Source organism: Neisseria sp. HMSC15G01, assembly GCF_001808255.1.
In the GTDB taxonomy this organism is placed as follows: Bacteria; Pseudomonadota; Gammaproteobacteria; order Burkholderiales; family Neisseriaceae; genus Neisseria; species Neisseria subflava_A.
Map to the genome: position 1 here is coordinate 149,128 of NZ_KV792697.1, position 85,619 is coordinate 234,746.

At 49.0% G+C, this 85,619-nt stretch carries 74 protein-coding genes and 2 pseudogenes (1 of these 76 running past the window's edge); 35 read left to right on the plus strand and 41 right to left on the minus strand.

The features are described from left to right. Positions 1–164: the 5' end (the start) of a peptidoglycan DD-metalloendopeptidase family protein gene (locus HMPREF3139_RS09755; RefSeq protein ID WP_070461814.1), read on the minus strand. It extends 748 nt beyond the left edge of the window; 164 of the gene's 912 nt are visible here — the first part of the coding sequence; its start codon is at positions 162–164; the stop codon falls past the left edge of the window. Positions 165–257: 93 nt separating this feature from the next. Next, positions 258–1,013 carry a 5'/3'-nucleotidase SurE gene (gene surE / locus HMPREF3139_RS09760; protein WP_070461816.1) on the minus strand — a complete coding sequence of 252 codons (756 nt, stop codon included), beginning with the start codon at positions 1,011–1,013 and terminating at the stop codon, positions 258–260. 98 nt (positions 1,014–1,111) lie between these two features. On the opposite strand from surE, the gene HMPREF3139_RS09765 reads away from it, so the two are divergent. Next, positions 1,112–1,450, plus strand: a complete 339-nt coding sequence (locus tag HMPREF3139_RS09765) for a cupin domain-containing protein (protein ID WP_004520298.1) — start codon at positions 1,112–1,114, stop codon at positions 1,448–1,450. Positions 1,451–1,505: 55 nt separating this feature from the next. Here HMPREF3139_RS09765 and HMPREF3139_RS09770 read toward each other — a convergent pair whose 3' ends face one another. Then, entirely contained in the window at positions 1,506–1,874 is a 369-nt protein-coding gene (locus tag HMPREF3139_RS09770; RefSeq protein ID WP_070461818.1) for a rhodanese-like domain-containing protein, read from the minus strand. A gap of 112 nt (positions 1,875–1,986) precedes the next feature. Further along, the gene (locus HMPREF3139_RS09775; RefSeq protein WP_003686488.1) at positions 1,987–2,322 is read right to left on the minus strand and encodes a carboxymuconolactone decarboxylase family protein; all 336 of its coding nucleotides are present in this window, start codon (positions 2,320–2,322) and stop codon (positions 1,987–1,989) included. Between the two features lie 128 nt (positions 2,323–2,450). Between HMPREF3139_RS09775 and HMPREF3139_RS09780 the strand changes: the two genes are divergently transcribed. Beyond that, positions 2,451–3,407, plus strand: coding sequence for an AraC family transcriptional regulator (locus tag HMPREF3139_RS09780; protein WP_070461820.1), 957 nt, complete (start codon positions 2,451–2,453; stop codon positions 3,405–3,407). Between the two features lie 101 nt (positions 3,408–3,508). Here the strand turns inward: HMPREF3139_RS09780 and typA are convergent, their stop codons facing one another. Further along, the gene (typA, locus tag HMPREF3139_RS09785) at positions 3,509–5,320 is read right to left on the minus strand and encodes a translational GTPase TypA (protein WP_070461822.1); all 1,812 of its coding nucleotides are present in this window, start codon (positions 5,318–5,320) and stop codon (positions 3,509–3,511) included. Between the two features lie 418 nt (positions 5,321–5,738). On the opposite strand from typA, the gene bfr (HMPREF3139_RS09790) reads away from it, so the two are divergent. Both bfr (HMPREF3139_RS09790) and bfr (HMPREF3139_RS09795) read left to right on the plus strand, forming a co-directional pair. Then, positions 5,739–6,203: a bacterioferritin gene (bfr, locus tag HMPREF3139_RS09790; RefSeq protein ID WP_070461824.1), complete on the plus strand. Its 465-nt coding sequence runs from the start codon at positions 5,739–5,741 to the stop codon at positions 6,201–6,203. A 29-nt stretch (positions 6,204–6,232) separates the two neighbouring features. Beyond that, positions 6,233–6,706 (plus strand): bacterioferritin, encoded by a 474-nt coding sequence (gene bfr, locus HMPREF3139_RS09795; protein ID WP_003680736.1) that lies wholly within the window; start codon positions 6,233–6,235, stop codon positions 6,704–6,706. A gap of 120 nt (positions 6,707–6,826) precedes the next feature. Here the strand turns inward: bfr (HMPREF3139_RS09795) and HMPREF3139_RS09800 are convergent, their stop codons facing one another. Next, the gene (locus tag HMPREF3139_RS09800) at positions 6,827–7,942 is read right to left on the minus strand and encodes a methyltransferase (protein WP_070461826.1); all 1,116 of its coding nucleotides are present in this window, start codon (positions 7,940–7,942) and stop codon (positions 6,827–6,829) included. 226 nt (positions 7,943–8,168) lie between these two features. Here HMPREF3139_RS09800 and HMPREF3139_RS09805 point away from each other — a divergent pair, with 226 nt between their 5' ends. Continuing rightward, positions 8,169–9,962: a 2-isopropylmalate synthase gene (locus HMPREF3139_RS09805; RefSeq protein WP_070461828.1), complete on the plus strand. Its 1,794-nt coding sequence runs from the start codon at positions 8,169–8,171 to the stop codon at positions 9,960–9,962. 83 nt (positions 9,963–10,045) lie between these two features. Here the strand turns inward: HMPREF3139_RS09805 and HMPREF3139_RS09810 are convergent, their stop codons facing one another. From HMPREF3139_RS09810 to HMPREF3139_RS09830, 5 genes are all read right to left on the minus strand, one after another. Beyond that, positions 10,046–10,378, minus strand: a complete 333-nt coding sequence (locus tag HMPREF3139_RS09810; RefSeq protein WP_070461830.1) for a hypothetical protein — start codon at positions 10,376–10,378, stop codon at positions 10,046–10,048. Between the two features lie 97 nt (positions 10,379–10,475). Beyond that, positions 10,476–10,961 (minus strand): 5-(carboxyamino)imidazole ribonucleotide mutase, encoded by a 486-nt coding sequence (purE, locus tag HMPREF3139_RS09815; protein ID WP_003686478.1) that lies wholly within the window; start codon positions 10,959–10,961, stop codon positions 10,476–10,478. 80 nt (positions 10,962–11,041) lie between these two features. After that, positions 11,042–11,797 (minus strand): tetratricopeptide repeat protein, encoded by a 756-nt coding sequence (locus HMPREF3139_RS09820; RefSeq protein ID WP_070461832.1) that lies wholly within the window; start codon positions 11,795–11,797, stop codon positions 11,042–11,044. Positions 11,798–11,811: 14 nt separating this feature from the next. Beyond that, the gene (locus HMPREF3139_RS09825; protein WP_070461834.1) at positions 11,812–12,480 is read right to left on the minus strand and encodes a class I SAM-dependent methyltransferase; all 669 of its coding nucleotides are present in this window, start codon (positions 12,478–12,480) and stop codon (positions 11,812–11,814) included. A gap of 11 nt (positions 12,481–12,491) precedes the next feature. Next, on the minus strand, positions 12,492–12,677 hold the full coding sequence (locus tag HMPREF3139_RS09830) for a DUF3460 family protein (protein WP_070461836.1): 186 nt from the start codon (positions 12,675–12,677) through the stop codon (positions 12,492–12,494). Between the two features lie 216 nt (positions 12,678–12,893). Here HMPREF3139_RS09830 and HMPREF3139_RS09835 point away from each other — a divergent pair, with 216 nt between their 5' ends. Then, positions 12,894–14,246 carry a polynucleotide adenylyltransferase PcnB gene (locus tag HMPREF3139_RS09835; RefSeq protein ID WP_070461838.1) on the plus strand — a complete coding sequence of 451 codons (1,353 nt, stop codon included), beginning with the start codon at positions 12,894–12,896 and terminating at the stop codon, positions 14,244–14,246. Between the two features lie 117 nt (positions 14,247–14,363). On the opposite strand, the gene rpoD is transcribed toward HMPREF3139_RS09835, so the two are convergent. Continuing rightward, positions 14,364–16,316: an RNA polymerase sigma factor RpoD gene (rpoD, locus tag HMPREF3139_RS09840; protein WP_070461840.1), complete on the minus strand. Its 1,953-nt coding sequence runs from the start codon at positions 16,314–16,316 to the stop codon at positions 14,364–14,366. Positions 16,317–16,510: 194 nt separating this feature from the next. Then, positions 16,511–18,284 (minus strand): annotated as a pseudogene (dnaG, locus tag HMPREF3139_RS09845) (DNA primase). 330 nt (positions 18,285–18,614) lie between these two features. Here dnaG and HMPREF3139_RS09850 point away from each other — a divergent pair. Continuing rightward, positions 18,615–20,051 (plus strand): NAD-dependent succinate-semialdehyde dehydrogenase, encoded by a 1,437-nt coding sequence (locus tag HMPREF3139_RS09850; protein ID WP_070461842.1) that lies wholly within the window; start codon positions 18,615–18,617, stop codon positions 20,049–20,051. Between the two features lie 671 nt (positions 20,052–20,722). On the opposite strand, the gene HMPREF3139_RS09855 is transcribed toward HMPREF3139_RS09850, so the two are convergent. Both HMPREF3139_RS09855 and HMPREF3139_RS09860 read right to left on the minus strand, forming a co-directional pair. Next, entirely contained in the window at positions 20,723–21,709 is a 987-nt protein-coding gene (locus HMPREF3139_RS09855) for a malate dehydrogenase (RefSeq protein ID WP_070461844.1), read from the minus strand. 121 nt (positions 21,710–21,830) lie between these two features. Next, entirely contained in the window at positions 21,831–22,805 is a 975-nt protein-coding gene (locus HMPREF3139_RS09860; RefSeq protein WP_004520317.1) for a PhoH family protein, read from the minus strand. A gap of 102 nt (positions 22,806–22,907) precedes the next feature. On the opposite strand from HMPREF3139_RS09860, the gene HMPREF3139_RS09865 reads away from it, so the two are divergent. The 3 genes from HMPREF3139_RS09865 to rlmB all read left to right on the plus strand — a co-directional run bounded on the left by HMPREF3139_RS09865 (position 22,908) and on the right by rlmB (position 24,735). Further along, entirely contained in the window at positions 22,908–23,618 is a 711-nt protein-coding gene (locus tag HMPREF3139_RS09865; protein ID WP_070461846.1) for an AzlC family ABC transporter permease, read from the plus strand. Next, a complete protein-coding gene (locus tag HMPREF3139_RS09870) occupies positions 23,615–23,923 on the plus strand; it encodes an AzlD family protein (RefSeq protein ID WP_003680717.1) in 309 nt (102 codons plus the stop codon). The genes HMPREF3139_RS09865 and HMPREF3139_RS09870 overlap by 4 nt, the downstream gene beginning before the upstream one ends. Before the next feature lie 62 nt (positions 23,924–23,985). After that, positions 23,986–24,735 (plus strand): 23S rRNA (guanosine(2251)-2'-O)-methyltransferase RlmB, encoded by a 750-nt coding sequence (gene rlmB, locus HMPREF3139_RS09875; protein ID WP_004520319.1) that lies wholly within the window; start codon positions 23,986–23,988, stop codon positions 24,733–24,735. Positions 24,736–24,787: 52 nt separating this feature from the next. Here rlmB and HMPREF3139_RS09880 read toward each other — a convergent pair whose 3' ends face one another. From HMPREF3139_RS09880 to pdxH, 3 genes are all read right to left on the minus strand, one after another. After that, positions 24,788–25,201 carry a hypothetical protein gene (locus HMPREF3139_RS09880; RefSeq protein WP_070461848.1) on the minus strand — a complete coding sequence of 138 codons (414 nt, stop codon included), beginning with the start codon at positions 25,199–25,201 and terminating at the stop codon, positions 24,788–24,790. A gap of 361 nt (positions 25,202–25,562) precedes the next feature. Beyond that, positions 25,563–26,621: a pseudouridine synthase gene (locus HMPREF3139_RS09885; RefSeq protein WP_070461850.1), complete on the minus strand. Its 1,059-nt coding sequence runs from the start codon at positions 26,619–26,621 to the stop codon at positions 25,563–25,565. A 159-nt stretch (positions 26,622–26,780) separates the two neighbouring features. Next, positions 26,781–27,413: a pyridoxamine 5'-phosphate oxidase gene (gene pdxH, locus HMPREF3139_RS09890; protein WP_070461852.1), complete on the minus strand. Its 633-nt coding sequence runs from the start codon at positions 27,411–27,413 to the stop codon at positions 26,781–26,783. Positions 27,414–27,523: 110 nt separating this feature from the next. Between pdxH and dut the strand changes: the two genes are divergently transcribed. The 3 genes from dut (at position 27,524) to guaA (ending at position 30,203) form a co-directional block, all read left to right on the plus strand. After that, positions 27,524–27,976 carry a dUTP diphosphatase gene (gene dut / locus HMPREF3139_RS09895; RefSeq protein ID WP_070461854.1) on the plus strand — a complete coding sequence of 151 codons (453 nt, stop codon included), beginning with the start codon at positions 27,524–27,526 and terminating at the stop codon, positions 27,974–27,976. 186 nt (positions 27,977–28,162) lie between these two features. Next, on the plus strand, positions 28,163–28,489 hold the full coding sequence (locus tag HMPREF3139_RS09900) for a hypothetical protein (protein WP_063067841.1): 327 nt from the start codon (positions 28,163–28,165) through the stop codon (positions 28,487–28,489). Positions 28,490–28,637: 148 nt separating this feature from the next. Beyond that, on the plus strand, positions 28,638–30,203 hold the full coding sequence (gene guaA / locus HMPREF3139_RS09905; protein ID WP_070461856.1) for a glutamine-hydrolyzing GMP synthase: 1,566 nt from the start codon (positions 28,638–28,640) through the stop codon (positions 30,201–30,203). A 69-nt stretch (positions 30,204–30,272) separates the two neighbouring features. On the opposite strand, the gene gloB is transcribed toward guaA, so the two are convergent. The 7 genes from gloB to HMPREF3139_RS09945 all read right to left on the minus strand — a co-directional run bounded on the left by gloB (position 30,273) and on the right by HMPREF3139_RS09945 (position 42,750). Next, positions 30,273–31,022 (minus strand): hydroxyacylglutathione hydrolase, encoded by a 750-nt coding sequence (gene gloB / locus HMPREF3139_RS09910; protein ID WP_070461858.1) that lies wholly within the window; start codon positions 31,020–31,022, stop codon positions 30,273–30,275. 23 nt (positions 31,023–31,045) lie between these two features. Continuing rightward, complete coding sequence (locus HMPREF3139_RS09915; RefSeq protein WP_070461860.1) at positions 31,046–32,131, minus strand: hypothetical protein; 1,086 nt, start codon at positions 32,129–32,131, stop codon at positions 31,046–31,048. An 811-nt stretch (positions 32,132–32,942) separates the two neighbouring features. Then, a complete protein-coding gene (gene purL, locus HMPREF3139_RS09925; RefSeq protein ID WP_070461865.1) occupies positions 32,943–36,953 on the minus strand; it encodes a phosphoribosylformylglycinamidine synthase in 4,011 nt (1,336 codons plus the stop codon). A 306-nt stretch (positions 36,954–37,259) separates the two neighbouring features. Further along, positions 37,260–39,260: a DNA helicase Rep gene (gene rep, locus HMPREF3139_RS09930; protein WP_070461867.1), complete on the minus strand. Its 2,001-nt coding sequence runs from the start codon at positions 39,258–39,260 to the stop codon at positions 37,260–37,262. Positions 39,261–39,350: 90 nt separating this feature from the next. Then, the gene (locus tag HMPREF3139_RS09935; RefSeq protein ID WP_004520335.1) at positions 39,351–40,286 is read right to left on the minus strand and encodes a dihydroorotate oxidase; all 936 of its coding nucleotides are present in this window, start codon (positions 40,284–40,286) and stop codon (positions 39,351–39,353) included. A 225-nt stretch (positions 40,287–40,511) separates the two neighbouring features. Then, positions 40,512–41,693, minus strand: coding sequence for an aspartate aminotransferase family protein (locus HMPREF3139_RS09940; RefSeq protein ID WP_070461869.1), 1,182 nt, complete (start codon positions 41,691–41,693; stop codon positions 40,512–40,514). Positions 41,694–41,805: 112 nt separating this feature from the next. Then, positions 41,806–42,750 (minus strand): class I SAM-dependent methyltransferase, encoded by a 945-nt coding sequence (locus HMPREF3139_RS09945; RefSeq protein ID WP_070461871.1) that lies wholly within the window; start codon positions 42,748–42,750, stop codon positions 41,806–41,808. 336 nt (positions 42,751–43,086) lie between these two features. Here HMPREF3139_RS09945 and HMPREF3139_RS09950 point away from each other — a divergent pair, with 336 nt between their 5' ends. Beyond that, positions 43,087–44,496: a DEAD/DEAH box helicase gene (locus HMPREF3139_RS09950; protein ID WP_070461873.1), complete on the plus strand. Its 1,410-nt coding sequence runs from the start codon at positions 43,087–43,089 to the stop codon at positions 44,494–44,496. Between the two features lie 124 nt (positions 44,497–44,620). Here the strand turns inward: HMPREF3139_RS09950 and leuB are convergent, their stop codons facing one another. From leuB to leuC, 7 genes are all read right to left on the minus strand, one after another. Next, entirely contained in the window at positions 44,621–45,691 is a 1,071-nt protein-coding gene (gene leuB / locus HMPREF3139_RS09955; protein ID WP_004520344.1) for a 3-isopropylmalate dehydrogenase, read from the minus strand. Positions 45,692–45,757: 66 nt separating this feature from the next. Beyond that, positions 45,758–46,621 (minus strand): DUF1444 family protein, encoded by an 864-nt coding sequence (locus HMPREF3139_RS09960; RefSeq protein ID WP_070461875.1) that lies wholly within the window; start codon positions 46,619–46,621, stop codon positions 45,758–45,760. Positions 46,622–46,674: 53 nt separating this feature from the next. Next, entirely contained in the window at positions 46,675–47,121 is a 447-nt protein-coding gene (locus tag HMPREF3139_RS09965; RefSeq protein WP_070461877.1) for a NanQ anomerase/TabA/YiaL family protein, read from the minus strand. Positions 47,122–47,185: 64 nt separating this feature from the next. Then, positions 47,186–47,827 (minus strand): 3-isopropylmalate dehydratase small subunit, encoded by a 642-nt coding sequence (gene leuD / locus HMPREF3139_RS09970; RefSeq protein ID WP_003677355.1) that lies wholly within the window; start codon positions 47,825–47,827, stop codon positions 47,186–47,188. Positions 47,828–47,875: 48 nt separating this feature from the next. Further along, a complete protein-coding gene (locus HMPREF3139_RS09975; RefSeq protein WP_070461879.1) occupies positions 47,876–48,241 on the minus strand; it encodes a VOC family protein in 366 nt (121 codons plus the stop codon). A gap of 103 nt (positions 48,242–48,344) precedes the next feature. Beyond that, positions 48,345–48,599: a hypothetical protein gene (locus tag HMPREF3139_RS09980; protein ID WP_070461881.1), complete on the minus strand. Its 255-nt coding sequence runs from the start codon at positions 48,597–48,599 to the stop codon at positions 48,345–48,347. Positions 48,600–48,723: 124 nt separating this feature from the next. After that, positions 48,724–50,133, minus strand: a complete 1,410-nt coding sequence (gene leuC, locus HMPREF3139_RS09985) for a 3-isopropylmalate dehydratase large subunit (RefSeq protein ID WP_070461883.1) — start codon at positions 50,131–50,133, stop codon at positions 48,724–48,726. 264 nt (positions 50,134–50,397) lie between these two features. Between leuC and gshA the strand changes: the two genes are divergently transcribed. The 7 genes and pseudogenes from gshA to HMPREF3139_RS10020 all read left to right on the plus strand — a co-directional run bounded on the left by gshA (position 50,398) and on the right by HMPREF3139_RS10020 (position 59,817). Further along, positions 50,398–51,756: a glutamate--cysteine ligase gene (gshA, locus tag HMPREF3139_RS09990; RefSeq protein ID WP_070461887.1), complete on the plus strand. Its 1,359-nt coding sequence runs from the start codon at positions 50,398–50,400 to the stop codon at positions 51,754–51,756. Positions 51,757–51,857: 101 nt separating this feature from the next. Further along, entirely contained in the window at positions 51,858–52,928 is a 1,071-nt protein-coding gene (gene corA / locus HMPREF3139_RS09995; protein WP_070461889.1) for a magnesium/cobalt transporter CorA, read from the plus strand. Between the two features lie 117 nt (positions 52,929–53,045). Next, entirely contained in the window at positions 53,046–53,528 is a 483-nt protein-coding gene (locus HMPREF3139_RS10000) for an acyl-CoA thioesterase (RefSeq protein WP_070461892.1), read from the plus strand. Between the two features lie 127 nt (positions 53,529–53,655). Beyond that, positions 53,656–56,428: pseudogene (gyrA, locus tag HMPREF3139_RS10005) on the plus strand (DNA gyrase subunit A). 65 nt (positions 56,429–56,493) lie between these two features. Further along, a complete protein-coding gene (uvrC, locus tag HMPREF3139_RS10010) occupies positions 56,494–58,335 on the plus strand; it encodes an excinuclease ABC subunit UvrC (protein ID WP_070461894.1) in 1,842 nt (613 codons plus the stop codon). 27 nt (positions 58,336–58,362) lie between these two features. Further along, positions 58,363–59,112: a type I 3-dehydroquinate dehydratase gene (gene aroD, locus HMPREF3139_RS10015; protein ID WP_070461895.1), complete on the plus strand. Its 750-nt coding sequence runs from the start codon at positions 58,363–58,365 to the stop codon at positions 59,110–59,112. A 135-nt stretch (positions 59,113–59,247) separates the two neighbouring features. Then, positions 59,248–59,817 (plus strand): acetate uptake transporter, encoded by a 570-nt coding sequence (locus HMPREF3139_RS10020; protein ID WP_070461898.1) that lies wholly within the window; start codon positions 59,248–59,250, stop codon positions 59,815–59,817. A 77-nt stretch (positions 59,818–59,894) separates the two neighbouring features. Here the strand turns inward: HMPREF3139_RS10020 and yfaE are convergent, their stop codons facing one another. From yfaE to nrdA, 3 genes are all read right to left on the minus strand, one after another. Next, positions 59,895–60,194 carry a class I ribonucleotide reductase maintenance protein YfaE gene (gene yfaE / locus HMPREF3139_RS10025; protein WP_003686421.1) on the minus strand — a complete coding sequence of 100 codons (300 nt, stop codon included), beginning with the start codon at positions 60,192–60,194 and terminating at the stop codon, positions 59,895–59,897. 105 nt (positions 60,195–60,299) lie between these two features. Beyond that, positions 60,300–61,433: a class Ia ribonucleoside-diphosphate reductase subunit beta gene (nrdB, locus tag HMPREF3139_RS10030; RefSeq protein ID WP_039863698.1), complete on the minus strand. Its 1,134-nt coding sequence runs from the start codon at positions 61,431–61,433 to the stop codon at positions 60,300–60,302. Between the two features lie 312 nt (positions 61,434–61,745). Then, the gene (gene nrdA, locus HMPREF3139_RS10035) at positions 61,746–64,025 is read right to left on the minus strand and encodes a class 1a ribonucleoside-diphosphate reductase subunit alpha (RefSeq protein WP_070461901.1); all 2,280 of its coding nucleotides are present in this window, start codon (positions 64,023–64,025) and stop codon (positions 61,746–61,748) included. Positions 64,026–64,429: 404 nt separating this feature from the next. Between nrdA and HMPREF3139_RS10040 the strand changes: the two genes are divergently transcribed. Continuing rightward, entirely contained in the window at positions 64,430–64,762 is a 333-nt protein-coding gene (locus HMPREF3139_RS10040) for a stress response protein (RefSeq protein ID WP_070461903.1), read from the plus strand. A 51-nt stretch (positions 64,763–64,813) separates the two neighbouring features. Here the strand turns inward: HMPREF3139_RS10040 and HMPREF3139_RS10045 are convergent, their stop codons facing one another. Together HMPREF3139_RS10045 and HMPREF3139_RS10050 are read right to left on the minus strand one after the other, a co-directional pair. After that, positions 64,814–65,548: an epoxyqueuosine reductase QueH gene (locus tag HMPREF3139_RS10045; protein ID WP_070461905.1), complete on the minus strand. Its 735-nt coding sequence runs from the start codon at positions 65,546–65,548 to the stop codon at positions 64,814–64,816. 113 nt (positions 65,549–65,661) lie between these two features. Beyond that, entirely contained in the window at positions 65,662–67,098 is a 1,437-nt protein-coding gene (locus HMPREF3139_RS10050; protein ID WP_070461906.1) for a patatin-like phospholipase family protein, read from the minus strand. Positions 67,099–67,238: 140 nt separating this feature from the next. Here HMPREF3139_RS10050 and recO point away from each other — a divergent pair, with 140 nt between their 5' ends. The 10 genes from recO (at position 67,239) to HMPREF3139_RS10100 (ending at position 79,233) form a co-directional block, all read left to right on the plus strand. Then, on the plus strand, positions 67,239–67,982 hold the full coding sequence (gene recO / locus HMPREF3139_RS10055) for a DNA repair protein RecO (RefSeq protein ID WP_070461909.1): 744 nt from the start codon (positions 67,239–67,241) through the stop codon (positions 67,980–67,982). Between the two features lie 69 nt (positions 67,983–68,051). After that, positions 68,052–68,780: a pyridoxine 5'-phosphate synthase gene (gene pdxJ / locus HMPREF3139_RS10060; protein WP_070461911.1), complete on the plus strand. Its 729-nt coding sequence runs from the start codon at positions 68,052–68,054 to the stop codon at positions 68,778–68,780. 94 nt (positions 68,781–68,874) lie between these two features. Next, positions 68,875–69,252, plus strand: a complete 378-nt coding sequence (gene acpS / locus HMPREF3139_RS10065) for a holo-ACP synthase (RefSeq protein ID WP_003686416.1) — start codon at positions 68,875–68,877, stop codon at positions 69,250–69,252. Between the two features lie 153 nt (positions 69,253–69,405). Continuing rightward, a complete protein-coding gene (locus HMPREF3139_RS10070; protein ID WP_234396203.1) occupies positions 69,406–70,209 on the plus strand; it encodes an NUDIX domain-containing protein in 804 nt (267 codons plus the stop codon). Between the two features lies 1 nt (position 70,210). Beyond that, positions 70,211–70,633 carry a hypothetical protein gene (locus tag HMPREF3139_RS10075; RefSeq protein WP_070461914.1) on the plus strand — a complete coding sequence of 141 codons (423 nt, stop codon included), beginning with the start codon at positions 70,211–70,213 and terminating at the stop codon, positions 70,631–70,633. Between the two features lie 765 nt (positions 70,634–71,398). Continuing rightward, positions 71,399–72,274 (plus strand): methylisocitrate lyase, encoded by an 876-nt coding sequence (gene prpB / locus HMPREF3139_RS10080; RefSeq protein WP_002233567.1) that lies wholly within the window; start codon positions 71,399–71,401, stop codon positions 72,272–72,274. Positions 72,275–72,358: 84 nt separating this feature from the next. Then, positions 72,359–73,513 carry a bifunctional 2-methylcitrate synthase/citrate synthase gene (prpC, locus tag HMPREF3139_RS10085; RefSeq protein ID WP_070461916.1) on the plus strand — a complete coding sequence of 385 codons (1,155 nt, stop codon included), beginning with the start codon at positions 72,359–72,361 and terminating at the stop codon, positions 73,511–73,513. Between the two features lie 400 nt (positions 73,514–73,913). After that, positions 73,914–76,520, plus strand: a complete 2,607-nt coding sequence (gene acnD, locus HMPREF3139_RS10090) for a Fe/S-dependent 2-methylisocitrate dehydratase AcnD (RefSeq protein ID WP_063067867.1) — start codon at positions 73,914–73,916, stop codon at positions 76,518–76,520. 117 nt (positions 76,521–76,637) lie between these two features. Continuing rightward, positions 76,638–77,807 (plus strand): 2-methylaconitate cis-trans isomerase PrpF, encoded by a 1,170-nt coding sequence (gene prpF / locus HMPREF3139_RS10095; RefSeq protein ID WP_070461918.1) that lies wholly within the window; start codon positions 76,638–76,640, stop codon positions 77,805–77,807. 214 nt (positions 77,808–78,021) lie between these two features. Beyond that, positions 78,022–79,233, plus strand: coding sequence for an acetate kinase (locus HMPREF3139_RS10100; protein WP_070461921.1), 1,212 nt, complete (start codon positions 78,022–78,024; stop codon positions 79,231–79,233). A 74-nt stretch (positions 79,234–79,307) separates the two neighbouring features. On the opposite strand, the gene purM is transcribed toward HMPREF3139_RS10100, so the two are convergent. Continuing rightward, complete coding sequence (gene purM / locus HMPREF3139_RS10105) at positions 79,308–80,342, minus strand: phosphoribosylformylglycinamidine cyclo-ligase (protein ID WP_070461924.1); 1,035 nt, start codon at positions 80,340–80,342, stop codon at positions 79,308–79,310. 204 nt (positions 80,343–80,546) lie between these two features. On the opposite strand from purM, the gene HMPREF3139_RS10110 reads away from it, so the two are divergent. After that, positions 80,547–81,617, plus strand: a complete 1,071-nt coding sequence (locus HMPREF3139_RS10110; RefSeq protein ID WP_070461926.1) for an AI-2E family transporter — start codon at positions 80,547–80,549, stop codon at positions 81,615–81,617. A 66-nt stretch (positions 81,618–81,683) separates the two neighbouring features. Continuing rightward, entirely contained in the window at positions 81,684–82,400 is a 717-nt protein-coding gene (locus HMPREF3139_RS10115) for an S-methyl-5'-thioinosine phosphorylase (RefSeq protein WP_070461927.1), read from the plus strand. Positions 82,401–82,446: 46 nt separating this feature from the next. Here HMPREF3139_RS10115 and HMPREF3139_RS10120 read toward each other — a convergent pair whose 3' ends face one another. The 3 genes from HMPREF3139_RS10120 to HMPREF3139_RS10130 all read right to left on the minus strand — a co-directional run bounded on the left by HMPREF3139_RS10120 (position 82,447) and on the right by HMPREF3139_RS10130 (position 84,821). Continuing rightward, positions 82,447–82,941 (minus strand): hypothetical protein, encoded by a 495-nt coding sequence (locus HMPREF3139_RS10120; protein WP_070461949.1) that lies wholly within the window; start codon positions 82,939–82,941, stop codon positions 82,447–82,449. A gap of 145 nt (positions 82,942–83,086) precedes the next feature. Beyond that, positions 83,087–83,521, minus strand: coding sequence for a hypothetical protein (locus tag HMPREF3139_RS10125; protein ID WP_070461930.1), 435 nt, complete (start codon positions 83,519–83,521; stop codon positions 83,087–83,089). Then, a complete protein-coding gene (locus HMPREF3139_RS10130; protein WP_070461931.1) occupies positions 83,514–84,821 on the minus strand; it encodes a homoserine dehydrogenase in 1,308 nt (435 codons plus the stop codon). Before HMPREF3139_RS10130 ends, HMPREF3139_RS10125 begins: the two co-directional genes overlap by 8 nt. A gap of 206 nt (positions 84,822–85,027) precedes the next feature. Between HMPREF3139_RS10130 and HMPREF3139_RS10135 the strand changes: the two genes are divergently transcribed. After that, positions 85,028–85,402 carry an Mth938-like domain-containing protein gene (locus HMPREF3139_RS10135; RefSeq protein ID WP_070461951.1) on the plus strand — a complete coding sequence of 125 codons (375 nt, stop codon included), beginning with the start codon at positions 85,028–85,030 and terminating at the stop codon, positions 85,400–85,402. Positions 85,403–85,619 lie beyond the last annotated feature (217 nt).

Below are 85,619 nucleotides of genomic sequence, written 5' to 3' on the forward strand. Positions count from 1 at the left end.
GTATTGTAAGGCGCTGCGCCGTAAGGATTGTCAACGGTAGAGCCTGTTGTTGAACCACCGCTTTGTGTGCCGACGACTACAGGAGCCGGTTGTTGGCTGGCACAGGCTGCAAGTAATAAAACCAAAGCTGCCGATCCGGCATAAGATACACTTTTTTTCAACATGTTAATGACTTTCGTATTCGGGTAATTGTTCTCGTCGAGGCATATCATAATAAAAATATGCTTGATTCTCAAGTGTTCGGCTGTTAGGGACTGTTAAGGCGCAGGGATTTCTGACCAAAAGGAAGCAGTTTGCTCCATTTGTCCGTAGGCAGTCAAATCGACTTGCAGGGGGGTTATCGTGATGAAGCCGGACGCGCATTCGCCAAAGTCGGTACCTTCTTCGCTATCGGAAACATCGCCGACCGGCCCAATCCAATAAATTTGTTCGCCACGTGGATTATACATGGGAACAATGCTTTGTTCATGATGACGGCGGCCGAGCCGTGTAATTTTTATGCCTTGGATATCCTCAGGTGCGACGGCAGGGATATTGATGTTCCATAAGATGGGTTCGGAAATAGGGCGTTTGAGAAAGTAGGAAAGCAGTATCCAAGCGGCTTTTTCTGCGGTTTCCCAATAACGGCCGCTGGAGTCGGCAAGTGAGAAAGCAATGGCGGGAATGCCCATCAGGTAGGCTTCCGTCGCGGCGGCAACCGTACCGGAATAAAGCGTATCGTCGCCCATGTTTGCGCCGTTGTTAATGCCGGACAAAACTAAGTCGGGTTTGAAATCGGCGAGGGCGTGTTGGCCGACATGAATGCAGTCGGTGGGCGTACCATTCACATAGTAAAACCCGTTTTCCGCCTGTTTCAGTTGTAAAGGACGGTCTAAAGTCAGGGAATTGCTGACGCCGCTGCGATCGCGTTCGGGCGCAACCACCCTAACATTGGCAAATTCCGAGCACACTCTTGCCAAAATAGCCAAACCGGGCGCAAGATAACCATCGTCGTTTGAGATTAATATGTTCATGTGACAATATTGTGTCTATCGGTAAGATAGGCCGTATTGTACTGGTTTGCTTGAGCGATTGTCCATGAATCGGCAACGTTTGGGCGGAAAGGATAATAATGAAACATTATGAGTTAGACCCCAAAGCTTTATTGGGCGGCGTGATTGCTTCAGACGGCAATCAGGAGATTGTTCAGCTTTCACTGCAGAAGAATAATGAAATTCCGGCATATGAGGCGGATGCGATTATTTTGCTTTTGGTTTTAAACGGCAAAGCCGAAATCAAAACGGTGGACGAAGTTTTGCAAACCGAAGGCTTGCAAGTTATCCGTCTTGAGCCAATGGAAGCGCATAGCATTCGCGCGTTGGCCGATAACACCAATATTTTGGTTATCAAACAATTGATTCATGAAACAGGTCTCAGCAAACGTTTGAGATTTGGAAGTTGCTGTCTGTGATGTCAATAAAGGCCGTCTGAAAAGTATCAGACGGCCTTTTTAAAATCAACCAGATTTATTTCAAACCTTTTTTCACCAAGTCTTCATAACCGCCATGGTTGGTTACGTTGGTGTAGCCCGCTTTTTTCAGCTCAGTCAGCGCGGCTTCTGCACGGCGGCCACTGCGGCAGTAGAGGTTGACCGGTGCGTTTTTATCCGGGCTGACGGATTTGATGCGGTCAACGATTTGGTCATGCGGAATATTGAGCGCACCTTGCAAATGGCCTTCTTTAAATTCTTCGGCAGAGCGGACATCAATCCAAACGCCTTTTGCTTTTGCAGGTTGTGCCGCAATTTTTTCAATTTTAGGCATAGAGGCAGCGGAAGCGGCCAAAGGAGTGGCAACAGCGGCGGCAAAAAGTACGGCGGTCAGCAGTTTCTTCATGGTTCAATCTCCTATTAGACAGAAAACAATATGATAACTTTATCAGTTTAGCATTTCATCAGGCCGTCTGAAAGGGGAGTTGGCTTTCAGACGGCCTGATTTTACAAACCGATTAGCGTTGGGTTTCTACTGCTTCCAAAGCGCGCAAAGCGTAGGTATAAGCGGCACCTGCATTCAGAGCGATAGCGGTGGCCAATGCGCCGGCGATTTCGCTTTCGGTTGCACCTGCTTTAGCTGCAGCGGCAGCATGCACGCTGATACAGCTTTCGCAACGTGTGGTAATGGCAACGGCGATGGCGATCAGTTCGCGTGTTTTGGCATCCAGTGCTTCGGCAGCGGCTGCTTGATCCAGTGCGCCGTAGGCTTGCAGCATTTTAGGATGGTTTTTACCCAGTTCACCGAATGCTTTTTTTACCAAGGCGGTATGTTCAGGCCAGTCTTTAAACATGATATGTCCTTTCTTAATGTGAGTGGATAAGATAAAAAATCCTATCCGTTTGTGTTTAGTGTGTGTATTATTGCAATAATTGGAAGAATAAAATCGTCAAAACATCTCATTTATTGGTAAAAAACACTATGGATATTTTGGATAGGCTGGTCGAATTGGCGCAGGTAAAAGGCAGCGTGGATGTTCAATGTCTTTTTCGGGGGAAGTGGTATGTGCGGCATGAGCCCAAGCGTGCGCATGGTTTGGTGCATATCGTAACTGCCGGTTCGGGTTATATCCGAATTGATGGGGAGCAAGAGGCAAGGCTGCTGAGTGCGGGGGATGTCATTTTTTTCCCGCGTAGTGTAGGGCATACTTTGAGCAGCGATAGCAGTTGTGAAAATCTTGGTGTTAATGTGCTGACGAGTGAAAAAGGCGCATTTAAAGTCAAGCAAAGTCATGCAGGAGGCGATGCGGCTTTGCATCTTTTCTGTGCACGGTTTGAATATGAAGCGCAGGCGGATATTATGGCGGGGCTGCCTGATACGGTTTTACTGAATATCAACCATCCTTCTTTGCAGTATTTGGTGGCGTTATTGCAATATGAGAGCGGTCAAGCTTTGTCAGGTTCGGTAGCGGTTGTGAACGCATTGGCTTCGGTGTTGTTGGTATTTCTACTTCGAGCCAGCCTAGAGAAAAATGGGGAAGCGCAATTAAGCGGTTTGCTGAATGGTTGGCAGGATAAACGCCTGCGGAATCTGCTTCAGGCAGTAGTGGATAAGCCGGAAGAGGAATGGAATATCGAGAAAATGACCGCGATGGCCAACTTATCTCGCGCCCAGTTGATGCGGGTATTTAAGCAGCAGACGGGAACAAGCCCGCATGCCTTTGTAAACAGTATCCGCTTACAGCAGGGGGCATTATTGTTGAAACAGACGGCGGATTCGGTTTTATCGGTTGCGCTCTCGGTGGGTTTTCAATCGGAAACGCATTTTGGCAAGGCATTTAAAAAGCAATATGGGATATCGCCGGGGCAATATCGAAAAAATGATCGCGCTGATGAAGCGGCAGTACAAGCGGAAGAAATACCGATTTACTTTATTTGAACAGATGATAAAAGGCCGTCTGAAAGTGTGAAAATGAAATCTAGGATTTCTAAAACACTTTTCAGACGGCCTTAATTTTAAAACGTATCAATCAAACAGAATTAGTCCAGTTTTTTGAAATGACGGCGACGTTCCAATTCGCTCAGGTAGCGTTTACGCAGGCGGATGGATTGTGGCGTAATTTCAACCAGTTCGTCATCGTCGATGAACTCAACTGCGCCTTCCAAAGTCAATTTGATCGGCGTAGTCAGGCGCACGGCTTCATCTGTACCGCTGGCGCGGACGTTGGTCAGTTTTTTACCTTTCAGAGGGTTTACCACCAAGTCGTTGTCGCGACTGTGAATACCGATAATCATACCTTCGTAGACTTTGTCGTTTGGAGAAACGAACATACGGCCGCGGTCTTCCAAGTTCCACAGGGCGTAAGCAACGGCTTCACCTTGCTCTTGAGAAACCAGTACGCCGTTGTGACGGCCGGGCATATCAGGTTTAACCGGAGCATAGTCGTCAAAAACGTGGCTCATCAAGCCGGTGCCGCGGGTCAAAGTCAGGAATTCGCCTTGGAAACCGATCAGACCGCGTGCAGGAATGTGGTATTCCAGACGGGTACGGCCATTACCGTCGCTTTCCATATTGGTCAATTCGCCACGGCGACGGCCAAGCTCTTCCATAACGGCACCTTGGTTGTCATCAGGTACGTCCACGGTCAGGTTTTCGTAAGGCTCGCATTTTTGACCGTTGATTTCACGGAATACCACGCGCGGTTTACCGACTGCCAATTCAAAGCCTTCACGGCGCATGTTTTCCAACAAAATGGTCAGGTGCAATTCGCCACGGCCGGAAACGCGGAATACATCAGCGTCGGCAGTATCTTCAACACGCAGGGCAACGTTGGTCAGCAATTCTTTTTGCAGGCGGTCGCGGATTTGGCGGGAAGTCACGAATTTGCCTTCAGTACCGGCCAAAGGAGAAGTATTGACCATAAAGTCCATGGTCAAGGTAGGCTCGTCCACGCTCAACATAGGCAAGCCTTTAGGATTGTCTTTGTCGGTAATGGTTACGCCGATACCGATGTCTTCGATACCGGAAATAATCACGATATCGCCGGCTTCAGCTTCTTCCAAAGGTACGCGTTCCAAGCCTTGGAAGCCCAACAGCTGGTTGATGCGGCCTTGGGCAACTTGTTCTTCATGATTCATCACGGCAACAACTTGGCCGGGTTTGATGCGGCCGTTCAGGATGCGGCCGATACCGAGGCGGCCGGTATAGTTGTCGTAGTCCAGTTGGGAAATTTGGAGTTGCAGCGTTTCGTCCGCGCTGCCGCTTGGTGCAGGCGTGTGTTTCAAAATGGTCTCGAACAGAGGACGCATATCGCTGCTCTCGTCGTTCTCATCCAGTTTGGCAAAGCCGGACAGGCCGGAAGCATAGACGATAGGGAAGTCCAATTGTTCGTCGGTTGCGCCCAGGTTGTCGAACAATTCGAATGTTTGGTCGATAACCCAGCTTGGACGGGCAGACGGTTTGTCGATTTTGTTGATAACAACGATAGGTTTCAGACCCAAAGCCAAGGCTTTTTTGGTCACGAAACGGGTTTGCGGCATAGGGCCTTCTTGTGCGTCAACCAACAGTACGACGCAGTCAACCATGCCCAATACACGTTCCACTTCGCCACCAAAATCGGCGTGTCCCGGGGTATCTACGATGTTGATGTGGTAGCCTTCGTATTCGATGGCGGTATTTTTAGCGAGAATGGTAATGCCGCGTTCTTTTTCAAGATCGTTGCTGTCCATGACGCGTTCTTCGACTTGCTGGTTGGAACGGAATGTACCGGACTGGCGCAGCAATTGGTCAACTAATGTGGTTTTGCCATGGTCGACGTGGGCGATGATGGCAATATTGCGGATTTGTTTCATGATAATTTATAAGGTTTAGCTGGTTGCTTAAAAAAAAGATAACTGGCGATTATAGCACGATTCGCAAGTGATGACGGAATGGGAGATTCAAAAAAATCAGGTAAAAGCAGTTGAGAATAATTCATAATTAAATTTGATTGATTTTGTTGGATTATTTGCTTTTATTTATGGTTAACGAATGTAAATGTTTTTGAATAATGCAATGGATTCTTAATATTAATGTCAAAAAATTGTTATTAAAAACAGGGGATTAATTTTTCAGACGGCCTTTTAGGCAGGTTAAATTTTTTGATAATTGTTTGTATTTTAAATAGAAAATTTGTCAAAAGTGCTACTTGTGCATACAATTACCTCATTCCATAACAACATACGAATCTTCATTCGTGATTATCAACTTTTAAAAGAAAGAGAAAGAATTATGCAAGGCAACCAAGCAGTTATTGATTACATGAACGAATTATTGTCTGGTGAGTTGGCTGCTCGCGACCAATATTTTATCCACTCTCGCCTGTACTCTGAATGGGGTTACACCAAACTGTTCGAACGTTTGAACCACGAGATGGAAGAAGAAACCACTCACGCCGAAGACTTCATCCGTCGTATCCTGATGTTGGGCGGTACGCCTAAAATGACCCGTGCCGAACTGAACATCGGTACTGACGTAGTCTCTTGTCTGAAAGCAGACTTGAATACTGAATACGAAGTACGCGATGCGTTGAAAAAAGGCATCAAATTGTGCGAAGAAGCTCAAGACTACGTTACCCGCGATTTGATGGTTGCCCAACTGAAAGACACTGAAGAAGATCACGCTCACTGGTTGGAACAACAACTGCGTCTGATCGAATTGGTCGGCGAAGGCAACTACTACCAAAGCCAACTGTAATCTAGCCTATAACATATAAGGAGCTGAATATGAAAGGCGATCGCTTAGTTATTCGCGAGCTGAACAAAAACTTAGGTTTGTTGCTGATTACCATTAACCAATACTTCCTGCATGCCCGCATTTTGAAAAACTGGGGTTTTGAAGAATTGGGCGAACACTTCTTCAAACAATCCATCCGCGAAATGAAATCCGCAGACGATTTGATCGAGCGTATTTTGTTCTTGGAAGGCCTGCCTAATCTGCAAGAATTGGGTAAACTGTTGATCGGTGAATCTACCGAAGAAATCATTGCCTGCGATCTGAAAAAAGAGTATGAAAAACATGATGCTCTGGTTGCAGCCATCGCTCTTGCAGAAGAGCAACAAGACTACGTCAGCCGTGATTTGTTGGAAAAACAAAAAGACATCAACGAAGAACACATCGACTGGCTTGAAACTCAGCAGGAATTAATTGGTAAAGTTGGTTTGCCAAACTACCTGCAAACAGCGGCGCAAGAGGACTAAAACACAAACCACTGCCAAATATAGCAGTCCCTGCTCCCATCAACGGCATATCTTTACGATATGCCGTTTTCTTTTGTGGAAATGCTTAAAGGCCGTCTGAATGTTCAGACGGCCTTGATTTTATATCGCTTTCAGACAGTATAGATAAGTAGTTTCCTTGTTTCTGGCAAACGCCAAAGGATCGGATTCATCTATTGCTTTTTTGTGTTGCGGTTTGGTTTTCAAAATATCGACTACATTGAGTGAGGCCGTCTGAAAGCATTGGTTTAGAAAGTCTTTATCACGCAAATGCAAGTGTTCTGCCAAATCTGAAATAATCAGCCAAGCTTCGCCGTTTGGATTTAAGTGATGACGTACGCCGTTAATGAAGGCTGTCAACATGGCATTATTTGGGTCGTAAAGTGCAGTCTCAATAGCGGAGGTCGGTTTTGCCGGCAGCCAAGGCGGATTGCAGACGATAAGGTCGGCGCAACTTTTGGGAAATAAATCAATCAATTGGATATTGACGGCTTTATCCAAGCCTAGGCGTTCGAGGTTTGCTATGGCGCAGGCAATTGCTTTGGGGTTGGTGTCTGTGGCAATGATGTCGGGTATGCCTCGTTTGGCCAAAATTGCGGCAATAACGCCTGAACCGGTGCCGATGTCAAAGGCCGTCTGAATATTGGGAGCGAGTGGGGCTTGTGTGATTAAATCCAAATACTCGCCGCGCAGTGGAGAGAATACGCCGAAAGGAACATGGATTTTTCCGTCTAGTTGAGGGATATCTATGCCTTTTTTGTGCCATTCGTGTGCACCGATAAAGCCCAGTAATTGATTCAGCGGCAAAAGAAACGGCTTGTCGTTTGGTGTGTCGTAAACATCGCACAGGGCAGAGTAGATGTTGGGTGCGCGTGCATTGCCCAGTTGAAAATTCGGTTGAATTTCAACGGCAAGCATATTGAGCAAACGACTTTGCTGAGCTTGTTTCATACGGTGGGCGTGGAAGGCCGTCTGAATATCGGCAGGTGCGCCTTTCTTTTTTTCAGACGGCCTGCGGATACGCTTTTTCATTGCGGCTAAGACTTGCTTGGCATTATGAAAATCGCCAGTCCAAACAGTTGCAGTTTGCGCGTGGGCATTTTTTAAAATTTCTGCTGTGGCTGCTTCTTGGATGTAAACCGCCTGCTTAGGCGGCTTTTGTGTGCTTTCGTTGCGCCATTCGATGTCGGAACGGTCGGTAGGGATGGTGTGGGGCATAATGTGTTTCAAATCGGAGAAATAGGGGATTAGTTTACTATATTTAGGATGTGTTCGGTTTGAGAGGAGCTTTTAATAGTCTGAATTAGACAAAATGTATAAAATTTTCTCAGATTTTAAAATTTATACTAATATTTTGATAAAAATAGATTGTCGTTTTGTCTAAAATGAGTATAATGCAAAACTAGAACACAATAATCTTAATCAGATTTGGACAAGGAACATCATGCAATTAGACATTGACCGTTTGGTTGCCTATTTTGGTGGCGTAAACGCGCTGGCCGAAGCCCTGAAACAGCACGACCCGGAAAATGCTGCAACGACGGCGGCTATCTATAAATGGCGTACACGCGGTTCCCTGCCTTTGGCTCAGTTGCAAAAACTGACCGCTTTGGCGGAAGTGCAAGGCAGACCGCTTGATTTGAATGCTTTTTTACAAAAAAACGAATCTCTGGAGAGAACAGAAATGACACAAACCAACCGCGTTATCATTTTCGATACCACCATGCGCGACGGCGAGCAGTCGCCCGGTGCATCCATGACCAAAGAGGAGAAAATCCGTATTGCCCGCCAGTTGGAAAAGATGGGTGTTGATGTGATTGAGGCAGGTTTTGCAGCAGCCAGTCCGGGCGATTTTGAATCGGTTAATGCGATTGCCAAAATCATTACTAAATCTACAGTTTGCTCATTGGCGCGTGCCGTTGAAAACGATGTGCGCAAAGCAGGCGAAGCTGTTTCCCCTGCTCCGAATAAACGTATTCACACTTTTATCGCCACCAGCCCGATCCACATGGAGCACAAACTGAAAATGAAGCCGCAGCAGGTCATCGATGCGGCGGTCAAAGCGGTAAAAATTGCTAAAGAATACACTGACGATGTGGAATTTTCTGCTGAAGACGCAGTACGTTCGGATTTGGACTTCCTTGCCAAAATCTTTACGGCGGTTATTGAAGCGGGGGCGACTACTATCAATATTCCTGATACTGTCGGCTACTCCATCCCTTCCGTATGGTACGAGCGTATCAGCAACATCATCAAAAGCGTTCCCAATGGCGACAAAGTAGTTTGGTCGACCCACTGCCATAATGACTTGGGTATGGCGGTTGCTAACTCATTGGCTGCTGTTCAGGCAGGTGTGCGTCAGGTGGAATGTACCATCAACGGCTTGGGCGAACGCGCGGGCAATGCCAGCCTTGAAGAAATCGTGATGGCGTTGAAAGTGCGTCATGATTTGTTCGGCTTGGAAACCGGCATCGATACCACGCAAATCGTGCCGGTATCCAAACTGGTATCTACTATCACCGGCTATCCGATTCAGCCAAACAAAGCAGTAGTCGGCGCAAACGCCTTTGCGCACGAATCAGGCATCCACCAAGACGGCGTGTTGAAACACCCTGAAACCTATGAAATCATGACTGCCGAATCAGTCGGCTGGTCAACCAACCGCTTGACTTTGGGCAAACTCTCTGGCCGCAGCGCATTCCGCAGCAAGCTGGCAGATTTGGGTATTGAGTTGGAAAGCGAAGAGGCGTTGAATGCGGCATTTGCACGCTTCAAAGAGCTGGCGGATAAGAAACGCGAAATCTTTGATGAAGACCTGCACGCTTTGGTGTCTGACGAAATGGGCAATATGAATACCGAAAGCTATAAATTCATTTCCCAAAAAATCAGCACCGAAACCGGCGAAGAACCTCGTGCCAATATCGTGTTCAGTATTCGCGGAGAAGAAAAACACGCTACCGCTAGCGGCTCAGGCCCTGTTGATGCCATCTTCAAAGCCATTGAAAGCGTGGCTCAAAGTGGCGCAACCTTGCAGATTTACTCTGTCAATGCGGTGACGCAAGGTACAGAAAGCCAAGGCGAAACTTCAGTCCGCCTGCAGCGTGGCGATCGTGTGGTTAACGGTCAAGGCGCAGATACCGATGTGTTGGTGGCGACTGCCAAGGCTTATCTGTCTGCACTGAGCAAATTGGAATTCGGTCAAGCCAAGCCTAAAGCACAAGGCAGCGGCATGATTTGATTTATTGAAAAAAGTAAAGGCCGTCTGAAATCGTAGTGATGCGTTTCAGACGGCCTTTTTTATTTGGTCAAAAAATAGTTTGTTTATTGAAGTTTAAGCAGTCGGTCTTGTTCAACAGACAATACGCCGTTTACTTTTTTGAAATAGGCAATGGCATCTTCAATATTGGTCTTGGAAGCCGGACGAATAGCAATGCCGTTCAGGTTTTTGTATTCGTAAACCAAAGTTGCACCAGAGGTTTTCACTGCTTTTAGCAATGGCGCAGAACCAGTTTGGGCATCATAGAAGATAATCAGGTTGCCGGTTGTATCTTGGGTTTGTTGCTGAGATGGAATAGCAGTTAATTGAGTAGGAGTGCTTGGGCTTTGACAGGAACAAAGCAGGGTGGAGAGTAGGACGAATGCTAGGATTTTCATGGCATTAATTCAATTTGATAAAAGAAAAAAGGCCGTCTGAACAATCGTAAAACAAAATCAAAGTTTCTCTTTACAACTTTCAGACGGCCTTTGTTCCTTATGCTTCAGGCAATTCCATGGCTAGAACGGTTTGTTCTTGTTTGGCACGGAAAGCCGCCAATTTTTCAGCCAATTCAGGATTTTCATTGGCCAAAAGTGAAATAGCAAACAGCGCTGCATTGGCCGCGCCTGCTTCGCCAATGGCAAATGTGGCAACAGGAACGCCTTTGGGCATTTGTACAATCGAAAGCAGGGAGTCTTCGCCGCGCAGATATTTGCTGGGCACGGGAACACCCAAGACGGGCACCGTGGTTTTGGCTGCAACCATGCCTGGCAAATGCGCTGCGCCGCCTGCGCCGGCAATGATGGCTTTGATGCCGCGTTCGCGTGCGGTTTCGGCGTATTCAAACATCAAATCAGGCGTACGGTGTGCAGAGACGACACGCGCTTCGTATTCAACGCCGAATTCTTTGAGAAATTGTGCTGCCTGCTGCATCACCGGCCAATCGCTGTTGCTGCCCATAATAATGCCGACTTGGATCATGAGGAGTTCCTTTTGCTTGAATGGATTAAGGGTAAAAAAATATTCAGACGGCCTTGGGGATGACAAGGCCGTCTGAACGTTTATCTTTGTTTGAGACTGATGGAAGCGCGTTTTGCCGCTTCGCTGTTGGGGAAGCTTTGTATCAGTTTGCGCCATGTGCTGCGGGCGATGTCTTTTTGTTGCAGTTTGTATTGGCATTGGCCGATGCTGTACATGGCATCGGGAGCTTGCGGGCTGTTGCGGAATCGGTTGGCGTAGCGGTTGCCGATTTCGATAACGGATTCGCAGTTGCCCAGACGTTGTTGGCTTTGCAGAAGCAGGTACATATTGCGGCGGGCAATTTCGCTGCCGTTGCCGCCGTCTGCCTCTTTCAAAATGGCTACTGCGGCAGAGAAGTTGTTGCGCTGGTAGTATTTTTGTGCCTGATTATAAAGGCGCAGTTCGTTTTGTGCGGCTGAGTCTGTTTCAGACGGCACGCCGCCGCCATTGGCCAAATAGTTCATTTTCAGCTTGCGGTCGTCTAATCGCTGGGCTTTGGGGTTGGAAGCCGAAGTAGTCGGACGCTTGATGGTTCGTTGTTGTTCCAATGTGTGCAAGCGTTGATTTAATTCTTCAACCGTGCGTTCCAGTCGGGCAATTTGTATACCTAAGTGGTCAATCTGGGTTTGTGCATCTAAGCGTGGATAGGGGATACTTTTTTCATGCAAAGGCTCGCGCGGAATATCCGGCAGGACAAAGTTGGGATTGTCGGCAGGTTGGGGAGGATGGGAAACGGCGCATGATGCGGCCAATAGAGTAAGCGGCAAAAGAAACAGGGAATGTGATAATGTTTTCATCGGATTGTGTCGTTTTATTTTTTTAGCAGCAGTGTCAAACCGTCGCCGATAGGCAGGGTAATGGGAATAATGCGTGTATCGTGCGGCAGATTTTGGTTGAAATGGCGCAGGATATCCAAGCTGGGTGGATCATTTTCGCCAGCTTCATTCATGACGCGCCCGCCCAATAAGATATTGTCGATGGCAATTACGCCGCCACTCCGTACCAGTTGTAAACAGCGTTCAAAATATTTCGGCGTAGGCGGTTTGTCGGCATCGATAAGCGCCAAGTCATAGCTTTCCGATTCGCCTTGCACAATCAAATCGTCCAAAGTCAGCAAAGCCGGTTGCAGATGAAGCGAGATTTTATGCGCTATGCCTGCTGCCTGCCATGTTTCGCGGGCAATATCGGTAAAGGTTACATTGATGTCGCAAGCCGTGATTTTGCCGTCCTCGGGGAGGGTAAGTGCCATGGCGGTGCTGCTGTAACCGGTAAAGACACCAACTTCCAAATATTTTTTGGCATTCAATAATTTGGCCAACCACACCAACATGGCTGCCTGCTCTTGTGCGATGGCCATCTTTCCCAGACGATGTGATTGGGTGCGCTCGCGCAATGCGGTCAAAACGGGATGTTCAGATTGACCGATGCTGTTGAGGTACTGCTGTAACGCCGGATCGGTATTGTGGGTGTTGGTCGTCATACCGATATGGGTTAGTCTTGATAATAGGTGTAAGGTTTTTTGTTGACTTTGGCCGCTTCAAATTCAGCCTGTTCGGCCGGATTGAGGGTAACATCCCACAGCAAATGGCGGTTTTCGAGGCGTTGCGCTTCCATTTCGGGATTGTCTTCCATGAGTTTGTCGAGGAATTGGGTAGCTTCGGATTTGTAGTGGTACATGATGTCTTGCCTGAATCGTTGTCAGACCGTCATTATAGCCGATATTTTTTGTCAATACGCTAATTAATCGAACTTCCATAAGGTATAATGGCACGTCTTTTTTAGGCTGTCTGAAGCCTTTGCTCAATGTTTTGTTCTTTCTACGGCAGGATATTGTGCAAAGGCTTAAGCCGGACAAGTTTCAGACGGCCTTTTTTATTGTGAAAAGAGCTGCTTATGTTAAAAAAATGGCTGCATAAAGTGTTGCCTAAAAAACACGTCAAGTCGTTGCCCGAAAAGGAAATTATCTCACTTGAGCAACATGGTATCCATGCGGATATGTTGAGCTTTGCCGCTGAGAAAATTGCTAAACGCCTGCATGAAGCCGGTTTTCAGGCTTATGTTGTAGGTGGGGCCGTTCGGGATTTGTTACTCGGGGTCGAGCCCAAAGACTTTGATATCGCAACCGATGCCACGCCGGAGCAAATCCGCAAAGTATTCCGCCGCAGCCGCATTATCGGCCGCCGCTTCCAAATCGTTCATGTGATGATCGGCCCTGAAACCATTGAAGTGACGACGTTCCGCGGTGGCGATAAGGTTCAGCAAAATGCGCAAGGCCGTATTATGAAGGACAATACTTACGGCAGCATTGAAGAAGATGCCATGCGTCGCGACTTTACTTGTAATGCACTGTATTACGACCCGATTAAAGAGGAGATTTGGGACTTTCATCAGGGCGTGGCTGATGTTGCCGATAAAAAATTGGTGATGATAGGCGATCCTGCCGAACGCTATCAGGAAGATCCTGTCCGTATTCTTCGCGCCGTCCGTTTGTCTGGCAAGTTGGGCTTTGAAGTGGAAGAGCAAACGGCTTTGCCGATTGCAGAATATGCAGGCCGTCTGAAAAATGAGCCGGTGGCCCGTCTTTTTGATGAAATTCTGAAAATCTTGTTTTCCGGTTATTCCCGTGCCTGTTTGAAACGGCTAAACGAGTTGGGCATTCCCGAAGGCATCCATCCGCTTTTAGATGCCTTGAAAACTGCCGAAGCGGCCGATAAACGTATGATTATGTTGGCCTTGAAAAATACCGATGAGCGTATCCGTGCGGATAAGTCCGTTTCTGTCGGTTTCGTATTGGCGGCGGTATTGTGGCCGACACTAAATGCTATGTGGCAACGAAATCTGAGCCATGGACAAAAACCTGTCCCTGCATTGATGGATGCGATGAACACCATGCGAGATACGGTAGAGAAGGGTTGGGGTGTACCGCAACGATTTTCTGCAACCATGCGTGAAGTCTGGCAATTTCAGCCGCAATTTGACAATATGCGCGGCGCACGCCCATATCGCCTGCTATCGCAAACACGTTTCCGAGCCGCTTATGATTTCCTGATTTTGCGTAGCGAGGTTGGCGAGGTTGATAAAGAGATGGCTTCTTGGTGGACAACTTTCCAACATGCCGATGAGGAAACACGCCAGCAAATGACTGCGGCCAATGATCACAAACGTCAGAAACAAAGTGGATCAACTGATGGCAAACCCAAACGTCGCTGCCGTCGTCCGAAAAAGAAAACTACAGAGGCTGAATAAGTTATCAAAATAAATTTAAGGCCGTCTGAAACGATTAAATCTTTTGGGATTTGGTTTTCAGACGGCCTTTTTGTATTCCAATAAAAAACCGCAGGTCTTTCAACCTGCGGTTTGCTTTTATGATTTGTTTTCTTCGCTGTCGAGGAAGCTGCGGAGGCGGTCGCTGCGGGTCGGGTGGCGCAGCTTGCGCAGGGCTTTGGCTTCGATTTGACGGATACGTTCTCGGGTTACGTCAAATTGTTTGCCGACTTCTTCCAAAGTGTGGTCGGTATTCATATCGATACCGAAACGCATACGCAAAACTTTGGCTTCACGCGGCGTCAGGCTTTCGAGGATTTCTTTGGTTACTTCGTGCAGGCTGGTGTACATCGCAGCTTCTGCCGGTGCAACGTTGTTGGCATCCTCGATGAAGTCGCCCAAGTGCGAATCATCGTCATCGCCAATCGGCGTTTCCATGGAAATCGGCTCTTTGGCGATTTTCATGATTTTGCGGATTTTGTCTTCCGGCATTTCCATCAGCTCGGCAAGTTTGGCGGAATCAGGCTCTTCACCGGTTTCTTGCAGGTATTGGCGCGAGATACGGTTCATTTTGTTGATGGTTTCAATCATGTGAACCGGAATACGGATGGTACGCGCTTGGTCGGCGATGGAACGCGTAATCGCTTGACGGATCCACCATGTGGCGTAAGTCGAGAACTTGTAGCCGCGGCGGTATTCGAATTTGTCTACCGCTTTCATCAGACCGATATTGCCTTCTTGAATCAAATCAAGAAACTGCAAGCCGCGGTTGGTGTATTTTTTGGCAATGGAAATAACCAAACGCAAGTTGGCCTGAATCATTTCCTGTTTGGCGGCTGAGGTTTCTTTCTCGCTCAACACCATGTTTTTGTTGATTTCTTTCAACTCTTCGATGGAAATGCGGGTTTCAGTTTCCATATTTGCCAGCTCGGTTTGTTTTTCGAGGATGGCGTGGCGGAAACGATCTAACGCGTTTGCCCATACACGGCCTTTGGCTACTTCTTCTTCTACCCATTCCAAATCGGTAATGGCGGGAAGGAAGTTTTTGATGAAGTAGTCGCGATCCATGCGGACACGGTCGATACAGATGTCGCGGATTTCGCGTTCGAGTTTGCGGATGTTTTCAACGCGGCTGCGCAGGTTGCTGCTCAGGTTTTCGATTTGACGTGTGGCGAAACGGACTTCCAACAGTTTGTTGGCAATGGCATCGCGGTGTTTCAGGTAGTTGGCGTGCTGACTGCCGTGTTTTTCCAACTGCTTGATCATTTTGCCGTATTCGCTCTCGATAAAGGCGAAATGTTCCAAAACTTTTTGCTTCAGTTCGGCCAAATGGGCGGCGGATATGGCTTCAGAGTCGCTACCTGAATCGTCTTCATCTTCCTCGTCGGCATCTTCATCGTCGCTATCGGCTTCGTCTTCTACATCATCAGGCTTGGCATTTTCCAAATGACCTAAGCCCAATTCGTTCAACAAGACTTCATTAGGGTCGATGATGGCTTCAACCACCTCATCCACACGGATTTCGTCGTTGCGGACTTGCTCGATCAACGCCAGAATTTCGGCAATTGAGCCTGGGCAGGCGGAGATTGCCTGCACCATGTTTTTCAGTGCATTTTCGATTTTTTTGGCAATGATGATTTCGTCTTCACGCGTCAACAGATCGACTTGACCCATTTCACGCATATACATACGCACAGGGTCGGTTGTGCGGCCGAATTCTGAATCTGCGCTGGAGAGTGCTGCTTCGGCTTCTTCAACGGCATCGTCGTCGGTCATGGCGGCGGCGTTGTCGCTCAAGAGGATGTCTTCAGCATCGGGGGCTTGCTCGGTTACTTGGATGCCCAAGCCGGAAATCATGCTGACGATGTTGTCGATTTGCTCGGCGTCGGACATATCGTCGGGCAGGGCATCGTTAATTTCGGAATAAGTGATGTAGCCGCGTTCTTTACCCATAATAATGAGTTGACGCAGACGGGCGCGCTGCTCTTCGATACTCAAGGGACGGTTGTCATCTTGGTCTTGGTATTCTTCGTAGTTTTGGTTTTTAGACATGGATTGCTCTCTAGGTTGATAGGATGCCGACGGTTTACGGTGATGTGGCCGTACCTGAAGGCGGAGCAGAGCTTTTTGTTGTGAAATCAGATTTCACTTTAATACTCTGAGGCTGTCTGAAAATATTACGGATGGAGTGTTCTGCGTGTCATGCTTCGCAGCGTGTGTTTAGATTGTTCAGACGGCCTGAGGGGTTAGTTTTGCTTTGCCGTCAAAAGCGACAGCAAAAGTCTTTTTTCATTTTCGGTCAAACCAGTTTGAATACCTTTTTTGCTTTAAAGTTTCGATTTGACTGTATTTTAATTCATTTAACAACTTTTTCATGCCAATTTGGAAACTTTCGCAATCTTCTTCGTTATCCCCTTCCATTTCTTCAGAATGAAGGGTCGATAAAAAGATTTGATTGACGGTTTCCTCATAGGGCGAACCGCGCATATATTCAAGCACTTGTGCGGTTGCAGGAGTCGTATCGTGATGCTTGATGGTTTCGGCTAAATTGGCAAGGCAGGCAAAGTCGCCGCTTAAAGCCAGATAATCGGGTAGGTCTATATATGAAGCCCAAGCCGGATTTATCAAGAGGCTGCGTATCTGTCTTTGAACCAGCGTCAGCATGGTTGGCTGTTTGACAGAAATAGGCGGCAGTTTGTAACTTTTTTGTTTGACGTGCCGCTTTGGCGCTTCTTGTCCGAGTAACTGGGCGAGGTTGTCCGGGTCAATGCCTACCAGCTCGCTGAGTTTTTGTTTTAGAAGATAGCCCAATGCCGGCGCGGTAATCTGAGCCAAAAGCGGAGAACTGGTTTTGACCAACTCTGCTTTGCCTTCTTGTGTATTGAGGTTAAGGCCGTCTGAAAGATGTTCCCAAAAGTATTCCGATAGGGGCTTGCTTTGGTTTAACAAGGCATCTTCAAATTGAGTCTTGCCGTAGGCGCGGATGTAGCTGTCTGGATCATGTTCTTCGGGTAGGAACAGAAAATGCAGCGATTTATCGTCTTTTAATTGTGGTAACGCATTTTCCAGCGCGCGCCAAGCCGCTTTACGTCCCGCACTGTCGCCATCAAAACAAAAATAAATACTGTCGGCCTGACGCATCAGGATTTTGACGTGTTCCGCCGTGGTTGCCGTACCCAAAGCCGCTACGCCGTAGCCGACGCCGAACTGCGCCAATGCGACCACGTCCATGTAGCCTTCGACCACCAAAATCCGTCCTGCCTCTTTTATGGCAGCACGCCCTTCATATAGTCCGTAAAGGTTTTTCCCTTTGTCAAACAAAGGAGTATCGGGCGAGTTCAGGTATTTGGGTTTGGAGTCGTCCAATACGCGGCCGCCAAAGCCAATTACCTGACCGCGAGGATTACGGATAGGGAACATAACACGATGGCGAAAGCGGTCGTAATGTTTGCCTTCGTTATCAACGACCATGCCCGTATCCACCAACGCAGTATTCGGATAGGGTTGGAACACTTGCGCCAAAGGTTGCCAACCGTCAGGCGCATAGCCTAAGCCATAATGCGCGATGACTTCCGCACTCAAGCCGCGCTTATCCAAATAAGCCTTTGCCGCCGGATTGAATTTCAACTGTTGTGCGTAAAAATCCGCTGCCGCTGCCGTCGTTTCTTCCAAAGTCTGTTGTTTTTTCTTACGTTCGGCACGGATTTCGGGATTGTCTTCCTGCCCGCGAACTTTAGGCACCGTCATACCGACGCGATCAGCCAAAAACTGCACCGCCTCCGGAAACGACAGCCCCTGATGTTCCATCACAAAACCAATCGCCGAACCATGAGCCCCGCAACTGAAGCAATGGTAAAATTGCTTGGTCGGGCTGACCGAAAACGACGGCGTTTTTTCCTTGTGAAACGGACAGCAGGCCATATAGTTTGCCCCGCCTTTCTTCAGCGGAACCTGCTCGTCGATAATATCGACAATATCGACTTTGGATAAAAGCTCGTCAATGAAATCAGATGGAATCATGGCTCGGCAGAAGAGGATGGACGGAAAACATTTCAGACGGCCTTATAAACAGACAAAGGCCGTCTGAAAATGGAATTTTGGATGAGGGTTGAAATGAGTTTTGTATTATAGCAAATTGTTGTAATACATGTGTCTTATCCTTTTGAGGTAGGGTATTAATCATCGTATTTCATTCGTTATTTAAGATAGATATGATGTCGTTAAAGCAAAGGCCGTCTGTAAGATATTCAGACGGCCTTTGATGTTGGTTTATTTTTTGATTTAGTTGCACTTTGATGGTATGAATATGATAATGAACGTATATCCTCGGTTTTAGAAAGGTCGTTTCTCATGAAAGATTTTGCCCGTTTGCTCAATCATCCCGATATTTCCTTTTCTCCGATTCCAAATGCCATTAGAGTTGATAACCCTGCAACAGGTGAGGCTTTGGCATTTGTCCGTAAGACTGGTTCAGACGGCCTGAAGCTTTTGATTCAAAAGGCAGAGACGGCACAAAAATTATGGGCGGCAAAAACCGCGTTGGAACGGGCCGATGTGTTGTGGCGTTGGTATTTTTTAATTAAAGAAAACAAAGAAGAACTGGCGCGTATCATGACGATGGAGCAGGGCAAAAGCCTGACTGAGGCGCGTGGTGAAATTGATTATGCGGCTTCGTTTGTGCGCTGGTTTGCGGAAGAGGCGCGGCGGATTGACGGCGATGTGCTGACAAGTGTGAAAGCATCGCAAAAACTGGTTGTATTGAAACAGCCTGTCGGTGTTACCGCTGCGATTACGCCGTGGAACTTCCCATCTGCGATGATTGCACGCAAGGCTGCGCCTGCTTTGGCGGTGGGTTGCGCGATGATAGTCAAACCAGCATCACTCACGCCTTTGAGTGCGTATGCGTTGGCTGTACTGGCCTACGAAGCGGGTGTGCCGCAGGATTTGTTGCCTATTGTCAGTGGTAGCGCTTCAGAAATCAGCCATGAATTTGCTACTAACCCGACCGTGCGCAAAATCAGCTTTACCGGCTCAACCGAAGTCGGTGCGAAAATTTTTGCCGACAGCGCGGCAGATATTAAAAAACTCAGTTTGGAACTGGGAGGCAACGCGCCGTTTATCGTGTTTGACGATGCCGATTTGGACAAAGCCGTCGAAGGCGCGCTCGCCAGCAAGTTCCGCAACAGCGGCCAGACCTGCGTCTGCACCAACCGCGTTTACGCTCAATCCGGCATTTACGACGAATTTTGCCGCAAATTAAGCGAAAAAGTGGCGACGCTCAAATTGGGCAACGGCTTGGAAGATGGCGTCAACCAAGGGCCGCTGATTGAGGAAAAAGCGGTAGAGAAAGTTGAGCAGCACATCGCCGACGCGCTCTCCAAAGGCGCGGTCTGCCTGACCGGCGGTAAACGCAGCGCATTGGGCGGAACGTTTTTCGAGCCGACCGTCTTAAGCGGCGTTACGGCGCAAATGGCGGTGGCGCGCGAAGAAACCTTCGGGCCGTTGTGTCCAGTGTTCCGCTTTGAAACCGAAGCCGAAGTCATCGCGGCCGCCAACGATACGGAATACGGTTTGGCAGCTTACCTTTTTACCTCCGATACCGCCCGTCCGTGGCGCGTCGGCGAAGCCTTGGAATACGGCATGGTCGGCATCAATACGGGCTTAATCAGTAATGAAGTGGCACCGTTTGGCGGCGTGAAACGCAGCGGTTTGGGACGTGAAGGCAGCAAATATGGTGCGGACGAGTATTTAGAATTGAAATATTTGTGCATTGATGTAGCGGAATAAGGCTGCACAGTAAAGGCCGTCTGAAATTTGGTTTTCAGACGGCCTTTTTTAAACGCAGAAAAGGTATTGGGTAATTTTCATACTATGAGAACGAGCGCTTTATAAAGAAGCAAAACCATAAGAAACAAAGTTGCAAAAAATTTGTCACATGTTTATAAAATTAGTTTGATAACTATTTTGATATTTTTAATCCTGTTGGGTGTGTATTTCAAGTTTCTAGCTGTAGTTTTTTTGAGTAATGGCAGCGGAAATTTTGGATAATACAACCGTGAGCAAGGAAGGATTGTTTTTTTGCTCACATAGTGTGGCTCATAATCGATAGTGTGGGAACTTTATCTAGGCTGCAATTTTAGGGTGTGACTTTTATAAAAAAGGTGATGTGAATGTTGAAGAAATTTTTAATCCTGTTTTGCGTAGCTTTTATCGGCGCATGCAGTTCCTTTAATGGGGACGGTTTGTCAAATGGCTCATATTCTCAAGGGAAACGGCTTGATCCAAATTGTGATCATTATGCTGTCGGCGGTAGTGGAGGCGGTTGTACACCGGCAGGTCAATGGCATCTTAAAGATAAACAAGGACAAAGAGTTCCATTCTAGCTTTTAAAAATGATTGTAGAATGGGCATTTAATTATTTAGGCCGTCTGAAATTTGGTTTTCAGACGGCCTTTGTTTTAGAGTAGATCCTGGATGGCTGAACGCTCTTCTTCCAATTCGGCCAGCGTGGCGGCAATACGGTATTGGCTGAATTCGTCCGACAAGTCCAAGCCTTGGACGATGCGGTAGCTGCCTTCGTCACAAATAACGGGGAAGCCGAAAACCAAACCTTCAGGAATGCCGTAAGAACCATCTGACGGAACGCCCATCGTTACCCATTTGCCGCTGCTGCCGAGCAGCCAGTCGCGCAGGTGGTAGATGGCGGCATTGGCGGCAGAGGCGGCGGATGATGAACCGCGTGCGGCGATAATGGCGGCACCGCGTCCGGCGATTTTCGGCATGAAGACTTCGGTGTTCCAGTCGGGTTCGGTAATCATGTCTTGGACGGACTCGCCGTTGCTGGTGGCGTAGCGGTAGTCGGCGTACATAGTCGGGCTGTGGTTGCCCCAAACGCACATTTGCTCGATGGAAGTAATCGGGCGGTTGATTTTTTCGGCAATTTGACTGACGGCGCGGTGGTGGTCGAGACGCATCAGGGCGGTGAAATTTTCCGGCGGGATGTCGGGTGCGGACTTCATGGCGATGTAGGCGTTGGTATTGGCCGGATTGCCGACGACGAGGACTTTGACGTTGCGATGGGCAACTTTGTTCAACGCCGCGCCTTGTATTTTGAAAATTTCGGCGTTGGCGTGCAGTAAGTTAGCGCGTTCCATGCCTTGCGTGCGCGGGCGCGCACCAATCAAGAGGGCGATGTCGGCCTCTTTGAAGGCGACTTCGGGATCGTCTGTGGCGAAGATGTCGGCTAGGAGGGGGAAGGCGCAATCCTGCATTTCCATAATCACGCCGCGCAATGCTTGTTGCGCCTGTGGCAGGTCGAGCAGTTGCAGGATAACGGGTTGATCGCGGCCGAGCATGATGCCGCCGGCGATACGGAAGAGGGTGGCGTAGGCGATTTGCCCTGCCGCGCCGGTAACGGCGATTCGGACGGGTGGCTTGAGGGTCATATTTTTCCTTTTGAAGTCGTTGTTTTACTTGATTTTCGGATTATAGCAGTATTATGGGGAGAATGATGTAGTAAGGCCGTCTGAAATTTGATTTTCAGACGGCCTTCAGTGTTTGAAAAGATTATTCGCCGTTTTTCTTTTCAGCTTGTTCTTCTGCTGCTTCATAGGCTTCGACGATTTTCTGCACCAAAGGATGACGGACGACGTCTTCGCTGGTGAAGGTGTGGAAATACAGGCCTTCTACGTCGCGCAGTTTTTCGCGTGCATCTTTCAAGCCGGATTTGATGTTGCGTGGCAGGTCGATTTGGCTGATGTCGCCGGTAATGACTGCTTTGGCACCGAAGCCGATACGGGTCAGGAACATTTTCATTTGTTCGGGCGTGGTATTTTGCGCTTCGTCCAAAATGACATATGCGCCATTTAAGGTACGGCCGCGCATATAGGCCAGCGGCGCAATTTCAATCAAACCTTTTTCCATCAATTTGGTTACGCGGTCGAAACCCATTAAATCATAAAGCGCATCATAAAGCGGTCGCAGGTAGGGATCGACTTTTTGCGCCAAATCGCCCGGCAGGAAGCCTAATTTTTCGCCTGCTTCGACTGCGGGACGCACCAAAACAATGCGTTCGATTTGATGTTTTTCCATGGCATCGACTGCGGCGGCAACGGCAAGATAGGTCTTACCCGTACCGGCAGGGCCTAAGCCGAACACGACATCGTGGTTGAGCAAGGCGCGGATATAGCCGTTTTGACGCGGGGTGCGGCCGCCGATGCTGCCGCGTTTGGTGCGGAAATAGTATTGTTGGTCGTGGTGTTTTTCTTCGTGTTTTTCATCTGCGGTTTTTGCTTCGACGGCCGCGAGGCTGATGGCGTTGTCGTCCAAGTCGCCTTTTTCTGCGGCTTCGGCAAGCGACAGCAAGGCACGGCGGCCAGCATGTGCCAGTTCGCCCATGAAGGTGAAATGTTCGAAGCGGCGGCTGATTTGGATATCAAGGGCTTTGCCTAAGGCTTCGAGATTGCTGTCGAGCGCACCGCACAGGCGTTGCAACACGGTATTGTCAATTTCTTCAAACTGCAGATGGACGGTGTGGGTCATATCGGTTTCCGTAAATAAATCTAATTTTTCCATATTATACCCTTGTTCAGACGGCCTGATTTATAATACGTCGCTTCTTTTTAATAAACCGTTTCAATCAAAATGAATCACACTGCTTCTCCTCAATCGGAATTTCTGCGCGGTATCAAAGAATGTTCTCCCATGCTGATCGGCTTGTTGCCGTGGGCGCTGATTTTGGGCATGCAGGGTGGGCAGAAAGGCATGAGTTGGCTGGAAATGCTGCTGATGACGGGCATGAACTTTGCCGGAGGTTCGGAATTTGCCGCAGTCAATTTGTGGGCAAATCCCTTGCCGATACTGCTGATTGCAACGGTTACGTTTATGATCAATTCGCGCCATATCCTGATGGGTGCGGCGATTGCGCCGTATATGAGGGATATGCCGCTGAAAAAGGCGATGCCCGCGCTGTTTTTTATGTGTGATGAAAGCTGGGCAATGGCGTTTGCTGAAATTCAAAAGCGTAAGGCGGCAGGTTTGCCTGCATTCAATATGCCGTTTTATGCCGGCGTGTGCTTTATTTTGTATGTAACTTGGATTGGTTTTGCGGCGTTTGGTGCGGCAGTAGGTCCAATGTTCGGCGATGTGGCGGCTTGGGGCTTCGGCATGGCGTTTCCTGCGGTGTTTTTGGTGTTGCTGCGCGGGATGTGGAAGAGCTTTGCGGCTTCGCGCCCTTGGTTTGTCAGCCTGATTGTGGCGTGCGCAACCTATTTGATCGTGGATGGCGCATGGTATGTTCCGGCCGGAACGTTATCGGGTTTATTGGTGGCGTATTTGTGGGGAGAGCAAAAATGAAGGATTTGTTGTCGCTGCAATCGTTTTTGCTGTTTTTAAGCATGTTGGCCGTTACTTATTCAACCCGATTAATCGGCTTTTTTGCATTGCGCAACCGTACGTTGAGCCGTCGCGCGCAAGTGGTTATGGAGGCTGCGCCGGGTTGTGTGTTGATTTCTGTGATTGCGCCATATTTTGTGTCGGATAAACCGCATGAGCTGATTGCCATTGCTTTGACGGTATTGGCGGCTAGCCGGTTTTCGATGTTGGTGACGGTATTAATCGGCGTTGGCACTTCGGGCATACTCGGTTATTTGATGAAATAAAAAATTTTCAGACGGCCTTACTTGTTATAATGGCCGTCTGAATTTTTCGATAAAGCAAAAACATGGCAAACCAACGACTCATCTATGGCTTTCACGCCGTCAATGCCCGTTTGTGGCAAAACCCGAAATCAATTACCGAACTCTATATCCAAGAAGGCAAATCCGATGCACGCACCCGCGATGTATTGGATAAAGCGGCCTCTGAAAACGTACGCGTGCATTTTGCTGATGCCGACCGCCTGAATGCCATCAGCAAAGGGGCGCGTCATCAGGGTGTGGTCGGGTTTATCGATGCCTCCAAAAACCATGTTCACTTGGAAGATGTGTTGGAAAACCTGAGCGAACCGCCGTTTTTGCTGGTATTGGACGGCATTACCGACCCGCACAACCTTGGCGCATGCCTGCGTACTGCCGATGCGATGGGCGTACATGCCGTGATTGCGCCCAAAGACAAAAGCGCCGGCCTGAATGCGACTGTCAGCAAAGTTGCCTGTGGCGCGGCGGAAACCGTGCCGTATATTACCGTAACCAATCTTGCCCGTACTTTACGTGAATTAAAAGAGTACGGTATTTGGATTGTCGGCACAGACATGGGCGGCGACTCCGACCTTTACCACTGCGACTTGCCAGACAGCGTGGCTTGGGTAATGGGCAACGAAGGCGAGGGTATGCGCCGCCTGACGCGCGAACATTGCGATATGCTGGTATCGATTCCGATGTTTGGCACGGTAGAAAGCATGAACGTTTCCGTCAGCGCAGGCATGGTATTGAGCGAAACCCGCCGTCAACGCGTGTTGAAATCGGAAAAATAAAAAGTTTAATTAAAAGGCCGTCTGAATGTTTTTCAGACGGCCTTTCAAAATTTTAATGTTGTTCCAAACGTTTGATTTCCGTTTCTTCTAAAACTTCCGCCTCCACCAAAGGAATCGTAACATCGGCATCTGTTGATGGTTTTAAAAGCTCATATACGGTTTTTTTAACGGCTGTTTCAATACGAGAACGCATTGCCCATACAAATAAAAACAATAAGATAAAAAATGAGGTAAAGATAAATAGTCCGTATAGGTAGCTGCCTAAAAGCTGGCCTATATAGAGTGAAAGGCTAAGTAAAACCAAAATGACGGCTACTGCTCCTGTAATGGCGAAGAGTAGGTAGAAAACGCTTGGTGCCGCATATTCAGAAGCCGTTTCTGCCAATTGTTCCTGTTTTTCTCGAACACTGTCGGAAATCGGGTCAATGATGGCTTCACGAAATTTCCGCTTTATAAAATCAAACATAGTTTCCCCTTTTTTATAATGGTTAAAGAAATAGCATTATCTTATAAATAAGAAATTTATGCCAAAGCATTTGGAAATTTGGATGTATTGGGAAGTAGTAAATATACCGATTAGTTGAGATGAAGGGATAGGCTATTATTGAGTACAGCCTTGTGAAGGTTGGAGCAGCTCTGCTTATATTTAATAATAAAGTAGAAAAAATATAAATTATTCAAATATTTAAAATAAATGGAATAAATTTGTAATAATATGTTTTGTGCTAAGAGATTTGAGTTTTAATTCTCTTGATTTTTATGACTAAAGCAAGATGTTATAAGGCTGAGACGATTTTGCAAAAGTCTCAGCCCCGATTTATCTTACATTAACTTTTCTTCCGGCGACGTTCGCCAGGCAGCAGCATATCTGCCCATTTGATGATGTTGGCGACTTCTGCCGGATTGAGTTCGTAGAACTGGCCGCGTTTGAGGCGGTTTGGCAGACCGATGGGGCCAAAGCCTACGCGGACGAGGCGGCTGACGGTCAGGCCTTGGCTTTCAAAAATGCGGCGTACTTCTCGGTTGCGGCCTTCTTTGATGACGACGTTGTACCATTTGTTCGCGCCTTCGCCACCTTGTTCGTAGATGCGTTCGACTTTTGCCAAACCGTCTTCGAGCATCACGCCTTCTTCGGTCAGGACGCGCATTTGTTCGGTGGTCAACTCGCCCAATACGCGCACGGCGTATTCGCGTTCGACTTCAAAGCTGGGGTGGGCAAAGCGTTGAACCAGTTCGCCTGAAGTGGTCAGGATCAAAAGGCCGCTGGTATTGATGTCCAAACGGCCGATGGCTACCCAGCGGCTGCTGGCTGCTTGTGGCAGGCGGTCGAAAATGCTGACGCGGCCTTGCGGGTCGTCGCGGGAAACGATTTCGCCTTCTTGTTTGTAGTAGAGGATGATGCGTGGCAGGCGGTCTGCCCATTTGAGTTTGATGATGCTGCCTTTGACGGTAACATGATCGTCGGGCGTAACTTTTTCACCCAGTTGGGCTACACGGCCGTTGACCGTTACCCAGCCGTTGCTGATCCATTCTTCCATTTCGCGGCGTGAGCCGACGCCGGAAGCAGCCAGGACTTTTTGCAGGCGCTCGGGTTCGAAGCGGGAAAGGTCGCTGCGGCGTTCTTTCAAATCGCGGGCGTGCTCCATGATTTTTTGGTTGGGGTTGCGGACAACCAGTTTTTTGGCTTTGGCAGCACGTTGTTTAGGCGCGGTATTTTGAGCTTTAGGGCCGTCTGAAACTTTTTGGCCGTAAGGTTTGCCTGATGTTTTTCGCTCGTTGTCGGGACGTTTTTTATTGGCAAAGGATTTGGCCGGTTTGGAGGGTTTTTGGGCGGTAGATGATACGCCGTCGCGCCATTGGCGTTTGCTGGAAGGCTGTTTGGACATGATTTTTCCTAACTCGCTTGAAAAAGCGGTTCTTCTGCGGCGGTTGCGGCAGGGGTTGGATTGGGGGAAAAGGCCGTCTGAAAATCAGATTCAGACGGCCTGCCGATGAAAGGCTGTATTGTAACTCAACCAGTAAATTTTTGTTTGAAAATCCGAAAATTATGGTGAAAGGCGTTCGCGTATCCAGTTGCCGTCAACCAGGCGGTATTGGATGCGGTCGTGCAGGCGGCTGGGACGGCCTTGCCAGAATTCGATACGGTCGGGAATAACGAGGTATCCGCCCCAATGCGGCGGGCGGGGAACATGCAGGGGATGTTTGACACCGATGGCCGCGGCTTTGGCCACCAAGACGGCTTTGCTGGAAATCACTTCGCTTTGCGCGCTTGCCCATGCGCCGATACGGCTGGTATACGGGCGGCTTTCAAAATATTCGTCCGAAGCGGCGGCGTCGAGTTTTTCAATGCGTCCTTCAACACGCACTTGGCGTTCGAGTTCCGGCCAGAAAAAAGTCATAGCGGCAAAGGGGTGCGCCGTATAGGAGCGGCCTTTGCGGCTGTGGTAATTGGTAAAGAAAACAAAGCCTTTTGGGTTGACTTCTTTTAGCAGTACCATGCGGCTGTTGGGCCTGCCGTCTTCGCCCACGGCGGCAACGTTGACCGCTGTCGGCTCGTTGACTTCGGCGTGAATGGCTTCGTTCAGCCATTGCTCAAATTGGACAATCGGGTCGGCGTGGCATTCGGCTTCCGACAGCTCGCGCTTGCTGTAATCTTCGCGGATATTGTGCAGATCCATGATTTTCTCCTTAGGTCTGACTGAATCATACTCCGTTTTTTCAGACGGCCTCAAGGGCATTTGTGTATAATCGTAGCCCTTTCCAATATAGAACAATACGGAGTCCTGTCATGCAAACCGAAGTCGAACTGAAAATCTTAAATCCGAAAATGGCCGATTCCCTGCCTGCTTATGCAACGCCCGGTTCCGCCGGTTTGGACTTGCGTGCCTGCCTGGATGAAGCCGTTGTATTGCAGCCGGGCGATGTGTATCTCGTGCCGACCGGTTTGGCGGTGCATTTGGCCAACCCTGCGTATGCAGCCGTTTTGTTGCCGCGTTCTGGCTTGGGTCATAAACACGGTATTGTTTTGGGTAACTTGGTCGGTTTGATTGACTCGGATTATCAAGGCGAATTGAAGGTCTCTCTGGGGAACCGTGGTAAAGAAGCGTTTACCATCGAGCCGATGGAGCGTATCGCACAAATGGTGATTGTGCCAGTTGTCCAAGCCGCGTTTAAGGTTGTGGACGAGTTTGCCGCCAGCGAGCGCGGTGAAGGCGGATTCGGCAGTACCGGCAAAGCCTGATGATTTGAAAGGCCGTCTGTAACAGGATAAATTGAAATATTCGATTTCGGTTTGCCGCTGTTCAGACGGCTTTTTTGTTGTGCCAACCTTTGCATAATTACACACAAGATTGCATTTTTATATCTTGCCTGCATGGCTGACGCACCCAATAATACAGGCCGTCTGAAACCTTTACGGAGCGTTGTTATGTCCCGCCCCTCACTTTTTCTGCCTTTGTTTTTGATTATCTTTGGTGCGATTTGGTTTTTACGCGCTACGGATATTTTGCCTGCGACATCGACAATGATTGCCGGTGCATTAATTATTTTGGGCTTTGCCGTGTTGATTATGGACGGCATCAACAAACAGTCCATTGTTTCCGGCCCGATGCTGGTTTATATCGGTACAGCCATTTATCTGCACATGAGCTACTGGATTTACCTCTCGCCGTTATTGGCCATCGGCATGGTCGTGTTGGGTTGTCTGCTGTTGCTCTCACGCAGCGATATGGTTCCTGAGAAACACACAAAATAGAAAGATGAGAGATTTGGGTTTTGCCCTATAAAGGCCGTCTGAACAATGGTATAATCCGCCGTTTAAGACGGCCTTTTTTATTGTGGTTTAAATTTGAAATTTACCCTCTCGGCCGCACCGTTTTCTTACATTTTGCAAAGTTTTCGCCATGACCCAAGACAAAATCCTTATTCTCGACTTCGGCTCGCAAGTTACCCAGCTGATCGCCCGCCGCGTGCGCGAAGCCCACGTTTACTGCGAACTGCATTCTTTCGATATGCCTTTGGAAGAAATCAAAGCCTTCAACCCGAAAGGCATCATCCTCTCCGGCGGCCCTAATTCTGTATACGAATCCGATTATCAAGCCGATACCGGTATTTTTGATTTGGGCATTCCGGTTTTGGGCATCTGTTACGGCATGCAATTTATGGCGCACCACTTGGGCGGCGAAGTTACCCCGGGCAACCAACGCGAATTCGGTTATGCGCAAGTCAAAACCATCGACAGCGAGCTGACACGCGGCATTCAAGACGATGCGCCAAACACGCTCGACGTATGGATGAGCCATGGCGATAAAGTTTCCAAACTGCCTACCGGCTTCTCTGTCATCGGCGATACCCCGTCTTGCCCGATTGCCATGATGGAAAACGCTGAGAAACAATTCTACGGCATCCAATTCCACCCTGAAGTGACCCACACCAAACAAGGCCGTGCGTTGTTGAACCGCTTTGTCTTGGATATTTGCGGCGCACAACCAAGCTGGACCATGCCGAACTACATCGAAGAAGCCGTTGCCAAAATCCGCGAACAAGTCGGCAGCGACGAAGTGATTTTGGGTTTGTCCGGCGGCGTGGACTCTTCCGTAGCGGCCGCGCTGATTCACCGCGCCATCGGCGACCAACTGACCTGCGTGTTTGTTGACCATGGTCTGTTGCGTTTGAACGAAGGCAAAATGGTGATGGATATGTTTGCCCGTAACTTGGGCGTACGCGTGATTCACGTTGATGCCGAAGAGCAGTTTTTAGCGAAACTTGCCGGCGTGACCGATCCGGAGAAAAAACGCAAAATCATTGGTGCGGAATTTATCGAAGTATTTGATGCTGAAGAGAAAAAACTCACTAACGCCAAATGGTTGGCGCAAGGTACGATTTACCCTGACGTAATCGAATCCGCAGGCGCAAAAACCAAAAAAGCCCATGCCATCAAATCTCACCACAACGTCGGCGGCCTGCCTGAAAACATGAAACTCAAGCTGCTTGAGCCGTTGCGCGACTTGTTCAAAGACGAAGTGCGCGAACTGGGCGTCGCTTTGGGCCTGCCGCGCGAAATGGTGTACCGTCATCCGTTCCCGGGCCCCGGTTTGGGCGTGCGTATCTTGGGCGAAGTGAAAAAAGAATACGCCGACTTGCTCCGTCAAGCAGACGATATTTTCATTCAAGAATTGCGCAATACTACCGATGAAAACGGCACATCTTGGTATGACCTGACCAGCCAAGCCTTTGCCGTATTCCTGCCTGTGAAATCCGTCGGCGTAATGGGCGACGGCCGTACTTACGATTACGTCGTTGCCTTGCGTGCCGTGATTACCAGCGACTTTATGACTGCCCACTGGGCAGAGCTCCCATACTCGCTGCTCGGCCGCGTGTCCAACCGCATCATCAACGAAGTCAAAGGCATCAACCGCGTGGTTTATGATGTCAGCGGTAAACCGCCTGCCACGATTGAATGGGAATAATCCCTAAAGAATAAGGCCGTCTGAACAGATATTGTTCAGACGGCCTTATTCTTTAGGGACTAAGCCCAATTAAAATTGATTTTTCAATTCACGCAAAGCGGCGAAGACTTCGAGTTCGCTGTTTAATTTTCGTCCGCTCAATTCTTCGGCGCGTGCCTGAACTTGGGGCAGGTGTACGCGGAAAAACGGATTGACTTTGCGCTCGTGCGCCAGGCTGACAGGCAGTGTCGGCGTGTGTTCGGCTGCGGACAAGGCCGTCTGAATGTCGGCATTGTCCGGCTCGATATGCTGGGCAAAGCGCAGATTGGAGGCGGTGTATTCGTGCGCCGGATAAAACAGCGTTTCTTCGGGCAGCTGGTTGAATCGGTGGAAGCTGTCGTAAAGCTGCTCGATTGTGCCGGTAAATACGCGGCCGCAACCGGCTGAGAACAAGGTATCGCCGCAGAAAACGTGCAGGCCGTCTGAATTTTCCAACAGATAGCTGATGTGGCGGTCGGTATGGCCGGGGGTTGCCCAAACGGTGACCAAGCCTTCGCTAAATGGGAACTGCGTACCTGCGGTGACGGTATGGGTTGCCACGTCGATGTCGCTTTCGCCATAGATTGGGGATTCTAAAAATCCGTGGAACAGGCTTTTTGCGCCGCCGGTATGGTCGGGGTGCGGATGGGTAATCCATGTTTGCGCCAGCATCAGGCGGTTGTGGACGAGGAATTTCAAAACGGGTGTGGCATCGGACGGATCGACGCAGGCGGCATGGTTGCCTTCTTGAATCATCCAGATGTAGTTGTCGTTTAGGGCTTGGATTGGCGTGATTTTCATATGCTTTCTTCTGGTTGGGGGTTTCAGACGGCCTCTAAATAATCTTTGATTTTAGGGCTTTGGCCGAATACGGCTTCATGAGCCTGATGGATGCACAGTCGGTTGAACAGCAATCTTTGGGTTTGGTCGCCGTCGATAATCCGCACTTGGCCTCGCAGTTTGGGCGCGTCGTGATGAAAAGTATTCTTAAACGCGTGCCAACGGTCGGTTTGCAGATGGACGACGGCAAACATATCGTGCGAAATATTAACGCCGACACTGAATAGCTTGGCCGAGGCTTGCAGGCAGAAACTGCTGTCGCCAAACAGGCACAGCCCCGTGTTTTCAGGATAGCGGAACAATTCGATTTTCACTGCTTCGGGTTCGGCAAAGATGTTGCAAAACAGCCGTTCAAACAACGACGGCTGCGCCACGCCTTCGCTCAACATACCGTAAAGCCCGCCCAGCCAATCGACATAGCCGAGAAAGGTGAAACGGTAGTCCTGCATAATGGCTTCGATGCGCTTGGGGTCGCGTTTGCTGATCAAGCGGACAAATTCAAAACCGACTTCCGGCAGCCGCGCCCGAAGCGTTTGGTGCAGGCGGTGGGCAAACAGGTTTTTGTGGTTGTGCGGATTGCGCAGAATGCCGAGGAATTTCAGCCGCAATATCCGCCACAAGGCATCCGGTACTTTGACGGTATCGGCATTTGCCGTAGTTGTTTTCAGACGGCCTGCAGGTAAGGTACGCAGATGATTGCAGGCCTCTTCGTAGCCGCTTTCATGACGGTTGAACCAGCTTTCCAGATTGTATTGGTTGGCGGAATCTTCGACAAAGGTCAGCGTATAGAGGTTTTTCGCCGCCAAGTTGCCGATGATGTTGACGCTTATCGCTTCGCTGCGGTTTTGTTCTTTGCCGCGGGCTTTTTCGCCAGTATGGAACATTGACAAGGGCAGGCGGTAAACGTTTTGGTTTTGCGGGCTGACCTGCGGATTATGCGCATGCTGTCGCTGCTCGGTTTGAGCGATGAAGTGGTGTTCCTTCGTCGGATTCGCGGTCAACAGGGCGTAAGGCTTTTCTCCGCATTCGGAAAATTCACAATCGCTGAGGATAAAGGCTTGTCGAGTCATAATGTCGGGAAAGGCCGTCTGAATATGTCGATTATAGTTTAAAAGTGGCAATTATACAGAATGACGGCGACGGGTTTGGTCTTTATACGCAAAAGGACGCAAAAAGGTCATCTGAAAACAAATGAGACCTTTGCAAAAAGCCCTTTCACCAGCAGCCGAAACCCAAACACAAGTTTTCGGCTGTTTCCACTCCAATCACTCCTGATTCTACCCAAATATCCCCTTAAACCCCTCCGAATACCTAATAATCGGGCATCCGCCCCACCTTTTAGGCTACAACAGACACACTTAGTCTGTTGGCGGCGTTCAACAAGTTCAGACACATCGCCTTCAGATGGCTTTAAAATATAAGTTATTGTCTCAATTATTCTTTATTAATTTTAGGTATTTTTATAGTTTATCTAGCTTGTGTTTTTTAATAAATTTTATATAGGTCAATAAAATTAATATAATTAGAATATCAAAAATAATAAAAATAGATAATATTTGAGTTATATCATAGGTTATGATTAGTATGTCTTCGGTGACATTCATCATTTCTATCTTATATTTAATTGTTAAATAAATATTTAAAATATAAGCTATTTGACAAATAAGAACTAATGAAACAGAAAATTTTATTAATATCTTGCCTAAGGTGCCCATTTTAATTTCCTATTTATGTTTATACATAAATGAAATGTTGTGCGGTAGTCAATGCAGAAAAGAGTAGTAAGGAAGCATAAAGGCCGTCAGAAAACAGGGAGCGGAAAATTTTGCTTTTCCTGTTTCAGACGGCCTTTCTTAAAGCCTGATCAAATCAAGCTTTTCATTAGCCCAAAGCTTTTCTTGCTCCGGCGAAGAGGCGGTACCAACCGGACAATTCCGTCCAGTCTTCCGGTTTCCAGCTCATTTGCGCGGCACGGTATACGCGTTCCGGATGCGGCATCATGATGGTAACGCGGCCGTCGGCGTTGGTCACACCGGCGATGCCTTGCGGTGAGCCGTTAGGGTTGAGCGGATAAGTTTGGGTCACTTGGTTTTGACCGTCCACATATTGCAGCGCAATGCCCAAATCGGCAGAAATGTTGCCGCCGTGAAGCGCGAAGTCGGCGCGGCCTTCGCCGTGGCTGACCACAACAGGCAGGCTGGAGCCTTGCATTTCGTTCAGAATCAGCGACGCGGATTTCGGAACATGAACCATGCTCAGGCGCGCTTCAAACTGTTCGCTCAGGTTGCGTTTGAATTTAGGCCATGTGTCTGCGCCCGGGATAATCTCGGCAAGGTTGCTGACCATTTGACAGCCGTTGCACACGCCCAATGTCAGCGTGTTCGGGTCGGCGAAGAAGGCGGCAAATTGGTCGCGCAGAGCAGGGTGGAACAGAATCGATTTCGCCCAGCCTTCGCCTGCGCCGAGTACGTCGCCGTAGCTGAAGCCGCCGCACGCCGCCAGCATTTTGAAGTCGGCAAGGTTGACGCGGCCTGCCATCAGGTCGGACATATGCACGTCGTAAGCATCGAATCCGGCGCGGGTAAAGGCGGCGGCCATTTCGATTTGGCCGTTTACGCCCTGTTCGCGCAGGATGGCGATTTTGGGTTTCGCGCTGCTGTTGATAAATGGAGCGGCGATGTCTTCATTCACGTCAAATTTCACGTTGGCAAACAATGCGCTGCGTTCGTTGTCGCCAATCAGGGCAAACTCGCTGTCGGCGCAGGCAGGGTTGTCGCGCAGTTTTTGGATGGCATGGCTGGTTTCCTGCCATGCGCGTTGCAGGTCGGCGCGTGGTTGGTCGAACAGAGTTTCATCGTCAACTGTGATTACAAGACGGTCGGATGTCGGATTGATTGTGCCAATATAATGGCTGGCAAATTTGCCTATCTTGCGCGGAGAGAAGCCTCCCTTGTTTACAAAAAATTCTTTCTTGTCAAATTGCTTGAGTACATAATCAGCATCTTCTGCACGAACTTGTAAAACTGCACCAAGCTCTTCATTAAACAGCGAACGGATTATGTTTTCTTCGGTAGAGATGATAGAACCAGCATTAACAAAGCCTAGGTCGTGGTCAACCTGGGCAGGTGTATAGGTTGCTATCGTGGTTGCAAAAAGTATGCTTCCCAATGTGATATCTAACCCGCAACGCCCCGCAAACGCCATTTCCGCCAGCGTCGCAAACAAGCCGCCGTCGCTGCGGTCGTGATACGCCAAGAGTTTGTCTTCGGCGACAAGCTGTTGAATCACGTTGTAAAACGCTTTCAGACGGCCTGTATCGTCCAAATCAGGTGCATCGCCGGTCATGTTGTTGTAAACCTGACCGAATGCAGAGCCGCCCATACGCGCTTTGCCGTTGCCCAAGTCAACCAGCAGCAATACGCTGTCTTCGACGTTTTTCAACTCAGGCGTAACAGTCTTGCGTACGTCTTCTACTGGAGCAAACGCAGAAATAATCAGGCTCAACGGCGAAACCACGGATTTTTTCTCTTCGCCATCCTGCCACACGGTTTTCATCGACAAACTGTCTTTGCCCACGGGGATGCTCAAATCCAATGCCTGACAGGCTTTAGAAACTGCTTCAACGGTGCGGTAGAGTTTTTCATCTTCGCCCTCGTTGCCGCATGCCGCCATCCAGTTGGCGGAGAGTTTGATGTTGCCGATGTCGCCGATATTGACCGCAGCGATGTTGGTAATGGCTTCGCCGACGCACATTCTGCCCGAAGCAGGCGCGTCAAACAGGGCGACAGTCGGTTTTTCGCCCATAGACATCGCTTCGCCGCGATAGGTATTGAAGCCCATCATGGTAACGGCGCAGTCGGCTACGGGGGTTTGGTATTTGCCGACCATTTGGTCGCGGTGGGTCATGCCGCCGACACTTCGGTCGCCGATGGTAATCAGGAAGTTTTTGGCGGCTACTGTAGGCAGACGCAAAACGCGGTAGGCGGCTTCAGTAATGTCGATATCGCCCACGTTAAACGGTTTTTCAGACGGCGTAACCGTTTTGTCGGTACGCGTGGTTTTGGGCGGTTTGCCGAGCAAGACGTTCAACGGCAAATCGACGGGATTGTTGGAGAATAAATCGTCGCGTACTTTCAAATGACCATCGTCGGTCGCTGTACCGACTACGGCGAACGGGCAGCGTTCGCGTTCGCAGATGGCGCGGAAGGTCTCCAAATCTTTTTCCAAAATGGACAATACATAACGCTCTTGCGATTCGTTACACCAAATCTGCAACGGATTGAGGCCATGTTCTTCCAGCGGCACTTCACGCAGTTTGAATACCGCGCCACGTCCGGCATCGTTGACGAGTTCGGGGAAGGCGTTGGACAGGCCGCCTGCGCCGACGTCGTGGATGGAGATAATCGGGTTTTTGTCGCCAAGCTGCCAGCAACGGTCGATGACTTCTTGCGCGCGGCGCTCGATTTCGGGGTTGCCGCGTTGTACGGAGTTGAAGTCCAAAGACGCGTCGTTTGTGCCGGTGTTCATGGAAGAGGCCGCGCCGCCGCCCAAGCCGATGAGCATACCCGGGCCGCCCAGTTGGATCAGCAATGCGCCTTCGGGGATTTCATCTTTGTGTGTTTGTTGTGCCTGAATGCTGCCCAAGCCGCCGGCAATCATAATCGGTTTGTGATAGCCGCGGACCTGACCGTCAAATTTTTCTTCAAAGGTACGGAAGTAGCCCAAGAGGTTCGGGCGGCCGAATTCGTTGTTGAACGCTGCGCCGCCAATCGGGCCTTCAATCATGATGTCTAGAGGAGAAGCAATATGGCCGGGTTTGCCGTAGGCTTGTTCCCAAGGCTGCTCCAAGCCTGGAATATTCAGGTTGGAGACGGTAAAGCCGGTCAAGCCTGCTTTCGGACGCGAGCCTTTACCTGTTGCGCCTTCATCGCGGATTTCACCGCCCGCACCCGTTGCCGCACCGGCAAACGGCGCGATGGCGGTCGGGTGGTTGTGTGTTTCCACTTTCATGATGATATGGGTGTCTTCCTCGTGGAAACGGTAGCCTTGGTTTTCCGCTGCATTCGGATAGAAACGCTCGATTTTCGCGCCTTCGATCACGGATGAGTTGTCTTTATAGGCAACGACTGTGCCTTCAGGATGCGCATTGTGCGTATCGCGAATCATGCCGAAGAGGGATTTCGGTTGTTTTTCGCCGTTAAGGATGAAGTCGGCGTTGAAGATTTTGTGGCGGCAGTGTTCGCTGTTTGCCTGAGCGAACATCATTAATTCAACATCGGACGGATTGCGGTTTAAAGCCTGATAGTTTTCAACCAGATAATCGATTTCATCGGCCGAAAGCGCCAAGCCCATTTCGGTATTGGCTTTGACCAATGCTTCTTTACCGCCGCCCAATACATCTACGCTGGAGAAGGTTTCCGATTGGATGTGGTGGAACAGTTGCGCCGCTGCATCGATGTCGGTCAACACGCTTTCGGTCATGCGGTCGTGCAACAGGGCTGCCCATTGTTGTTTTTGCCCGTCGGTAAGCGCACCTTCCAACCATACGGCCATGCCGCGTTCGATACGTTCAATGCCTTCCAAACCGCAGTTTTCCGCGATATTGGTTGCTTTGGAAGCCCAAGGAGAAATGGTGCCCAAACGGGGCGTTACCAAAAATAAATGCAAGCCCTCGCGCGCTTTGGGCGTTTGTTCAACGCTTTGCGCTGCCAGTAAGGCTTGCAGTTTTTCGACTGTCGCGGCATCAAGTGTTTTTTCGCTACCGACAAAATACCAAAATTCGCTGCTTAATTTGACTTCGGGCAGGCCGAGTGCGGCTGCTTTTTGAAAGAGTTTTTCAACACGGAAATCGGAAAGGGCGGTTACACCGCGCAAGGGCAGAACAACAGACATGGATTCAGCTCACAAAATGCAGTTGGGGAATCCATTATTATACCTGAAAAATGCAATTTTGCTTGTGAATTTATACTTCAAGTGTTGACAATTTTTGCTTGTAAATTGAAGAGGAATGGAGCAATCGTGTCACTTGATTTTTTATTTTGTACCTGATTATTCGATTATTTTTGTTTATTTTTGAAGAATCGGGAGGAATGGGAATAGATGGGCACAAAGGTATAAAGTAAAAATTATTTGATTGTTGACTTTGACATTTTGCTGACAATAAGGCCGTCTGAAATCCTGTTTTCAGACGGCCTTGCTTTATCCTTTTCTTTTATTTCCCAGCATATCCAGTAAACACGCCAGATTACTTTTTCCTTCTTCCTTGCTCACAATCGGCTCGCCGCCTTTGCGGCCTAGGATTTTGATGTCTTCCTGCGGCATTTCGTCTATAAAGCGGCTCGGCTCGGGGAACTGCCATGTGCCTTGCTTTTTACGTTTGAGGCAGTGGGTCAGCGTAAGTTGGCGTTTGGCACGGGTAATGCCGACGTACATCAGGCGGCGTTCTTCTTCGACATTGTCTTCTTCTATACTGTCATTATGCGGCAAGATGCCTTCTTCGCAACCGACAAGGAAAACGTAGGGATATTCCAAGCCTTTGGAGGCGTGCAGGGTAGAGAGTTTGACGGCATCGACTTCTTCTTCGCTTTTGCCTTCCAAAAGCGTCATCAGGGCGATGGTTTGGGCAAGCTCGATGATGTTTTTACCGTCTTGCTCGCCTTTGCGTTCCAGCCAGCCGGTCAGGTCGGTAACGTTGCGCCATTTGATTTCGCCTGCTTTACCTTCTTCGTTGGCCAACAGGTGGTTTTCGTAGTCGATTTCTTTCAGCAAGTTATGAATAAGCTCGCCTGCTTCGCTGGTTTCGGCTTTGGCGCGGTAGCTTTCAATCATATCCATGAAGGCTTGCAGGTGTTGGCGGTTGGTATGGTTCAACAGGGCAAGCGCTTCTTCGGTTTGCGCGGCTTCATACAGGCTGCATTCGTGTTCGTGCGCGTAGGTATTGAGTTTGCCCAGCGTTACATCGCCGATGCCGCGTTTGGGCGTGGTTACAGCGCGAAGGAAGGCGGGATCGTCGTTGGGATTGGCAAGCAGGCGCAAATAGGACAACACGTCTTTGATTTCGGCTTTGTCGAAAAAACTCTGCCCGCCGGAGAGTTGGTAAGGAACGCGCGCGCTGCGCAAGGCTTCTTCAAAAATCCGCGCCTGATGGTTGCCGCGGTATAACACGGCGAAATCGGCGTATTGGGTTTTGTCGCCACCGACCAGCTTCTGTTTGACGATTTGGCTGACGACCCAGTCGGCTTCGTGTTGCTCGTTTTGGCAGGCAACGACTTTGACGATTTCGCCTTCGCCGAACTGCGACCAAAGTTTTTTCGTGAACAGCTTGGGGTTGTTTTCGATGACTTTGTTGGCGATTTTGAGAATCCGCGTGGTGGAGCGGTAGTTTTGCTCCAATTTGATAACCTTCATCTGTGGATAGTCTTCCTGCATTTTGCGCAGGTTTTCCATGTTCGCGCCGCGCCATGCGTAGATGGACTGGTCGTCGTCGCCGACGGCAGTAAACATACCTTCCGCGCCGGTCAGCAGCTTCATCAGCGTAAATTGGCAGGTGTTGGTGTCCTGACATTCGTCAACCAACAGATAACGCAGCCGCCGCTGCCATTTGTTGCGCACTTCGCTGTTTTGCTGCAACAGCACGGCGGGCAGACGGATTAAGTCGTCGAAGTCCACCGCCTGATAGCTTTGCAGGGTTTCCTGATAGCTCGCATAGACGCGTGCTGTTTGCTCTTCCCACACATTAGAGGCCGTCTGAAGCACGTCTTCGGGCGTTTTCAAATCGTTTTTCCACAGGGAAATCTGATGCTGCGCTTTGAATAAGGCTTCTTTTCCCGTACCGCCCAAAAGTTCGCCGATGATTTTTGCGCTGTCGGTGGAATCGAGGATGGAGAAGTTTTTTTTGTAACCGATATGGTTCGCCTCTTCACGCAAAATCTTCATGCCCAAAGAGTGGAACGTGCAAATCGTCAGCCCGCGCGTTTGCGATTTGGGCAGCATTTTGGCGACGCGCTCCTGCATTTCCGTGGCGGCTTTATTGGTGAAGGTAATCGCGGCAACGGTATGCGGCAGATAGCCGACATTGACAATCAAATGTTTGATTTTTTGCGTAATCACGCCGGTTTTACCGCTGCCAGCGCCGGCAAGCACGAGTAGGGGGCCGCCTAGATATTTGACTGCGGCTTGCTGTTGGGGGTTGAGTTTCATTGAAGGGGAAGACGGGTAATGTGGGGAGCAATTATACAACAAGGCCGTCTGAAATTTTCAGACGGCCTTGGGCGTTTTTTAGAGTAAACCTTATGAAAAATATTTCAATTTGCCTTTGAAGTCTTCCAGTTTTTCGTAGCCTTTTTGCGCCATGATGGCTTTTAATTCAAGGGAAACCCGTTCAAAAATGTCCACACCTTGCTGGTGTAGTGCCGTGCCGATCTGCACCATGCTTGCGCCGCACAAGATGTGTTCAAAAGCATCCCGGCCGCTGTAAACGCCGCCTGTGCCGATAATTTGGATAGATGGATCCAGTCTTTGATAGAACGCGTGGACATTGGCGAGCGCGGTCGGTTTAATGTATTGGCCGCCTATGCCGCCGAAGCCGTTTTTCGGGCGGATCACGACGGATTCGTCTTCGATATACATGCCGTTGCCGATGGAGTTGACACAGTTGACGAATTTTAGGGGATAGCGGTTGAACACTTTCGCCGCTTGATCGAAATGGGCAATATCGAAATACGGCGGCAATTTGATGCCCAAGGGCTTGTCGAAGTAGGTAAAGGCATTATCCAAAATCATCTCGGTGGTTTCAAAGTCGTAGGCAATTTGCGGTTTGCCGGCGACGTTTGGGCAGGATAGGTTGAGTTCGGTAATACCGTTAAACCCGCTATTTTGCACCTTTTCCAACAGGATATGTGTTTCGCCGGGCGACAGGCCGACCAGTGATAGGAAAAATGTCCGTTCCGGCTGAGACTCTTGAAGGGTAAGCAGGTAATCCAGATAGTAATCGATGCCTTGATTCGGCAAGCCCATCGAATTGATGCTGCCGAGAGGGACGTCCCGATAACGCGGCTCGGGGTTGCCTTGACGAGGGGTAAGCGTTGCGGTCTTGGTAATGAAAGTGCCTGCCGAAGACTGTCTGACTGCTTCTAATTCCTCAACAGTCATGCATGACACACCGGCCGCGTTCATCAGGCAGTTGTCAAAAGAAAAACCGGCGATTTGGGTTTTCAACGATACCATCTCCTGCTCCTTTTCTTCGCAAAATCAAATTGTTTGCCAAGCGTAACACGAAGAGGCGGTACGATTTTTAACAAACATCAAATGACAAAGCATGTAGGCGGATGTTGTTTTCAATATTGAAAAAAGGCCGTCTGAAAAACTCAAATAGTCTTTCAGACGGTCTTTACTATATGGAATTAATAGAACCAAAAGCTGTCGGCTGATTTGAATATTGGGTTTTAAAAATCAGGCCAACCATTCGGCTAAGGCCGCTTCAAAACGTTTCAAGCCTTCGGCCATGTCTTCATCGTTCAGCAGCAGGCTGGGAGCAAAGCGCACCACATTGGCACCGGCAACCAGTACCATCAGGCCGTGTTTTAAAGCGGCGGCAGTGATTTCCGATGCCTTGCCTTCGTATTTGTCTGCCAACACGCAGCCGAGCAGCAAGCCCATGCCGCGGACTTCTTTAAATACGCCGGTTTTTTCGCCCAATTCACGCAATGCCGTCTGAAGTTTTTGGCCTTGTTGTTTAACGTGTGCCAATGTTTCGGGGGCATTGATGATGTCGAATGCGCAACTGCCGACGGCACACGCCATTGGGTTGCCGCCGAAGGTCGAGCCATGTGTTCCGGGGCCGAAGGTTGGGGCGATTTTATCGGTTGTCAGAATCGCGCCAATCGGGAAGCCGCCGCCCAAGGCTTTGGCGGAGCTGAGGATATCGGGTGTTACGCCGTAATGCTCGTAGGCAAACAGTTTGCCCGTATGACCCATGCCGGTTTGCACTTCGTCCAAAATCAGCAATGCGCCTTGTTTGTCGCATAAACGGCGTGCGGCTTGCAGATATTCTTGGGTAGCAGGCAGGATGCCGCTTTCGCCCTGAATCGGCTCGATAATCACGGCGCAGGTTTTGTCGCCGATGGCTGCTTCCAATGCGGCAATATCGTTAAATGGAACGTGGGTAATGCCGGCCGGCAGCGGCGCGTAGTCTTTGCTGTATTTGGGCTGGCCGCCGACGGATACGGTAAACAGGGTGCGACCGTGGAAGCTGTTGAGGCAGGAGATGATTTCGGTTTTGTGTTCGCCAAAATGATCGCGGCCGTATTTGCGCGCCAGTTTCAGCGCGGCTTCATTGGCTTCCGCACCGGAGTTACAGAAAAATACTTTGTCGGCAAAGGTGTTTTCGACCAGTTTTTGGGCCAATTCTTGCGCCGGTTGGGTGGTGTAGATATTAGAAATGTGCCAGAGTTTTTGCGACTGCTCGGCCAAGGTTGCGACCAAATCGGGATGGCAATGACCCAGCGCGTTCACAGCAATACCGCCTGACAGGTCAATGTACTCTCGTCCTTCGGTATCCCAAACCCGGCTGCCGATCGCGCGTTCCGGAATCATGGGGGCGAATGAGAAATTGGGCGTCAGGTAGTTTTGCATGTTCTTTTCCTTTTAATATTGTCAACAATTTCTTCAATTATGCGCTTATTGATTGAGAGATTCAATATGGCAATCAGGCCGTCTGAAAACTGGCTTTCAGACGGCCTGATGTTTATTTATGCTTGATTTCCCAACACTGATGGATTTTCTTGTTGCGGAAATCGTCGGGAACGGATTGTTTGGAAATGTCTTTGACGGCGTATTGTTCCGATACCGAATCGTCCAAGACGAAGCTGCGCAAGTTGTTGGAGAAGTACAAAAGACCGTCTGAAGCGAGCAGGTTCATCGCGCCGTCAATCAACTTTTTGTGGTCGCGCTGGATGTCGAGGATGTCGAGCATCTTTTTGCTGTTGGAGAAGCTGGGCGGATCCATGACGATAAGGTCGAACTGTTTGCCTTCGGCGGTGGCGTTTTGCAGGTATTGGAACACGTCGGCGCGGACGATTTTGTGTTGTTCGGAGTCGATGCCGTTAAGTTCGAAATTGCGTTTTGCCCACTCGAGATAAGTGTTGGATAAATCGACGGTTTCGCTGGATACCGCGCCCCCGGTTGCGGCATAGACGGTAAAGCTGCCTGTGTAGGAAAACAGGTTGAGGAAGCGTTTACCCGCTGCGGTTTCGCCGACTTTTTTGCGCGTGTTGCGGTGGTCGAGGAAAAGGCCGGTATCGAGGTATTTGTCGAGGTTGACCCAAAACTTGCGGCCGTTTTCAGTGATGACGAAATCGTCGCCGGTTTTGCCGGTTTTCTCGTATTGTTGTAAACCTTTTTGACGTTCTCGGCGTTTGAGGTGGATTTGTTCGGGCGCAAAACCGGTCACAAAACCGATGGCTTCCAATACATCGGCAAGCCATGCTTCGTATTCTTCGGGCTGCATCAGCCAGCCGGTATCGTATTCCTGAAGATGGATTTGGTCGCCGTAAACATCGACGGCAAAGGGAAATTGGGGAATATCGCGGTCGTAAATGCGCCAGGCTTCGATATTGTTGCGTTTGGCCCATTTCATAAGATGTTTGATGTTTTTACCTAAGCGGTTGGCAAAGGGGGTAATGTCGGTCATGGTTTCAGACGGCCTGAATAAGTATTGGGAAGGGGTTGGATTTTAACGCACTTGATGCCTTTTTGCTTGACTGTTATCCATAAAATCTATATTATCCGCCATTCGCCTTTTGATACGAAGCCATCGTCATCCAACCTAAACCGCCGTTTCGGGCGCGTTTCTTTTATTGCTTGCATATTTGCAAAGCCTTTTCTGTGCAGGTTGTCGTCGATGTTAACCACAAGCAAGATGCTTGCGACAACCCTGTAACTTCACATTTCCCGTATCGTTACTTTCCTTTGCTTCAGGTCGTCTGAAATTGTTCAGGCGTGCGCGTTGTTGTCTCTTAGGATAGATATGTCTATTAAATTTGCCGATTTGAACCTTGATAAAAACATTTTGTCTGCCGTAAGCAGCGAGGGTTATGAAAGCCCGACCCCGATTCAGGCGCAAGCGATTCCGTTTGCTTTGGACGGCCGCGACATTATGGCTTCGGCACAAACCGGTTCAGGCAAAACCGCAGCCTTCCTGCTGCCGACTTTGCAAAAACTGACCAAGCGCAGCGAAAAACCGGGCAAAGGCCCACGCGCTTTGGTGTTGACTCCGACCCGCGAACTAGCGGCTCAGGTGGAAAAAAACGCGTTGGCGTATGCTAAAAATATGCGTTGGTTCCGTACTGTCAGCATTGTAGGCGGCGCATCTTTCGGCTACCAAACCCGTGCTTTGAGCAAACCGGTTGACCTGATTGTCGCTACTCCGGGTCGTCTGATGGACTTGATGCAGAGCGGCAAAGTTGATTTTGAACGTTTGGAAGTGCTGATTCTGGACGAAGCCGACCGTATGTTGGACATGGGCTTTATCGACGACATCGAAACCATCGTTGAAGCAACGCCGAGCGACCGTCAGACTTTGTTGTTCTCTGCCACTTGGGACGGCGCAGTGGGCAAACTGGCGCGCAAACTGACCAAAGACCCTGAAACCATCGAAGTTGAGCGTGTGGATGATCAAGGCAAAATCGAAGAGCAGCTGCTGTACTGCGACGATATGCGCCACAAAAACCGCCTGCTCGACCACATCTTGCGCGATGCCAATATCGATCAATGTGTGATTTTCACGTCCACCAAAGCCATGACCGAAGTCATCGCGGATGAATTGTATGAAAAAGGTTTTTCCGCCAACTGCCTGCACGGCGATATGCCGCAAGGCTGGCGTAACCGTACGCTGATGGACTTGCGCAAAGGCCGCTGCAAAATTTTGGTTGCCACCGATGTAGCCGCACGTGGTATCGACGTACCAACCATTACCCACGTTATCAACTACGACTTGCCGAAACAGGCTGAAGACTACGTTCACCGCATCGGCCGTACCGGCCGCGCTGGCCGTACCGGTATTGCGATTACTTTTGCCGAAGTGAACGAATACGTCAAAGTACACAAAATTGAAAAATACATCGGCCGCAAATTACCTGAGCTGACCATCGAAGGCATGGAGCCGACACGTAAACGCAAATCTGCCGGTGGCAAACCGAAAGGTAAAGGCGGCTGGGGCGATCGTAAATCCGGCGGCTGGCGTGGTGATAAGAAACCGGCTAAAGAAGGTTTCGGCGGTAAAGCTCACGGCGAAGGCCATAAAAAAGACGGTTTCAAGAAAGATGGCTTTAAGAAAGACGGTTTCAAGAAGTCTGACGGTTTCAAAAAAGGCGGCGAAGGCTTTAAAGGCAAGCGCAAGTCTAACGACAGCTTTGGCGGCAAACATAAAAGAGGTTAATTTTTTCAATCTTAAGGCCGTCTGAAAAAACATAAGGGCGTGTGAAAACACGCCCTTTTTTATGGTTTCAAGTTTCGCATATAAAAAAGCGCGGGATTGATCCCACGCTTTTTCAGACGGCCTCTTACAAAGCAGCCAATACGGCATCGCCCATTTCTGAGCAGGAAACCAGTTTGGTACCTTCTTCGTAAATATCGCCGGTACGCAAGCCTTGTTGCAGTACTTTTTGTACGGCGTTTTCGACTTGTTGCGCGCGTGCTTCGTCGTTCAGGCTGTAGCGCAACAACATAGCGAGGGACAAAACGGTTGCCAGCGGATTGGCTTTGTTTTGACCGGCAATGTCAGGAGCAGAGCCGTGAGACGGTTCGTACAGGCCTTTGCCGTTTTCGTCCAAAGAAGCGGAAGGCAGCATACCGATGGAGCCGGTCAGCATGGAGGCTTCGTCAGAGAGGATATCGCCGAAGATGTTGCCGGTAGCAATCACGTCAAATTGTTTGGGCGCGCGTACCAACTGCATGGCGGCGTTGTCGACGTACATATGGGAAAGCTCGACATCAGGGTATTCTTTGCCGATTTCTTCAAAGATTTCGCGCCACAGTTCGGTGGTTTCCAAAACGTTGGCTTTGCCTACGGAGCAGACTTTTTTGCTGCGTTTTTGGGCGGATTGGAAGGCAACGTGGGCAATACGGCGGATTTCGCTTTCGCTGTATTTCATGGTGTTGTAGCCTTCGCGTTCGCCGTTTTCCAAAACACGGATGCCGCGCGGCTCGCCAAAGTAAATATCGCCGGTCAGTTCGCGTACGATAAGGATGTCGAGGCCGGCTACGATTTCCGGTTTCAGAGTGGAAGCATTGGCCAGCTCTTTATACAAAATGGCAGGGCGCAAATTAGCAAACAGATTCAAGTCTTTACGGATGGCCAACAATCCGCGCTCAGGGCGCAATGGACGGTCGAGATTGTCGTATTGAGGAGAACCGACTGCACCAAGCAGTACCGCATCGGCTTTACGGCAAAGGTTTTGCGTGAATTCTGGATAAGGATGGCCGTATTCGTCATAGGCTTCGCCGCCCAAAGGCGCGTATTCGTAGCTGACATCCAAACCTTGTTCGATAAGTTTGTCGAGTACGCGGACGGTTTCTGCAACGATTTCAGGGCCGATGCCGTCGCCGCGCAAGATAGCGATATGTTTGGTCATTTCGGGTTTCCTTATGGGAAGGTTTTAGGTAAAGGGCAGGTCGTCTGTTTTTCAGACGGCCTTAAATCAATTTGCTCTGAAAACGCTGATTGTACCATTATGGTACTGGTAAAGCTGGGTAGAAATCGCGTAGGCAGAGTCTTCAAATGCCTGCAGGGCAATATTTGCCATCGCCTGCAAAGCCTCTTCATCGGACGGGCTGCAAACGAGCAGGGCGTTGCGTGCCGGGACTGCAAAAACGGGGTTGGCCGGCAGCATAGGATCGTCTTTAAGTACTTCGTCCAAAAGCAAAATCAGGGAAGCATCATAGTCGTTGTCCAAATGGATTTGAGCCAATGACCAACCTTCGGCATGATGAATTTGAACACGTCCATTCATTCGTTGGCGCAGATTATCCATGGCGGTACGATACAAGGCGTCCTCATCTTCAATACCGGCCTCTTTCATATGCTCACGATTGAGCGTATGCATGGATTCTTCCGTATCCACCATATAAAGCAACATGATATCGCCGGCAATCGGTTTGTATACCAGGTAATCGTCAGGTTCGGCTTCGTCCGTATTTGTAATCAGTCTGGCATTTTCCAGATAAATCGTATTTTTAATCGTCGGAAGAATTTGTTGTGCTGAAACACTGGCATCAGCGTCCTGAATCTTATCGATAACTGCTAAATTAGCTGCAACAATAGCTTCCAAGGCCTCGGGATTTTGCAGATAACTTGTGTAATGGTTGCTCAAATATGTGCTGAACGATGCTTCATCGTCTTCGGAAAACTGGACAATGATGGGCGAAGAAGCAATATTTTCACCCCAGTCGATTTTCGCCTCAAGATCCAATTCTTCTTGGATGCGACGGGCAAAGTATTCGACAAATTCCTGCCAAGTCATTAATTTAGGTTTGGAGCGGAACAACCTGCTGAAAAAAGACATATTGTGTCCTGAATAAGGGGATAAGGCCGTCTGAAAAATTATAGACGTTCGGTTTAAACACGGATTTTAAAAACAACTTTGCGTATGTTCGCCCTGTCGCCGATCAATGGGGCATGCGCATCATTCGGGAAAAATAGCGCAAATTCGCCGGGCTCCAAGGTCAGCCATGTTTCCGGTTCACAGTCGAAAAATTCGATATCGCGCTTTTCGTTGTAGCCTAAACCGTTTTTCAGACGGCCTCTGTCTATCCAGCCATACGTTTCGCTGCCATCAATCGGTGTTTGAATATCAATATGTTTTGAGTGCGCTTCTGGCTGGGCTTTGCCTTTAGTCCTCATCGGCTCGCTGCCGATAAAAATACGGATATTGGGATTCTCGCATGGCACTTGACCGTCCGGCAGCTTGGTAAAATCCAAGGTCTGCAACAGATGGAAGGCTTCGGCAAAGTCGGGATGCAAGGCGGCGTAGCGGGTGGCATTGCTTATGGTGTCGGTAATCATGGTATATTTTTGTAGATTAAAGGCCGTCTGAAACACTTAAATTTTTCAGACGGCCTTTTGTATATCAACCGTTAAACAGCCAAGGCTGGCTTTGGCGGCGTTTTTCTTCAAAGGCGTGAATTTCGTCAGCGTGTTGCAGGGTCAGGCCGATTTCGTCCAAGCCGTTTAAGAGGCAGTGTTTGCGGTGTTCGGTAATGTCGAATGTGAATGTTTCGCCGCTAGGAGTGGTCAGGGTTTGCTCGGCAAGGTCGATGGAGAGCTGATAGCCTTCGTTGGCTTCAACTTCTTTGAAAAGCTGGTCAACCTGTTCTTCTGTCAAAACGATAGGCAAAAGGCCGTTTTTGTAGCAGTTGTTGAAGAAGATGTCGGCAAAGCTGGGGGCGATGACGGCGCGGAAGCCGTAGTCGTCCAATGCCCAAGGGGCGTGTTCGCGTGAAGAGCCGCAACCGAAGTTTTTACGCGTCAACAGGATTTGTGCGCCTTGATAGCGTGGCTGGTTCAGGGAGAAATCCGGGTTTAACGGACGTTTGCTGTTGTCCATGCCAGGTTCGCCGTGGTCGAGGTAACGCCATTCATCAAAGGCATTGGGGCCGAAGCCGCTGCGTTTGATGGATTTCAGAAATTGTTTGGGGATGATGGCATCGGTGTCGACGTTGCTGCGGTCGAGCGGGGCAACGATGGCGGTAATTTTGGTAAAGGCTTTCATGTCAGATTCTTATAGTAATAATGGGAAATTATTTTATGGCTATTCGGGTTAGCATGTGCTGTGCAAACCGATTCGGTTGCCTTCTGTATCTTCGATAAAGGCTGCAAAGCCGTTGGCAATGCGGAATTTCTCTTGTAATAGTTTGCCGCCTGCTGCAACGGCTTTTTCTGCTGTTTCGGCACAATCCGGGCAATTAAAGAAAATGGTTGTACCGCCGTGGCCGGGCTGGGCGTTGCTGTCGTGCCAAATCATGCCGGCCGTACCGTGTTGGGTGTAATCGGCTGGGAAAATGATGAAACGGAATCCGTTGCCGCCAACGTCTTGCAGGGGCTTGTCGAATACGGATTCGTAAAATGCTTTGGCGCGATCCAAATCATGAGCGTGAATACCAAACCAGCTTGACGGATTACTCATTGTTTCTTCCTTTGCTTGGAATCGTGAAAATGTCTGAAAAATTAATAATGTATCAGGCCGTCTGAAACGGAGTCAGGAGCTTCAGACGGCCTGATTTACCGAATTATTCGGTAGCGGCTTCAATTTTGTTACCAACATGGCTCATGCCACGGCCTACTGCATTGCCGCCTTTTTTAACGGCTTCGCCGGTTTTGTCGGCAACGTGTTCTGCGGTTTCTTTGGTTTTATCGGCTACGCGCTCGGCAGTCTCTTTGGTTTTGTCCCAATTGCGGTTGGCATCGTTTTTTGCGCCGGACCAAGTGCTGGAACAAGCTGACAGGATAAGGGCTGCGGCAGCCAATGCAAACAGTTTTTTCATACTAGATTCCTTTCAAGTTATCAATGATTGAGAAGGTTTTCGGACGTTTTGCGCAATAGGAAAATTTACTTGGGCAAGGTATTGTTTCAGACGGCCTGATCAATAAAGGCCGTCTGAAAATACTTTAAGCCATAGTGCGGATGTCTGTAAAGTAGCCGGTCACTGCGGCTGCGGCTGCCATGGCAGGGCTGACGAGGTGAGTGCGTCCGCCGTTGCCTTGACGGCCTTCAAAGTTACGGTTGGAGGTGGAGGCGCAACGTTGTCCCGGGGTCAGGCGGTCGGCATTCATGGCGAGGCACATAGAGCAGCCCGGTTCACGCCATTCAAAACCGGCTTCGATAAATACTTCGTGCAAGCCTTCTTTTTCTGCCTGTTCTTTAACCAAACCGGAGCCGGGAACAATCAATACGCGTTGTACATTGTCCGCTTTTTTGCGGCCTTTGGCGATAGCGGCGGCTTCGCGCAAGTCTTCGATACGGCTGTTGGTGCAAGAACCGATAAAGACGATATCGACAGGGATTTCGTTTAATGGCGTACCGGCTTCCAAGCCCATGTATTCAAGGGCGCGTTCCATGCCGCTGCGTTTGACTGGATCGGCTTCTTCGGCAGGATTAGGCACTTTGCCACTGATGTCTAAAACCATTTCAGGCGATGTGCCCCAAGTCACTTGAGGCTCGATGTCTTCGGCTTTGAAGTGGTATTCTTTATCGAATACTGCGCCTTCGTCAGACACCAGCGTACGCCAGTATTCAACGGCTTTGTCCCATGCTTCGCCTTTAGGTGCGAAAGGTTTGCCTTTTACATAGTCGATGGTGGTTTGGTCAACGGCAACCATGCCTGAGCGCGCACCGGCTTCAATCGCCATATTGCACAAGGTCATGCGGCCTTCCATGGAAAGGCTGCGGATGGCTTCGCCGCCAAATTCGATGGCGTAGCCTGTACCGCCGGCCGTACCGATTTGACCGATGATATAAAGTGCTACGTCTTTGGCGGTAACACCGGGTTTCAGACAGCCTTCAACGGAAATCAGCATGGATTTGGATTTTTTTGCGGTAATGCACTGGGTCGCCATGGTGTGTTCGACTTCGGAAGTGCCGATACCGTGCGCCAATGCGCCGAATGCGCCGTGGGTAGAAGTGTGTGAGTCGCCGCAGACGACGGTCATGCCGGGCAGGGTGGCTCCTTGTTCCGGGCCCATAACGTGCACAATGCCTTGGCCTTTATCCATAAACGGGAAGTAGGCGAGTGCGCCAAACTCTTTAATGTTTTTGTCCAAAGTATCGACTTGCAGTTTGGAAATCGGGTCTTGAATACCTTTGTGCCAGTCGCCGGTCGGGGTGTTGTGGTCGGCTGTGGAGACTACGCTGTCGATACGCCAGAGTTTGCGGCCGGCCATTTTCAAGCCTTCAAATGCTTGCGGGCTGGTTACTTCGTGAACCAGGTGGCGGTCGATGTAAAGCAGGACAGTGCCGTCTTCTTCTTCGCGGACGACGTGGCTGTTCCAAAGTTTATCGTAAAGGGTTTGTGCGCTCATGATGAGTATTCTTTGCTATTGGTAGGTATGAATGATGGTTTGCGTTTATGGGCGGATTTTAGGCTTTTTATAGGGGCTGCGCAATAGGAATTTGTCCAATTTTTAAAATTTGTTGTAAAGTTTCAAAAAAACTTATCAAAAATTAGACAAATTGTAGAATTGTTGACAAAAAGATGCATCTTATCTGAAAGAATACTTGTCGAAATGCACTAAAAAGTTCTATCATTCTCACTCAACATCCACACTTACCAAGAGGTATAGAGAATGAAATTACCGGTAATGGCTCCTGAGCATCTGACTCAATTACGGGAATTTGAGAAAAAAGTCCTTGCCAATCATGCCAAAATCGAAGCATGGTTCCGTTCGCATTGGAACGAACACCGTCCGCCATTTTATGGTTCGGTTGACATCCGTAATGCCGGTTACAAAATTTCATCTATCGATATGAACCTGTTTCCAGGCGGCTTCAATAATTTGAATCCCAACTTTATCCCGCTGGCGGCGGTTGCCGCGCAGGATGCGGTACAGCGCGCCTGTGAAACGGCCAAATCCGTATTGATTATTCCTGAAAACCACACGCGTAACACATTCTATCTGCAAAATGTTTACGCCCTCAGCGAGATTTTGCGTTCGGCAGGATACGAAGTGCGCTTGGGCAGCTTGAATCCAGAAGTGACTGAGCCAACCGAGTTTGAAACCGCATTGGGCGACAAAATTTTGCTTGAGCCTTTATTGCGTACCCGTGAGCGTGTACATCTCGCAGACGGTTTCTCGCCTTGCGTTGTTTTGTTGAACAATGACTTGTCAGGGGGTGTTCCTGAAATCCTTAAAGATATCAGTCAAACCGTTTTGCCTCCATTGCACGGCGGCTGGACGACTCGCCGTAAAACCGAACATTTCGGCGCGTACAACCAAGTTGCTGCCGACTTTGCCAAGTTGATTGACATCGACGAATGGCAAATCAATCCTTATTTTGAAAAAATCAGCGGTTTGGATTTCCAAGAGCGTGAAGGCGAAGATGCGTTGGCAGGCGCGGTAGAACGCGTATTGGCGAAAATTCAAGCCAAATACGATGAATTGGGTATTACTGACCAGCCTTTCGTTATTGTGAAAGCCGACGCAGGCACTTACGGCATGGGCGTGATGAGCGTTAAATCTGCCGATGAAGTGCGCGGATTGAACCGTAAAAACCGCAATAAAATGGCAAAAGTCAAAGAAGGTTTGGAAGTCAGTGAAGTCATTGTCCAAGAAGGTATTTATACCTACGAAACCATGAACGGCGCCGTGTGCGAACCCGTCGTTTATATGATGGACCGTTTCGTTATCGGCGGCTTCTTCCGTGTACACGAAGGCCGTGGTGCAGACGAAAACCTCAATGCCGGCGGTATGGTGTTTGTTCCGCTGTCCAACAGCATCCCTACCGGTAACGGCGACAACTCCCAAGAAGCGCCTGAAGCCTGCAAACGCGTATTTGAACAATGGGATTCGCTCGGTATGCCGCGCTCCGAAAAAGACTGCGACGTGGACAATGAACACAACCGCCTCTACGTTTACGGCGTAATGGCGCGCCTGTCCTTGCTTGCTGCCGCATTGGAGTTGGAGAAAACCGCGCCTCAAGCCTAATAAAGCGTTGATCGATATTGTCAGGCCGTCTGAAAATTTGTTTTCAGACGGCCTTTTCTGTCTGTACAATTCATTCTAACTAAAAAACATGATTTATTTTTATGAGCAAACCAGCCAATCCAGTTGAGACAACCGACATTCTGCAAGACCAAGCCATGCAGCGCAGCAATACCGACAATGCGCCGCGCTCTGCCATCCATCAAACCCTGTATTCCGCCGATACCTTTGTTCAGTATGATTATCTTGCCGGGAAAAACTTGCCTGATATTACCCGTCCGCAAGAAGGCCAAATCAACTGGCTGCATTTTGTCGGCATCAATGATGTTGCCTTGCTCAAACATGCGCTTGAGCCTTACGGCATCCATGAGCTGGTTATTGAAGATATTCTCAGCCGCAAGCAACGTCCGAAAATTGAAGACTACGGCAGCTATGTTTTTACTGCCGCACAGGTTTACCATTACACAACTACAGGCAAGCTCCATTCCGACCAAGTGTATGTGATTATCGGCAAAGATTTTGTGTTGTCTTTCCAACAAAAACCGTTGGGCTTGTTCAGTCATCTGCGCCGGCAGATGCACGAAAATCCGCACAATATTTTGAACAAAAACACGGCGTTTCTGGCGTATTGTCTGCTTGACCGTATTGTGGACGACTATTTCATCGTTTTGGAGTCGTACAACAACCGTGTCGAAGCGATAGACAAGTCCCTGTTTAAAAATGAAAACAGCGATATTCTCAGTAAGATTCACCGCCTCAAGCGCGATGCCGTCCGTCTGCGGCGCACGCTTTTGCCATTGCGCGACGTGTTCTACCAACTGGCCGTACGCGGCGATTTTGCCATTTTCAAAGGCGAATCGACCGTCTATCTGCGCGATGTGTACGACCACAATATGCAGCTTATCGAATCGCTTGATGCCTCGCGTGATATGGTGTTGAGCATGATGGACATTTACCTTTCCTTCCAATCCAACCGCATGAACCAGCAAATGCGCGTGTTGACGGTTATCACCATCATCTTTATGCCGCTGACCGTCATCACCGGTATCTACGGCATGAACTTCGACAATATGCCCGAGCTGCATTGGCATTACGGCTATTTCATGGTTTTGGGTGTGATGCTGTGCATCATCATCGGACTGCTGATTTTCTTTTCGCGTAGAAAATGGTTATGATCAGGTGTGGCAGATTGAATTTTTCCACTCAAAAACGGTAGAATCAAAATTCCTACAAAACATGCCGTCTGAAATAACAGGCGGCCTTAAAAACAAACCACTTCAAGAGGTCAAACCATGGAACAAGCACGCCAACTTCCTTCTCACGAACTCATCATGTCCGAGCTGATGATGCCGGATACGGCAAACTTCAGCGGCAACGTCCACGGTGGCGAATTATTGCGCTTGCTCGACCAAGTCGCTTATTCCTGTGCCAGCCGATACAGCGGCAACTACTGCGTTACCTTGTCTGTCGATAAAGTTTTGTTTAAAGAGCCTATCCATGTCGGCGAACTGGTAACCTTTTACGCCAGCATTAACTACACCGGCCGCACTTCTATGGAAGTTGGCATCCGTGTAGAAGCGCAAAACATCCGCACCGGTGAAGTGCGCCATACCAACAGCTGCTACTTCACCATGGTTGCCGTAGAAGACGGCAAGCCGGTTGCCGTGCCACCTTTGGAAATCAATACACCGCGCCAACGTTGCCGTTATGAAAAGGCTAAAAAGCGCAAAGCATTGAGCTTGCAGGCTTCCGATGAAGATTCTTGCAGCAACTAAATTGAATTTATTAAATAACGAAGGCCGTCTGAAATCCTGTTTCAGACGGCCTTCACGCAAAAGCCATAAACCGCTTGTTTTGTGGTAGAATCAACAAGATTTTTGCCATACGAAATTACAGATAATCATGACCGACGCAACCATCCGCAACGACCATAAATTTGCACTTGAAACCCTGCCTGTCAGCCTTGAAGACGAAATGCGCAAGAGCTACCTCGATTACGCCATGAGCGTGATTGTGGGACGAGCCCTGCCGGATGTCCGTGACGGTCTCAAGCCGGTACACCGCCGCGTGTTGTACGCGATGCACGAGTTGAAAAATAACTGGAATTCCGCCTATAAAAAATCGGCGCGTATCGTCGGCGACGTCATCGGTAAATACCACCCTCACGGCGATACAGCCGTTTACGACACAATCGTCCGCATGGCACAAGACTTCTCCATGCGTTATGTGCTGATTGACGGTCAGGGCAACTTTGGTTCTGTCGACGGCTTGGCTGCAGCAGCCATGCGTTATACCGAAATCCGCATGGAAAAAATTTCCCATGAAATGCTGGCGGATATTGAAGAAGAAACCGTCAACTTCGGCCCCAACTATGACGGCAGCGAACATGAGCCGCTGGTGTTGCCGACCCGTTTCCCAGCGCTGTTAGTCAATGGTTCGTCCGGTATTGCCGTCGGTATGGCAACCAATATCCCGCCGCACAATTTGGGCGATACCATCAATGCCTGCCTGCGTTTGTTGGACGAGCCTGAAACTGAAATCGACGAGCTGATCAACATTATCCAAGCGCCCGATTTCCCAACTGGCGCAACTATTTACGGCTTGAGTGGCGTGCGCGAAGGCTATAAAACCGGCCGCGGCCGTGTAGTGATGCGCGGTAAAACCCATATCGAGCCTATCGGTAAAAACGGCGAACGCGAAGCCATCGTTATCGATGAAATCCCATATCAAGTAAACAAAGCCAAGCTGGTTGAGAAAATCGGCGAGTTGGTACGCGAAAAAACGTTGGAAGGCGTATCCGACTTGCGCGACGAGTCCGATAAATCCGGTATGCGTGTCGTGATTGAATTGAAACGCAATGAAAATGCCGAAGTCGTTTTGAACCAACTCTACAAACTGACCCAGCTGCAAGACAGCTTCGGTATCAACATGGTGGCCTTGGTTGACGGCCAGCCGCGTTTGCTGAACTTGAAACAAATCCTGTCCGAGTTCCTGCGCCACCGTCGCGAAGTCGTTACCCGTCGTACTTTGTTCCGCCTGAAAAAAGCGCGTCATGAAGGCCATATTGCCGAAGGTAAAGCAGTTGCTTTGTCCAATATCGACGAAATCATCCGTCTGATCAAAGAATCTGCCAATGCGCCGGAAGCCAAAGAAAAACTGCTGTCCCGCCCATGGCGCAGCAGCTTGGTTGAAGACATGCTCAGCCGCACGGATTTAGACCTGCATATGATGCGCCCTGAAGGCTTGCCAGAGAATTTGGGTCTGCACAGCCAAGGCTATTATCTGAGCGAATTGCAAGCCGATGCCATTTTGCGCATGAGCTTGCGTAACCTGACCGGTCTCGATCAGGAAGAAATTGTCGGCGAATATAAAAACCTGATGAGCAAAATCATTGATTTCGTGGATATTCTTTCCAAACCTGAGCGCGTTACCCAAATCATCCGCGAAGAATTGGCAGACATCAAAGCCAACTTTGGCGATGAGCGTCGCAGCGAAATCAATCCGTTTGGCGGCGATATCGCCGATGAAGACCTGATTCCGCAACGCGAAATGGTCGTTACCCTGACTCATGGCGGCTACATCAAAACCCAGCCGACTACCGATTATCAGGCGCAGCGTCGCGGCGGCCGCGGCAAACAGGCAGCGGCAACCAAAGACGAAGACTTTATCGAAACCCTGTTTGTTGCCAATACGCATGATTATTTGATGTGCTTTACCAATTTGGGCAAGTGCCATTGGATTAAAGTGTACAAACTGCCGGAAGGTGGCCGTAATAGCCGCGGTCGTCCGATTAACAACGTTATCCAATTGGAAGAAGGCGAAAAAGTCAGCGCCATCTTGGCCGTCCGCGAATTCCCCGAAGACCAATACGTCTTCTTCGCCACCGCACAAGGCATGGTGAAAAAAGTCCAGCTGTCTGCGTTTAAAAACGTCCGCAGCCAAGGTATTAAAGCCATCGCGCTTAAAGAAGGCGATTACTTGGTCGGTGCAGCGCAAACTGGTGGTGCGGACGACATTATGTTGTTCTCCAACTTGGGCAAGGCCATCCGCTTTAACGAATTTTGGGAAAAATCCGGTAACGATGAAGTAGAAGATGCCGATATCGAAACCGAAAACGAAGATTCAGACGGCCTGGATGATGAAAATGCCGAAAACGCATTGCCAAGCGGCAAACACGGTGTCCGTCCGTCCGGTCGCGGTAGCGGCGGTTTGCGCGGTATGCGCCTGCCGGCCGATGGCAAGATTGTCAGCCTGATTACCTTCGCTCCTGAAGCCGAGCAAAGCGATTTGGCAAGTATTGACTGCTACCGCCAACGGCTATGGCAAACGCACCCCAATTGCCGATTACAGCCGTAAAAACAAAGGCGGCCAAGGCAATATCGCTATCAATACCGGCGAGCGCAACGGCGATTTGGTTGCCGCAACTTTGGTCAGTGAAACCGACGACCTGATGCTGATTACCAGTGGCGGCGTCCTGATTCGTACCAAAGTTGAGCAGATTCGCGAGACCGGCCGTGCTGCCGCAGGTGTCCGCCTGATTAATCTGGACGAAGGTGAAACTCTAGTCAGCTTGGAGCGTGTGGCCGAAGAGGCTGAAGATGAAGCCGCTTTAGAAAGCGATGCAGTTGAAAACCAAGTGGTAGAAGCTGAAGATACTCCGTCTCAAGAATCTTAAACGTCAATGAAAAAGGCCGTCTGAAAAGTTTTCAGACGGCCTGCTTATTCCAAAAGAAAATCCCCGTGAGCGCAACCGAACCGTTCGATTTACCTCTTTTTCTGAAAAATCTGCCCAATCTGCCGGGCGTGTACCGTTTTTTTGACGAAGACAACAATGTTTTGTATGTCGGCAAAGCGGTCAATCTCAAGCGGCGCGTTTCCAGCTATTTCCAAAAAAACGACCATTCGCCGCGCATCGCATTGATGGTAAAACAGGTTCACCATATCGAAACCACCATCACGCGTTCCGAAGCCGAAGCGCTGATTCTCGAAAACAACTTTATCAAAGCCTTGTCGCCGAAATACAATATCCTTTTCCGCGATGACAAAAGCTATCCTTATTTGATGCTCAGCGGCCATCAATATCCGCAAATGGCGTATTACCGCGGCACGCTGAAAAAGCCCAATCAATATTTCGGCCCGTATCCCAACAGCAATGCCGTGCGCGACAGCATTCAAGTGTTGCAAAAAGTCTTTATGCTGCGTACCTGTGAAGACAGCGTATTCGAGCATCGCGACCGTCCTTGTCTGCTGTACCAAATCAAACGCTGCACCGCGCCCTGTGTCGGCCACATCAGCGAAGAAGATTATCGTGACAGCGTGCGCGAGGCCGCGACTTTTCTCAATGGTAAAACCGACGAACTGACGCGCACCTTGCAACACAAAATGCAAACCGCTGCCGCTAATCTGCAATTTGAAGAAGCCGCCCGTTACCGCGATCAAATTCAAGCACTCGGCATCATGCAGAGTAATCAGTTTATCGACAGCAAAAATCCGAACAATCCCAACGATATCGATTTGCTCGCGCTGGCGGTTTCAGACGGCCTGGTTTGCGTACACTGGGTCAGCATCCGCGGCGGACGGCATGTAGGCGACAAAAGCTTTTTCCCCGACACCAAAAACGATCCCGAGCCAAACGGACAAGATTACGCCGAAGCCTTTGTCGCCCAACATTATTTGGGTAAAAGCAAACCCGACATCATTATCAGCAACTTTCCCGTTCCCGATGCGCTGAAAGAGGCTTTGGAGGGCGAACACGGCAAGCAGATGCAGTTTGTCACCAAAACCATAGGCGAACGCAAAGTCTGGTTGAAAATGGCGGAACAAAATGCACAAATGGCGATTGCACAACGCCGCCTGCAACAAAGCAGCCAGCAACACCGCATTGATGAACTGACCAAAATCCTCGGCATGGATTCAGACGGCCTCAACCGCCTTGAATGTTTCGATATCAGCCACACACAAGGCGAGGCTACTATTGCGTCTTGTGTTGTGTACGATGAGCAAAACATCCAGCCTTCGCAATACCGCCGCTACAACATCACGACCGCCAAGCCTGGCGACGACTACGCCGCCATGCGCGAAGTCCTGACGCGCCGTTACGGCAAAATGCAGGAAGCCAAAGCCAATGGCGAGGTCGTCAAATGGCCGGATGTCGTGTTGATTGACGGCGGCAAAGGGCAAATCGGCGTAGCCGTATCGGTATGGGAAGAACTTGGGCTGCATATACCTTTGGTCGGTATCGCCAAAGGCCCCGAGCGCAAAGCCGGCATGGAAGAACTCATACTGCCTTTTACCGGCGAAGTCTTCCGCCTGCCGCCCAACAGCCCGGCCTTGCATTTATTGCAAACCGTACGCGATGAGTCGCACCGCTTTGCCATCACAGGCCACCGCAAAAAACGCGACAAAGCACGCGTTACTTCCTCACTCAGCGAAATCCCCGGTATCGGCAGCAAACGCCGCCAAGCATTGCTCACCCGATTCGGCGGTTTGCGCGGCGTGATTGCGGCCAGCCGCGAGGACTTGGAAAAAGTTGAAGGCATCAGCAAAGCATTGGCGGAAACCATTTACGAGCATCTGCACTGATTGGCTTGAAGAGCAAAAAGGAACAATATGAAACCTGTCATCATTAAAAATATCGAGATCGGCAAAGGTCTGCCTAAAATTGCCGTGCCACTGGTGGCCGCCAATACGCAGGAATTGGAGCAGGCTTTGCGCGTATTGAAAGAGACGGCTTTTGACATCATTGAATTTCGTGCGGATTTTTTCGAAAAAGCGCTTGATGCCGATTTTATTACCGAACAATTAGGCATTGTCCGACAGGCTTTTCTTGACAAGCCTTTACTGTTTACGTTTAGAAGGGCGCAAGAGGGCGGCAATACGCCTTGTTCTGACGACTATTATTTTGAATTATTGGAAAAAATCATCCGTTCCAAACAAGCCGATATTATCGACATTGAGCTTTTTGCCGAGGAAAGCGGCGTAAAACAAACCATGGCTTTGGCGCATAAATATCAAGCTGCCGCCTTGCTTTGCAATCACGATTTCCAAGCCACGCCGTCTTTAGCAGACATTACAGGCCGTCTGAAAACAATGGCCGAGTGGGGCGCGGATATCTGCAAAATTGCCGTCATTCCGCAATCGCCGCAAGATGTATTGACTTTATTGCAGGCAACATATGATGTTTCACAAATTATCAACCACCCGATTATTACTATGTCCATGGGTAAAACCGGAGCCATCAGCCGCTTGGCCGGTTCGGCTTTCGGCTCGGCCGTTACCTTTGGTGCAGCACAAAAAACGTCGGCTCCCGGCCAAATTGATGCCAACGAATTGAGGAAAATCTTGGCAATTTTGGGATAGTTTAATTATTAATATTCAAGGCCGTCTGAAAAATATTTTTCAGACGGCCTGATTTTTTTAAATTTATTTCTTTTAATTTTAAATAAAATAGGTAACAATAGGTTTCCAATTTCTAATAACTAGAGGAGAAATAAAATGACTACTACTAAAGAAAATCTGGCGAACCCCGGTCCTGTCGGCTTGTGCGGCTTTGCATTGACAACTTGGCTGCTTAGTCTGATTAACGGCGGCTTTTTTACTGCTCAAGAGGGTGTCGGCTTAGTTTTGGGCATGGCTCTCGCCTTTGGTGGTATCGCCCAAGTTATTGCCGGTATGTTTGAATTCAAGAAAGGCAATACGTTTGGCTTTACCGCTTTTATCAGCTATGGCGCCTTCTGGTGGACATGGGCTTTGTTTACCATCTTTTTTAAAGGTGAAACAGCCCCGGCATTTATCGGCTGGTATCTTTGCGCATGGGGTATGTTTTCGCTGATGATGTTTGTGGCCACCTTGACTAAGCCTAAAGTATTGAGCGGTATTTTCTTTTTCTTGACACTGACTTTCTTTGCCCTGGGTATTGGCGATGGTATGGAAAATCATAGCATCGTCCATATCGGCGGTTGCTTAGGCTTGGTAACTGCACTTGGTGCGTTCTACTTGGCAGCGGCAGAGGTCATCAACGAATCTTTCGGCCGTACTGTTTTGCCGATTGGCGAACGTAAATAAGCTTGACCATACAAAATGCCGTCTGAATGGTGGAAATGAAATCAAAGATTTCGACCGCAATGTTCAGACGGCATTTTTTATTTGTCTTCAAATAAATCGACATCAAATAAATCCGGCTCTTTAATTCGCTCCCGACAATCAAGCTTGATGTCTTCGGTAACCCGACAGCAGCACGGCAAAATTTCTCCGGGCGCGACAAAAGCGAGCGGAAAATTATCATAAGAGACTTTCCCATCCAAGATTTTGACCCGGCATGAACCGCAATAGCCGCTGCGACATTGGTATTCAACCTCGTGTCCGGTGCGCTCCAAGCCCTCCAATAAGGTTTCGCCTTGTTGGAGTTGGAAGGTTTTGTCGTGTGTGCTGATGAGTGCCATATGATTTGTTTGGATTGGAAAGGCCGTCTGAAACGGTGTAAAGACGAAATCAAAGATTTCTGCCACACCGTTCAGACGGCCTTGATCATAAAACCGAATGTTCGATTACAGCTCGAAATCGCCTAAATCGTCGGCATTGACTTCCGAATCAATCTGACCAATCAGGTAAGAGGAAATTTCCACTTCCTGCGGCGCAACCTGTACATTGTCAGAAGACAGCCATGCGTTAATCCAAGGAATCGGGTTTTGGGTCGCACCCTCAAATCCGGCTGGAAGGCCAACCGCCTGCATACGCAGATTGGTAATGTATTCAACGTATTGAGCCAGAATTTCCTTGTTCAGACCAATCATCGAACCGTCTTTAAACAGATAGGCCGCCCATTCTTTTTCCTGCTCGGCTGCTTTTTTGAAGAGGTTGAAGCATTCGTCCTGCAATTCATTCGCAATTTCAGCCATTTCAGGATCATCGGCACCAGCGCGCATCAGGTTGAGCATATGCTGGGTGCTGGTCAGGTGCAGGGCTTCGTCACGGGCAATCAGTTTGATGATTTTAGCGTTGCCTTCCATCAATTCGCGCTCAGCAAAGGCAAATGAGCAGGCGAATGAAACGTAGAAGCGGATGGCTTCCAACACGTTGACGCACATCAGGCAGAGATAGAGCTTTTTCTTCAACTCACGCAAAGATACGGTAACAAGTTTGCCGCCGATATTGTGCGAACCTTCGCCCAACAGATTGTAATATTGGGTGTATTCAATCAAATCATCGTAATAGCAGGCAATGTCTTCCGCACGGGCGATGATGTATTTGTTTTGCACAATATCATCAAACACGACTGACGGATCATTCACGATATTGCGGATGATGTGGGTATAGCTGCGCGAGTGGATGGTTTCGCTGAAGCTCCACGTTTCAATCCACGTTTCCAGCTCGGGAATCGATACTAAAGGTAAGAACGCAACATTCGGGCTGCGGCCTTGGATCGAATCGAGCAGGGTTTGGTATTTCAGATTGCTGATGAAAATATGTTTTTCGTGTTCAGGCAGATTGGCGTAGTCAATACGGTCGCGCGACACGTCGATTTCTTCCGGCCGCCAGAAAAACGACAGTTGCTTTTCAATCAGTTTCTCAAATACTTCGTATTTCTGCTGGTCATAACGAGCGACATTTACCGGCTGACCAAAAAACATCGGCTCTTTCAACGCGTCGTTTTTGGTCTTGGAAAAGGTGCTGTATGACATAGTTAGGTGTTCGCAGGACATAACGTCTCTCTTTTTAAAAATTAGTCGACTTTTCTATTAATTTTTAATTCACCATATGAAACATGTTGAATTTTATCAATAAATCGCCATGCTAAAATAGCGAAGACTGAAAGAACACTAATAAATATATAAAGTTTATATTCAGCTAAGAATAACCCAATGGTATCCATACTTTTCCTTTTCTGGAAAATAACAACTTAGCTTCATATAGTAGTAGGTACTAATTTAAGAAAATCCTTAAAGCCTTCTACTATCTAGAAGCCTTGGATATATTTCAAAAATCAACCTGTTTTAAATCTTACAAGCCCCACCTGCACAACCGTCATCCTGAATATCAGTCTGCGTATCATCTGCGCCGTCGCGGGTATTGTGGTAGTACAGGGTTTTGACGCCGTATTTATAGGCGGTCAGCAGGTCTTTCAGCATTTGTTTCATGGAAACTTTGCTGCCTTCAAATTTGTTCGGGTCGTAGGCGGTATTGGCGGAAATCGATTGATCAACGAATTTTTGCATTACGCCGACGAGTTTCAGGTAGCCTTCGTTGCCGGGAAGCTGCCACAGGGTTTCGTAGGCATCTTTCAGGGTTTCAAATTCCGGTACGACTTGTTTCAAAATACCGTCTTTCGATGCTTTGACCGTTACCAATCCGCGTGGAGGCTCGATGCCGTTGGTGGCGTTGGCAATTTGCGAGCTGGTTTCAGACGGCATGAGTGCGGTCAGGGTAGAGTTGCGCAGACCGTATTTGACGATGTCGGCGCGCAGGCTTTCCCAGTCGTAGTGCAAAGGCTCGTTGCACACGGCGTCCAAGTCTTTTTTGTAGGTGTCGATAGGCAGTTTGCCTTGCGAATAAACGGTTTGGTTGAACAGCGGGCATGCGCCGTATTCTTTGGCAAGGTTTACCGATGCTTTGAGCAGGTAATACTGCATGGCTTCAAAGGTGCGGTGGGTCAGGCCGAGGGCGGAGTCGTCGCTGTAACGTACGCCGTTTTTCGCCAGATAGTAGGCGTAGTTGATGACGCCGATGCCGAGTGTGCGGCGGTTCATGGTTGCGGTGCGTGCGGCTGCAACCGGATAGTCTTGATAATCCAACAGGGCATCAAGTGCGCGTACGGTCAAATCGGCAAGCTCTTCCAGTTCGTCCAAGTTGTTCAATGCACCCAAGTTGAAGGCGGACAGGGTACACAAGGCAATTTCGCCTTCTGCGTCGTTGATGTTGTCCAGCGGTTTGGTCGGCAGGGCGATTTCCATGCACAAGTTGGACTGATGAACAGGCGCAACGCGCGGATCAAACGGGCTGTGCGTGTTGCAGTGGTCAACGTTTTGGATGTAGATACGACCGGTACCGGCGCGTTCTTGCATCAGGGTTGAGAACAATTCTGTTGCCGGCAAAGTACGTTTGCGGATGTTTGGATCTTGCTCGTATTGAGTGTAGAGGCGCTCGAATTCGTCTTGATCGGCGAAGAAGGCATCATACAAACCCGGAACTTCATTTGGCGAGAACAGGGTAATGTTGCCGCCTTTAATCAAACGGGTGTACAGCAGGCGGTTGATTTGTACGCCGTAGTCCAATTGGCGGATACGGTTGTCTTCTACGCCGCGGTTGTTTTTCAATACCAACAGGCTTTCGGCTTCGATGTGCCACAATGGGTAGAACAAGGTTGCCGCGCCGCCGCGTACGCCGCCTTGTGAGCAAGATTTAACGGCCGCTTGGAACATTTTGAAAAACGGAATGCAGCCGGTATGTTGCGCTTCGCCGCCGCGGATTTCGCTGCCCAAGCCGCGGATACGTCCGGCGTTGATGCCGATGCCCGCGCGTTGGGAAACGTATTTCACAATCGCGCTGGTGGTGGCGTTGATGGAATCCAGACTGTCGTCGCATTCAATCAATACGCAGCTTGAGAATTGGCGCGTAGGCGTGCGCACGCCGCTCATAATCGGGGTTGGCAGTGATACTTTAAACGTAGAAACGGCGTCGTAAAAACGTTTGACGTAGTCCAAACGGGTCTCTTTCGGGTATTTGCTGAAGAGGCACATCGCTACCAAAATGTATAAGAACTGCGGCGTTTCATAAATCTGGCGGGTAACGCGGTTCTGCACCAGATATTTGCCTTCCAGCTGTTTTACGGCAGCATAAGAGAAAGTCATATCGCGGCTGTGGTCGATATAGGCATTCAGCTCGTCGAATTCTTCGCGACTGTAATCTGCGATGATGTGGCGGTCGTATTTGCCTGCCTCGGTCAGTTTTTTAACGTGATCATAGAGGTGAGGTGGTTCGAATTCGCCATAAGCGATTTTGCGCAGATGGAAAATGGCGAGACGGGCAGCCAGATATTGATAATCGGGCGTATCTTGTGAGATCAGGTCGGCCGCGGCCTTGATGATGGTCTCATGGATGTCGTCGGTACGGATACCGTTGTAAAACTGAATATGAGATTTGAGCTCGACTTGCGATACGGAGACGTTTTGTAAGCCTTCTGCCGCCCAAGTAACAACACGGTGGATTTTGTCTAAATCGATATTTTCCAAGCGTCCGTCGCGTTTGGTTACTTTAATATTCGTTGCTGCATTCATTGTTCAGTCTTCCCATTAAAAAACACAAGATACGGTATGTGATTGCTTTGAACGGCACAATATAATGTATTTTTCTTTGTTTAACTAGACTTGACAATGCGCTTTTTTCGGGGTGTGGATTAGGGGATAGGAGGCCTAAACCAGATTTTATGTGGCTTTGTGGCGATTTGATATTTTTTTGCATTTGCATCACATTTGTTCAAACATTGGCTAGAGGCTTATGAAATAAAGAAATTTATATTCGGCTTCTGTCTGCATGGAAAGTGTGTTAAATTTTGCAAAGCAAGAAGGATAGTGCTGTAATTGCTTACACTCATTTATCATGAAACATATTGAGAAGTTTGTCGATTTATTAGGCGAGGCATATAATGGGATGACTATCCAACCTGAATTGGGAGCGAATCATGTTGACACTGAAAACTTTAGGTTCTGCAATGGCAGTGGTTGCCGTATTGAGCTTTGGTACTTATTCTGCCGAAGTGGTGGCCAAACCGCATGGCCATCATGTGAGCAAACACCAGCCAGCGAAGAAAAACAAATTGCATCCTGCTTGTAAGAGATACCTTGAGCGCCGTGCCGCTTGGTATCGCTACAAAGGTAACAAGGCTGAATTGAGGGAAAACCGAAAAGCGGCAAAAGCGTTCCGCGGTTTGCCTTATGCTGAGCAAAAAATTCAATGCCAAGCTGCTTATCAGGCATTTGATGATTTTGATCACGGCAAATTCAGCCGCCGTTAATCATCTTATTTAAACAAAGGCCGTCTGAATGTTTCAGACGGCCTTTGATATTTATTTCTCAACAATGATTTTGTTTTCGGCTTGAGGCTCGTATTGGGTAGATTCATCACCGTAATACAATACGCCCAGCTTGATGGGGATGCGGCCTTGCGATTTGCGGTGAGCATTGGAATCGCGCAGGGAGTAGGCGCAACCGCAGTATTCTTGTTGGTAGAAATGCTCGCGCTTGCTGATTTCTATCATGCGTGCGCTGCCTCCGCCTTTGCGCCAGTTGAAATCCCAATAAACCAAGTCATCGTACGGCTCGGCAGCGCGATGGCCGCAGCCGTTAATCTGTTTCATATCTTTCCAGCGTGAAATGCCCAGTGAGCTGGTGAAAACATGAAAGCCGTTTTCATGGGCGTATTGCGCCGCTTTTTCAAAACGCATGTCGAAACACATGGTGCAGCGGATACCGCGTTCGGGTTCAAATTCCATGCCTTTGGCTTTGGCGAACCATTCTTTGCGGTCGTTTTCGTAGTCGTCGTCTTTATCGACAAAAGGGATGCCGAATTTGTCTGCAAAGCGCATGTTTTCTTCTTTGCGCAACATATATTCTTTGTGCGGATGGATATTGGGGTTGTAAAAATAAATGGTGTAGTCGATGCCGCTGGCAAGCATGGCTTCCATCACTTCGCCGGAACATGGGGCGCAGCAGGAATGCAGCAGGACTTTTTTATGGCCTCCGGGCGGAACGAGGATGGGGCGGTCAATGTCGGTAACGATGGGAGTGTTTAATTTGGTCATGGTTGGATTCTATTTATTGTTAAGTGTTTCAGACGGCCTTGGGTATTGAGGCCGTCTGAAATATAAAATGAAGCATATATTTTAACAGAGCCGCACTTTAATGGAACAGTTTACTACTGCTTTTTCTTTTCGTTCAATGGTTTGAACTCTTGTGCATCCGGAGGCGGGGCTGCGAAGATGGTGTCTGGATTGGGGTGCGCTCCGAATTCTGCCAGCAGGTTGCGATAGTCCAGCGACTGTTTCATCAGCTCGGCGGCGGCGGTGCGCAGGTTGTCCACGTCTTCCGGCGGCAGATAGAAACTGGTCGGGATATTCAATACCTTGTCCCTCAGCCGGGATGGCGGAAGGTCTTTGAGATTCAGGCTGACGAAAGAGAAATAGATGTTTTCATTCTGCTTGTCTTTGTTCCATTGATCGACAAAGGCCCTGAAGCGGCGCAAAGACTCTTGCGAATGTTGGTCGATCGGGATATTCACGATGGCGGAAACAACATCGCGGAAGCCGGGTACGGCCGCGCTTTTATCCAAATTGCTGCTGACTTCGTTTTGGGCATTGACGTTGATGACGACAATATGGCGGATTTTGTTTTGTTTGATTTTATGCGTCAGAATTTTTTCCGGATACATTTCCGTCATATCCAAAAGGCTGCGCATGCCCAGATTGTCGGTCAGGCCGCCGTCTATCAGGTGGATGTAGGGGCGGTTTTTGCTGTTGCTGTATTTTTGGAAACGCTCAAAAAATTCTTTTCGGGTTTGCAGCTGTCTTTTACCGGCTTCGCTGTCGGAGACAAGTTGCAGCGGCGGCGTGTATTGGCAATGGCCGCCGTTGTTATTGAGCGTAATCGGTGCGAACACCATAGGCACGGAGCTTGACGCAGCAACGGCGCGGGCAAGTCGCAAGTCGCCCAAGTCGATACACATCGGGTCGAAATATTCCTGCGTGAAATTGAAACGCTCGCCTATGCCCATATCGGTGGCGGAAATGATTGCAAACGGGCCCTTGGCATTTTTTTCCAAATCGCGGAAAGTGGTTTTGCCGAAAAGGTAGTTTTCAAACTGCTCCTGCAACAGATCGCCGCGTCTATATTCAGGCGAGGCCAGTCGGGGCAGATTGGACATGGAGAATGCCTGTTTGACGACTTGGCGTTGGAAGTTTTGGTGTAGGAAACGTTTATAAAACAAAGGAATGGTTTCTTCGCCCTTGAGTGCAAAATAAGCTGCCAAAACCGAGCCGCCGGATACGCCGACCACCACATCGACATTCGACATCAAAGATTGTTTTTTGCCGCCGATGGTAATCTGTTGCTTATGAAGCTGCTCCAACACGCCATAACCTAAGGCTGACGCGCGCGTACCGCCGCCGGAGAACATCAATACAATAAGCGTATCGTCTTCGTTGTTGCGCTGAAGCTGGCTGGTTTCAAAGCGGTAGCCACGTTGCAGGTCGACCGTATCAATGCCAGCAAGAGGCTGATATTTCACCAGCGAGCAGGCGGATAATAGGGCTGCGGAGAGCAGGGAAAGGGTGGATTTAAAAGGGAATTTCGGCATAAACACAGGAAGGTCGGTTATTCATTCAAAACGGATTATAAAGGTTTTCAGACGGCCTTTATAGAAGGTAGACTTTCAGACGGCCTTTTTGCATCGATTTTCCGTTATAATCGACACAATCTTTATCTTTCCAAACCTTTATGGCGCAACCAAACCGCATCAACCACGAACCTATCTTTCTGCTTGCTTCCGCCCCGTGGCGCGAGAGCAGCTTGTGGGTGGAGGCTTTCAGCCGCCGTTATGGACGGGTGGCTTTGTTGGCAAGAAGTGCGCGTAAACGTCAGAGCGAATTGCGCGGCGTGTTGGTGCCGTTTGTGCCGGTGAGCGCGTCTTGGTATGGTTCGCAAGAGTTGAAGACCCTGCATCGCGCCGAATGGATAGGCGGGTGGCCTCAGCCGCAGGGCAGGGCTTTGTTCAGCGGATTGTATGTGAACGAGTTGATGCTGAAGTTGACCGTCCGCGAAGATCCGTTACCCGAGCTTTACGATGTTTTGGCGGAAACCATGAAAACCATTTGTTGCGAGGCCAACCATATTGCCGCTTTGCGCCGTTTTGAATGGTCGCTGCTGACACGTTTGGGCTTTGCCCCCGATTTGTTCCATGACGGCAACGACAATGAAATCAACGGCGAAGAAACTTATTGGCTTACACCGGAAGAGGCCGTGGTGCCCTTGGCAGAGGCCGACCGTTTCCATGCGCTCAATAAAGGCGTTGCCGTATTGGGCGCGACTTTAATCGATTTGAGGGAAGGCAGTTTCGTTCATCAGGAAAGTCTGGGGCAGGCTTTGAAAGTAACGCGGCTTTTGATTGACAACCTTCTGCCTGAGGGCATCAAGTCTCGGCAGGTTTTGCAGCAGTTGCAGCAGTTTGGCTTGGGCAGTTGAATTTTTTTCAGACGGCCTTTGATAGGTAATGACTCAGGCCGTCTGAAACCTTAATGAAAGGACATTATTATGTTGTTAGGCGTAAACATCGACCATATTGCCACCGTCCGCAATGCGCGCGGTACGATTTATCCCAGCCCTGTCGAAGCGGCGCTGATTGCGGAAACCCATGGCGCAGATTTAATTACCATGCACTTGCGTGAAGACCGCCGCCATATTAAAGATGCGGACGTGTTCGCCGTTAAAAACGCCATCCGCACGCGCCTGAATTTGGAAATGGCGCTGACGGAAGAAATGTTGGAAAACGCGCTCAACGTCATGCCTGAAGATGTGTGCCTCGTGCCTGAAAAACGTCAAGAAGTGACCACTGAAGGCGGTTTGGATGTATTGGCGCAACAGGATAAAGTGGCCAAATTCACCAAAATCCTGACCGACGCAGGCATCCGCGTGTCCTTGTTTATCGATGCCGACAACGCGCAAATCCAAGCCGCTTATGATGTCGGTGCCCCCGTTATTGAATTGCACACCGGCGCATATGCCGATGCGCACAGCCATGCCGAGCAAATGAAACAATTCGAGCGCATTCAAAACGGCGCGCATTACGCCAGCGATTTGGGTTTGGTCGTCAATGCCGGACACGGCCTGACCATTCACAATGTTACGCCGATTGCTCAAATCCTCGCCATCCGCGAGTTGAACATCGGCCATTCGCTGATTTCCCAAGCACTCTTCCTCGGCCTGCCAGAAGCAGTCCGCCAAATGAAGGAAGTCATGTTCAGAGCCAGAATGCTGCCTTAACGGCATCAGTATCAGCTATACCGGCTAAGTCGATTTGCTTTGGCCGGTATTCACACTTTCAGACGGCCTGACTATTTAAACAAGGAGCAGACCCATGATTTACGGAATCGGTACAGACATTGTTTCCCTCAAACGCATTATCCGCCTGAACAAAAAATTCGGACTGGCATTTGCGCAACGCATTCTCAGCCCGGAAGAGCTGTTGGAATTTCCGCAGGCAGGCAAACCGGTCAACTATCTTGCCAAACGCTTTGCTGCCAAAGAGGCTTTTGCCAAAGCCGTCGGTACGGGCATACGCGGCGTGGTGTCTTTCCGCAACATTGGTGTCGGACATGACGCATTGGGCAAACCTGAATTGTTTTTTGCACCGGCTTTGACTAAATGGCTGGAGGAACAGGGTATCCGAAGCTGCCATCTCAGTATGAGCGATGAAGAAGATACCGTCATGGCTTTTGTCATTGCGGAAAAATAAGGCAGGATTCAAGTATTCTGAAATAGAGCATCCTTTTCAGACGGCCTGAAGGGTTAGGTATTTGTTGAAGGTCGGGCGTATAGGCCCGACATCGTTTTTTTACGCATAAATCGGCAGGTGTCACTGCCTGCCGTATATAAGAATAATCTCATGATGACTGAAGACACACGTCCATTGGTACAAGTGGTTGCCGGAATTTTGCTCGACCAAAACGGCTGCTACCTGCTCAGTTCCCGCCCAGAGGGCAAACCGTATGCCGGCTATTGGGAATTTGCCGGAGGCAAGGTTGAGGCAGGCGAAAGCGATTTTCAAGCCTTGCAACGCGAGTTTGAAGAAGAACTCGGCATCCGTATCCTTGCCGCTACGCCGTGGCTGACGAAAGTCCATTCCTACGAACACGCACATGTACGCCTGCATTTTTTATGGGTGGAAGCCGACCAATGGGCAGGTGAAATCCAATCGAGGGAAGGGCAGAAATGGGCATGGCAAAAGGCAGGGGATTTTACCGTTGCGCCGATGTTGCCTGCCAATAGCGCATTATTACGCTCCCTATCTATTCCGCGCCAGCTTCAAGGCCGTCTGAAAAGCGACTTGAGCGGTCGAAACAGCATGGGCGAATATCATGTTGTGCCATATCTATCGGCTCAGCATCAAACCGCCTCTGCCGTATTGCTGGATTTTGCCGATTGGCAACAAGGCAAGCCGATAGAAGCGCCCAGCGTGTGGCCAGTCATTGAAAACGCCGAACAATGGCAGCAGGTGCAAAATGCCGATGCTGTCGTATGGAAAGTAGCAAATGAAGCGGCAGCCAAGCAAGTTGTCGATATTTTGGCGCAAGGCGTGGCTATGCCGTTGATTGCGGCTACTCCAGAAAGTATGGTTTCCATTTATCGCGAACAGTGGCAGAGCATGGGTGTGCATGCTGTTTTGACCGATAATGACATTGAGGCCGTCTGAAATGAGTAAAAATCAAAAACTACTGATTGCCGCTGTTTTACTGATTGTGTTTGCGGCGGCCAAACTGCTGCTCCTGGATTGGTGGCAGCGGAAACAGTCAAAAGCGAATGTAGTCGAATGTAGTCTGACACAAGGCTGCGTCCTGCCTGACGGTTCAAAAGTGCGTGCGACCTCCATCAATATACACGAGCCATTCGATATTGTGGTTGAGAATGTGCCGAAGAATACGGGCGCTGTCAGTATCAGTTTCAGTATGAAAAACATGGACATGGGCTTCAATCGCTACAACCTGACGCAACAATCGCCGCAAAGTTGGCAGGCTGTGCAAGTCCGCTTGCCGTTTTGCGTCGAAGGCCGCCATGATTACACTGTCGACATTACCATTGGCAAACAGACTTTTCAGACGGCATTTAGTGCAGAGTAGTCATCAGGCAAAGGCCGTCTGAAAATTTAAAGGCAAAAATTTTAATTTTTTCAGGCGGCATATTTAAAAGTTCTTTATAAATGAATCAATTATAAATTATTTTTAGATAGATTGTTTACAATCATTCTGACTATCAGTCAAAAGTACAAAACGGACAGAAGCTAGGCCACATAAGGATTTGATGTGGTACAGCCTGTCCGTTTTTTACATTTGTTGCAAAAAAATCGTTTATTAATAACTGAATTTTTTATAATTTTTTTGAAAAAAGTGTTTGACAAGACCGGTTTTATTTTTTAAATTTGTTTCCATAAATAAAAACTACATCGCACTACAAAGGAACATCATCATGAATCTGTATCAAACCACTCTCTCTTGTTATAGATTTTCTCCCGTCTCTGCCGCTCCCGTCGCCGCCAGCTTATTGGCAGTCCCGACGGTCTGAAGGCTCTCAACCCGAATCCAGTTTCCGCATTCCTACGAACGCTTCGGGTTTTAAAATATCTGTATCTCCAATCGAATTCATATTTTGATTAATAAAAATTAAAAAACGCACACCTTAGCTTCAGCCTTATTGTATTTATTGGTTTTGATAACTATTTGTATTTATTGATTTTAAATTTTTTAGATGGTTGATGATTGAAATTTTACAGGCCGTCTGAAAACAGTTTTTAGAACGATTGTTTCTTTTTAAACGGTTTGTTTCAAGTTGTGAAAAAACCGAGCCGTCCGATTAATACTGAAAAAAGTCTATAAAGGAGAAATATGATGAGTCAACACTCTGCCGGAGCGCGTTTCCGTCAAGCCGTGAAAGAATCGAATCCACTAGCCGTCGTCGGTTGCGTCAATGCTTACTTTGCACGATTGGCCACCCAAAGCGGTTTCAAAGCCATCTACCTGTCTGGCGGCGGCGTTGCAGCTTGCTCTTGCGGTATCCCTGATTTGGGCATTACCACAATGGAAGATGTGCTGATTGACGCACGACGCATTACGGACAACGTGGATACGCCTTTGCTGGTGGACATCGATGTGGGTTGGGGTGGTGCATTCAATATTGCCCGTACCATTCGCAACTTTGAACGCGCTGGTGTTGCAGCGGTTCACATCGAAGATCAGGTAGCGCAGAAACGCTGCGGCCACCGTCCGAACAAAGCCATTGTATCTAAAGATGAAATGGTCGACCGTATCAAAGCTGCCGTCGATGCCCGCGTTGATGAGAACTTTGTGATTATGGCGCGTACCGATGCGCTGGCGGTAGAAGGTTTGGATGCCGCTATCGAACGAGCTCAGGCTTGTGTCGAAGCCGGTGCGGACATGATTTTCCCTGAAGCCATGACCGATTTGAAAATGTACCGCCAATTTGCAGATGCAGTGAAAGTACCTGTATTGGCCAACATTACTGAGTTTGGTTCCACTCCGCTTTATACCCAAAGCGAGCTGGCTGAAAACGGCGTGTCACTGGTGCTGTATCCGCTGTCATCGTTCCGCGCAGCAAGCAAAGCCGCTCTGAATGTTTATGAAGCGATTATGCGTGATGGCACTCAGGCCGCAGTGGTTGACACTATGCAAACCCGTGCCGAGCTGTACGAGCATCTGAATTATCATGCCTTCGAGCAAAAACTGGATAAATTGTTTCAAAAATAAGTAACTGCTTTCAGACGGCCTTTCAACAAATCCGCATCGGCCGTCTGAAAAATAAAACCCATAAAAATACAAAGGAGAAATACCATGACTGAAACTACTCAAACCCCGACTTTCAAACCTAAAAAATCCGTTGCGCTTTCTGGAGTTGCGGCCGGTAATACCGAATTGTGTACCGTTGGCCGTACCGGCAACGATTTGAGCTATCGCGGTTACGATATCTTGGATTTGGCACAAAAATGCGAGTTTGAAGAAGTCGCCCACCTGCTGATTCACGGTCATCTGCCCAACAAATTCGAGCTGGCCGCTTATAAAGCCAAGCTCAAATCCATGCGCGGCCTGCCTATCCGTGTGATCAAAGTTTTGGAAAGCCTGCCTGCACATACCCATCCGATGGACGTGATGCGTACCGGCGTATCCATGCTGGGCTGCGTTCATCCTGAACGTGAAAGCCATCCGGAAAGTGAAGCGCGCGATATCGCCGACAAACTGATCGCCAGCCTCGGCAGCATCCTGCTGTACTGGTATCAATATTCGCACAACGGTAAACGCATTGAAGTTGAAAGCGACGAAGAGACCATCGGCGGTCATTTCCTGCACCTGTTGCACGGCAAACGCCCAAGCGAATCACACATCAAAGCCATGCACGTTTCACTGATTCTGTATGCAGAACACGAGTTCAATGCTTCTACCTTTACCGCCCGCGTGATTGCCGGTACAGGCTCTGATATGTACTCCAGCATTACCGGTGCAATCGGCGCGTTGAAAGGTCCGAAACACGGCGGTGCAAACGAGGTGGCTTACGATATTCAAAAACGCTACCGCAATGCCGACGAAGCCGAAGCAGACATCCGCGAACGCATCGGCCGCAAAGAAATCGTGATCGGTTTCGGCCATCCGGTGTACACCATTTCCGACCCTCGCAACGTTGTCATTAAAGAAGTGGCACGCGGTTTGAGCAAAGAAACCGGCGATATGCGCCTCTTTGACATTGCCGAACGCTTGGAGAGCGTGATGTGGGAAGAGAAAAAAATGTTCCCGAATCTGGACTGGTTCTCTGCCGTTTCCTACCAAAAATTGGGCGTACCGACCGCTATGTTCACACCGCTGTTCGTAATTTCCCGTACAACCGGCTGGGCGGCACACGTTCTCGAGCAACGCAAAGACGGCAAAATCATCCGTCCAAGCGCAAACTACACAGGCCCCGAAGATTTGGCATTCGTGGAGATTGAAAACCGCTAATACGCGTAACATCAGGGTGGACCGCCTGCCCGCCCTATCTCGAAATGCCGTTTGAAAACAATGAATAAATGATGTTTTCGTTTTTCGACGGCCTAGTGCAGTATGCGAGAGAGAGAGCCGGCCGTTTGGAAAACATGCTGCTCTGCTGTCGTCATTCCCATACAGGCAGAAATTCAAAAGTTGAAATGTTCTGCTGTAAAGAGTGCTGAAAGATTTAAGTTTGGATTTCCGTCTATACGGGAATGATGGTAGCGGAGCAGCAATTTTTTTTCATACCGCGAATAGATTTCAGACAACAAGCAATAAAACAGAATTTATGGTTTCAGACGGTCTTAAGGTCCGAATCAACAGGCCGTCTGAAACCCAAAACCAAAAAAATAATAGATTTAGGAGAACCGACATGACTGCCAACCAACGTTACCGCAAAGCTTTACCCGGTACGGATTTGGAATATTACGACGCGCGTCAGGCGTGTGAAGACATCAAACCAGGCTCTTACGACAAGCTGCCTTATACAAGCCGTATCTTGGCTGAGAACTTGGTCAACCGCGCAGACAAAGTCGACCTGCCTACGCTGCAAAGCTGGCTGGGCCAGCTGATTGAGGGAAAACAGGAAATCGACTTTCCTTGGTATCCAGCGCGCGTGGTGTGTCACGATATTCTGGGTCAGACAGCGTTGGTGGATTTGGCGGGCCTGCGCGATGCGATTGCCGAAAAAGGCGGCGATCCTTCCAAAGTGAATCCTGTGGTGCAAACCCAGCTCATCGTCGACCACTCTCTGGCCGTTGAATGCGGCGGTTACGATCCTGATGCCTTCCGCAAAAACCGCGAAATCGAAGACAGACGTAACGAAGACCGTTTCCACTTCATCAACTGGACAAAAACCGCATTTGAAAATGTGGACGTGATTCCGGCGGGCAACGGCATTATGCACCAAATCAACTTGGAAAAAATGTCGCCGGTTGTCCAAGTCAAAAACGGCGTGGCATTCCCTGATACCTGTGTCGGTACAGACTCACATACGCCGCACGTCGATTCATTGGGCGTGATTTCCGTAGGCGTGGGCGGTTTGGAAGCCGAAACCGTGATGTTGGGCCGTGCCTCCATGATGCGTCTGCCTGATATTGTCGGTGTTGAGCTGACCGGCAAACGCCAGCCGGGCATTACTGCCACCGACATCGTGTTGGCACTGACCGAATTTTTGCGTAAAGAGCGCGTGGTTGGCGCATTTGTCGAATTTTTCGGTGAGGGCGCAAGAAGCCTGTCTATCGGCGACCGTGCCACCATTTCCAATATGACCCCTGAGTTCGGAGCGACTGCTGCGATGTTCGCTATTGATGAGCAAACCATTGATTATTTGAAACTGACCGGCCGCAATGACGCGCAAGTGAAATTGGTGGAAACCTACGCCAAAACCGCAGGCTTGTGGGCAGATGCCTTGAAAACCGCCGTTTATCCTCGCGTATTGAAATTTGATTTGAGTAGCGTAACACGCAACATGGCAGGCCCAAGTAACCCGCATGCCCGTTTTGCGACCGCTGATTTGGCCAGCAAAGGCTTGGCAAAACCTTACGAAGAGCCTTCAGACGGCCAAATGCCTGACGGTGCAGTGATTATTGCCGCGATTACTTCCTGTACCAATACTTCCAATCCGCGCAACGTTGTTGCCGCCGCGTTGTTGGCACGCAATGCAAACCGCCTCGGCTTGCAACGCAAACCTTGGGTGAAATCTTCGTTTGCCCCGGGTTCAAAAGTAGCCGAAATCTATTTGAAAGAAGCAGGCCTACTGCCTGAAATGGAAAAACTCGGCTTCGGTATCGTTGCCTTCGCATGTACCACCTGTAACGGCATGAGCGGCGCGCTGGATCCGAAAATCCAAAAAGAAATCATCGACCGCGATTTGTACGCTACCGCCGTATTGTCAGGCAACCGCAACTTCGACGGCCGCATCCATCCGTATGCGAAACAGGCTTTCCTCGCTTCGCCTCCGTTGGTCGTTGCCTACGCGCTGGCAGGCAGCATCCGTTTTGATATTGAAAACGATGTACTCGGCGTTGCAGACGGCCGCGAAATCCGCCTGAAAGATATCTGGCCGACCGATGAAGAAATCGATGCCATCGTTGCCGAATATGTGAAACCTCAACAATTCCGCGACGTTTATATCCCGATGTTTGACACCGGCACAGCACAAAAAGCACCAAGCCCGCTGTACGACTGGCGTCCAATGTCCACCTATATCCGCCGCCCACCTTACTGGGAAGGCGCACTGGCAGGGGAACGCACATTGAGCGGTATGCGTCCGCTGGCGATTTTGCCCGACAACATCACCACCGACCACCTCTCGCCATCCAATGCGATTTTGGCCAGCAGTGCCGCAGGCGAATATTTGGCGAAAATGGGTTTGCCTGAAGAAGACTTCAACTCTTACGCAACCCACCGCGGCGACCACTTGACCGCCCAACGCGCAACCTTCGCCAATCCGAAACTGTTTAACGAAATGGTAAGAAACGAAGATGGCAGCGTACGCCAAGGTTCGCTGGCACGCGTTGAACCCGAAGGCCAAACCATGCGTATGTGGGAAGCCATCGAAACCTATATGAACCGCAAACAGCCGCTCATCATCATTGCCGGCGCGGACTACGGTCAAGGCTCAAGCCGCGACTGGGCTGCAAAAGGCGTACGCCTCGCCGGTGTGGAAGCGATTGTTGCCGAAGGCTTTGAGCGTATCCACCGCACCAACTTGATCGGTATGGGCGTGTTGCCGTTGCAGTTCAAACCGGGTACCAACCGCCATACCCTGCAACTGGACGGTACGGAAACCTACGACGTTGTCGGCGAACGCACACCGCGTTGCGACCTGACCCTCGTGATTCACCGTAAAAACGGCGAAACCGTCGAAGTTCCGGTGACCTGCCGCCTCGATACCGCAGAAGAAGTGTTGGTATATGAAGCCGGTGGCGTGTTGCAACGTTTCGCACAAGACTTTTTAGAAGGAAATGCAGCGTAAGGTAAATCGGGTATCGTCAAAATGCCCGGGCTACGCTCAAAAAGGTTTTCAGACGGCCTCGAATGTTTAAGAGGCCGTCTGAAAAAACCATACTAGAAATACAAAGGAGAACTCGAAATGCCGCAAATTAAAATTCCAGCCGTTTACTACCGCGGCGGTACATCTAAAGGCATTTTCTTCAAACGTACCGATCTGCCGGCCGCAGCGCAGGAAGCAGGCGAGGCACGCGACAAAATCCTCTTGCGCGTACTCGGCAGCCCCGACCCTTACGGCAAACAGATTGACGGTTTGGGCAATGCCAGTTCGTCCACCAGCAAAGCCGTGATTTTGGACAAATCCGAACGAGACGATCATGATGTCGATTATTTGTTCGGACAAGTTTCCATCGACAAACCTTTTGTCGATTGGAGCGGTAACTGCGGTAATTTGACCGCCGCCGTGGGCGCATTTGCCATCGAGCAAGGCTTGGTCGATAAACCCAAAATCCCTTCAGACGGCCTGTGTACCGTCAAAATCTGGCAGAAAAACATTGGCAAAACCATTATTGCCCATGTGCCGATGCAAAACGGCGCAGTTTTGGAAACAGGCGATTTTGAGCTTGACGGTGTAACTTTTCCGGCAGCCGAAGTACAAATCGAATTTTTAGATCCAGCCGACGGCGAAGGCAGTATGTTCCCAACCGGCAATTTGGTCGATGAAATTGATGTACCGAATATAGGCCGTCTGAAAGCCACGCTTATCAATGCAGGTATTCCAACCATTTTCTTGAATGCCACAGATTTGGGCTACACAGGCAAAGAGTTGCAAGACGACATCAACAACGATGCCGCGGCTCTGGAAAAATTTGAAACCATCCGCGCGTATGGTGCGCTGAAAATGAGTTTAATCAGCGACGTATCCGAAGCTGCCACTCGAGCCCATACTCCGAAAGTCGCTTTTGTTGCTCCGGCGGCCGATTACACCGCTTCAAGCGGCAAAACCGTCAAAGCAGCCGACATCGACTTATTGGTACGCGCACTGAGCATGGGCAAATTGCACCACGCCATGATGGGCACCGCTTCAGTTGCCATCGCTACCGCCGCCGCCGTGCCCGGTACGCTGGTCAACCTTGCAGCCGGAGGCGGAGCGCGTAAAGAAGTCCGCTTCGGCCATCCGTCAGGCACACTGCGTGTCGGTGCCGCCGCCGAATGTCAGGACGGACAATGGACGGCCACCAAAGCGGTCATGAGCCGTAGCGCACGCGTGATTATGGAAGGACAAGTCCGAGTGCCGGAAGATTGCTTTTAAGTTTTCAGACGGCCGCAGCATTAAACAAGGCCGTCTGAAAACCAAATAAGCAGATTTTAGTCAGGTAGCGATACCTGCAATGGAGATTAGGGTTGGGCATGAAGCCTGACTTAAACATCAAACCAAAGGCAATCTGAAAAGCTCTCAAATGTTTTTGCTCTTTTCAGACGGCCTGAAGCCAAAAAAACAATCAAAAATTCAAAGGAGAAACACCATGTCCAACCAACTCATTCTTGTTCTGAACTGCGGCAGCTCTTCACTCAAAGGTGCCGTTATCGACCGTAAAAACGGTAAAGTTCTCTTAAGCTGTCTCGGCGAACGTTTGGGTACGCCCGAAGCAGTCATTACGTTCAGCAAAGACGGCAAAAAATGCCAAACAGCCTTGACCGGCCGTAACGATCATGCCGGTGCGGTAGGTATGCTGTTGAAAGAGCTTGAAAAACACGGCCTACACGACCGCATTAAAGCCATCGGCCACCGCATCGCCCACGGCGGCGAAAAATACAGCGAGTCTGTTTTGATCGACCAAGCAGTAATGGACGAACTCAATGCCTGCATTCCGCTCGCTCCGTTGCACAATCCTGCCAATATCAACGGCATTTTGGCCGCACAAGAGCATTTCCCGGGTCTGCCCAATGTCGGCGTGATGGATACCTCGTTCCACCAAACCATGCCAGAGCGTGCCTACACTTATGCCGTTCCGCGCGAATTGCGTAAAAAATACGCTTTCCGCCGCTACGGTTTCCACGGTACCAGTATGCGTTACGTTGCCCCTGAAGCCGCACGCATCTTGGGTAAACCGTTGGAAGACATCCGCATGATTATTGCCCACTTAGGCAACGGCGCATCCATTACCGCCATCAAAAACGGCAAATCCGTTGATACCAGTATGGGCTTCACGCCGATTGAAGGTTTGGTAATGGGTACACGCTGCGGCGACATCGACCCGGGCGTATACAGCTATCTGACTTCACATGCCGGTTTGGATGTTGCCCAAGTTGATGAAATGCTGAACAAAAAATCAGGTTTGCTCGGTATTTCCGAACTCTCCAACGACTGCCGTTCTTTGGAAATTGCTGCGGATGAAGGCCATGAAGGCGCACGCTTGGCTTTGGAAGTCATGACTTACCGCCTTGCCAAATACATTGCTTCGATGGCTGTGGCTTGTGGCGGCGTTGACGCACTCGTGTTTACCGGCGGTATCGGCGAAAACTCGCGTAATATCCGCGCTAAAACTGTTTCCTACTTGGATTTCTTAGGTCTGCACATCGACACCAAAGCCAATATGGACAAACGCTACGGCAACTCCGGTATCATCAGCCCGACAGGTTCTATGCCGGCTGTTTTGGTTGTTCCAACCAATGAAGAGCTGATGATTGCCCACGATACGGCGCAGTTGGCTGGCTTTTTGGAAGAAGTAGGCTAGGGCGAAGATTTTCCTAGACCATAAACAATAAAAAGTGCGGATTCATCATCCGCACTTTTTTAATTACATCTCAATCAAGCCACTTGGGTTTGATGTTCATCGCCGTTGCGCTCACGAACTGCGCCCAAGCGGTAAACGGTTTCGCCTTGTTTGCTCAAGAATGCTTGTACCGCGTCGGCATCTTCTTTAGCAATGATAACGACCATACCGATACCGCAGTTGAAGGTACGGTACATTTCTTGGGTTTCCACATTGCCTGCTTTTTGCAGCCATTGGAACAGTTTAGGCAATTCCCACGCTTTGGCATCGATTTGTGCAACGGTATTTTCAGGCAAAACGCGAGGTACGTTTTCGGTAATGCCGCCGCCGGTAATATGGGCCATGCCTTTAATGGTGAATTTTTCCAAAGCGGCAAGGATAGGTTTCACATACAGGCGGGTAGGGGCGATGATGGCTTCGCGCAAGGTTTTGCCGTTGTCGAATTCCGCATCCAAATCGGGATCGTCGCGCTCGATGATTTTGCGTACCAAAGAGTAGCCGTTGGAGTGTGCGCCGTTGGAAGCCAAACCCAAAACAACGTCTCCGGCCTGAATGCTGCGGCCGTTGATGACGCGTTCTTTTTCAACCACGCCGACGGCAAAACCGGCCAAGTCGTATTCGCCTTCGGGATACATGCCCGGCATTTCGGCAGTTTCACCGCCAATCAAAGCGCAACCGGATTCTTCGCAACCTTGGGCAATACCTTTAATCACATCAGTCGCGCGGGCAACATCCAGCTTGCCGCAAGCGAAATAGTCCAAGAAGAACAAAGGTTCTGCACCTTGAACCAAAATATCGTTGACACTCATGGCAACCAAATCGATGCCGACGGTATCGTGTTTATCCCAGTCGAAAGCCAGTTTCAGCTTGGTGCCGACGCCGTCCGTACCGGAAACCAATACCGGATTTTTATATTTTTTGCCGATTTCGACCAAAGCGCCGAAACCGCCCAAATCACCCAACACTTCAGGGCGCATAGTACGCTTGGCAAAAGGTTTGATGTTTTCGACCAGTTGATCGCCTGCGTCGATATCCACGCCTGCGTCACGATAGCTCAAAGAAGTGCTCATTGGATTTCCTTATTCGGGTATGGGTAGATTGTCGGAGCGTATTTTATCTTAAATTGGAGGGTTCAGGCTGAATTTTTTTGGCATTATTGTCAACAATTTTTATTTTATCTTAATAGCCGTCGCGCTTTCAGACGGCCTTTGCGAATCTGTTATACTGCTTATTGATTTTGAAAACCTTAAACATCAATTGGGAAATACCTTTTTATGTATCAAAAGAAAGCGCGCAGTGTAAAACCGTGGATTATTATGGCTTGCGTTATCGCGGCCTTTATTTGGCTTTTATATGCCTTAGGCAATGTTTTGACGCCGTTTATTGTGGCCGCCGTTTTAGCCTATGTTTTGAATCCCTTGGTCGAATGGCTGCAATTGAAGCGTATCCGCCGTGCACCGGCCTCTATGATTATTATGGCGCTTGCTTTGCTGATATTACTGGCGTTGATGCTGATTATTATACCTATGCTGTTAAATCAGTTTAATAATCTGGCCGAACGCCTGCCGCAAATCGTAGGCTTTGTTCAAAACAAATTGCTGCCGTGGCTCAACAGCGTCAGCGGGGATTATATTCAAATTGATCAAGAATCAATCATCGCATGGTTGCAGTCGCATACGGATGAGTTGAGCAATACGCTCAAAGCATGGATTCCTACCTTGATGCGCCAGAGCGGCAACGTAATCAGCGGCGTCAGCAATTTGGTGTTGCTGCCTTTGCTGTTGTATTACTTTTTGTTGGACTGGAAACGTTGGTCTTCCGGAATCAGCAAATTGGTTCCACGCCGTTTTATCGAGACCTACACGCGTATCAGCAGCAATATGGACGAAATCTTGGGCGAATTTCTGCGCGGACAGCTGATGGTTATGATGATTATGGGCTTGGTTTATGGATTGGGCTTGATGCTGGTCGGTTTGGATTCCGGCTTTGCCATCGGTATGATTGCCGGTATTTTGGTATTTATTCCGTATTTGGGTGCATTTACCGGCCTTTTGCTGGCGACAATCGCCGCGCTTTTGCAATATGGCTCATGGCAGGGCTTATTGATGGTCTGGGCTGTATTCGGTGTCGGACAATTCTTGGAAAGCTTTTTCATTACGCCTAAAATCGTCGGCGACCGCATTGGTTTGTCGCCTTTCTGGGTGATTTTCTCGTTGATGGCTTTCGGACAACTGATGGGTTTTGTCGGTATGCTTGCCGGCTTGCCGCTTGCCGCCGTGACGCTGGTTTTACTACGTGAAGGTGCATCTGTCTATTTCGGCAGCCATTTCTACAAACATAAATAAATCGATAATATTAAGGCCGTCTGAAATCCAAGTTTCAGACGGCCATTGATAACAAAGGAAGTCTATATGTTAGCCATTATCGGCGGCAGCGGTTTGACCAAACTGCCAGAACTCGAAATTACCGAACGAAAAATCATACGCACTCCATACGGCTTAACCAGCAGCCCTATTTTGTTCGGCAGGTTGGGGCGCTTGGATATTGTTTTTCTTGCCCGACACGGCTTCAGCCATACCATCGCGCCGCATGAAATCAACTACCGCGCCAATATTTGGGCGTTACATTCTTTAGGCGTTGAAAACATTATTGCCATTTCTTCAGTCGTCGGTATCAACCCCGATTTTGAAAATGGCAGTTTAGTGTTGCCGGACGATTTGATCGACTATACCTATGGCCGCAAAGATACTTTTTTTGAAGGCCAAGAATGCCCTGTCGTCCATACCGATTTTTTCAACCCTTATTGCGATGAATTGCGACAAGAATTATTGAATATCACGAAAGCGCACAATGTGCCGATTTACGATTCCGCTGTTTATGGCTGCCTGCAAGGCCCGCGCCGTCCAACCCGCGCTGAAATCGCCCGTTATCGCCGTGACGGGGTAGATGTACTCGGTATGACCGGTATGCCTGAAGCCGTTTTGGCCAGGGAGTTGAAAATGGCCTATACCCACTTTTGCAGCGTCAGCAGCATTGATTGCTTTGATAGCGGAGTAGGGACTGAGGGCTGTAATGAACAGACTTCTATTGCGATGACGAAAATCCGACAATTATTGAATGGTTTGTAACTGATAATGCCGTCTGAAATAATGTTTTCAGACGGCATTGTTTTATTTAGGAAGCCGTTTCACGCGCCCAATGGGGCAGGGAGGCTTTTTGTTTGCGGAACGAGGCAAGTTGCATACCCCGACATTTTTCAAAAATCAATTCAACCCCGCTTTGCAGCTGTAAAATCAAATTGGTATGCGTTTCCGTTTTAATAAAATCGATATTGCGTTGTACCAAGCGTTGAATGACGGCATATACATCAAGGCAGCCATTTGCAAAAAACCACAGATTTAACTTTACCCAACGGCCGCCGCTTAATGCAGTATTAGGCTGAAAATCAGCACGAATCTGTGTCAGCCGATTATCGGAGAAATGCAGTTCAATATCGCCATAAAGCCAAATATTCCAGCCTTTTTGTACCAACAAGCCTTTAGGGACGCAATCAGGCGCAGGAAACATCTGCAAAATAGACTCTGCCGATTGTCCGATTTCCAGATAGTCAAACCGGCCGGTATACAAAAAATCATAAATATCAATGGCAATAGGAAAGTGGTAACGCATGGCAACAACCATAGAAAAGCAATTAACCAAGCTATCTTAAACTTAAAATATAATGAAATCAATTCTTATTACTATTTATCAATATAAGAAAGGCCGTCTGTTGTTCAGACGGCCTTGTAGCTTTGGCTTAAACCGATATTTTGGTTTACTCAGCCTTTAAATCAGCCACGCACTGCTTATCGCGTGCCTCAAAAGCTTCCGCGCCACCCAAGAGCTTGAGTTGCTCCATAGGGCTGATTTTACCGAAGTTTCGGATTTGCTCGTCAGAGAGTTTGCTTAAAGGCTGATCCCACATGCAGACACAATAGTCTTGAGCCAATTTCTCGTTTTGCGCATCCAAACCTTTTGCTTTCAAATCAGCTTGCCATTTTTCAGCAAAAGGAATGTTTTTCACGCAAGACTCCACCACATTTTGTTTCATCTGCGGCTTGTTCATGGCGCATTGTGAGAGCAGGGCGGTCAGAGCCAGCAAAGACAAAATAATCCATGCCCAAATGCGGATGGTGCGGATTTTTGCCTTGGCTTTTTTTCTGGCTGCCAGTTGCTCTTCAGACGGCCTTTCCGTTTGTTGCTCAGTCATGCAGGCTTTCCATGCGGATCATGGTGATCGGAGCATCCACGCAACTCAGTGCTTCAATCGCTGCGATAGCACGTTTGACGTTGTGTTCCACTGTGGTATGGGTCAGAATCACAATTTCGGCAGTACTTTGATTAATCACACCTTTTTGAATCAGAGCCTCGATAGAAACATTTTCTTTGGCCAAGAGTGCGGCAATTTGACCCAAAGTGCCCGGTTCGTCAGTTGCTTGAACGCGCAAATAGTAGCTGCTGGTGATTTCATCCATAGGCAGAATATTTTGCGCTTGAACTTGCGAAGGTTGGAATGCCAAGTGAGGGACACGATGGTCAGTCTCAGCTTCAATCAGGCGGGCAATATCAATGATATCGGCAACCACGGCAGAAGCCGTTGGCAATGCACCGGCGCCTGCACCATAATACAAGGTTTCACCAACCATATCGGCATTGACGCGGACAGCATTCATCACGCCGTTAACGTTAGCCAGCAGACGGCTTTCAGGAATCAGAGTAGGGTGTACGCGCAACTCGATGCCTTTGTCGGTTTTACGGGTAATACCCAACAACTTGATACGATAGCCAAGTTCTTCAGCGTATTTGATATCGCGGCTGTCAAGTTTGCTGATGCCTTCCAAATAGCAGGCAGAAAAGTTCATCGGCGTACCGAATGCCAATGCGCTCATAATCGTAATTTTATGGCCGGCATCATGACCTTCGATATCAAAAGTAGGGTCAGCTTCTGCATAGCCCAAAGCCTGAGCTTCTTTTAAGACGTCTGCAAACGCGCTGCCTTTTTCACGCATCTCAGTAAGGATGAAGTTGCTGGTACCATTAATAATACCGGCAATACTGCGGATTTGATTCGCAGCCAAACCTTCACGCAAAGCCTTGATAATAGGGATACCGCCGGCAACAGCAGCTTCAAACTGTACCATGACATTTTTTTCTTCCGCCAAAGGGAAAATTTCATTGCCGTATTCAGCCAACAGTTTTTTATTGGCAGTAACAATGTGTTTGCCGTTTTCAATCGCTTTCAATACCGCATCTTTAGCAATACCGGTACCGCCAAACAATTCCACAACAACATCAACATCTTGCTGTTGAACCAGCTCAAACGGATCTTTGATAAAAGCAGCATTCGGGCAAATTTGTTTGGCTTTTTCTTCGCTCAAATCACAAACAGCAGAAATACGGACTTCACGTCCCAAGCGGCGGCTGATTTCCGCAGCGTTGTCCTGCAATACAGTGGCCGTACCGCCACCGACTGTACCCAAACCTAAAAGACCGATATTTACTGGCTTCATTGTGTCTCCTTTTGAGCCGATACTTTAAAATAATCACGAAAAACCAAGGCTTGTTATAATCGCTTGCAATCGTAAATTCAGAGCAAAGCATCAATGCACAAGGTTAAACGTTGAATCCTACCTGATATTGCTTGATTTTGCACCTTTTTTTGCAAGTTTCCCAAGGCCGTCTGAAAAATCGTTCTACCATAAAAACAGGAATTGCCATGAAAATCACAGAAAACCATATCGATGAAACCGCATCATTTTTTTCATCCTCACAAGGCATATTGCAAATCGGTGAACAAACATACTCAAAACCCATTTGCTGGCAAGATGGCAAAGTGAGCATCATTCCTCAAACAACCATCGAAGAATTAAACGAACAAATTTTTATATCAGCAATTGAAACAGCAGAAAACCGTCCAGAAGTCATTATTATCGGTACAGGAGAAAAACAAAAATTCCTGCATCCCAAAATTGCTGCAGCCTTATCAGCCTACGGAATCGGCTTTGAATGCATGAACACAGCCTCCACTTGCCGAACTTTAGTTTTACTGCAAGGCGAAGGCCGAAGCACATGGGCTTGGTTGTGGCCATAATTTGTAGAAAAGACTTTTGCATCATACTAGTACAAATTCGCATAATTTATATTATGTTAAATTTATAAAGTAATAATTTAGTCTTCTAGTTTCTATTTCTCTCAATTGTACAATTACTTACAGAATTCGAAAGCAAAAAGACCGTCTGAAATTTTCAGACGGCCTGAGACCTTTGCAAAATCCCCCCAAATCCCCTAAATTCCCACCAAGACATTTA

Excerpts from the sequence above, each read along its gene's own strand:
- leuC (WP_070461883.1), bottom strand. The coding sequence starts at position 50,133 with ATGAGCGCACAAACCCTTTACGATAAACTTTGGAACAGCCACGTCGTC.
- prpC (WP_070461916.1), top strand. The coding sequence starts at position 72,359 with ATGACTGAAACTACTCAAACCCCGACTTTCAAACCTAAAAAATCCGTT.
- acnD (WP_063067867.1), top strand. The coding sequence starts at position 73,914 with ATGACTGCCAACCAACGTTACCGCAAAGCTTTACCCGGTACGGATTTG.
- rpoD (WP_070461840.1), bottom strand. The coding sequence starts at position 16,316 with ATGTCTAAAAACCAAAACTACGAAGAATACCAAGACCAAGATGACAAC.
- dut (WP_070461854.1), top strand. The coding sequence starts at position 27,524 with ATGCAAACCGAAGTCGAACTGAAAATCTTAAATCCGAAAATGGCCGAT.
- HMPREF3139_RS10115 (WP_070461927.1), top strand. The coding sequence starts at position 81,684 with ATGTTAGCCATTATCGGCGGCAGCGGTTTGACCAAACTGCCAGAACTC.
- HMPREF3139_RS10130 (WP_070461931.1), bottom strand. The coding sequence starts at position 84,821 with ATGAAGCCAGTAAATATCGGTCTTTTAGGTTTGGGTACAGTCGGTGGC.
- HMPREF3139_RS09770 (WP_070461818.1), bottom strand. The coding sequence starts at position 1,874 with ATGAAGAAACTGCTGACCGCCGTACTTTTTGCCGCCGCTGTTGCCACT.
- pdxH (WP_070461852.1), bottom strand. The coding sequence starts at position 27,413 with ATGGATCTGCACAATATCCGCGAAGATTACAGCAAGCGCGAGCTGTCG.
- HMPREF3139_RS09810 (WP_070461830.1), bottom strand. The coding sequence starts at position 10,378 with ATGAAAATCCTAGCATTCGTCCTACTCTCCACCCTGCTTTGTTCCTGT.
- purE (WP_003686478.1), bottom strand. The coding sequence starts at position 10,961 with ATGATCCAAGTCGGCATTATTATGGGCAGCAACAGCGATTGGCCGGTG.
- typA (WP_070461822.1), bottom strand. The coding sequence starts at position 5,320 with ATGAAACAAATCCGCAATATTGCCATCATCGCCCACGTCGACCATGGC.
- HMPREF3139_RS09900 (WP_063067841.1), top strand. The coding sequence starts at position 28,163 with ATGTCCCGCCCCTCACTTTTTCTGCCTTTGTTTTTGATTATCTTTGGT.
- HMPREF3139_RS09825 (WP_070461834.1), bottom strand. The coding sequence starts at position 12,480 with ATGACGACCAACACCCACAATACCGATCCGGCGTTACAGCAGTACCTC.
- leuB (WP_004520344.1), bottom strand. The coding sequence starts at position 45,691 with ATGACCAAACATATCGCTATCTTGCGCGGCGACGGCATCGGCCCTGAA.
- rep (WP_070461867.1), bottom strand. The coding sequence starts at position 39,260 with ATGAAACTCAACCCCCAACAGCAAGCCGCAGTCAAATATCTAGGCGGC.
- HMPREF3139_RS10040 (WP_070461903.1), top strand. The coding sequence starts at position 64,430 with ATGTTGACACTGAAAACTTTAGGTTCTGCAATGGCAGTGGTTGCCGTA.
- HMPREF3139_RS10125 (WP_070461930.1), bottom strand. The coding sequence starts at position 83,521 with ATGACTGAGCAACAAACGGAAAGGCCGTCTGAAGAGCAACTGGCAGCC.
- HMPREF3139_RS09950 (WP_070461873.1), top strand. The coding sequence starts at position 43,087 with ATGTCTATTAAATTTGCCGATTTGAACCTTGATAAAAACATTTTGTCT.
- pdxJ (WP_070461911.1), top strand. The coding sequence starts at position 68,052 with ATGTTGTTAGGCGTAAACATCGACCATATTGCCACCGTCCGCAATGCG.
- HMPREF3139_RS10120 (WP_070461949.1), bottom strand. The coding sequence starts at position 82,941 with ATGCGTTACCACTTTCCTATTGCCATTGATATTTATGATTTTTTGTAT.
- nrdB (WP_039863698.1), bottom strand. The coding sequence starts at position 61,433 with ATGTCATACAGCACCTTTTCCAAGACCAAAAACGACGCGTTGAAAGAG.
- bfr (WP_070461824.1), top strand. The coding sequence starts at position 5,739 with ATGCAAGGCAACCAAGCAGTTATTGATTACATGAACGAATTATTGTCT.
- HMPREF3139_RS10045 (WP_070461905.1), bottom strand. The coding sequence starts at position 65,548 with ATGACCAAATTAAACACTCCCATCGTTACCGACATTGACCGCCCCATC.
- HMPREF3139_RS09940 (WP_070461869.1), bottom strand. The coding sequence starts at position 41,693 with ATGCAAAACTACCTGACGCCCAATTTCTCATTCGCCCCCATGATTCCG.
- HMPREF3139_RS09915 (WP_070461860.1), bottom strand. The coding sequence starts at position 32,131 with ATGACTCGACAAGCCTTTATCCTCAGCGATTGTGAATTTTCCGAATGC.
- HMPREF3139_RS09800 (WP_070461826.1), bottom strand. The coding sequence starts at position 7,942 with ATGCCCCACACCATCCCTACCGACCGTTCCGACATCGAATGGCGCAAC.
- guaA (WP_070461856.1), top strand. The coding sequence starts at position 28,638 with ATGACCCAAGACAAAATCCTTATTCTCGACTTCGGCTCGCAAGTTACC.
- gshA (WP_070461887.1), top strand. The coding sequence starts at position 50,398 with ATGAAATTACCGGTAATGGCTCCTGAGCATCTGACTCAATTACGGGAA.
- leuD (WP_003677355.1), bottom strand. The coding sequence starts at position 47,827 with ATGAAAGCCTTTACCAAAATTACCGCCATCGTTGCCCCGCTCGACCGC.
- HMPREF3139_RS09765 (WP_004520298.1), top strand. The coding sequence starts at position 1,112 with ATGAAACATTATGAGTTAGACCCCAAAGCTTTATTGGGCGGCGTGATT.
- HMPREF3139_RS09805 (WP_070461828.1), top strand. The coding sequence starts at position 8,169 with ATGCAATTAGACATTGACCGTTTGGTTGCCTATTTTGGTGGCGTAAAC.
- HMPREF3139_RS09945 (WP_070461871.1), bottom strand. The coding sequence starts at position 42,750 with ATGACCGACATTACCCCCTTTGCCAACCGCTTAGGTAAAAACATCAAA.
- purL (WP_070461865.1), bottom strand. The coding sequence starts at position 36,953 with ATGTCTGTTGTTCTGCCCTTGCGCGGTGTAACCGCCCTTTCCGATTTC.
- HMPREF3139_RS09880 (WP_070461848.1), bottom strand. The coding sequence starts at position 25,201 with ATGTTTGATTTTATAAAGCGGAAATTTCGTGAAGCCATCATTGACCCG.
- HMPREF3139_RS09935 (WP_004520335.1), bottom strand. The coding sequence starts at position 40,286 with ATGGTATCGTTGAAAACCCAAATCGCCGGTTTTTCTTTTGACAACTGC.
- HMPREF3139_RS09885 (WP_070461850.1), bottom strand. The coding sequence starts at position 26,621 with ATGTCCAAACAGCCTTCCAGCAAACGCCAATGGCGCGACGGCGTATCA.
- purM (WP_070461924.1), bottom strand. The coding sequence starts at position 80,342 with ATGAGCACTTCTTTGAGCTATCGTGACGCAGGCGTGGATATCGACGCA.
- HMPREF3139_RS09775 (WP_003686488.1), bottom strand. The coding sequence starts at position 2,322 with ATGTTTAAAGACTGGCCTGAACATACCGCCTTGGTAAAAAAAGCATTC.
- yfaE (WP_003686421.1), bottom strand. The coding sequence starts at position 60,194 with ATGGCACTCATCAGCACACACGACAAAACCTTCCAACTCCAACAAGGC.
- HMPREF3139_RS10050 (WP_070461906.1), bottom strand. The coding sequence starts at position 67,098 with ATGCCGAAATTCCCTTTTAAATCCACCCTTTCCCTGCTCTCCGCAGCC.
- gloB (WP_070461858.1), bottom strand. The coding sequence starts at position 31,022 with ATGAAAATCACGCCAATCCAAGCCCTAAACGACAACTACATCTGGATG.
- HMPREF3139_RS09975 (WP_070461879.1), bottom strand. The coding sequence starts at position 48,241 with ATGAGTAATCCGTCAAGCTGGTTTGGTATTCACGCTCATGATTTGGAT.
- HMPREF3139_RS09960 (WP_070461875.1), bottom strand. The coding sequence starts at position 46,621 with ATGTCTTTTTTCAGCAGGTTGTTCCGCTCCAAACCTAAATTAATGACT.
- HMPREF3139_RS10135 (WP_070461951.1), top strand. The coding sequence starts at position 85,028 with ATGAAAATCACAGAAAACCATATCGATGAAACCGCATCATTTTTTTCA.
- corA (WP_070461889.1), top strand. The coding sequence starts at position 51,858 with ATGAGCAAACCAGCCAATCCAGTTGAGACAACCGACATTCTGCAAGAC.
- recO (WP_070461909.1), top strand. The coding sequence starts at position 67,239 with ATGGCGCAACCAAACCGCATCAACCACGAACCTATCTTTCTGCTTGCT.
- surE (WP_070461816.1), bottom strand. The coding sequence starts at position 1,013 with ATGAACATATTAATCTCAAACGACGATGGTTATCTTGCGCCCGGTTTG.
- HMPREF3139_RS10100 (WP_070461921.1), top strand. The coding sequence starts at position 78,022 with ATGTCCAACCAACTCATTCTTGTTCTGAACTGCGGCAGCTCTTCACTC.
- HMPREF3139_RS09820 (WP_070461832.1), bottom strand. The coding sequence starts at position 11,797 with ATGAAAACATTATCACATTCCCTGTTTCTTTTGCCGCTTACTCTATTG.
- HMPREF3139_RS09855 (WP_070461844.1), bottom strand. The coding sequence starts at position 21,709 with ATGACCCTCAAGCCACCCGTCCGAATCGCCGTTACCGGCGCGGCAGGG.
- HMPREF3139_RS09870 (WP_003680717.1), top strand. The coding sequence starts at position 23,615 with ATGAAGGATTTGTTGTCGCTGCAATCGTTTTTGCTGTTTTTAAGCATG.
- prpF (WP_070461918.1), top strand. The coding sequence starts at position 76,638 with ATGCCGCAAATTAAAATTCCAGCCGTTTACTACCGCGGCGGTACATCT.
- HMPREF3139_RS10070 (WP_234396203.1), top strand. The coding sequence starts at position 69,406 with ATGACTGAAGACACACGTCCATTGGTACAAGTGGTTGCCGGAATTTTG.
- HMPREF3139_RS09980 (WP_070461881.1), bottom strand. The coding sequence starts at position 48,599 with ATGAAAAAACTGTTTGCATTGGCTGCCGCAGCCCTTATCCTGTCAGCT.
- HMPREF3139_RS10110 (WP_070461926.1), top strand. The coding sequence starts at position 80,547 with ATGTATCAAAAGAAAGCGCGCAGTGTAAAACCGTGGATTATTATGGCT.
- nrdA (WP_070461901.1), bottom strand. The coding sequence starts at position 64,025 with ATGAATGCAGCAACGAATATTAAAGTAACCAAACGCGACGGACGCTTG.
- HMPREF3139_RS09830 (WP_070461836.1), bottom strand. The coding sequence starts at position 12,677 with ATGTACCACTACAAATCCGAAGCTACCCAATTCCTCGACAAACTCATG.
- HMPREF3139_RS09850 (WP_070461842.1), top strand. The coding sequence starts at position 18,615 with ATGAAAGATTTTGCCCGTTTGCTCAATCATCCCGATATTTCCTTTTCT.
- rlmB (WP_004520319.1), top strand. The coding sequence starts at position 23,986 with ATGGCAAACCAACGACTCATCTATGGCTTTCACGCCGTCAATGCCCGT.
- acpS (WP_003686416.1), top strand. The coding sequence starts at position 68,875 with ATGATTTACGGAATCGGTACAGACATTGTTTCCCTCAAACGCATTATC.
- HMPREF3139_RS09780 (WP_070461820.1), top strand. The coding sequence starts at position 2,451 with ATGGATATTTTGGATAGGCTGGTCGAATTGGCGCAGGTAAAAGGCAGC.
- HMPREF3139_RS09860 (WP_004520317.1), bottom strand. The coding sequence starts at position 22,805 with ATGACCCACACCGTCCATCTGCAGTTTGAAGAAATTGACAATACCGTG.
- HMPREF3139_RS09965 (WP_070461877.1), bottom strand. The coding sequence starts at position 47,121 with ATGATTACCGACACCATAAGCAATGCCACCCGCTACGCCGCCTTGCAT.
- HMPREF3139_RS10000 (WP_070461892.1), top strand. The coding sequence starts at position 53,046 with ATGGAACAAGCACGCCAACTTCCTTCTCACGAACTCATCATGTCCGAG.
- bfr (WP_003680736.1), top strand. The coding sequence starts at position 6,233 with ATGAAAGGCGATCGCTTAGTTATTCGCGAGCTGAACAAAAACTTAGGT.
- aroD (WP_070461895.1), top strand. The coding sequence starts at position 58,363 with ATGAAACCTGTCATCATTAAAAATATCGAGATCGGCAAAGGTCTGCCT.
- HMPREF3139_RS10075 (WP_070461914.1), top strand. The coding sequence starts at position 70,211 with ATGAGTAAAAATCAAAAACTACTGATTGCCGCTGTTTTACTGATTGTG.
- prpB (WP_002233567.1), top strand. The coding sequence starts at position 71,399 with ATGAGTCAACACTCTGCCGGAGCGCGTTTCCGTCAAGCCGTGAAAGAA.
- HMPREF3139_RS09865 (WP_070461846.1), top strand. The coding sequence starts at position 22,908 with ATGAATCACACTGCTTCTCCTCAATCGGAATTTCTGCGCGGTATCAAA.
- HMPREF3139_RS10020 (WP_070461898.1), top strand. The coding sequence starts at position 59,248 with ATGACTACTACTAAAGAAAATCTGGCGAACCCCGGTCCTGTCGGCTTG.
- HMPREF3139_RS09835 (WP_070461838.1), top strand. The coding sequence starts at position 12,894 with ATGTTAAAAAAATGGCTGCATAAAGTGTTGCCTAAAAAACACGTCAAG.